Genomic DNA, 113,170 nt, shown 5'->3' with positions numbered 1-113,170 from the left:
CGGCTGAACACGTCGGCAAGCGTCTGATCGAGGCACATGCGGTGTTGAACCGTGTGCCGATGAAGCTTGCGCCTGCAGGATACGGTGCGATGTGGCCGGCATATCGACATGAAGCTGGCGAGCTTGCGCATCAGGCGGGCGCAGGAACACTCGCAATCGGCCGCAACGTCATCGTGCGCACGGCCAGCGCAGACGAGGTCGCGCGAATGAACGAGGCGCTGCAATGGCCGATGCAGTTCTTGGGCGCGACGCCACACGCGGCTGAATACGTGAATTGGTGGGCGTCGCACAGCGAGCCGCAAGAGGAAGATCGCCCCACGTCGTATCTTCAGATCATCGCAGACGCACTGAACGCAGCGAAGAAGGTTGTTAGATGACGGATGAAACTGTGATGACCATATATGCTGCTGGTGTCTGTATTACCTTCGGAGCCATTATTTCTAAGATGGGTTTCGCGGCTATTCTGCTTTGCGGTATCTGGCCCGCGTATTGGCTCGCCGCCTTCGGCTATTGGCTGGCAAACTGATGCCGACGCAGCTGCACCAATGGGTGCTGAACTGGAACGCTATCCTCAACCAGTTTCCGCGTGGAAATACGATTGTCCGCTTTACCGACGCGATCTTCGTCGGCGCGGTCCCGCCAGACTTCCAAGAGCGCCACGATAACGACAATGCCGACACGCAACGAACGCCTGGCTAATCATTACATCGCAGCCATGGGCGTCACCGGCGTTTTCATCGAGCAGGGCAAGCTGATCTTCAAGGCTGGGCAATGCGTTTCGGTGACGGTGGCGAAGCCGCCGGCGTCGCGCAGGATCTTCTGCGTCGCGCGGCCGAGCCATGCCTTGCTGGTGGTCGAACGACTGTCCGCGCTTCTCCCCAGCGTCACCGATTGGGACGGTGCACTGACTGCGCTGAAGGTCGTGGCTGGTGAGGCATGCATAGGCGTCACGCCGCACGATGTCGTGGCGCTCCGGGCCTGCGACGTTGTCCATGAGGTGAATGCCCGGTTTGAGGCGATGCGGGCGACCTTTCAACTGAAGGAGCTGAACCGGGAGTTCAAAGCGCGCCGGGGGCATGGTGAGGCAGTCACCTATGCCGATTTTATTCACGCGAAGAAGGCCGATATGCTGACGGCCATGGCCCGGACGCTATAAAAATATCTCCGAAAACCGTATAAGATTGTTGACCTATCCGGAAATCGGAGTATATTTAGACCATCGAAACGGAGGCCAGAAGCCGATGAAGACCCAGACCCTGAAGTTCCGCACGAAAGCCCAAGCCCGCTCGACGCTGGCCCCGCTTTTCTATGCCGGTCTTATCAATCCGTACGCGCTGCGCCGCGCGCATCGCGGCTATCGCGTCGAAATCGTCTTCATCTAAGGGCCGGGCAGATGGGCAAGCTTCACCAGATCGGCAACATCATTATCCGGGTGTATGCCAATGACCATCTGCCCCCGCACTTTCATGCTATCGGCCCGGACGATGCTGCACTGATCGAAATCGAGACGCTGGCCGTCTTGGCCGGATCGCTCCAAGGCGCAGCGCGCCGGAAGGTCATGGCGTGGGCGGAAGCCAATATCGAAGCGATCCGCGCCGAATGGAACCGAACCAATCCGCGCTTTCCACTGTGAGGGACAAAATGAACGATGTTCGCATTATGAAGGTTGAAGCCCGGACCCCGACCGGGTTGTTCGTGCGCTTCAAGGGCTCTGTCGCGCTGCACTCGGTTGATCTGGCTGGCTGGATCAAGACTGGCGGCGATATCCTTTCACCGCTTCGCGATCCGCAGGTCTTCGCGCATGTATCCGTTGGGGACCACGGCGCCGCCGTCACATGGGATGACGGCGAGGGCGATTTGTCGATCGACGCTGTTCACCTGAAGATGATCGTCGATGAACAGAAGCCCTTCGGCAACGAGGATGTTCGGAAGTGGCAGTCGCGCTTCGACTTGTCGAACGCTGAAGCCGCCGACCTTGTCGGCGTTAGCCCTTCAACTTGGGCAACGTACAAGACGGATGCGTCTATCCCGAAGGCGGTCGCGCTGACGTTGCGCGCATCCCAACGTGATCCGCTGTTTCTTCAAGCGCACCTGCGCCCGCGTACGACGGGCCGGCCACGGAAGGAAATGCAATGAGTGAAGCGTCGAACGATGACGACTTTCAAAACATGGTACGTGAAATTCTCGACGGCATCCCGCAGGGTCTGTCGGTTGGACAATTTCGCGTCTGCGTTCAGCCGTTTTTAAACGCCTGCTATCGCGATGAAGTGATCGAAGCAGAGCGGCAGTATTTTTGCGTGAAGGTGCGCGGCGAAAGCATGGACCCGCCGCGCGAGGATCGCGGCGGTTAGTCCGATGTCCTCGACCGGCGCATCGTGAAGGTGATGATGTCGCCGGGCTCTTCAGCCCAACTCTCGACCATCGTGTCGTAGCCCTCTTTCGGCCATTGCCGGTAGAAGTCCTCGGCTTTTTGCCTGGCCTCGAGCCGTGGAAGACGAAACGTCTCCCGAATGTACGGGTCGAACCTCTTGTCGCGGGAGCGCTGGGCCATCCGCTCGGCCAGTTCGCGCGGCGACCGTACCGGTGCGCGGAGCTCATGATGCCAGTGCTTCAGGATATTCTCGGGAGCGCTGGCGTCAAACATCTCGCCGCACTTGTCGCACTGGACGAACGGCGGAGCCATGTATCCCGCTCGCGTTGACCCTGCGTCGCGGCGTTTGTCACCGGCCATGACGCGGGCCTCCCGAGAAGAATTGCCGCATGCCGATTTCGGCGAACATGAGCGGCCCGCCATGCTCGGCCACCAAGCGAACTGCCTCGGCGGCGGCCTGAGCGTCGGGGTGATCCCGCCGCTTTTTCGGGAGGCTCAAGAGGAATTCCGCCGCTTCTTTCAGGGTGCGGATCGACGGCCCTTTGGGCGGCCGGATCGGCTCGGCAAACTTCCGGTTCCACGACACAGACGCAACTCCACACGCAACACGCACACGGCTCGGGGACCAAAATGTCCCTTGTCCCCCCGAAAATGTCCCCACGAATGTCCCCACTGATTTGCGAGTGACGATGGCGACAGCCTTAAAATGGGGGACAAACAGGGGGACAAAAAGCGGTTTTCAACACGTCATGAAAATAAATTTTGGGCGGTGCTCGCACAGCGAGGAAATCACCCGTCATGCACTGAAAACATTAGCGAAGTAATCAAAAATCGGCGGTGTCCAAATCACCCCGCAGCCGGGGACATTCGGGGACAAACCACCAAATTGTCCCCTTTGTCCCCTTTGACAAGGTCCGAAAAATCGGTGCATCACGTGCGCGCCCGCAGCTTGGCGCAGCCTATGGCAAGCAAGCGCGGTGCGTCAGCACCCAGCGCTTGCGGCTTCTACAGAGGATATGCCGTTGGAGCAGTCTACTTCCGTTCATAAGAAGCAGATGCTCGAACAGGCCACCCGAGAGTTCCTGAAAAAGGCAAAATCTGGTGAGGTCGAAATTCGACGCCATGACCGGCGCGAAGCGACGGCGTGGCATAAATCGCTTCCGACAGATCGGAGGCAACAGATCAACGAGGCGTACCGGGTTGCGAGATTGTCGGGTTTAACCCGGTTATCCTTCGCAGACTGGTTGATCGAAAAATTCGCAGACTAGGCCCGGGCCGGTAACGGCATCGGGCCGTTTTCATTTCGGGTATCGGTCATGTGCAACTGCCACAAACGCGGCATCGCCATTGTCACCGGAACACGCGCTCTCGCCGCAGGTGACACCGAAACCGCAAAAGAGCAGGTGAAGGTTTTCGCCCGCACCATCGCCGACGATGTTGCCGCATTCCGCAGCAAGATCGCATCCGCGAAAACGCGACTGGCTCGACGCTGATGCCCGGGATCGATTATCGCGTCGATCTGTCGCCGCTCTCGAAGATCGGAAACGCGCTTCAGGCCGCAGGGAAACAAATCCCGCTCGTCATGACGCGAGCGATCAACCACACCGGACTGAAAGCGCGCACCGCAATGCGCCGCGTTCTGGTGAAACAAACCGGCCTCAAGGCGCGCACCATCAACCGCGCTGTGAAGTCGACGAAATCATTCAACGGATCGGCCTTCGTCATCCGGTCCGCTGGCGGCAACATTCGCCTGAAATTCTTCAACGCGAGGGAGACCCGCAAGGGCGTCACCGCAGCACCTTGGAACGAACGCCGTCTCTACCCCGGCACGTTCATCAAGGGCGGCGTCTTCCCGAACCGCAAAGACCTCGGCATGGGCGGACAGGTCTTCGAGCGCACCAGCCGCAGTCGCTTCCCCATCAAGGGCAAGAAGTCAGGGCTCTACATCGCGAACGAAATGGTAAGCGGTGCATCACACGATGCGTTCTATTCCGTGGTGAACGCCGACCTTGCACCGCGTATCGAGCATGAACTGTATCGCGTTCTCGGCTGGCTGGATCGACCATCCGGTACGTCCCGGGGATCAGACCTTCGCGCGGCGGCGGGGTAGCTTCCTGTTCCTCGCTCAAATCCGGCTGCTGGATCGGATCAGGCAGCTTCAGCGGCTTTTCCGTGATGGTCCAACGGGGCGACTTGTCCTTCGACGTGCGGCGCTCGAGCGCGCGCTTCATCTTCTTAATACGCTTTGCCTCGGCATCGCGCTCGGCATCCCAATGCGCTTGTGGGTGCGGCACCGCCGTGATGATCGCCGCGCGGCGCTCGACAGCGGCTGCTCTTGCCTTCCGCTTCTCTTCCTTCGCCGCCTTCCTTTTGGCGGCAGCCTCTTTGCGTAGGCGATTTTCTTCGCGCCGCGCTTCACGCGCGGCCCGGTCTGCCTCCGTCTCGGCTGCCGACTTCTTTTCCGTCATTGCCGCGTTTGCGCCTTTTCGTGTTCGATACGCCTGTCGAAGTCTTCGCGAAGCATGCTTGCGAACTGCGCCGTCATTTGCTGGATGACCTTTTCACCACGATCACGCATCAGTTGATCCGAACTGACGACTTCGGCGCATATTCCTGATGTTGCCGCCTGCGAGACGACAACGAACATCGACCAATCGTGCCGCATATCGCATTCCAACATCACGCGCCGGTGAGCGCGGTAAAGGATGTCTTGCGCGCGCTGGATATTGTCGGGCTTTTCCTTTTTCCGCTTCATTCGCAAAGCCTCTTCGCCAGCTTGGTCAAATCGATCGAGGTCATGCGGCCGTTCAGATTGACCTCCATTTCACAATGCGCGCATTCGGTTTTCCCGTAAGGACCGATGACGATTTCGCAGCCCGATGGCTTGCCGCATTCCGGCACTGAAATCACACATGCAAAAGCATCGCCGGCGACGCGGGAGATTTCGACGCCTTGCGCATCGAATGCCGCGATCAGTTCTTCCTCGACTTTGCGGAAGTCCTTCATGCCGGCGCCCTTTCCAGTTTTGCGAGTTGCAGCTTCAGAAGGATGATCGTCATCGCGCGGGCCAGGTCGGCGGCGGTTATCGACTTGCCGTCCTTCCATCCGCCCAGAACGCGCTCGCGCAGCGCCTTCGCCGCGGCATTGCAGATGTCCATGCGCTGAAAGCCGAGAAAGCCAGCCAGCGCGGCCGCTCCGTCCATGAACGACACCGGGCAAAGCGTCTGCGCCGGAACGTCGAGCGCATCCAAGATGTCGGCACCCAGCGTCCGGTCTTCGCCGTCACCGTTTTCGAGGCGGATCAGCAGGCGGCGGACTGCGGCGGCTTTGGTGCGCTGCGCGTCGGTCGTATGGATGCGAGTATCAACCATGAGCCTCTTTGCCCCATGGATTGTCGCCCCAGATATTCGCCACAGCCCAATCAACGAAAGCGTCGATCTGCTGACGCTCACGATCGGTAGCCTTGTCGATCATTTGTTCGAGCGGGGTTCTGCGCTCGGCCCAGAAGGGCCGGATGCCAGTCGCATGCTCGAAAGCGTCGAGCGCGCCGGGCTCCGATGCTACCCAGCGAAGGAAGCCAGCGAAGGCGATAGCCATCACTGGATTGTCGGCATATGCGATCCGCTCTTCGTTCTGGCTCATCGCAACGCATCCCGAAGAAACTCGGTCAACGCATAAGTCTTCTTATCCTGAACGATCAGGTTCGCTTTATCGACCACGATCCGCAGCCGCAAGGTCAGGATGAATTCGACGATGAGCCTGCGCAGGATGACGCCGGTCAGACCGATGACGGCAAGCCGATGCAGCAAGACCGACGTGACGACCGTATAACGACCGGCCCGCAGCCAACGGACGACGGTCCGATGCCGAGCGCTGCCGCTCCGGAGCCCCAGCAGCAAGCGAAGCAGGAAGACCCGAAGGAAGATGCGCGTGAAGATAAGGCACCTGTCGACCAGGCTGTCGGCGAGGACGTTCGGCGCTGGCCGAATGGCGAGCTTCCGACCGATCCTGACGAATACGAACACTATGTCGAGACGAAGCTGTCCGATTACACCCACGAGACGGCGGACAAAATCCCCGACTGGTGGAAGTCGGCAGATGAAAAGAAGCTTCGCGAGAAGTGCAAGGTCAGCAAGGAGCTTCACGACGAACTGCGCAATAAGGCTGCGACGCGCAAAAACGCCCTGCTGAAGGGTTAACCTATGCGCCGCTTGATCGAAGCCGGATGGATCGGACTGCGGATCGCGGCGATACCGCTCGATGCGCCTGCCGTGCAGCTTGACGAAATGCGCAATGCATTCTTCGCCGGGGCGCAGCATCTTTTTTACAGCATCATGACGATCCTTGAAGAAGGATCAGACGCGACAGACAATGATCTGAAGCGCATGGACCTGATCGATCGGGAATTGCGAGCGTTCATCAACGAGTACACCGTTCGCAACGTCCCGCCAGAGGGCAACGCATGACACATGATTGTCACGCAACCGGCTGCTTCGTGTCGGTGCCGCATCACATCTTCATGTGCGCACGCCATTGGCGCATGGTTCCTAAGCCGTTGCGCGAGGCGATCGGCCAAGGATGGTCGATGGGCGGGGGAAGCCCCTATCGCGCGAACTGCCTTGAAGCGATCCGCGTTGTCGCGGGCGCCGAAGGTGCCCGCTCCGCGCCCGGGATTGAACCGGGCATGAAGGCGCTGACGATCTGGCAACCGTGGGCATCGCTGATCATCATGCTGGCAAAGCCGTATGAATTCCGTGGCTGGAATTTCACGGACAGGCCGAACCTCGCGAAGCTTGTCGGGCGACGCATCGTCATTCATGCCGCGGCGAGGCAGCCGAAGGCTGACGAATTGGAAGACATTCTGGATCGGTTCGATGCTGGCGAAAGCAGCTTGCTTCCGAGCGCGCGACCGTTTGTTGAGTGGCAGCTTCAATCACTCCGCGAGACGAAGAAGATCGCCGCGCCCGTATCGGCTGCGCTGGGAACGGCCGTTATCGGCGAACCGGTCAATGTCCTGAAGCTGTTTCCCGACGAAGATCCGGATCGGCTTGACCCGTCTATGTACGGCTGGCCGATGACCGACGTTCGGCAGTTTCCTGAACCTATTCCCGCGGCTGGCGCGCAAGGCTTTTGGAATTGGTCATGACAACGATCATCGTATGCGGCGGCCGTTGGTACGGCCGCGTACCGCTCGACTGCACGCCCGAACTGCGGCAGGCGCACGCCGCGCGCGCCGCGAAGCAGGCGTTCTTCATGCGGGAAACGCTCGATCACCTTCGGCGCGACCGCGGCGTGCGGAAGGTCATATCCGGCGGGGCGCCCGGCGCCGACACGATCGCGCACCAATGGGCGATCAGCAAAACCATCGCATCCGTCGTCATGCGTGCGGAATGGAAGAAGTTTGGCCGGGCGGCCGAGCCTATCCGGAACAAGCGCATGCTGGAAGAAGGCAAGCCCGATTTCGTGATCGCATTCTTTGGCGGCGACGGCACCGCCGACATGATCCAGCAGGCCCGCTTCGCAGGCGTCGAAGTGATCGACTATCGGGAGCGCTGTCCGTGACCGCGCCCGGCCGCATCGCCTGCTGTGTCCCGTTCTGCCGACGGACCTGCCGGAACGATGGCGGCTTCGCGGAATGGATTTGCGGGAAGCATTGGGCCGCCGTCTCGAAGACGACGAAGCGCCGCCGGCGGCTCGCCGATCGGGCGAAGGCGCGGGCCTTCCGCCGCTCCGACCAGCAATATCTCGAACAGGGAGGGCTTACCGAAAGCCAGCTAAACCGCGCGCTCGCAGCCGGGGAGCTTTCCCGGGCTCTATGGCGGCGCTGCAAGCGCGAAGCCACAGAACGGGCGATGGGGATCTGATGTCGCCGCGCGCACCCATACCAGCACGATATCCGCCGACGGGCACGTGGCCGGCGGTGATGCGCGCTGACATGGCGGCGGCGTATCTGGATTATCGTGACACCGGCGAACTATCCCGGGCTGTCGGCCGCGGGGAGGCCCCGGCGCCGACCAGTTTTCACGGCGTCGGGCGCTCGAAAGAGCCAGTTTGGGCGAAGGCCAGCCTTGACAGCTTCATTTCGCCCGGGCGTTCTACGGCTGACAATCCTTCGAGTAAAACGGATTTGGCGAGCCTCGTATGAAACCGCCGCGTACCGCCCAGCCGATGCCCCGCTATTGCCGTCGCAAGCTGTTGAAAAACGGCACGTGGGCGTATTTCTTCGAAATCCCGACTTGGGCCAAGGAACAGGGCTGCAAGCTAGAAAACGAGCCGCTGGGCTCGGATTACGCCGCCGCCGTGAAGCGCGCCGAAGAAGTTCTGCTGCCCGCCTTCGATAGCTGGCGCTCACGCGGCCTGACAGACATGGTTCCGTGCACCGTCGCGCCGGGATCGTTCGATTGGCTCGTTTCCGTCTTCAAGTCGCATCGGGCTTGGAAAGAGGTCGATCGCAAAACGCAGCGGCTTTACGAACAGGGGATGACCCTCTTCGCCGATTACGTCCTGAAGGACGGATCGCGCGCTGGCGCGCGTCAGCTTTCCGAGTTCACGAAGGGCTTCGTCGATGCCGTCTATGACAAGCTGCTGTATGTGCCTGTCGTGGATGACAAGGGAAAGCCGGTGATGGGGAAGGACGGCAAGCCAGTGCTGCGCGAGCGGCGCCGGTTCGCCAATGCAGCCATGCAGGGATGCCGGCGCGCGTGGTTCATCGGCATGCGAGCGGAAGAAAAGATCGTCCCGCAGACGAACCCGTTCGCGAAGATGGGCCTTAAGACGCGCACCGCTGGCACAGCACGGAAGGAAACGCCGACGGCAACGTGGGATGAACTTGTCGCCTTCCGCGAGAAGGCGAAGGCGCTTGGCTATCATTCGATCGCGACTGCCGCCCTGACGGCATGGGAGTGGCTGCAGCGAGAAGAGCATGTCTTTGGAGCGTTCGACGTCCGCCACTACCGGCCGAAAGAGCGTCCGAACAGCGTTTGCGTCGTCCACCCGAAGACCGGCGAAGAGGCATGGTGGCCGCTGTTCGATGAAACCGGCGAAACTCTATTCCCCGAACTGATGGCAGAACTCGACGCCATCAAGGCCAAGACCATCGCCGGACTGGTTTTCCGACGCGATCATGCACACCGGCGGGGCGCCGTGCTGAAGCCATGGATCACGGAAAAAGGCGGTCTGGATTACCTTCGCTCGACGGTTAAGGACATCGTCCGGGCGGCTGGCCTGCGCGACGAACTGTCATTTACGTCGTTCCGCCACGGCGGCTTTACCGAAGGCGCTGATAGCGATTGGACGGACGCCGAACTTCGGGCCGCGGGCCGCCATAAATCGGCCAGGCAGCTTCCCACGTACGCCAAGCGGACCCGGAAACAGCTTATCTCGGCGACGCAGAAACGGCGCGCGGAGCGAACAAAAGCAGGCGGTTTGTCGGAATAGCGGCTGACCACTTGTCGGAATGGGGTCGCACGGACCCGCTAAGTCATTGATTTTGTGGTGGGCGATGTAGGGCTCGAACCTACGACCCGGTGATTAAGAGTCACCTGCTCTACCAACTGAGCTAATCGCCCGGCTCCAACCGGATAAGTGATGTCCGTGGGAGGCCGTCATTTAGCAAAGGCATCCCCTGATGTCCAGCAAAGGCGGGCATGATTTTGTTCGTAAAATCATGGCCTCCGGCATGGACTGTGGATGACCGGCGACCCCGCGGCAGGCCCTGCCCCGAACGCAAAAGCCGCCGAAACCGGCGGCTTTCACGATTCGATCCCGGCAGATTCATCCGCTCCCTAGAGCATCCCGAGCATCCGCGGCAGCCACAGCGAGATTTCCGGAATGAAGGTCACCGCCACGAGGAACATCAGCATCGTCAGCAGCCACGGCCACACCGCGATGGTCAGTTCGGTGATGCCCATCTTGGCGATGCCCGAAGCGACATAGAGGTTGAGGCCGACCGGCGGGTGACACATGCCCACTTCCATGTTCACCACCATCAGGATGCCGAGATGCACCGGATGGATGCCGAGCTTTACCGCGATCGGAAACAGCAGCGGCGCGGTGATGAGAACGATGGAGCTCGCCTCCATGACGTTGCCCGCGAGCAGCAGCAGCACGTTGACGAAGATCAGGAACGTCACCCAGTTCACGCCGTTGCCGATGATCCAGGACGTCAACTGCTGCGGAATCTGCTCGCTTGTCATCAGGAACGAGAACAGCACCGCGTTGGTGATGATGTAGAGGATCATCGCGCTCATGTTGGCGGAGCCGAGCAGCACGCGCGGCACGTCCTTCAGCGTCATGTCCTTGTAGACGAACACCGCGATGACGAAGGCATAGACCGCGCTCATCGCCGCCGCCTCGGTCGGCGTGAACCACCCGGCATAGATGCCGCCGAGCACGATGACGATCAGCAAAAGCCCCCAGATGCATTCGCGGAAGGTCTTGATGCGCTCGGCCCAATCGGCGCGGGAAAGGCGCGGGTAATCGTTCTTCCAGGCCCGATAGAATGTCGTCACGCCGAGCAGGGTCGCCAGCATCAATCCGGGGATGACGCCCGCCATGAACAACTGGCCGACCGACGCCGACAGCACGCGCTCGCCGTTCGGCCCAAGAGCGACGCTGCCGCCGGTCGCGACCGAATAGATCACCATCACGATCGAAGGCGGGATCAGGATGCCGAGCGCGCCGGAGGTCGTGATGACGCCGGCGCCGAAGCGCTTCGGATAACCCTGCTCCACCATCGCCGGCAGCAGGATCGAGCCGATCGCGATCACGGTCGCCGGCGACGAGCCGGAGATCGCCGCGAACAGCGCGCACGCCATGACGCCCGCGAGCCCGAGGCCGCCATACCAATGGCCGACCATCGAGGTCGCGAATCTGATCATGCGTCTGGCGACGCCGCCATGGGTGAGGAAATTGCCCGCGAGAATGAAGAACGGGATCGCCATAATCTCGAAATTCTCGATGCCGGTGAACAGCTTCAGCGCCACCGACTCGATCGGCACCGTCGTCATGACGAACAGGAACGTCAGCACGGTAAGACCGAGCGCGATCGAAATCGGCATACCGGTCAGCATCAACGCGATAAGAAGAAGGAAGATGAAAAGCGTGCTCATCGCTGACCCTCCGGCGTTGGGCCAACCGCATCATCGACTTCGATTCCCTCGACATGCGAATGATCGTGATGCGGCAGTTCTCCGGTCCGCCAATAGGCAAAGGCGACTTGCAGGAAGCGGAAGCACATCAGGTAGGAGCCGAGCGGAACGCACAAATAGACAAACCAGCTCGGCCATTCGAGATCCGGCGTGGTTTGATCTGTCAGGCTGAGGCCATAGACGAACTTCGCGCCCATCGTGCCGATCACGCCGGTGAACAGCGCGCCGCACAGCAGCCCGAAAAGGATCGTGGCCTTGCGCGAGGCCGGCGGCAGCTTGAGAACCAGCACGTCGACGCCGACGTGAATGCCGGTGCGCACGCCGTAGGCGGCGCCGAACTTCGCCATCCACACGAACATGTAGATGCACAGCTCCTGCGCCCAGGACATGTGGATCTGATACAGATACGGATAGAGGAACGAGACGCCCGAGCCATAACGATGCACGACCGCGATAAAAATTATCACGGTAGCCGCCGCTATCAGGAAGGTGATCAGAATTTCCTCGAGGCGATCGAGGATTCGCAAAAATAGCCCCACGGCAGCCCCCACGGTACCGGTGATGGTTCCGGCTTTTGCCGGTTTCACAGCACGATATGATTTATCGTTTTGTGGCAAGCGCAACGGCCCGGTTTACCACCGGGCCGTTTTCGCTGTTCACATCATTTTCCAGATGAGGCCGCTTCCTTGCGGAACTCGGCGATCAGGTCCTTGCCGACACGGTTGCCGACTTCGTCAGCGACCGGATCGAGCACCTTGCGCCAGGCGGCGACTTCTTCCGGCGTCAGCTTGTAGAAGGTGGTGGTACCGGCCTTCTGCATCGCCGCGAGTGCGTCGTCGTTTTCCTTCTGGGCGATGTCGTTGGCGTAGGTGGTGGCGTCCGCCATCGCCTTCTCAAGCTGGCCGCGAACATCCTCCGGCAGTCCATCCCAGAACTTCTTGTTCACGATCACGGCGTAGCCGAGATAGCCATGGTTCGAGAGCGTGGCGTGCTTCTGCACCTCGTTCATCTTCTGGGTGTACATGTTCGACGGCGGATTTTCGGTGCCGTCCACAACGCCGGTCTGCAACGCCTGATAGACTTCCGAGAACGCCATCACCTGCGGGATCGAACCCAGCGCGCGCATCTGCGCCTCGAGCACCTTCGAGGACTGGATACGCATCTTCAGGCCGCGAAAATCCTCCGGCTTGTGAAGCGGCTTGTTGGCGCTCATGATCTTGAAGCCGTTGTCCCAGAAGGCCAGTCCCTTGATGCCCTTGGGCTCGAGCTTCGCGAGCAGCTTCTTGCCGACCTCGCCATGCGTGACGCGATTGAGCGCAGCCTTGTCCGGCATGATGTAGGGAATATCGAAAACCTCGAACTCCCTCACGCCAAGGGGGCCGAATTTCGCCAGCGAGGGCGCCAGCATCTGCACCGCGCCGAGTTGCAGCGCCTCGACCTCTTCCTTGTCCTTGTAGAGTTGCGAGTTCGGATAGACTTCGACCTTGACCTTGCCGCTGGTGTATTTCTCGGCAAGCTCCTTGAATTTCTCCGCACCCTTGCCCTTCGGAGTTTCGGGAGCGACGACGTGACTGAACTTGATGACGATCGGCGGCGTCTGCGCATTGACCGGCCCGGCCATGAAGGCGGCGGCAATCGAAGCTGCGGCGACAATAAATTTCCTCATAAACGTAGTCCTCCCAGGCCCATATATCTTGGCGGCTTTTTGGATCGCGAGCGGATCGCAGCCGACCATTACAGTCAAGACGGGTCAAGCCTGTTGATCTCTCGCAAGACGACAGCACGATATAAAAATAAAAAAAAGCGGCGTCAGACGCCGCTTTTTCAGATCGATGAATGAGGTGTGTCAGCTTGCCGCAGCCGCCGGTACCTCACGCTGCCGGCGCGATATAATCTTGTTGAGCGCGCTGAGATAAGCCTTCGCGGATGCTACTAATGTATCGGGGTCCGAGCTGCGCGCCGTCACCGAGCGGCCGTCCTGAGACAGCCGGACGGAGACCTCCGCCTGCGCATCGGTACCGGCCGTCACCGCATGGACCTGATACAGTTCCAGTTTGGCCTCGTGCGGGACCAGCGCCTTCACGGCGTTGAACACTGCGTCCACGGGACCGTTGCCTTCGGCCTCGTCGATCCGCACCTTGCCCTCGACCTCGACCTTCATGGTGGCGCGCTGCGGGCCGTTGGTGCCCGCGATCACCGTCAGCGACACCAGACGCAGACGGTCATGCGTCTGCGCCAGTTCCTGATCGACCAGCGCCTCGATGTCCTCGTCGTAGATGTCCTTCTTGCGGTCGGCGAGCGCCTTGAAGCGCACGAAGGCGTCCTGCAACTGGTTGTCGGCCAGCTCGTAGCCCAGTTCCTTCAGCTTGTGCTGGAAGGCGTGGCGGCCGGAGTGCTTGCCCATCACAAGCGAGGTCTGCTTCACGCCGACGCTTTCCGGCGTCATGATCTCGTAGGTCTGCGCGTTCTTCAAAACGCCGTCCTGATGGATGCCGCTCTCATGCGCGAAGGCGTTCCGCCCGACGATGGCCTTGTTGTACTGCACCGGAAACGAGGTCGCGGCGGATACCACCTTCGAGGCGCGGGTGAGCGACGTCGATTCGACGTTGCACCAGTAAGGCATCACGTCACCGCGGGTCTTGATCGCCATCACGACTTCTTCCAGCGCGGCGTTGCCCGCCCGCTCGCCGATGCCGTTGATGGTGCACTCGATCTGCCGCGCGCCGCCCTCGACGCCCGCCAAGGAGTTCGCGACCGCGAGCCCCAGATCGTCATGGCAATGCACCGAGAACACCGCCTTGTCGGCGTTCGGCACCCGCTCGCGAATGGTCTTGAACATCCGGCGATATTCTTCCGGCACCGCGTAGCCCACCGTGTCGGGCAAATTGATCGTGGTCGCGCCCGCCTTGATCGCGGCCTCGACGCAGCGGCACAGATACTCGATCGGCGTGCGGGTCGAATCCATCGCAGACCACTCGACGTCGTCCACCAGGTTGCGCGCCTGCGTCACCGTCGCGGTGATGATGTCGAGCACGTCCTCCTCGCTCTTGCGCATCTGATGCGCCAGATGGATCGGCGAGGTCGACACGAACGTGTGGATGCGGCCGCGCTTCGCATGCCGGACGGCTTCGCCCGCGCGGGCGATGTCGGCGGGAATGGCGCGCGCGAGGCCGGCGATCACCGCATTCCTGGTTTGCTTCGCGATCTCGGCCACCGCCTCGAAATCGCCCACGGAAGCGATCGGGAAGCCGGCCTCGATAATATCGACGCCCATGGCGTCGAGCATCTCGGCGACCTCCAGCTTCTCCTCATGGGTCATGGTGGCGCCGGGGCATTGCTCGCCGTCGCGCAAGGTGGTGTCGAAAATGACGACGCGGTCCTTGCCGGACGTGGTGGGGCTGGTCATGAAACTATTCCTTCGGTCAGGGGCGCCGTTCCGATGAAAACAGGCAGGCGCAAATGGGGGTTCAAGGCTTCGTCACGGTCCCCTGAGTGCCCAGGCTGCATGCCCAGACGGCCCTCAGGGGCGGATAAGAAGCAGGAGCCCGCCAGGAAGCGAACGGAGGAGCGAGGCACGGGACAGCGAAGCGGCAGCCGGGCGCGCGTCGAGACCGGCGGCGAAAGCCACCTTCTCCCGTGCTGCATAGACTGTTCCGTTCGACATCGTTCGCCTTGAGTGCTTCCGCTGGCGTATGATCCATCCAAACCGTTGAGGCTTGGTTGATGCCGCCATCTGGCGTTGTTTTAGACGATTTGATCGCCGCCGCAATGCCAAAAAACGGTCAGTAACCCTGCCCTTTCAAGCAAGCCGTCTTGGCCCGCCCGATTGAGCGGCTAGACTTTTCGCACGGCAGAACGCGCCACGGCCGGACGCCCCCGCCCCTCTTTCTCTAGTTGCTCCTTTGCCTTCCTTAATTCGGCGGCGGAGGCTTCGGATTTGGCCGGAAACGCCAGATCGAGCTTCTCCATCGCATCGACGATGGCGGAACTGATGACAAGGCGCGCGAACCATTTGTGATCCGCAGGCACCACGAACCACGGCGCATGTTTTGTCGAGGTATGGCGCACAAGGTCCTGATAGGCGGCCTGATATTTGGGCCACACCCCCCGCTCGGCAACGTCCTGCACGGAGAATTTCCAGTTTTTGGCCGGCTCATCGAGCCGGTCCAGAAACCGTCTGCGCTGTTCCTCCTTCGAGACGTTGAGGAAAAATTTCAGGATCACCGTACCGTTGCGCGCCAGATATTTCTCGATCGCCGAAATATCCTCGAACCGCTCGCGCCAGATGTTCTTTGTCACGAGCTTCGCGGGAATCTTCTCCTTCGCCAGCACCTCGGGATGCACGCGCACGATCAGCAATTCTTCGTAATACGAGCGATTGAAGATGCCGATCCGTCCGCGCTCCGGCAGCGCGATCATGTTGCGCCACATGAAGTCATGGTCGAGCTCTTTCGACGACGGCTGCTTGAAAGAGAAAACCTGACACCCCTGCGGATTGACCCCCGACATCACATGCTCGACGGCGCTGTCCTTGCCCGCCGCGTCCATGCCCTGAAAGATCAGCAGCACAGACCAGCGGTCATGCGCATAGAGTTTCTCCTGAAGATCGCGCAGCCTCCTGTTGTTGGCCGTGAGCAAATCCTTGGCATCGTCCTTGGACAGGCCGCCGCGCTCATCGGTCTTGTGCGACCGGAGATGGAATTCCTTGCTGCCGTCGATCTTGAAGGGATCGGTGTAACGCGACAGATCGACCTTCGATGTCTTGTCGCTTTTTTTAGCCATCATTCTCTCCATTCATTTCGCCTCACGCTATATGACGGGGCAAAACTCCGCCAGCACAGCTTTGGACAAGGCTAGGACGCACGCGCACGCACGAACGATCCTGCGGACAAAAAGCAAAACGCGCGGCAGCCGATCCGGCCACCGCGCGCTCACACCGAGTTTATGAAATAAACTTTAAATCGCGTCTTAGTTCTTGGCCTTGTCGACCAGCGCGCCCTTCTTGATCCACGGCATCATGTCGCGCAGACGCGCGCCGACTTCCTCGATCTGGTGCGCGTTGTTGTGCGCGCGGGTCGCCTTGAACGAAGCCTGGTTGACCTTGTTCTCCAGCATCCAGTCGCGGGCGAAGCGGCCGGACTGAATGTCGTCGAGAATGCGCTTCATCTCCGCCTTGGTCTCGGGGGTGATGACGCGCGGACCAGACCGATACTCGCCATATTCGGCGGTGTTGGAGATCGAGTAGTTCATGTTGGCGATGCCGCCTTCATAGATCAGGTCGACGATCAGCTTCAGTTCGTGCAGACACTCGAAATACGCCATCTCCGGCGCGTAGCCGGCTTCCACCAGCGTCTCGAAGCCGGCGCGGATCAGTTCGACGGTGCCGCCGCAGAGCACGGCCTGCTCGCCGAACAGGTCGGTCTCGGTCTCTTCGCGGAACGAGGTCTCGATGATGCCCGCGCGGCCGCCGCCGATGGCCGACGCATAGGACAGGCCGAGGTCGTGGGCGTTGCCCGAAGAATCCTTGTGGATCGCGATCAGGCACGGCACGCCGCCGCCGCGCTGATATTCGCCGCGCACGGTGTGGCCGGGACCCTTCGGCGCGACCATCAGCACGTCGAGATCGGCACGCGGCTCGATCAGGTTGAAGTGGACGTTGAGGCCGTGGGCGAACAAGAGCGCCGCGCCCTTCTTCATGTTGTCATGCAGATGATCGCGGTAGATGTCGGCCTGCAATTCGTCGGGCGTCAGCATCATCATGACGTCGGCCCACTTCGCGGCTTCCGCCACGTCCATCACCTTGAAGCCAGCCGCTTCCGCCTTCTTCGCGGAGGCCGAGCCCTTGCGCAGCGCGATCGCGACGTCCTTGACGCCGGAATCCTTCAGGTTCAGCGCGTGGGCATGGCCCTGGCTGCCGTAGCCGATGACGCAGACCTTCTTGCCCTTGATGAGGTTCAAATCGGCGTCGCGATCGTAATAAACTCGCATGGTGCTTTCCTTGTGGATGTGGGGCTTTCAGGCCCTGGGCGGGCCCTTCAGGACCGGACGGCCCTCGAAATTCCCGGGTTGTCTAATGCATTTTGAAGGGAAGTAAAATCGGGTTTTAGCGCAGGGCGGCCCCTCACATGCCGTCCGGGCCGCGGGCGATGGCGGCCACGCCCGTGCGCGCCACCTCGACGAGGCCGAGCGGCGCCATCAGGGAGACGAACTGGCTGATCTTGTCGCTGGCTCCGGTAATTTCGAACACGAAGCTTTCGGTGGTGGCATCGATCACGCGGGCGCGAAACGCATCCGCGAGCCGCAGCGCCTCGACGCGGGCATCGCCCGTGCCCTTCACCTTGACCATCGCCAGCTCGCGCTCGATGGAGCGGCCGGTCAGCGTCATGTCCACCACCCGATAGACCGGGATCATCCGGTCGAGCTGGTTCTTGATCTGCTGGATCACCATCGGCGTGCCGGTGGTGACGATGGTGATGCGCGACATGTGCTTGTGGCGCTCGATCTCCGACACCGTGAGGCTTTCGATGTTGTAGCCGCGCCCCGAGAACAGGCCGATGACGCGCGCAAGCACGCCGGGCTCGTTCTGCACCAGAACCGAGAGCGTGTGCGTCTCGTTCGGATCGTGCCGCTCCTCGAGGAAATAGGCCGAGGCGGGCTGTTCGTTCGTCTGCTTGTCGATGGCGTTCATATCGGTGCCTTTAAACCAGTGCCGTTTTAAACAAGGGCCTTGCCGCCGGCGAATGCCGCCGCGGTCGCTTCGTCATTGGCCTCCGCGGGCAGAAGCATTTCGTTATGCGCCTTGCCCGAGGGGATCATCGGGAAGCAGTTCTCCAGCGTGGCGACGCGGCAGTCGAAGATCACCGGCTTCTTGACCTTGATCATCTCCTCGATCGCGCCGTCGAGATCGTTCGGCTTGGTCACATGCATACCGACGCCGCCATAGGCTTCCGCGAGTTTGACGAAATCCGGCAGCGCCTCGGAGTACGAGTTCGACAGGCGATTGCCGTGCAGCAACTGCTGCCACTGGCGCACCATGCCCATGTACTGGTTGTTGAGGATGAAGATCTTCACCGGCAGATCGAACTGAACCGCCGTCGACATCTCCTGCAACATCATCTGGATCGAGGCGTCGCCCGCGATGTCGATGACGAGACTCTTGGGGTGCGCAACCTGCACGCCGATGGCGGCCGGGAAGCCGTAGCCCATGGTGCCGAGGCCGCCGGAGGTCATCCAGCGGTTGGGCTCCTCGAAACCGTAGAACTGCGCCGCCCACATCTGATGCTGACCCACTTCCGTGGTGATGTAGGTGTCGCGGTTCCTGGTCAGTTCGAACAGACGCTGGATGGCGTATTGCGGCAGGATCACGTCGTCGTTCTTCCGGAACGCCAGCGAATTGCGCGCGCGCCATTTCGCGATCTGCGCCCACCACGGCTTGAGATCGGGCCGCTTGGTCTCGGCCTTGAGACCCGCCAGCAAATCCGCCAGCACGTTGGCGACATCGCCGATGATCGGCACATCGACGCGGATGTTCTTGTTGATCGAGGACGGATCGATGTCGATGTGGATCTTCTTCGAATTCGGCGAGAACGCATCCGGCCGTCCGGTGACCCGGTCGTCGAAGCGCGCGCCGACGCACAGCATGACGTCGCAATCATGCATCGCCATGTTGGCCTCGTAGGTGCCGTGCATGCCGAGCATGCCCAGCCAGTTCTTGCCGGACGCCGGATAGGCACCGAGACCCATCAGCGTCGAGGTGATCGGGAAATTGGTCGCGCCGACCATTTCGCGCAGCAGGCGCGTTGCCTCGAGACCCGAGTTGATGACGCCGCCGCCGGAATAGATCACCGGCCGCTTCGCGGAGGCCAGCAGCGCCACCGCCTTGCGGATCTGCGCGGCATCGCCCTTCACGCGCGGCGCATAGGACACATGAACATCGTTCTTGCGCGGCGGATGATAGGTGCCGGTCGCGAACTGCACGTCCTTCGGAATATCGACGACGACCGGACCAGGACGGCCCGTGGTCGCGACATAGAAAGCCTCATGCAGAATCTTGGCGAGATCGTTGACGTCGCGCACCAGCCAGTTGTGCTTGGTACAGGGGCGCGTGATGCCGACCGTGTCGCATTCCTGAAACGCGTCGTTGCCGATCAGATGCGTCGGCACCTGCCCGGTGATGCACACGAGCGGGATCGAATCCATCAGCGCGTCGGTCAGCGCCGTCACCATGTTGGTCGCGCCCGGACCGGAGGTCACCAGCGCCACGCCGGGCTTGCCGGTCGAGCGCGCATAACCCTCGGCCGCATGGCCTGCGCCCTGCTCGTGACGGACGAGGATGTGCTGGACGGTCTCCTGCTGAAAAATCTCGTCATAGATCGGCAGCACCGCGCCGCCCGGATAGCCGAAAATGTGCTGGATGCCGTGATCCTTCAGCGCCTGCACGACCATCGCCGCGCCGGTCATCTGCCGGGATTCGCTCTTTTTCGTCTCGCTCATCTTTCGCTCCGCTGCGCCTCAAAGCGCCGTCCTGGATCACGCCGGAAATAAAAAAGGCCCCCGAGAGGACCCTGTGCACACCGCCTGTTTTGGGTCGCGTCAGCTCCCCCCGGCGATGCGCCCAGGTACGACTACGACAATAAGAAGATTTGTAATTTTATTGCGCATAAGTCGATTTCTATTTCCAAAGGTTGCGCGCCTTATAGACGTCTCCGGGGAGATGTCAAGGCTGTCTGCCACCCATACTATAGCCACCGATCCGGCCCCGGCAGAACGCCAAAAAGCGCATGGGAGCCTTTCAAACCGGGTTGGTTCTTCCGCTCGAAAGTCCCAGTCTGGTTTCCAGCCACGCCTTCGCCTGATCGGGCGCGACCCATTCGAACTCCGGCAACTGGTGCCGAAACCAGGTGAACTGGCGCTTGGCATAATGGCGGGTGTCGATCTGGCCGATGGCGATGGCCTCCTCGCGCGACAACTCGCCCGCGAGGTGACGGATCACCGCCGGGACGCCATGCGCCTTCATCGCGGGCAACAGCGGATCGAGGTTGCGATTGCCGAGCGCCCGCGCCTCCTCCAGCGCGCCGCGATCCATCATCGATTCAAAGCGGCGGTCGATGCGTGCGTAGACATCCTTGCGGTCCGGCGCGAGAAACAGCGCCGCCACACCCTGCGGCGGCAACAAAGGCGGCAGGCCGTGCGCGTGCCAGTCCACCAGCGGACGGCCGGTCGCCTCCACCACTTCCAGCGCACGGGCGATGCGGACGCGATCGCGCGGCCTCAGGCGCGCTGCCGCTTCCGGATCGCGCCGTGCCAGTTCGTCGTGCAACGCCTCGGGGCCGTTCTGTTCCAGCCGCTCGCGGACCGCCTCACGAATGGCCTCCGGCACCGGCGGCACGTTGGAAAGCCCCCGCGTCAGCGCCTTGAAGTAAAGCCCGGTGCCGCCGATGAAAATCGGCAGCCTTCCGTTTGCCTGAATCTCCGCCAGCACAGCGGCTGCGTCTTTGACCCACGCGCCGGCGGAATAATTCACCGATGCATCGACATGGCCATAGAGCCGGTGTGGAACGCGCGCCTCCTCCTCGAGCGTCGGCCGCGCCGTGAGCACCCGCAGGTCGCGATAGACCTGCATCGAATCCGTGTTGATGACGGTACCGTTTGCCGCTTCGGCCAGATCGAGCGCCAGCGCCGACTTGCCGCTGGCGGTCGGCCCTGCGATAAGCACCGCCTTCACACTATTCCGGCCCGAATTCATGTCCCTCGTCGCCACACTCATCTGCAATCCCGCGCAGCCCTCGCTCGATAGCACGGTCCTCGAAGCCGCGCGCGCGATATTGCCGAACTCCTCCCAAGCCGAATGGCTCGATGCCGGGATCGCCGCCGACATCCCGTTCCAGAGTGAGGAGCCCGCGCGCGCCATCGCCGACCGGCTGCGCGACGCCTTGCAGAGAATCCCGGTCGATGTCGTGGTGCAGCCGCGCCTCGCGCGCCGCAAGAAGCTGTTTCTTGCCGACATGGACTCCACCATGATCGGTCAGGAATGCATCGACGAACTCGCCGCCTTCGCCGGACTGAAGGACCACGTCGCGGCCATCACCGAACGCGCGATGCGCGGCGAGATCGAATTCGAGCCGGCACTGCGTGAGCGCGTCGCGCTGCTCAAGGGCCTGCCGGTGAGCATCGTGGACGAAGTTTTCGCCAAGCACATCACGCTCACACCGGGCGGACCCGCGCTCGTGAAAACCATGCGCGCGAATGGCGCGCACACCTGCCTCGTCTCGGGTGGCTTCACGCTGTTCACCGAGCGCGTCGCCGCCGCGATCGGCTTTCAGGACAACCGCGCCAACACTCTCATTGTCGAGGACGGCAAGCTCGCAGGCCGCGTGCAGGAGCCGATCCTCGGCCGCGCGGCGAAGCTCGCCACCCTCGTCGAATTGCTGGATACGTTCGAACTCGACGACATCGACACCATCGTGGTCGGCGATGGCGCCAACGATCTCGCGATGATCGAGAAGGCAGGATTAGGCGTCGCCTATCACGCCAAGCCCGCGGTCGCGGCCGCGGCCGCCGCACGGATCGATCATGGCGACCTCACCGCGCTGTTGTATGCGCAGGGCTACAAGCGGACAGAGTTTGTGACGTAAGAAACGTCATTCCGGGGCGCTCACGAAGGGAGCGAACCCGGAATCTTTTCCCTTATGCCCGGATTCCGGATCGGCTCGCAAATGCGAGCCGTCCGGAATGACGGGAAGAGTCCCTCAATTCGCGCTCAACGCCACGAACCGCAATTCGCCCTCGGCGTTCGAGACCAGCAGCAGGATCGACTTCTTGCCGTCCTTCTTGAGCTGGTCGATGCGCTTCTTGACGTCGGCGGGCGAATTCACCGCCTCCTGCGCGACCTCGACGATCACATCGCCCGCCGAAAGCCGCCGCTCCGCCGCATCGGAATTGCGATCGACGCCGACGATGACCACGCCCTTGACCTTATCTTTCAACTTGTAGCGTGCGCGCAGATCCTTGGAGATCGCGGCGAGATCGAGCCCGAGCGCCTTCTGCGTCACCGTCTTGTCCGGCTCCGGCGCGGGCGTCTTCAGCGAGGCCTCGACCGGCTTGTCGCCATCGTCGAGACGGCCGAGCGTCACCTTGTGCGTTTCTTCCTTGCCCTTGCGGATCAGCACGACATCGACGGTCTTGCCGACCGGGGTGTCCGCCACCGCGCGCGGCAGATCCTTCATCTCGCGGATCGCCTTGCCGTCAAAGGAGGTGATGACGTCGCCCGCCTCGATGCCCGCGGGCTTGGCAGGGCCCTTCTCGTCGACGCCAGCAACCAGCGCGCCATGCGGCGGCTTGATGCCGAGACTGTCGGCGATCTCGTCGGTCACCTGCTGGATGCGCACGCCGAGCCAGCCGCGCCGCACTTCCTTGTACTGCCGCAACTGATTGACGATGCCGACCACGGTGTTCGACGGCACCGCGAAGCCGATGCCGATCGAGCCGCCCGACGGCGAGATGATCGCGGTGTTCACGCCGATCACTTCGCCATCGAGATTGAACAGCGGGCCGCCCGAATTGCCGCGATTGATGGCGGCGTCGGTCTGGATGTAGTTGTCGTAAGGCCCGGAGTTGATGTCGCGGTTGCGCGCCGAGACGATGCCCGCCGTCACCGTGCCCCCCAGGCTGAACGGATTGCCGATCGCGATCACCCATTCGCCGAGCCGCAGTCTGTCGGAATTGCCGAACTTCACCGCCGTCAGTTTCTTCTCCGGCGGCTGGAATTTCAGCACGGCGAGGTCGCTCTTCTTGTCGCGACCGACAAGCTCCGCCTTGATCTTGGTGCCGTCATTGAGAATGACGTTGATCTCGTCGGCATCGGCGATGACGTGGTTGTTGGTCACCACAATGCCGCTGGCGTCGATGATGAAACCGGAGCCCAGCGAATTGACCTTGTGCTGGCCCCTGTCGCCGCGACGGTTCTTGAAGAAATCCTCGAAGAGTTCATTGAAGGGAGAATCCGGCGGCAGTTTCGGATTGGCCTTGTTGCGGCCTTCCTTCTGGGGTTTCGCCTCCTCGCCCTTCTCATCCCGGCCATTGACGGTCTGCGACGTGGAGATGTTCACCACGGCGTCGATCACCTTCTCCGCAACATCGGCGATGCCATCCGGGCCGCGCGCGAACGCAGGCTGAGGGGCGCTCGCCGCCATCATCAGAAAACCGCCCGCGACGGCAAGCGGAAGCAGGCGTTTCAGTCGCACAGGCGCGTGGAACATCGAACAACGTCTCCTGAGAAGGAAAATGCCATCAGCACCGAGACTGCGCCCGGCCTTCCTGATCCGCAAGCGTATCAACGCGGCGAATAAGGCGAAATACCGGCGCCCGGCTTATAGGCCGTAGCGCATGAACCAGATCAGCAGCAGTCCCGCCACTGCGACCGAAAGTCCCGTGGTGCGCAGCAGGTTCTCGGAATGCTCGAGGGCCGCCTCCATCGCACGGCGCATCGCCTGAGGGAACGCCGCGAAGGTCAAGCCTTCGATGACGCAAAGGACGCCAAACCCGATCAACAACTCTTTCATGACAGGATTTCACCAGAGACCCGAGCAAAGGGAAATCCCGTTGACGAGATAAATTGCGTTTATCTTGGCGCCGCCGGGGCTGCCGCCCCCGGCTTTGTCCCATTGACCGAGTTGAAGAACCGGAAGAATTCCGAATCCGGCTTCAGCACAAAACGGGTGTCGTTGTTCTTCAGGCTGGTCTCGTAGGCGGTCATTGCCCGGTAGAACGCGAAGAACTGCGGGTCCCTGGAATAGGCCTCGGCGAAGATCCGGTTGCGCTCGCCGTCGCCCTCGCCGCGAATCTGGTCCGCCTGCGAATTGGCTTCCGCCACGATCACGGTCGCCTCGCGGTCGGCCTTGGACTTGATCTCCTGCGCCTTCTGTCCGCCCTGGGCGCGGAATTCGGCGGCCTCGCGCTGACGCTCGGTCTGCATGCGCTGGTACACGGCCTGGCTGTTCTGCTCCGGCAAATCGGCGCGGCGGATGCGCACATCGACGACCTGGATGCCGTAGGCTCCCGCCTGCTTGTCGAGCTGGTCGCGGATGCGGCCCATCAGCACCTCACGCTCGTCGCGCACCACCTGAATGAAGGTGGCCTCGCCGAGCACGCGGCGAAGGGCCGCGTTCAGCAACGCGGTCAACTGGATGTTGGCGGCCGAAATGGTGCCGACGCTCTGATAGAAGCGCAGCGCATCCTTGATCCGGTAGCGCGCGAAAGCATCCACCACCAGACGCTTCTGGTCGGAGGCGATGATTTCCTGCGAGGGATTCTCCAGATCGAGAATCCGGTTGTCGATGCTGATGACGGTATCGATGAAGGGCGCCTTAAAGTGCAGGCCCGGATCGGTGATCGGGGCGCCCACCGGCGCGCCGAGCCGAACCACCAGCGCCTGTTCGGTCTGCCGGACGGTGAAGAGCGAACTGTAGCCGACGATGATCAGCGCCAGCAGAACGACGAGGGCGACGATGCCCGACAACCCGCTTTTCATCGGCTTGCTCCGTTCTGCGAGACCGGCGCGGCGGGCACGGCGGTTGTCTTACGGCCCAGTTCGTTGAGCGGCAGATACGGCACCACGCCCTGCCCGGACGAACCCGGATCGAGAATGACCTTGTCCGCCGGTCCGAGCACATGCTCCATGGTTTCGAGATAGATGCGTTGCCGTGTCACTTCGGGCGCCTTCTTGTATTCGTCATAAACGCTAAGGAATCGCGCGGCCTGACCCTTGGCTTCGGCCACCGTCTGCTCCTTGTAGCCCTGCGCCTGCTGCAACACCTGCGCTGCGCGGCCGCGCGCATCCGGCACGACGCGATTGGCATAGGTCTGCGCTTCGTTTTGCAAACGCTCGAGGTCGGCACGCGCCGCCTGCACGTCGCGGAACGAGTCGATCACCTGTTGCGGCGGATCGACCTTCTGCATCTGCACCTGCTGGATCAGAATGCCGGCGCCGTAGCTGTCGAGCGTCTTCTGCATCAATTGATGGACCGCACTTTCAATGGTGTTGCGCGCGCCGGTGAGGATCGGCTGGATATCGGAGTGACCGATCACCTCGCGCATCGCGCTCTCGGCCACCGCCTTCACCGTGCCTTCCGGGTTCTGGATGTTGAACAGGAATTTGCCGACGCCGTCCGGCGCGATACGCCACAGCACCGTGAAATCGACATCGACGATGTTCTCGTCGCCGGTCAGCATCAGGCTTTCTTCCGGCACGTCGCGCACGACGCGGCCCCGGCGCCCGCTGTCGTCGCTGACCGTCATGCCGATGTTCAGCGTGGAGACGCGCAGCGCCTTGGGCAGCAGCACGGTCTCGATCGGATACGGCAGATGATAGTTCAGGCCGGGCTGCACCGTGCGCACGTGCTTGCCGAAGCGCAGCACAGCACCGAGTTCGTCCGGCTGCACGCGGAAGAAACCGGACAACAGCCAGATCGCGATACCCGCGATGACGATCAGGGCAATGCCCATGCCGCTCATGTGCCCGCCCGGCAGCAATTGCTGAATCCGGTCCTGACCACGGCGCAGGAGATCTTCAAGATCGGACGGCTTGGGCCCTTGCGATTGCGGACCGGAGCCCCATGGCCCCTTCGGACCGGGACCCCATGGACTTCCGCCTTGATTCTTCCAGGCCATCAGCAAGCTCCTTCGCGCCGTCTCGCGGCCGCGACCGGGTTTATAAGAGACGCCGGGCCGCGGTACAACGCGACCCTGCGCACTCTCTCCCAGCTAATCCGCGCGAGGAAATTGTCAATGCAAACATTGACAAGCGGGGTTAATGACCCGCCGCGCGAGCATATGTCGCATAGGAAAAATCGGCACTGTCCTCAGGCCCGCGCACAGGACGGCTGCGCGCGACATCCCGCCATTCCGCCATCTCGAACTTAAGGAACGTGTCTCCGTCCGGCTCGGCATGAACATGCGTGATCTCCAGACGAGTGGCACGCGGCATCCACTGGCGGAAAATCTCCGCGCCGCCGATCACCATGATTTCCGGGACACCTCGCCGCAGGACATCACCCAGCGCAACTTGATAGGCCGCATCGAGCGACGGAACCACCACCACGCCCGCCGCGCGAAAATCCGGGTCGCGCGTCACCACGATGTTGGTGCGCCTCGGCAGCGGCTTGCCGATCGAGAGAAACGTCTTGCGGCCCATGATGACCGGCTTGTTCAAGGTCAACTGCTTGAAGCGTTGCAGGTCCGAACGCAGATGCCAGGGCATCGTATTGTCGCGGCCGATCACGCCATTGTCGGCCACGGCGACGATAAACACGATCTCGGGGGGTGCCGTCTGTGCGGTCACACCGCGACCTCGGCCTTGATGTGCGGATGCGGATCGTAATTCTCGAGTTTGAAATCCTCAAAACGGAATCCGAAAATATCCTTCACCGCCGGATTGATGCTCACTGTCGGCAGCGCGCGCGGCCGCCGCGTCAGTTGCAGGCGCGCCTGCTCCAGATGGTTGGAATACAGATGCGCGTCGCCGAGCGTATGGATGAACTCGCCCGGCTTCAAATCCGTCACCTGCGCGATCATCATCGTCAGCAAAGCATAAGACGCGATGTTGAACGGCACGCCGAGAAACACGTCGGCCGAACGCTGGTAGAGTTGGCACGACAATTTGCCGTTCGCGACATAGAACTGGAACAGGCAATGACACGGCGGCAGCGCCATGTGATCGACATCGGCCGGATTCCATGCGCTGACGATCAGCCGCCGCGAATCCGGCGTGGTGCGGATCATGCGGATGAGGTTCGCGATCTGGTCGATGCTGCGCCCATCGGGCGCCTGCCACGAGCGCCACTGTTTGCCATAGACAGGGCCGAGATCGCCGTTGGCGTCCGCCCACTCGTCCCAGATCGTGACGCCATTATTTTGCAGATAGCGCACGTTGGTGTCGCCTGCGAGAAACCACAACAGTTCGTGGACGATCGCCTTGAACGGCAGCTTCTTGGTCGTGGTCATCGGAAAACCGGCGGCGAGATCGAAGCGCATCTGGTGGCCGAACACCGACAGCGTGCCGGTGCCGGTGCGGTCGCCCTTCTGCGCGCCGTCGCTCAAAATCCGCTCGAGCAGGTCGTGATACTGATGCATGGCCGTCATCTATGTCGCTTGAGCGGAACGGACCATATCCGGGGCCGAATCAACAGCCGTTTTCCCGCGTTGTCCCGTCAAAAGTAGGCACCGCCTCCTCCGTCCGGAAGCCTCTCGCGATCAGATAAACCCGGCGTAGCCCAGAATTCCCGCCACCGCGAGCGGCCAGAGCGGATTGATCCGGGTTCCAACCGCGACCAGCGCCGTGGCCAAAGTCACAAGCGTGGCGGCCAGTGACGTATCGACCGTAACCGCCAGCACATAGCCGCCCGCCGCCATCAGGCCGATCGAGACCGGCACGAAAGACGCCTGAATAATGGAAGGCCAGAACGACTGGCTGGAGCGGTGAAAAAAGTTCGCCACGAAATAGGCCAGCACGCCCGCCGGGCCGCACATCGCGAATGTCGTCACCGCAGCCCCGGCAAGCCCCGCGACCTGATAGCCGATCAGCGTCACGATCAGCACATTCGGCCCGGGCGAGAACTGGGCGATGGCGAACATGTCGGCGAACTGCGCATCCGTCAGCCAGTGGTTCACATCGACGGCGACACGATGCATCTCGGGAATCGTCGCGTTCGCGCCGCCCACCGCCAGCAGCGACATCACACCGAATGTCCACAACAGATTGAGGTAGGTGCCGAGTCCCGGATTCATGCGGTCTCACGCCTGCGCCAGAAATAAGTCACGACAACGCTGAGCGGCAGCGCGATCAGCAGAACGACAGCGAGCGGCAGCCGCCCAAGGCCGACCGCCGCGAACACGGCGACCATCAATCCGATCTCGACCGGATTTTTCCGCTTCAGAAGCGGCCCCATCATGCGGAGCGTGACGGCGAGAAACAGGCCGACGGCGGCGCAGGCGATGCCGTTCAGGGTCCGCTGCAATCCCGGCAGATCGCCGAAATGGGAATAAAGAATGCCCAGCGTCGTGACGATCAGCGTCGGCGGCAACAGCAGGCCGAGAAACGCCGCGACGCTTCCGGCGGCACCGCGAAACCGGCCGCCGAACACAATCGACAGATTGACGATGTTGGCCCCCGGCAGCAGGTGGCACAGCGCGAAGGCTTCGTTGAATTCGTCCGGCGTCATCCAGCGGTGCTGCTCGACGATAGCCCGGCGCGCCCACACCAGCACGCCGCCGAAACCGGCCAGCGACATTTTCGAGAACGCAAAAAACAGTTCAAGCAATCCCGGCGGCTCGGCGGCGAGATCGCGGGCAGCCGTATCGGGAGGCGGCGCGGGCTGGTCCATGGTCCGGATTCAGATCGTGAATGAGATGGCGTCGGGACATCGTTTAGATGTGTCGTATCGCCCGGCCAAATCTTTTCCGGCGGCGTGACGCTCTCTCCATTCAACTTTTCGCGGGCGCGCGGCGCAGTTTTTGGACCCGTGCGCCCACCCGTCCCTCAAAACCCCGCTCGCAGGGGCTTTTTTCGTCAACCTTTGGGCCCTATATTGAGGCTGCCGGTTCGCCGGCTATGGAAATAAATGGCCGTCGCAATAAACCATTCGGACCCGGGGGCAGCACCCGGCGCCTCCACCAAAGTTCCGCAAGGCGGGATTTCGGCGGGGGCGAAACAGGATCGACGAGGGCGTAAAGGGCGTGTTTTTTCCCGGTATTGTTCCGCCGTTATCGGGCTTCTCAATAGTTGCAAACGACAACTATGCTCCGGTTGCTCAGGCTGCGTAACGCAGTTTGATAGACCGACTTAAAGTCCTGATGGATTAAGCCCCGTCAGGCGGGGTTCGGAGGCACCTGGCAACAGAAGCCTCCACTCATCTCTCCAATTGATTCATATGTATGCGTGCCGCTGCCCATAAGGCAGAGGGTCCGATCAGGCGTCTTCTTGCCCTTGCGATGCAACAAGGCTGCTGACGCAGCCCGCCGGAGCAGTTAATCTGGCGCGAAAGGGTTTGTTCACGAAAAGAGTGGCCAACGCCACCTTCCATCGCGGACGGACTTGCTAACAACCAACCGCATGGAACAAAAGTGCGAGTCGGCTCCTCTCCTACCGGCACGTGACCCTTCGCTATTTTGACAGGACCGACCGATGGCCACCGATCTGATCCGCTATGATGTTCTGACCCGCGATGCGCTGCGCGGCGTCCTGCGCCGCGTTTTGACCGACGCCGCCGAACACGGACTGCCGGGAGAACATCATTTCTACATCACCTTTCTCTCAACGGCGGAGGGCGTGAAGCTGTCGCCGCGGCTCTTGTCGCAATATCCGCAGGAGATGACGGTGATCCTCCAGCACCAGTTCTGGGATCTGGTGGTGACCGAGGATCATTTCGAAGTCGGCCTGTCGTTCGGCGGCATTCCCGAGCGTCTTGTCGTGCCGTTCAGCGCCATCACCCGCTTCTTCGATCCCTCCGTGCAGTTCGGGCTGCAATTCGAGACGGCGGAAGCCGCGATCGGCGACGCCGAGCCTGCGACGGCCGAGGCCGAGAAGGCCGATTCTCCCGCTTCCCCGGATTCGCCCGACAATCCGGATGACGATGGCGGCGGCGACCATCCGCGCGAAGGCGCGCAGGTCGTGCGGCTGGATCGCTTCCGCAAGAAATAATAACTCCTCTAATCGAGAGTCTCGTCTGCCCGTGCGGCATGGCTTCGCGTGGCTGCTTTCGGCATACTCGCGCCCGAAAGACGGACCCGACATGACGGCGCGCCGTCATGATCGATATGAGGGCGAACATGGCACCGAGCAAAACCACCCGAACCGAAACCGACACATTCGGGCCGATCGAGGTCGCCGCCGACCGCTACTGGGGCGCGCAGACCGAGCGCTCGCGCAACAATTTCAAGATCGGCACCGAGCACATGCCGCCGCCGCTGATCCGCGCGATGGCCATCGTCAAGCTCGCAGCCGCGCAGACCAATCTCGAACTCAAGCTCATCGACAAGAAACTCGCCGACGCCATCATCGCCGCCGCGCAGGAAATCATCGACGGCAAGCTCGACGATCATTTCCCGCTGGTGGTGTGGCAGACCGGCTCCGGCACGCAAACCAACATGAACCTCAACGAGGTGATCTCGAACCGCGCCAACGAGATGCTCGGCTTTGAGCGCGGCACCAAGAAGCCGGTTCACCCGAACGACCACGTCAATATGGGTCAGTCGTCCAACGACTCCTTCCCGACCGCGATGCATATCGCCGCGGCGCAGGAGATCGCGCGCGATCTGATCCCGGCGCTGGAGGAATTGCTCGCCGCGCTGCGCGGCAAGCAGAAGGAATTCGCCTCGATCGTGAAGATCGGCCGCACCCATACGCAGGATGCCACGCCGCTCACGCTCGGCCAGGAATTCTCGGGCTATGCCGCGCAGGTCGAAAGCGGCATCGTGCGCATCAGGGAAAGCGCGAAAAGCCTCCTCCCGCTGGCGCAGGGCGGCACCGCCGTCGGCACCGGACTGAACGCGAAGCCGGAATTCGCGGCATCGTTCGCCAAACATGTCGCATCGATGACAGGACTTTCCTTCATCACCGCGCCCAACAAGTTCGAGGCGCTCGCCTCCAACGATGCCTATGTCTACGTCCATGGCGCCATCAACGCGACCGCGACCGGGCTGTTCAAGATCGCCAACGACATCCGCCTGCTCGGCTCAGGTCCGCGCTCGGGCCTCGGCGAACTGATCCTGCCGGAAAACGAACCCGGCTCATCGATCATGCCCGGCAAGGTCAATCCGACGCAGTGCGAGGCGATGACGATGGTGTGCTGCCAGATTTTCGGGAATCAGACCACGCTGACGACAGCGGGCAGCCAGGGCCACTTCGAGCTGAACGTTTACAAACCTGTCATGGTGTTGGCGATGCTGACTTCGATCCGGCTGATGGCGGATGTGTCGCGCTCGTTCACAGAAAATTGTGTGGCCGGAATCCGCGCCGATGAAAAGCGGATCAGCGATCTGATGCAGCGCTCGCTGATGCTCGTCACCGCGCTCGCGCCGAAGATCGGATATGACAATGCCGCGAAAATCGCCAAGACGGCCCACGCGAACGGCACAACGCTAAAAGAGGAAGCACTTAAACTTGGATTCGTCACCGCAGCGGAATTTGATTCCATCGTGCGGCCCGAGCAGATGACAAATTCCGGTAAGTGAAATACACGCGTGGTACGTGGCATACACAATACCTCCTCGTACCTTCTTTCTGCGTTTCATCACTCTTTCGTCTAAAGACGTAGCGTTATGCAGCTACCGCTCCTATGATGTGTTTGCTAGGAGCGGCGACAGAGCAGCTTTTCGCCAGTGGGACTTGTGGTCTTGGCGATTTTGATATTGATGCTGTTCGACCCGCGACCGGCAGGTTCGTTTTCTGCAATAACGAGATTCCTGTGGGCGATCTGATCAATTTAAAGAGGTTCAAAAAGCGTCAGGAACGCCAGCGCGCCAATGTGGAAGCAAGCAGTCAGCGCGCAAAGCATGGGCTCACAAAAGCCGAAAAGACCAATCAACGTGCACTCGAACAGCGCACCGAGGCATTTCTCAACCAACACCTACGCGATGACGGAAAGTCTTCATGAAGTCCCCTGTCGTTAAACGCTCCATCGTTGTTGCCGGACACAAGACCAGTGTCAGCCTGGAAGAAGCCTTCTGGAACGGCATGAAGGAAATCTCATCGGCGCGCGGCATGACATTGTCCGAACTGGTCGGCGAGATCGACGGTCAGCGCAAACAGGGCAACCTCTCCTCGGCGATCCGCCTGTTCGTGCTCGATCATTACCGTTCGATGACACTCGGTCCCTCCGAACCGAACGTCGCGCATGAGTCCACGCGCGAGTCCGTGATGGACTCTCAGGCCGCCGAGTAAACGCTGCGGGAATCTACGGATCGCCTCCGCAACATTCTGACTCATCCCTTAAGGCTTTCACCGAATATCGGCGGCAACCTGTATCGGGTACGATGTAACTGTCTCGGCGATTGAGAACGATCGCCGGGGCAGGATGATCGTCCCGGGCGCCCTGTTGTTCGCGCGTGACGATCCACCATCGTGACAATATCCGCCTCGCAGTCCGCGAGAAGAACCGCACGGCTTTGCCCGGCGAACGCTCGCGCACGCGTCTCAGAAGGAGTGACGGCGATGATCAGCCAGCGTGACGTGAGAGCCCCGGTCACAGACCCGGTGAAGGAATTCGCCGTGGTCAAGCGGTCGGTGGTCGTCGATGGACACAAGACCAGCGTCAGTCTCGAAGATGCGTTCTGGTCGAGCCTGAAGGACATCGCATCACGGCGCGGCCTGTCGCTGTCGATGCAGATCGCGGCCATCGACCAGCATCGCCGGACCAGCAATCTGTCGTCAGCGATCCGCCTGTTCGTGCTCGATTACTTTCGCGAACGCGCGATCGGTACGATGTTCATCGGCGAACGGCAGGCTTCGCCGAAACTGACACCTGCGCATTGAAGCGTTTTCAGCCCAAACAATTCTAGAACGCCGTGGCGGGCGCTGGAGAGCGGCGCGGCCGCGGCGTGCCCGGCGCGGGCTTGATATCGATCGGCGGCGGCAGCGGAGAAAGCTGCGCCCCGGCCGGTGGAAGATGCACGCGCGGCATATGCGGCGCCGCCTTGCGTTTGCGCGGATCGACGCCCGGAATTCTCACCTCGGCGGGCGGCAGCGCCTGCTCGGGTTGCGCAAGGGAATCGACCGGAGGATTGCTGGCCGGCGCAGGCTTCGGCGGCGGCAATGCGCCCGGCTTCTCCAATGCGTCGAGACGCTGCGTTTCCCGCTCGATGGCGCGCAACGACAGCCAGGACGACAGCGCCGCGACATCGACATCGCGGGTAATGCTGTCCGCCGTGCCGCGCAGGAAAATCTGGATATCCGGCGCATCCTTCATCGCGCCGGATATCGGCTTCAGCCCGATCCTCAGATCGCCCTGGTCTTCCGGAATATCGTAGCTGCCCGAGATCGTGGCGCGCGCCGCATCGGACTGGAAAACCGTCGGATCGGCGTGCACGCGCGCATCCTTGATGGCGAACGGCACATCCACGGAGGCCACCGCAAGCGGCGCGCGGTCGAGCGCGGTTGCGACCACCGATTCCATCCTGTTCTTCGCGACAGGATCGTCCGACGCCTTTTCCGCGGCATCGAACGCGGCGACGTCGAGCGCGGGGAGCCGCGCGCCGGTCAGGGTCAATACGCCGTTGCCCGAGAGCGCGTTGCGTAAGGCAGCCGCGCTGCGCCCCCGCGTCGCCAGCGTCATCCGCACCGACGCCTTGCCGGGCGGCAATTGCAGCCCGCGAAATTTCAGCGCTGGCGCATCGGCATTGTCCAGCTTGAAGCTGGCATCGATGGCGGTATCCGATGCGCCGCGCTTAACCGCAGCAGAAAGCGTCGCCGCACCGCCGCCGACCGTTCCTTTTACATTGTCAAAAGAGACCGACGAACCGTCTCCCTGCATCGAGCCACTGATCGCTGCCGCTTCCATGCCGCCGGGCAGGATTGCTTTCTCTGCTTTCACGGCCACCGACCCGCGCCAGCCGATCAAGCCTTGCGCAAGCGGATCCGTCGCCGCGCGATCGTCGGCACCGAGCATCAGGGCCGTCAGCCCTTGCACGTCGAGCGCATCCGTCTCGATGTTGCCGGTGAGATTTTGCTCTCCCTGACGCGACAAAGAGAGATTTCCCTTCAGCAGGGCTGCGCCGAGCTTGCCGAAGAAATTCTCCAGCGCGACTGCATCGTCGGTCACGACAAGACGCGACGAGAGATCGCTGACGGCCTGCTGCGGCTTCAGCCACGGCGCAAGCGCCGCGTGGCGAACCTTGAGATCGAACATCCGCTTGTTCGGTTGATCCGCGACGGATGTCAGGCTTGCCTGCAACGGCGCAATCTCGTGTCCGAGAATTTTTGTCTTGGCGAGATCCAGATCAAGACGCGTTTCGAAGCCGCCTTTCTCCCGCCACGCGATGACCCGGCGCGTCACATCGGCGAGGCCGTCGAAATCCACCTGCTGCGAACGCAACGTGGCGTCGATCTTCTTGCCAATGCGCGCGATACGGCCCGCAAGCTGATTGCCGCCAAGATCAAGCGTCATTTCGTCGAGCATAAGACGCTCCTTGCCGAGCGTCATCGTCGCGGCAAGATGAAGCGGCGTCCGCGCGCCACGCACCGCATCGGACTTACCGAACGCCCAGTCGGCGAAACCCTGCGCATCGCCGGTTTTGACATCGAGCGAGCCGGAAAAATCCTCGCCCTCCTTGTCGCGCGCCGTGCGGCCACTCAAAGCGAGACGCGCGTCGCCGGGTCCGCTGAATGCGAGTTTCTGAATCGCCCAGGAATCTTTCAAACCTTCCAAAGTTGCGGAGAGCGCTGTCAGCGCCTGCCCGGCGAGCGTGGCGCGATCCGCCGTCGCCTCGATCCGCGACGGCCATGGCAAGGCCGGCAGCGCCGTCAGCGCGTTCCCCAGAAAATCCGCAGGCGTCCTGCCCTGCGCGGCCTTACTCTCGCCTAGCGCGCGGTCGAGATCGAGCTGGGCGGCTGACAGCTTCAGCTCCAGCTTCGCGGGACGGAACGACAGCGTGCCCTCTCCCGACAGCTTGACCCCGGTTGCCTCCGCCCCATAAAGAACGTCCCCTTGCGTGAACGCCGCACCGGACGGATCGAGCGTGGTGCGGGCCATGATCCGCCATGGCGTCTCTCCGGCTGCCGCGAGCGTCAGAGCGCCTTCGAAATGCGGGACGCGCCTGTCGAAGCTGAGCGCGCCATCCAGCGACGAGGCCATCGCGCCGGCCTGCGCTGAATCAAGATCGAACCGCAGCCGCGTCGCCTCGCCCTCGCCCGCCTTCGACAAGGCCAGCCGGAACGGCTGACGTTTATCCCGCAGGAGGAAGCTGCCATCGCCGCGCAGATTGCCGCCGAGCGCGCGGACATCGCCGCTGAACTTCAAGCCATCGAGTCCGATCTGGGAGCCGCTCGCCGCGTCATGCAGCGTGACACGGCCGGACAGATCGAACTTGTCGATCGCCAGCGCGCCGAAATTGAATTCGCCCTTCGACGGGGCGATGATGCGTCCCTCTTTATCGAGACCGATATCGAGCGCGAGGCCATCCAGCGCCAGTTGCGTCGCCCGCCATTCGCCGCGGAGCAGCGAGCCGAGGCTGAACTCGACATCGAGCTTGTCGGCGCGCAGCTTCGTCACGTCCCTCGAACCGCCGACCGAGAGCTTGTGCAGCCGCAGGATCGGCGCGGGCAAGAGACGCGCATCCAGCGCCCCCTCGACACGCACCGGCGCGCCGACCACGCGCGACGCCTCCGCCTCGAATTGCGGCTTGTACTTATTCCAATCGACGAACAGCGGCGCCGCCAGCGCCGCAACCAGCGCCATGATGGCGGCGATCGCCAATCCGAGCAGCGTCGTCTGCAACGTGAACCCCGCGGAAAATGGCGCGGCCACCCCGCCGCGCCTGAGCCAGCGCCATCATAGAGAAAAGTGTGGCGGACTCACAACGCCGCAAAAGGACTCACGCCGATGGAATGATCTTTCCCGGATTGAAGATGTTTTGCGGATCGAGTGCCGCCTTCACCGCGCGCATCGCTTCGATGGCCTCGGGCCCCAGTTCGGGAACAAGGTATTTCTGCTTGCCCTGCCCGATGCCGTGTTCGCCGGTGCAGGTGCCGTCCATGCGGTGCGCGCGATCCGCGAGGCGATGCACGAATTCCTGTCCGCGCGCCAGTTCGTCGGGGTCGTTGACGTCGCACAGCATCAGACAATGGAAATTACCGTCGCCGACATGGCCGACGATGGGCGCGATCAGCCTGAGTTTTTCGATATCCTGTTCGGTTTCGCTCACGCAATCGGCCAGACGCGAGATCGGCACGCAGACATCCGTTGACATCGGCCGCGAACCGGGACGGATCGCCGCCGCCGCCCAATAGGCGTCATGACGCGCCTGCCACAACCTCGTGCGATCCTCCGCGCGCGTAGTCCATTCGAACGCGCTGCCGCCGCAATCCTTCGCGATCTCGGCGAATGCCGCCGACTGTTCGGCGACGTCCGCCTCGCTGCCGTGGAATTCCAGCAACAATAGCGGGGTCAACGGCAAATTCAGTTTCGAATAGGCGTTGCAGGCGGCAACCTGCGCGGCATTGAGAAGTTCGATCCGCGCCAGCGGAATGCCGGTCTGGATCGCCAGAATGGTGGCATCGCACGCGCCCTTGACGCTGCCGAACGAACAGGAACCTGCCGCGATGCTCTGCGGAATGCCGCGCAGCCGCATCGTCATCTCGGCAATAATGCCCAGCGTGCCTTCCGCGCCGATGAACAGGTGGGTGAGGTCGTATCCGGCCGAGGATTTCTTCGCCCGCGTACCGGTGGTGACGATCTCGCCGTCGCCACGCACGACCTTCAGCGCCAGCACGTTGTCGCGCATGGTGCCGTAGCGCACGGCATTGGTGCCGGAAGCACGCGTCGAGGCCATGCCGCCGAGCGTCGCATCCGCGCCGGGATCGATCGGGAAGAACAGCCCCTGATCGCGCAGATGTTCATTGAGCGTCTTGCGGGTGATGCCGGGCTCGATCACGCAGTCGAGGTCCTCGGCGTGCACGGCAAGGACGCGGTTCATCTCGCGCAGGTCGAGGCAGACGCCGCCCGATGGCGCGTTGACCTGCCCTTCCAGCGAGGTGCCCGCGCCGAACGGGATGATCGGCACATGGTAACGCGCGCAAATGCGTACCGCGTCCTGAATGTCGGCCACGCTGCGCGCCAGCACCACGGCGTCGGGCGGTTGCGGCGCGATCCATGTGGTGGTGTGAGCATGCTGCTCGCGCTGGGCCTGCGCGGTGAGGAAATCACGCTTGAAGCGCGTGGCGAGAGCTTCAAACGCGTTGCTCAGGGTCTGCGGCGAAAGCCGCGATGCCGTCGTGGTGGTCAAGGCAAGCGTCCTGCAAGAGAGTGCGCAACCGTCGCAAACGAAAACCGGCCGGTCAAGCTGACCGGCCGGTTCACCACTCCACTCTCTCGAATTATGCCTTGATGCTTACGCTACACCGTCGGGCGTCCGCCACGCATCAAGCCTATCAGTGCCGAAACCGCGAACAGCACGATCGCGACGAAGAACACGATCTTGGCGATTTCGATCGACGCGCCTGCAATGCCGCCGAAGCCGAGAAGGCCGGCCACCAGCGCGATGATGAGAAACGTCACAACCCAGCTCAACATGGCAATCTCCTTTGTCTCCGGTCAGAAGTCATTGCTTCTTTGCAGAACCAATCCGGGAGGGATTTGAAAGTTCCGGGCGGCAGCGGCCCCGAAAACCGCTAAAAAATGAGATTTTCGGGGAACAAAACCGTCCCGGCACGGCATCCCGCCGCGGTCTGTACGCGGCCGCGCGGAACGCCTATATCTGGACATATCCCTGATAAAGAAGGCTCCCTTTCGTGCTCCCGCGGTGCCATCGTGGGCTGAATCGATTCGCATGACCGAACCTGTCCGCCGACCTTTTGCCGACGCTCCCGTCCACCAGCCCGCCGCTGGCGGCATTGCCGCGCGCGCCCGCGCGGCGGCGGCTCCGCAATATCTGAGCGCGCTCAATCCGGAGCAGCGCGAGGCGGTCGAAACGCTGGACGGCCCCGTGCTGGTGCTGGCAGGTGCGGGCACCGGCAAGACCCGCGTGCTCACCTCGCGCATCGCCCACATCCTCAGTCAGGGCCGCGCCCGGCCGTTCGAAATCCTGTCGGTGACCTTCACCAACAAGGCCGCGCGCGAAATGAAGCACCGGCTCGGCGAGATGCTCGGCCAGACGGTCGAAGGCATGCCATGGCTCGGCACCTTCCATGCCATCGCCGGGCGCATCCTGCGCGTGCATGCCGAACTCGCGCAGTTGAAGTCGAACTTCACCGTGCTCGATGTCGACGACCAGATCCGCCTGCTGAAACAATTGCTGCAAGCCGAAGGCATCGACGACAAGCGCTGGCCCGCGCGGATGCTGGCCGGGCTGATCGACGGCTGGAAGAACCGCGGCCTCACGCCGTCGCAGGTGCCGTCCGGCGAAGCCTCGATTTTCGGCAACGGCAAGGGTGGCAAGCTCTACACCGCCTATCAGGAGCGACTGAAGATTCTCAACGCCGCCGATTTCGGCGACCTGCTCCTGGAGAACATCCGCATCTTCCGCGAGCATCCGGACGTGCTGCGGCAATACCAGCACCGCTTCAGATACATTCTGGTGGACGAATATCAGGACACCAACGTCGCGCAATATCTCTGGCTGCGGCTGCTGGCGCAGGCGCCGTCGCAGTCCCCCGTCATTCCGGGGCGCACCGAAGGTGCGAACCCGGAATCTGCTGGACAACAACTTCTGGATTCCGGGTCTGCGCCTGCGGCGCATCCCGGAATGACGAAGCCGAAAAACATCTGCTGCGTCGGCGACGACGACCAGTCGATCTATGGCTGGCGCGGCGCGGAGGTGGACAACATCCTGCGCTTCGAGCACGACTTCCCCGGCGCGAAAGTCGTGCGGCTGGAGCGCAACTATCGCTCGACCGGCCACATCCTCGCTGCCGCCTCGCATCTCATCGCGCATAATGAAGGCCGCCTCGGCAAGACGCTGCGCACAGAGGATGTCGATGGCGAGAAGGTCACCGTCACCGGTTCATGGGATTCGGAAGAGGAAGCCCGCTCGATCGGCGAGGAGATCGAACAATTCCAGCGCGCCGGGCAAAAGCTCAACGAGATCGCCATTCTGGTGCGAGCCTCGTTCCAGATGCGCGAGTTTGAAGACCGTTTCGTCACGCTCGGCCTGCCCTATCGCGTGATCGGCGGCCCGCGCTTCTACGAGCGCGCCGAAATCCGCGATGCGCTGGCCTACCTGCGCGTCATCAATTCGCCCGCCGACGATCTCGCCTTCGAGCGCATCGTCAATACGCCGAAGCGCGGACTGGGCGACGCCACCGTGCAACTGCTGCACGACATCGCCCGCAAGCGCCGCATTCCGCTGACCGAAGCCGCGCGCGCCGTCATCGAGACCGACGAACTCAAGCCCAAGGCGCGCGGCAGCCTGCGCGATCTCATCGCCAGCTTCGACCGCTGGAGCGCGCAGCGCGAGGTCATGCCGCACACGGAACTGGCCGAGATCGTGCTGGATGAATCCGGCTATACCGAGATGTGGCAGAAGGATCGCTCTGCGGACGCGGCGGGCCGCCTCGAAAACCTGAAAGAACTCGTGCGCTCGATGGAGGAATTCGAGAACCTGCACGGCTTCCTCGAACACATCTCGCTGGTGATGGACCGCGAGGGCGGTGCTGACGAAGACGCGGTGTCGGTGATGACGCTGCATTCCGCCAAGGGCCTCGAATTCGACAACGTGTTCCTGCCCGGCTGGGAAGAAGGGCTGTTTCCGCACCAGCGCGCGCTCGACGAACAGGGCCGTGCGGGGCTGGAGGAAGAACGCCGCCTTGCGCATGTCGGCGTCACCCGCGCGCGCAGGCGGGCGAAAATCTATTTCGCCACCAACCGCCGTATCCATGGCTCATGGACCACCACGATCCCCTCGCGCTTCCTCGACGAACTGCCGGCGGATCATGTCGAGATTACCGAATCCAAGGGCGGCTCCGGATGGGGCGGCGCGGGCGGCTTCGGCTCATCACGCTTCGACAGCGTGGAATCGTTCGGCTCCGGCTATTCGACGCCGGGCTGGCAGCGCGCGCAATCCAATCGCGGGCGTGGCGGCGGCTTCAACGAAACCGGCGCGCGATACAATGCGGGCGGGCGCGGGCGCAAGCAGCTCACCATCGAGGGCGAGCTGGTTGCGAAATCGACCGGCGGCGAATCCGAATTCGGCACCGGCGAGCGCGTCTTTCATGAGAAATTCGGCTATGGCCGCGTCGCCCGCGTCGACGGCAACAAGCTCACCATCGTCTTCGACAAGGCAGGCGAGAAGAAGGTGATCGACAGCTTCGTGAAGTCGGCCTGAGACGGCCTGATATATCAACCCCGCCCCTTGTTTCGGTCAATCCGAGCCTCTATTTGTCCGCGACCCGCATTCCAGCGAGCCCCGCATCTGCATGCCAGCCATCATTACCGTCTCCAACCTGACCAAGACCTATGCGTCGGGCTTCACCGCGCTGAAGAACATCAATCTGGAAATCCGGCAGGGCGAGATTTTCGCGCTGCTAGGGCCGAACGGCGCGGGCAAGACCACGCTCATCAGCACGATCTGCGGTCTTGCGATGGCAAGCGAAGGCACCGTAACCATCGGCGGCCACGATAACGTCACCGACTACCGCGCCGCGCGCGAGATGATCGGCCTCGTGCCGCAGGAATTGCATACCGACGCCTGGGAAACCCCGACAGCGACCGCCGCCTTCAGCCGCGGCCTGTTCGGCAAACCGAAGAACTCCGCGCTGATCGAGAAGATTCTGAAAGACCTCTCATTGTGGGACAAGCGCAAGAGCCAGATCATCACGCTCTCCGGCGGCATGAAGCGCCGCGTGATGATCGCCAAGGCGCTCGCCCACGAGCCGCAGATCCTGTTTCTGGACGAGCCGACCGCGGGCGTCGATGTCGAACTGCGCAAGTCGATGTGGCAGGTGGTGCGCGAACTGCGCGATTCCGGTGTCACCATCATCCTCACCACGCATTACATCGAGGAAGCCGAGGAGATGGCCGACCGCGTCGGCGTCATCAACAAGGGCGAGATCGTGCTGGTCGAGGACAAGGCCACGCTGATGCGCAAGCTCGGCCGCAAGCAACTGACGTTGCATTTCAAGGAGCCGGTCGATTCCCTGCCCGCCTCTCTTGGCGAGTATAAACTCGAGCTGTCGGACGACCGCAAGCAACTGACCTACACCTACGACACCAAGAGCGAGCGCACCGGCATCACCACCCTGCTGAACGATCTGCGCGCCGCCGGCCTCAACTTCAACGACCTCAACACGACGCAATCCTCCCTCGAGGAGATTTTCGTCAATCTGGTGCACAGCGCATGAACCTCCACGCCGTCGTCGCCATCTACAAATTCGAAATGGCGCGCACCTTCCGCACGCTGCTGCAAAGCGTCGTCTCGCCGGTGATCTCGACATCGCTGTATTTCGTCGTGTTCGGCTCGGCGATCGGCTCGCGGATTCCGGAAATCCACGGCGTCAGCTATGGCGCATTCATCGTGCCGGGCCTCATCATGCTGTCGGTGCTGACGCAGAGCATCGCCAACGCCTCGTTCGGCATCTATTTCCCGAAATTCACCGGCACGGTGTATGAATTGTTGTCCGCGCCGGTATCGGCGTTCGAGGCCGTGCTCGGCTATGTCGGCGCGGCGGCGACCAAGTCCATCGCGCTCGGCCTGATTATCCTCGCGACCGCCGCCCTGTTCGTGCCGATCAAGATCGCGCATCCGGCATGGATGCTGGCCTTCCTCGTGCTCACCGCGCTGACCTTCAGCCTGTTCGGCTTCATCATCGGCATCTGGGCGGACGGCTTCGAGAAATTGCAGGCGATTCCGCTGCTGGTGGTGACGCCGCTGACATTCCTCGGAGGCAGCTTCTATTCGATCGGCATGCTACCGCCGGTCTGGCGTTCGATCACGCTGCTCAATCCCGTGGTCTATCTCATCAGCGGCTTTCGCTGGAGCTTCACCGAGGTCGCCGATGTCAGCGTCTATCTCAGTGTCGCAATGATCATGGTCTTCCTGCTTCTCAGCATGGCCGTGATCTGGTGGATCTTCAAAACCGGCTATCGCCTCAAGCGCTGACCGACCCCAAAAGAAAATGGCCCCGCAAAATTGCGGGGCCATTTTTTATCAGCCGAATTCGCTCAGTAGCGGCGATGATGACGGCGATGATAGTGACGGTGCCGGTGATGATACCGGGGGCCGCCGATCACGCCATTCACTCCGCCCACCACGCCGCCGACACCCGCGCCGATCGCGCCGCCCACGACACCGCCGACGGGGCCCGCCGCGCGGTTGCCGCGATATGCGCCTTCCTCAGCACCGCCGATGATGCCCTGCGCATGCCCCGCGAGGGGAGCGGCGAGCAGCACCAAAAGCGCCAGGGCGGAGGCCCATGCGAAGGTCCGATTTGCCGGCTGAACGCCGGAGGTCATTGCTTTCATTTCAGGCTCTCATGTTGAAAGTGACAAATCATTGACGGGAGACCAACGCACTGGCGGGCCAAAGGTTTCACGTAAATGTTAGAGCGGTTAACGGATCGTCCCGTTGAGCCGCGCGTTCTCTTCCCACCCTTATTCTCGCTGGAAAAAGCCATCTTCAGCTCTTAAATCCTGATGTTGTATCGGCCACGTGGCGGGCCGCTGGAGATCGGTAACATGCGTAAATTGGTTATTCCTGTTGCGGCGCTGATCATGGCGGCCAGCGCATCGCTGGCTCGTGCCGCTGTCGATATCGAGGTCAACAAGGACATCCAGCAGATGACCGTCTCGGTCGATGGGCAGGTGCTCTATCGCTGGCCGGTCTCGAGCGGCAATCCCACGCACGAGACGCCGAACGGGAAATTCCAGACCTTCCGCATGGAAGAAAACCATTTCTCGAAGGAATTCGACGATGCGCCGATGCCGCATTCGATCTTCTTCACCAGGCAGGGCCACGCCATCCACGGCACCGATTCCGTCAAAAACCTCGGCACGCCGGTTTCGCACGGCTGCGTGAGACTGTCGCGCGCCAACGCCACGACACTTTGGAATCTGGTGAAAAAGGAAGGGCTGCTGAAAACCAGCGTCCGCCTCACCGGCTCATCGCGCGTGGCGCTCGCGCGCAATCCGCGCAACGTCGCCAGCCGTGGCGGCACCCTCGATGCCGACGCCAGCGCAGGCCAGCCTTTGGACACGACGCCGCAGCGCGTGCCCTCCGGCGCGATGTATGATCGCCCCGGCGACGATTCCTATCAGCAGCAGCCCCAGCGCCAGCCTTATTACAACTACGGCAACAACAGCGGATATGGCGGCGGCATCTCGGCCCCCGATCCGCGCGACCCGACCCGGCGCATCTATATCGACCCGCGCTACAGCCGCGGTTACGACAACAATTACGCGCAGGATGACGGGTCGCGCTACTATCAACGCCGCGTCTATCGGGCACGCCCGCTGTTCGGAAACGACGACGACGATTGACGCCGGACGCACTTAAGCGGCGGGATCAATTATCGCCGTCGCGCAGACGGCGATACACCGCTCCCAGCACGTTGGAATAATCGTCGGTCCACACCCGCTGCCCGGGCGTCGGCGCCGTGAGTTGCCAGAAGCTGCTCGATGCCAGCGCACCGACATCTTCCGGCTTGCGCGCGGACACGACCACATTGGTGGTGAAGATATATTCGGCGTCCCGGCCGCTGTCCTCGTTATAGACCCAGCTCGTCAGGCCATTTGCATCCGCGATGCCGACGACGACGCTCGCCAGTTCGAGATGCCGGTTCGATACATGCATCAGCACCGCGCCGCCCGGCGCGAGTTTCGCCTTGTAAATCGCCATCGCCTCCTGCGTCGCCAGATGGATCGGGATCGCATCCGAAGAATAGGCGTCAACAATAATGAGATCATAAGCCGCATCCGGCTCGCGCGCGAAAGTCAGCCGCGCATCGCCGATCACCGGCTTGATCTCCGGCATGCAGGCGGACAGATAAGTGAAATATTTCGGATTGCGCGCGGTATCGACCATGGTCTGGTCGATCTCGAAGAACTTCCATGCCTCGCCGGGCTTCGCCTGACAGGCCAGAGTGCCCGCGCCAAGGCCGATGGCCGCCACCCGCAGCGGCGCGCCCTTGCGCGCGCGGATCGCCGCGATCGCGCGGCCGATGCCGCCGTCATTGTGATAGTAGCTGATCGGCTCCGGCCTGCCCGTGATCTTCGTGCCGTCGTCGTTGAGGAATTTTTCCGCGCCGTGAATCGTCGTGCCGTGCATCAGCACGTGATATTGCCCGCCCGGCGTTACCACGATCTTGTGCACACCGAAGAAACTGCGCACCGTCTCCACCCGTCCCTCGTCCAGCGGATAGACGCGCACCAGCACGAGTCCCAGCGCCACAAGCAGCGCGAACTGGACGCGATGAATCCGCATCACCATGGCCAGCAGCGCGGCCACCGCGGCGAGTGAGCCGATCGTCCAGACGCGCCAGCTTTCGAGAAACACCTCCGCCGCATCGGCGCGGTACGCCAGCACGATCAGGATCGACGCCACCACCACCGCTGCGAACCAGAGCAGCATCGCCCCGCGCCTTGGCCGCTGCCATGGCCGGCACAGCGCCGCGAGCGCCAGCAGGATCGGATATTCGGCAATCCATGAAAACGTGAACGGCGCGACCAGTCCCGCGAACAGCCCGCCGATCATGCCGCCGAACGACAGCGCCACGTAGAACCCGGTGAGATAGCGCGCGGGCGGACGGGTCCGCGCCAGTTCGCCATGCGATGCCATCGCGATGATGAAGAAGCAAAGCTGATGTCCTCCGAGGGTCAGCAGCAGATTCTGCTCGCCGCCGATCGCCAGCAGCACAACGACACCCGCGATCGCGAGCGGTTGCAGCTTCAGCATCCAGCGATGCGGCAGCAGCGGCCGCGACTGGAACACCAGCACCCATGTCAGCAGATAGAGCGACAGCGGCAGCACCCACAACAGCGGCGCAGCGGCGACGTCGGTCGAGATATGGGCGGTGACGGCGATCAGAAGTCCCGATGGCACGGCGGCAAGAAACACCCACCGCCCCCATTGCAGCCATGACGGCCCGGGCGCGGCCTCGTCTTCATCGTTCAGGGCGACGGCCATTGGCGGCGCGCGCAGCAGCAACAAGCCGCAAGCCGCGATCAACAGGATCAGCAACCCGTATCCGAAAGCCCACAGCACGTTCTGCGCGTGAAGCGTCAGCATCGGCTCCAGCAGCACCGGGTAGGACAAAAGCGCGAGGAAGCTGCCGATGTTCGATGAGGCATAAAGAAAGTACGGGTCCGGCCCCTGCGGGTGCCCGGTGCGGACGAACCATGCCTGCAACATCGGATTGTTGGCGGCGAGCGCGAAGAACGGCAGCCCGATGGACGCCGCGAACAGGCCGAGCAGCCAGAACGCGTAGCCGCTGGCGGGCGGCTCGGCCCAGCCGCTGCCGATGGAGAGCGGCAGAAACGTGAAAGCCACCGCCAGCAATACAAGATGGATCACGACCGGAGCCGTCCGGCTTTTCAGCGTCATCAGCACATGCGCGTAGGCGTAACCGCCGAGCAGCAGCGACTGGAAGAACACCATCGCCACCGACCACACCGCGGGGGAGCCGCCGAGGCGCGGCAGCACCATTTTCGTGAACAGAGGCTGCACCGAAAACAGCAGCAGCGCGCTCAGGAAGATCGTCGCGGTATAGGCCGTGAGCACAACACGGTTGCGCGCGGCGGGCGATACCGCATCGGCCGGTGACGGGGTGGTCATGACAACTCCGTAAACGGCCGCAAGGCCGGAAACGTCCGGAAACGCCGTGCCCATCAGTGGACCATAGCGAAGATGAACGAACAATAACCGCCCCGTGACCATCCCCAGCGCCAGAAATCGCTCGCTTGCGAGAGAGACCGCATTTAAGAAGGCCGGATGTCACGGTACGACGCGATCATCATCGGCGCCGGCCATAACGGCCTCACCTGCGCGGCCTATCTCGCGATGAACGGCCTCACGGTCAAAGTCGTCGAGCGGCGCAAGGTCGTGGGCGGCGCTGCCGTGACGGAGGAATTCCACCCCGGCTTCCGCAATTCGGTCGCGGCCTATACCGTCAGCCTGCTGCATCCGCGCGTGATCGCGGAGTTGAACCTTGCGGGCCATGGCTTGCGCATCGTCGAGCGGCGCGCGCAGAATTTCCTGCCCTCGCCCGATGGCCGTTATCTCCTCACCGGCGAGGGACGCACCCATCAGTCCATCGCGAAACTGAGCGAACGCGATGCGCTGCGCATCGACGCCTTCAACCGCGAACTCGAAATCGTCGCCGACGTGCTGCGGCAATTCCTGCTGCGCGCGCCGCCCAACGTCACGGAAGGATTTTCGCTCAACAGCCTGCGCGAAGCGTTCAATGCGCTGGAGAGCGGCAACCTCCTGCGACGGCTGTCGCTGGAGCATCAGCGACTGCTGCTTGATCTGTTCACATTGTCGGCCGGAGAAATGCTCGACGACTGGTTCGAGAGCGACCTCGTCAAGGCGCTGTTCGGCTTCGACGCCATCGTCGGCCATTACGCGAGCCCTTATGCGGCAGGCTCCGCCTATGTGATGCTGCATCATGCCTTCGGCGAGGTGAACGGCCGCAAGGGGCTGTGGGGCCACGCCATCGGCGGCATGGGCGCGATCACGCAGGCAATGGCCGCTTCCGCCCGCAGCCATGGCGCCGAGATCGAAACCGAAGCCGGTGTCAGCGAAGTGCTGGTCGAGAACGGCCGCGCTATCGGTGTCACGCTGGAGAACGGCGAAACGCTGCGCGGGCGTTATATCGTCTCCAACGTCAACCCGACGCTGCTTTACACGCGCCTCGTGCCGCAAGCCGCATTGCCTGTTCCGTTCGCTTCACGCATTGCGAAATATCGCAACGGCTCGGGCACCTTCCGGATGAACGTGGCGCTTGCCGCGCTGCCGTCCTTCACCGCCCTGCCGGGCATGGGCGACCACCTCACCAGCGGCATCATCCTCGCGCCGTCACTTGCCTACATGGATCGCGCTTATCACGACGCGCGAGAGCATGGCTGGAGCCGCGAGCCGGTGGTGGAAATGCTGATCCCTTCCACGCTGGACGACAGCCTCGCGCCGCCGGACGCGCATGTCGCCAGCCTGTTCTGCCAGCACGTCGCGCCGGAACTGCCGGATGGCACATCATGGGACGATCACCGCGAGGAGGTCGCCAATTTGATGATCGCGACCGTGGACAAGTACGCGCCCGGCTTCACGCGCAGCATCATCGCCCGCCAGATCCTGTCACCGCTCGATCTGGAACGGCAGTTCGGATTGATCGGCGGCGACATCTTCCACGGCAAGCTGACGCTGAACCAGTTGTTCTCGGCCCGCCCGCTGCTCGGCCATGCCGACTACCGGGGCCCACTGAAGGGGCTCTACCATTGCGGCTCGGGCGCTCATCCCGGCGGTGGCGTCACCGGCGCGCCGGGCTACAACGCCGCGCAGACCATCCTGCGCGATCATCAGGGGATTTTCGCGTAGACAACCCTGTGGAAAAGCTGTGGAGACCCTGTGGATAGGTTCCAGGGGAATGCAGCCTAGACGCCATTTCCCGGCGGCTCGTTGCGGTGCCTCAGCGGGTCGGCAGCCTCGTCGTGGCCGCTGCGGCTGGAGAAAAACATCAAGGCCATCAATCCGCAGCCGATGACGAGCGAGAAGAACGTGCCGAGACCAAGTGCGATCCAGCCGTGCTTGCCCATATCGACGTTGCCGCTGGCGTTCCAGACCTCGACGGCCCATACGCCGGTGCCGATCAACAGGGCAATCAAGGCGAGAACGACCAGAACCCGGCCCAGAGTCAGATTTTTCATGGCCACTCTCCTTCGATTATCCCGGCATCCTTTAACATCTATTCCTGATGTATCAAATTACAACAGATCAACTGATGACGGATATGTGACCCCGGCCGGAAAAGGACTCCCTTGCCGGGTGCAAGGTCCTGCCTCCGTGGGGCATCCGGTTCACGGTTTGGCTCGCACTTTGCGACCATATCCTGTAGGCAGTGGTCCCTGCCAGCCGTGAGCCGGCAGTTCCGGCATTCCTTGCCATTTGAGCTTTCATGGACCCGTCCGTAACGCCCTCCGGCCCCACCCATCACGCCACCTGTGGCGCCGGGGACGAGGGCAGCGCCAACCGTATCGTAGATGCGCTGTCCGAAGTCTTCGACAGCGGCGAGGTCGTCGTCGCGGCCTTCGAGCGGCCGGGCAGCAGCGAATGGGATATTTCACTCTATTTCGAGACGCCGCCCGATCAGGCCGCCATTCGCTCCACGGTCGCCCAGACCGTTGGCGAGGAAACCGCCGCCGCGCTCGTGTTCGACACGGTGGAGGCCAAAGACTGGGTCAAAGCGAGCCTCGCCGACCTCGTGCCGGTCTGCGCCGGGCGCTTCGTCGTTCACGGCCAGCATGATCGCGACCGGATTCCGCCGAACAAGCTGCGGATCGAGATCGAGGCCGCGCTCGCGTTCGGAACCGGCCATCACGGCACCACGCGCGGCTGCCTCATGCTGCTCGACCGGGTGCTGTGCCAATCCACGCCTCGCCGCGTGCTCGACCTCGGCACCGGCACCGGTGTGCTGGCGATCGCCGCCGCCAAGGCGCTGCATCGGCCCATCCTCGCCAGCGACATCGATCCGCGCTCGGTCATTGTCGCCAAGGAGAATGCCGCTCTCAACGGCGTGGGGCAGGATGTGGAGGCGATCCAGGCGATCGGCTTCGGCTCGCCGCGTTTCGCGCAGGCCGGCCCGTTCGATCTCGTGCTGGCCAACATTCTTGCCAACCCGCTGCGCAAGCTCGCGGCACCGATGGAACGGCATCTCGCGCCGTCCGCCTTCGTGATCCTGTCGGGCCTGCTGCCGCCTCACGCGCGCGGTGTGATCGCGGCTTACCGGGGCCAGGGCCTGCGCCTGATCCGCCGCTATGAACTCGACGGCTGGGTCAGCCTCCTGATGCAGCGGATCGCCTAGGATTCGCGCGTCCGTTTTGGCGTCACATCGCCCTCGGTATAGCCGATGTTGCGGGCATCACGCTGCAAGCGCGCCTCAGTGAGCCGGTCGAGCAACTCCACGATCAGGCCCCGCCGTTTGGCCACCATGCCAAACAGCGCCCCTTCTTCGCTCGAAACCGGGGGCAGCCTGTCCGGCGACGGCTTCTCAAATCCGAAAGACCGCATTTTCAACCTCCTTGCCCGGTTGAACACTCCCATGCCGGCACTTCCCCGGTCGGTGAATGAAACGCGCAGATGTCCCCAATGGTTCCTGCGCTCGCCTTCTGCGCGGGCCGTGGTAATTTACAAAGCATGGTTCGTGCCAAATTCCGCTTGGAAGGTTGCTGATGTTCGAGGCCCGGTTTCAGAATTTCGACGAACCAGAGGGCGGCACCGCGCTTTCGGCGCGGCTGAGCGCTTTCCGTGAGGAAATCGTGCAGCGAGGTCTGGCCGGCTTCATTGTCCCGCGCGGAGACAGCCAGCAGAACGAATATGTTGCGCCGTCCGAGGAGCGCCTTGCCTGGCTGAGCGGCTTCACCGGTTCGGCCGGGCTCGCGATGGTGACGATCCGCGATGCCGCTTTGTTCGTCGACGGCCGCTATACGTTGCAGGCTGCCCAGCAAGTGGACACCACGGCGTTGCGCGTCGAGTCCCTGACCGATCCGCCGCCCGAACAATGGCTGACGCAGCACCTCAAGGCCGGAGAGCGCTTCGGTTTCGATCCGTGGCTGCACACGACAGCGGCAGCCGAACGGCTTGCGGCGGCCTGCGAAAAGGCGGGCGCGGAGCTTGTTGCGGTGGACGACAATCCCGTGGATACGATCTGGCGCGAACGCCCTGCACCGCCGCTCGGCCTCGTGACAGTGCATGCGCCCGAATTTGCCGGAGAGAGCGAGGCTGACAAGCTCGCCCGCATCCGCGCCGAGATGGCACGGCTCGGACTTGATGCATTAGTACTGTCCGACTCGCACGCCGTGGCATGGACCTTCAACATCCGCGGCGCGGACGTGGCGCACACGCCGCTGCCTCTGTCCTACGCGCTGCTGCCGAAAGACGGCGCGCCCACCATCTTCATCGATTCCCGCAAGCTCTCCAATGAGGCGCGCGCGCACCTCGCCAGCCACGCCGACATCGCCGGGCCGGACGCATTGCTCTCCGCGCTCGCCGCTGCTTCCCGGAACAGCGCCGCCATCGGCCTCGACAACGCGACCGCCGCCGATGCGCTCAGCCGCACGATCAAGGATGCGGGCGGCATCGCCCGGCGCATCGCAGATCCCGTCACACAGCTCAAGGCGATCAAGAACGCCACCGAGATTTCGGGCACACGCACGGCCCATCGCCGCGACGGCGCGGCCTTGGCGCGCTTTCTCGCCTGGATCGACCATGAGGCACAAGGCGGCGCACTGACGGAAATCGACGCCGTGGAAGCGCTGGAAACATTCCGCCGCGACACCGGCGCGCTGAAGGATGTGTCGTTCCCCACCATCTCCGGCACGGGACCGAACGGAGCCATCGTCCACTACCGCGTCACCCGCAAGAGCAACCGCCGCATCAAGCCCGGCGACCTGCTGCTGATCGATTCCGGCGCGCAATATCAGGACGGCACCACCGATGTCACCCGCACCATCGCCATCGGCGAGCCGACGGCGGAAATGCGCGACCGCTTCACCCGCGTGCTGCGCGGCCATATCGCGGTCGCGAGCGCGATCTTTCCCGACGGCACCCATGGCGTACAGATCGACGCGCTGGCGCGGCAATTCCTCTGGCAGGCTGGTCTCGATTTCGAGCACGGCACCGGCCACGGCGTCGGCAGCTATCTCTCCGTGCATGAAGGCCCCGCACGCATTTCCAAGCTCGGCCATGTGCCGCTGCGCCGGGGCATGATCCTCTCGAATGAGCCCGGTTATTACAAAACCAATGCTTACGGCATTCGCATCGAAAACCTCGAACTGATTACCGAGGCGAAAATCGACGGCGCGGAAAAACCGATGGATGCATTCGAGACGCTGACGCTCGCGCCGATCGACCGGCGGCTGATCGATGTCGCGCAGTTAAGTGCGCAGGAACGCACATGGATCGACGATTACCACGCGCGGGTGCGGCGGGAGATCAAGCCGCTGGTCGATGACGAAGCCACCAAGGTCTGGCTCGATGCCGCGACCGCGCCGTTGGCCTGAAGTCAAGCCTCGATGAGATTCAGCCACTCATCTTCCGTGAGCACCGCGACACCGAGTTCGCGCGCCTTGGTGAGTTTGGAGCCAGCCTCCTCGCCCGCGACGACATAGTCGGTTTTCTTCGACACCGAGCCGGACACTTTCGCGCCCAGCCGCTCGGCCTGCGCCTTGGCCTCGTCGCGGGTAAACTTCGTCAACGAGCCGGTGAACACCACCGTCTTCCCGGCCACCGCGGAATCGGTGCGCGCCTGCTCGGCGGGCAGTACTTCGATTTCGGCGAGCAATTCGTCGAGCGCCTTGACGTTACGCTTCTCCGCGAAAAATTCGACCACCGCGTCAGCCACGATGTCCCCGATGCCGCCGATATTGTTGAGGTCGGCATAGGCCTCGGACGTGTTGCCTTCCTCCGTCTGCGCCGCAGCGGCTTCCGCCATCGCCGCGCGCAGATTCTCGATGGTGCCGTAGTGGCGCGCCAGCAACTTGGCGTTGCCTTCACCGACATGGCGGATGCCGAGCGCGAAGATCAGGCGATTGAGTTCGATCCGGCGCCGCGCGTCGATCGCGGCGAACAGATTATTCACCGACACATCGCCGTACCCTTCGCGATCCTTGAGCTTCCTGGACGCGCGCGCATCACGCTTTTGCAGCGTGAAAATATCGACGGGATGCATGATGACCCCCTCGTCGTAGAATTCCTGAATCTGCTTGTCGCCAAGGCCCTCGATATCGAAGGCGAGCCGCGAGACGAAGTGCTTCAATCCCTCCACCGCCTGCGCGGGACACACCAGCGCGCCGGTGCAGCGGCGCACGACCTCTCCTTCCTCGCGCACCGCATGGCTGCCGCAGATCGGGCACTTGTGCGGGAACGAATAAGGCTTCGCGTTTGTTGGCCGCTTCTCCGTCACCACGCTGACGACCTGCGGGATCACGTCACCCGCGCGCTGGATCACCACAGTGTCGCCCTCGCGGATGTCCTTGCGCGCGATCTCGTCCTCGTTATGCAGCGTGGCGTTCTGCACCACAACGCCGCCGACCGTGACGGGCGTGAGCCGTGCCACCGGCGTCAGCGCGCCGGTGCGACCGACCTGGATGCCGATCTTCTCCAGCACGGTGGTCGCCTGCTCGGCCGCGAATTTGTGCGCGATCGCCCAGCGCGGGCTGCGCGAGATGAATCCGAGCCGTTGCTGCCAGTCGAGACGATCGACCTTGTAAACCACGCCATCGATGTCATAAGGCAGAGCCGCGCGTTCGGTCTCGATCTCGCGATAATATGCGAGCAGCGCCTCGACATCACGACACAACACCATGCGCGGGTTGGTGACAAAGCCTGCTTTGCCAAACCACGTCACCATCTCGTACTGCGTAGCCGCAGGCATCTCGCTCATCTCGCCCCAGGCATAGGCGAAGAATTTCAGCGGGCGCGATGCGGTGACGGCGACGTTCTTCTGCCGCAGCGAGCCGGCAGCGGAATTGCGCGGATTGGCGAAGATGGTGTCATCCGCCTCAGCCTGCTTCTTGTTCAGCGCGAGAAAATCCTCGCGCATCATGTAAACCTCGCCGCGCACCTCGCAGATGGCAGGAACGCCCTTCCCCTTCAACTTGTGCGGCACGTCCTTGATGGTGCGGACGTTGGCGGTGACGTCCTCGCCCTCGAAACCGTCGCCGCGTGTCGCGGCGCTGACAAGCTCGCCATTCTCGTAGCGCAATGACAACGAGAGCCCGTCGATCTTCGGCTCGGCAACAATCGCCAGCGGCTCGTCGGTTGTCAGATTGAGAAAACGGCGCACCCGCGTGGCGAATTCCGCGACGTCCTCATCGCTGAACGCGTTGCCGAGCGAGAGCATCGGCACGGCATGGCGGATTTTCGCGAACGCGCGCGAAGGCTGCGCGCCGACTGTCTGCGACGGCGAATCCTTCGCCACCAGTTCGGGAAAACGCTCCTCGATGGCGTTGAGACGCTGGCGCAGTTTGTCGTAGTCCGCGTCGGATACCGTCGGCGCGTCTTTCTGATAATAGCGCTCGTCATGCATCGAGATTTCAAGCGCAAGGCGCGTTAGTTCTATCTTGGCCTGCGCCTTGGTGAGATTTTCGACCGGCGTCGCCGTTTTTTTTGCTTTAGCAGCCATCGGCAGCCATCACGCCGTCGCGGCTTTAAGCAACTGCTCCGCCGCCGCGCGGGCCTCGCGCGTGATCTCCGCACCCGCCAGCATGCGGGCGATCTCCTCGCGGCGATGTTCCTTCACCAGCGGAGCCACGCGGGTGGCCACACGCTTACCCTTGTCGAGCGCCTCCTTGGAAATCAGGAGATGCTGGTCCGCGCGCGCGGCGACTTGCGGCGCGTGCGTCACCGCCATCACCTGCACCTTTTCCGCCAGCCGCGCGAGCCGCGCGCCGATGGCATCCGCCACCGCGCCGCCAACGCCGGTGTCGATTTCGTCGAACACGAGCGTCGGCGCGGAGCCGCGATCCGACAGCACCACTTTCAGCGCCAGCAGGAAGCGCGACAACTCGCCACCCGACGCGACCTTCATCAGCGGCCCGGGCTTGGTGCCGGGATTGGTTTGCACCCAGAACTGCACACGATCGAAGCCCTGCGGCCCCGGCGATTGTGGTTCGCTCTCGATCTGGGTCGAGAATTTCGCGCGCTCCAGTTTTAGCGGCGCAAGCTCGGCGTTGACGGCCTTGTTCAGCTTCTCCGCCGCCTTGATGCGCGCAGCCGACAACTTCTTCGCGGCCTCAAGATAGGCGGCATCCGCCGCGCTCGCTGTCTTCTCCAGAACTTTCAGCCTGTCCGCGCCCGCGTCGATCAAACCGACATCGGCCTTGAACTTCTCCGCCAGCGCGGCAAGGTCATCCACCGGCGTGGAATATTTGCGTGACGCCGCGCGCAGCGCGAACAGCCGTTCCTCGATCCGCTCCAGCTCAGCAGGGTCGTAGTCGGCGGCATGGATCGCTGCGTTCAGATTCTGCTCGGCGTCGGCGAGCGAATTCAGCGCAGCGTCCATCGCCTTGACGGCATCTTCGACGAGCTTCGGCGCGCTGGCCACCCGGCGCTCCAGCCGCCGCACAGCCGCCGCCAATGACGTCACCGGCGATTGCGGTCCTGCGACGGCAGCGAGCGCGTCGCGCAAATCCTCGGAAATCTTTTCGCCCTGCATCATCGCGGTGCGGCGCTCGGCAAGACGGGTCTCCTCGCCCTCCTGCGGCGCGAGCTTCATCAATTCCTCGGACGCGTGGCGCAAATAGTCCGCATCGCGTGCGGCGCGCTCCATCCCGGCGCGATGCTCTTCGAGCGTATCGCGCGCGGCGCGGCGCGCCTCCCACAGCGACTCGACATTGCCGACGCTCTCATCGAGCCCGGCGAAGGCATCGAGCAAACGGCGGTGCGTCGCCACATCGACCAGCGCGCGTTCGTCGTGCTGGCCGTGGATCTCGACCAGCGTCGCGCCGATGGCTTTCAGCGTCTGGATGCTGACGGGCTGATCGTTGAGGAAACCGCGCGTGCGGCCGTCCGCGAGCTGCACGCGGCGCAGGATCATCTCGCCCGATTCCGGATCGTCGAATCCGTTCTCGCGCAGGATCGCGAAGGCCGGGTGCTTCTTCGGCAGGTCGAAGGCCGCCGTCACCTGGCCTTGCTCCGCGCCATGGCGCACGAGGCTGGCGTCACCGCGCCCGCCGAGCGCCAGCGCGAAGGCATCGAGAAGAATGGATTTGCCCGCGCCGGTTTCGCCGGTCAGCACGGCAAGCCCCTTGGCGAAGTCGATATCGAGCCGCTCGATCAGGACGATGTCGCGGATCGAAAGGCGGGCCAGCATTGCGATGAAATCCTATCCGAGGCCGAACTTCTTGAAGGCCCTGCTGATGTAGGAGCCCTTGTTTTCCTGAGGCTCGACGCCGCCCGACTTTACAAGATTGTAGGCGTCTTTGTACCAGCGGCTGTCCGGAAAGTTGTGGCCAAGCACGGCGGCGGCGGTCTGCGCCTCGCTGACCACGCCGATCGCCATATAGGCTTCCGTCAGGCGCGCCAGCGCTTCCTCGACGTGGCGGGTGGTCTGGTACTGCGTCACCACCACCTTGAAGCGGTTGATCGCGCCGGTGTAGTCGCGCTTGTCCATGTAATAGCGGCCGATGGTCATCTCGCGGCCGGCGAGCTGGTCGCGCGCGCCCTCGATCTTCTTCTTGGCGGTGGTCGCATATTCCGAGTTCGGATATTTGCGAATCACCTCTTCCAGCGCGGCGATGGCCTTTTCGGTGCGGCCCTGATCGCGGCTGACATCGGGAATCTGGTCGTAGTTCGACACCGCCACGAGATATTGCGCGTAGGCCGCATCCGGGCTGCCGGGATGCAGGCTGATGTAGCGGTTGGCGTTGGCGATGCACTCGTCGTAATCGCCGGCCTGATAGGAGGCATAGGCCGACATCAGCAGCGACTTGCGCGCCCAGTCCGAATACGGGTGCTGGCGGTCGACCTCTTCGAATTTCTTGATGGCGCCCTTGCGGTCGCTCTTTTCGTTCAGCAGAAACAGGCCCTCGTTGTAGAGCTTGTCGGCGGGCTGATCGACGAACGTCTCGTCCTTGGCGAAATACTTGTCCCACAAATTGCCGGTGCCGCAGCCGCCAAGGGGTGCCGCGAGCACGATCACGCCCACGGCAAAGCAAAACCGGCGACCCAGCCGGTCGAAAAAGGGCCGCTTGGGCGAATGGCGCAAAGGCGTCGTCATGTGTTTCGCAAGACCTGAATAAATCGACCGGAACGAAGACTGACCGGCGCGGCCGGAACCCCTTAAGCCTGCATTCCCGCCGGCCTATGTAGCTGAAATCGTATTCCCGACCAACCGGATAGGGAGACATTTCGCCCGCATTAAGGCGGTTCTCACAGGGTCCCAAGCGGTTTGTAAGGGCGGTTTGGAGAAGCTGCCTGCGCCCGAAGGCTCAGGACGGGCGCATCAGGAAACGTCGGGCGCGAAGGCCGGCGCGACCATGCCGCCGCCAAGCATGCTACCGACAGCATCGGACGCGGTCGCGCGGGCACGGCGTGCCGCCACCGGCTCGGCCTCGACCACCCGCCAGGCATGGCGATCGGCCATCAGAGCCGTCAGAACCGCATGGTTGAGCTTGTGGCCGCCACGAACCGAGCGATACAGGCCGATCAGGGGCAGGCCCGAAAGCGCCAGATCGCCGATCACGTCCAGCACCTTGTGGCGGACGCATTCGTCGGCGTAGCGCAGACCTTCGGCGTTGAGGAGGCGATCCTCGTCGAACACCACGGAATTGTCGAAGGAGGCCCCGAGTGCATAACCGGCCTTCCAGAGCTTGGCCACGTCCTTCATGCAGCCGAAGGTACGGGCGCGCGCGATGTCGCGGCGGAAGGCATCCGGCGTCAGATCGAAATTGTAGGCCTGACGGCCGATCAGCGGATTGGCGAAATCGATCTCGACCTCGGCGCGGAAACCGTTCGCGTAGGGCCGCAACTCACCGAACGACTCGCCGAGCGTCACCTGAATCGGCTTCAAAACCTCGATGAAACGGGACGGAGCGGACTGCTCGACGATGCCCGCACGGTCAATCGCCGCGACGAATGCCGCGGCGCTGCCATCCATGATCGGAATTTCTGGACCATCGACTTCGATGGTGGCGTTGTCCACGCCCATGCCGCGCAGGGCGGCGAGCACATGCTCGGCGGTGGACACCACGGCGCCGGCCTTGTCGCCCAGCACGGTCGCGAAAGCGGTGGCGGACACGGATGCAGCCTGTGCGCGAACCTTACGTTCGGTGCCGTCAGCTTCCGTGCGAATAAAAACAAAACCGGCATCGACGCCCGCCGGACCAAGAACCAGATTGACGGGAGCGCCCGAGTGAACGCCGACGCCCGTCATTGAGACGTGCGAACGGAGCGTCTTTTGCCGGCTGAATTTCATCCCCGCCTTACCTAACTAACCGACTTGGGACACCCGAAGGCGAGACCAAAATCCCCGCAGGTCTCGATTTCGCAGCCGAAGGCTGACCAGTGATTCCCGAAGTCCCCCAAAACGTAGATGGACCTTACCCATTGGAGCGGGCAGCGCCACTCACGGTTGTTTACCGATTGTTACCCCAAAGGCGCCGCATCTGACGCGCGATCCTGCCACAATTGATTTGGCGGACCCAAATTAAAATCGTCTCCGATCACATGTTATTCCCATTGTAAATCAAAAGGTTGTGAGGCGGCCATTGCCCTACCCCGCCCCCTCAAAAGAAAATGCCCCGGCGTCAAGCCGGGGCATTCGCAGATACAGATTGTTACAGCGATCAGTTGGCCTGACGCCGCAGAAACGCCGGGATATCCAGGTGGTCGTCCATGGAGGCGGGAGCGGCCGGAGCCGGACGGCCATGCTGGTCGAGCCCCTGGGGCGCCGGGCGGCGTCCGTACTCGGACACCGGCTCACCCATGTTCGCCGGATTCGGGCGCTGCGGCTTGCGCTCGGGCATAGGCGGCATCTGCGGCATGGCCGGGCCGGACGCGCGAGCCGCGATCGGAGCTTCATGCTCCTCGTCGCGGCGGCCGAGGCCGACATTGGCGAGGCGCTGTAGCAGAGACGTCCGGGTCTTCTGCGGATGCTCCTCCTTCATGTCGCCACGAGCCTTGCGGATCTCGTTCTGGGCCGGCATCGGCAGTTCATCGAAATTCGGCATGCGCGGCGCACGCAGCGGCACCCGTTCGGCCGACGGCGGAATGAACGCCGCCGCTGGTGCCGGCTCGTTCAGCTCCATCGGCTCTTCCCTTTCGGGAAACAGCGAAGGCTTCGGCGGGATCGGGCGGATGCTGACATCGCCATAGGACGCAGCCGCAGGCGCGGCGGGCGGCGCAGGCGACACGGCTTCGGCGATCGCGGCGAGCGCGGCGCGGTCGATCTGCTCGGCCGTCGGGCGGCCGATCGGTGCGGGAGCCGCAACCGGAGCAGCCGCAGTTTCGATCTTCTGCATCCGCTCGGCGACGCGCAGGTTGTCGGCGCGCAGGCGGGCGGTGAGTTCGGCGAGACGGTTTTCCGGGTTGCCGGTCGAGGCCGCAGACGCCGGAGCAGCGGCAGGCACCGCCTTGGTCGCAGTTTCCTTGTCGATGCCGGTAGCCACAACCGACACGCGGATCAGGCCGTCGAGCGCCTCGTCGAACGTGGCGCCGACGATGATGTTGGCGTCGGCATCGACTTCCTCGCGAATACGGGTCGCGGCTTCGTCGACTTCGAACAGCGTGAGGTCCTTGCCGCCGGTGATCGAGACCAGAAGGCCGCGCGCGCCCCTCATCGAGGAATCGTCGATCAGCGGGTTGGCGATCGCGGCTTCGGCGGCGGCCAGCGCGCGCTTCTCGCCGGTCGATTCGCCGGTGCCCATCATGGCCTTGCCCATCTCCTTCATCACCGCGCGGACGTCGGCGAAATCGAGATTGATGAGACCTTCCTTGACCATCAGGTCGGTGATGCAGGCGACGCCCGAATACAGCACCTGGTCGGCCATCGCGAAGGCGTCGGCGAAGGTGGTTTTTTCGTTGGCGACCCGGAACAGGTTCTGGTTCGGAATGATGAGGAGCGTGTCCACCACCTTCTGCAACTCGATGATGCCCTGCTCGGCCGTGCGCATGCGGCGCTGGCCTTCGAAGTGGAACGGCTTGGTGACGACGCCGACGGTAAGGATGCCCATCTCGCGCGCGGTCGCCGCGATCACCGGAGCAGCGCCGGTGCCGGTGCCGCCGCCCATGCCGGCGGTGACGAACACCATGTTCGCGCCCGACAGGTGATCCTTGATCTCATCGATCACTTCCTGCGCCGCGGCCGCGCCGACATCCGGCTGCGAACCCGCGCCGAGACCCTGCGTCACCTGCGTGCCCATCTGCACGAGGCGTTCGGCCTTCGACATCGTCAGCGCCTGAGCGTCGGTGTTGGCGACGACGAAATCGACACCCTCGAGGCCGGCCGTGATCATGTTGTTGACGGCGTTGCCGCCCGCGCCGCCGACGCCGAACACGGTGATTCGCGGCTTCAGCTCGCGAATGTCGGGTTTTTGAAGATTGATGGTCATGGTTGCCTCTCGTTACGCGTGCGCGCTGTCACTTCGGCGCAGCGCCGAAGACGTTGATGGAAGGAAGTCGTTCGGTGTCATCAGAAGCCCTCGCGAAGCCATCGTCCGACCTTTCCGAAATAACCATTGGTCCCTGTCATGAGGTGCCGCGTGTGCCGCGGTTCGATGTATTCGAGTTGTGCGAATTGCGGATAAACCAGCAGTCCCGCCGGCACCGCGAACGATGCGCTCTTGGCCTCGCCCGGCACCTTGCCGAAACCGAGGGGGCGGCCGATGCGGACGGGGCGGCCGAGGATGCGGCTCGCGAGATCGGGAAGGCCGGTCAGTTGCGACGCGCCGCCGGTCAGCACGATCTGGGCGCGCGGTTCGCCTGCAAACGGGGACTGGGCCAGCCGGTCGCGGACCATCTCGAAAATCTCCTCGACCCGCTGCTTGACGATGTTCGCGATCGTCGCACGGGTGACAATCTGCGGCGCATCGCGCTCGTAGTCGTCCGCAGCCGGAACACTCAGCGTCTCGCGCGCATCGACGCCACCGGTCAACACCGTGCCATATAACGTCTTGATTCGCTCGGCATCCGCAATGCAGACCCCCAGCCCGCGCGCCAGATCCATGGTGACGTGCTGACCGCCGAGCGCGAAGCCGGACGCATGCACGAACTGGCCGCCGGAATAGGTAGCGATGGTTGTCGTACCCGCGCCCATATCGACCACCGCGGCGCCGAGATCGGCCTCGTCATCGGTCAGCACGGCCAGACCCGCGACGTAGGGCGCGGCGGCGATAGCCTCGACATTGAGATGGCAACGCTCGACGACGAGCATCAGGTTGCGCGCCGCCGAGACGTCGGCGGTCACGACATTCATATCGACGCCGAAATGACGGGCCACCATGCCGCGCGGATCGCGCACGCCCCTCACCCCGTCGAGCGAATAACCCACCGGCAGGGTATGGAGAACCGTCCGTCCCTCCCCGGTCGCGTGATGCATCCCGGCGCAGACGATCCGGTCGATATCCGATTGCGTGACCGCGCCCTGGCGCAATTCCGCGGCCGCTTCCATCAACTGTCCGCTGAGGCGGCCCGACGACATCGACAGCAGAACCGATTCGACGCGAACCCGCGCCATCCGCTCCGCAAGCGCGACCGCATGACGGACCGCATGCTCGCATTCGTTGAGGTCGGACACCGCGCCGGCCTTGATGCCGCGTGACTGGATATGGCTCATGCCGATCAGTTCGATCGCATGGGTGCGGCCGCGCAGCGTCTCGCTCGGCGTGCAGGGCTTCAGCCGCGCGATCAGGCAGGCGATCTTGCTCGATCCGATGTCGAGGGCTGCCACCAGCGCCGTCTTGTTCGGCGGCATCTGGCGCGTCTTCGGAGTCTGGCCATGATCGAAGCCGGTCATGCGTCACCTGCCTTGCGCTTCGGCTTGCTGGCGGCAATCGCGTCCGCGCGGGCCTTGGCGGCATCTTCCGACAGCCGCACCGTCACCCGGTCGGGCAGGCGCAGGTCGATGGAGGTGATGTCGCGGGAGAGCAGTTGCTCGTCGCTGTCGAGCTTGACCAGCGTGGCGAGCGCCGCCTCGGTGCCGGTCTCCGGCAGCCGCACGTCCATACCGTTGGTCAGGCGCAGGTTCCAGCGCCGGTCGCCGACGAGAATGATGGCGCGGGTCTGACTGCGAATGCTGGGGTAATTCGCCAAGAGGCCGAGGAACGCATGGGCACGCTCCTGCGCGCCCTCGCCCACCACCAGCGGCAGACGATTGAAACGGTTGGCGACATAGGGCTCAAGCACGGTGCCATCTTCCGCGATCACGGAGAGACGGCCCTCCTGTTGCCACAGCGCGTAGGGTTTGCGCTCGGTGATGTCGATCTGGAGGCGACCGGGGTAGAGCTTCTGCACGGTCGCGTCCGCGATCCACGGATCGCCCTTCAGGCGGTCGCGCACCGTCGCGGCATCGAGGAACAGCAGCGAGGAGCGGCCATTGACGCCGCCGACCGCGAGAATCTCGTCCTGGGTCAATTGCTTGCGGCCGGAAATAGCCACTGAGGTGATACGGAAACCGACGGCATTGGCGAGCGCGTTGCGGGTATCCTGAAACGCCGTGACGACATTGTCGGCATGGCCGCCCTTGACGGCGCCGAACAGGCCCGCGCCGACCAGCAGGAGCACGGTCGCCGCAACGCCGAGGCCGCGCGGCAGGCGTTGCTCGAGTTTCGCGAAAAAGCCGTCGGGATTGTCCTCGCGCTCCGGTTCGAACACGTAGCGGCGCGTCGACACCGTGGCGTTACGGGACGGGACAACAGCCTTCCGGGCCGGGGCAGAACGCGCTTGCGTCTGTCTCACCGATCGAGAGAGGCGTCCTCCACCATCCATTGAACCAACTCGTCAAATGCAACGCCCGCATATCCTGCAAGCTCTGGAACAAGTGACGTCTCGGTCATGCCGGGCTGGGTGTTCACCTCGAGACAGACGAGTCCCCCCGTCCCCTCGATGCGATCGTCGTAGCGGAAGTCCGCACGGCTCACACCCCGGCAGCCAAGCGACACATGCGCGGCCAGCGTCAACCTTCGGACTTCCTGGTAAACAAAGGGTAAAATAGGTGCGGGCAGAACGTGTTTTGATGCGCCTTTTGAATACTTTGCCTCGTAATCATAGAATTTTAGCAGAGGAACAATTTCCGTGACCTCGCTGGCCTCGCCCTTGATGACGGCGCAGGTCAATTCACGCCCGGCGACGTATTTTTCCACAAGCAGGCGCTCGCCATGGGTCCAGTCGTCCCGGAACAGCTCCTGCGGCGGGTGGGCGTGGTCCTCGGTGACGATGAACACGCCGACGCTGGAGCCGTCCGCGACCGGCTTGATGACGTAAGGCGGCTCCATGGGATGCGCCTTCGCGATCTCCGCCCGCGACAACGTCAATCCTTCCGCCACCGGCACGCCCGCCGTCGCCATCACCGTCTTGGCGAGATCCTTCTGCATGGCGAGCGACGACGCCAGCACGCCGGAATGGGTGTAGGGAATCCCGATCGTCTCCAGCACGCCCTGAATGCTGCCGTCTTCGCCGGGCCGGCCATGCAGCGCCATGAAGGCGACATCCGGCTTCAGCGCGTCAAGCACGGTGGCGATGTCGCGCTGCACGTCGACGCGCGTCACGCGGTATCCCCTGCTTTCAAGCGCCGCGGCGCAAGCCGCGCCCGATCGCAACGAGACTTCCCGCTCCGAGGACCATCCGCCCATCAGGACGGCGACGTGTTTGGATGCAGCCATTGTCACTCCTTGATCGCCCCTCACTACGCTGATTTGCGGAAGCGACCAAGGGGCGGGAACAGACGCGAGGGGTTCGCGCGCCCGCATTCTGCATGTAGATTCAAGCTATTCGATTCCATCTTGCGACCTGCGCTTCACAATTACCCCGGCACCGGCTTCCAACATGATCAGAGCCTGGCTCGAACTGCCGCCGATAGGCATTTTCCTGACGCTGACCGCGCTGTATTTCGGCATGGTCATCGTGCTGCGCATCCTGTTTTTCTGCCCGCCGTTCCGCCGCCCGATGCAATCGCTGAACGGCATCGTGGCTCCGTTCTTCAACGCCTCCGCGATCCTGTTCGCCCTGCTCGCAGGTTTCCTCGCCAACGACATCACCGACCGCAGCCGGCAGGCTTACCGGGCCGTGCAGGCCGAGGCAGGCGAGCTGCGCAATGTCCATACGTTGAGCGTCGCTGCACTCGCCGACATGGCGGCCATCCGCGAGGCGTTGAAAGCCTATGCCACATCCGTGACCACCGACGAATGGCCCGCGATGGAGGAAGGCCACGGCTCATCGCGCACCTCGGCTGCCTATGACGAATTGCTGCGCAAGATCAGCGATCCGAGCATCGCGAAATCGTCAGGCAACGCGGTTCATGCCGCGCTTCTGAACGCGGCGGTGCACGCGGGCAATGCGCGCACCGAACGCCTCGCGATCGCCTCCGACCACACCAACGATCTGAAATGGATCGTTGTCATCGCACTCGGCCTGATTACGGAAATCTCGATCGCGCTGGTTCATCTCGACCGGCCGCGCGCCATGACGGCCGCCCTCATCGTGTTCGCGAGCGCTGCCGTCATCACGCTCAGCCTCGTGGCGTTTCAGGAATACCCGTTCTACGGCGCATTCCGTCTCTCGCCCGCGCCGATCGAGGCGATCCGCGCACTGAACGGATGAGAAAAAAACTACGGAACGCCGATCCGTTTGATTTCCCAATGCAGATCGATGCCGGACTGCGCTTTGACGCGCTCGCGCACCGTCTCGCCCAGCGTCTCGATGTCATGCGCCGTCGCATCGCCGGTATTGATGAGGAAATTGCAGTGCATCTCCGAGACCTGCGCGCCGCCGACGCGGAAACCGCGCATGCCCGCCGCGTCGATCAATTTCCATGAACTGTGACCCGGCGGGTTCTTGAAAGTGGAGCCGCCTGTTTTTTCGCGGATCGGCTGCGCAGTTTCGCGATGCTGCTGCACCTCGTTCATCCGCGCCCGGATTTTCTCGGGCTCCGTCACGATGCCGCGATACAACGCCGAGGTAAAAATGACCGACGGATCGACGCCATGGCTGCGATAGACGAATTTCATCTCCGCGTTGCTGAACGTCACCTTCTCGCCACTGCGCGTGACTCCGTGCGCCTCGACAAGCACATCCTTCGTCTCACCGCCGTTCGCGCCAGCGTTCATGCGTAGCGCGCCGCCGATTGACCCCGGAATGCCGAAATAGAACTCAAGCCCGCCGATGTTGGCCACTGCGGCCGCTTCCGCCACACGCTTGTCGAGCGCTGCGGTGCCCGCGCGCACCGTATCGCCTTCCGCCACGACCGCACCGAAACCGCGCGGCGACAGACGGATGACGACACCCTCGACGCCGCCATCGCGCACGATCAGGTTCGAGCCGACACCGATGACGTAGACCGGGGTCTCCTTCGGCAGCTTCGAGAGAAAATAAGCGAGGTCGTCCTCGTCAGCGGGCGTGAACAGAATCTGCGCCGGTCCGCCGACGCGAAACCATGTCAGCGGCCCCAGCAGTTCATTCGCAAGCACCCGTCCGCGCAATTGCGGCATCGCAGCTTTCAGATCGGCGCTGATATCGGGAAAGCTCACTTGTCCAGCGCCTTCAATTCGTCCGGCAACGCATAAGCCCATTGCGTGATGCTGCCCGCACCGAGACAGACGACGAAATCGCCCGGCTGCGCGATGCGGCGGACGATGGAGGCCAGTTGCGATGCGCCCTCCAGCGGAATCACCTCGCGATGGCCGTGCGCGCGCAGGCCGAGCACGAAGGAATCCCGATCGATGCCGGGGATCGGCGCTTCGCCCGCCGGATAGACATCGGCGACGATCACCATGTCCGCATCGTTGAAGCAGGTGCAGAATTCCTCGAACAGCGATTGCAGCCGCGTGAAGCGATGCGGCTGCACCACGGCGATCACCCGGCCCCTGGTGGAATCGCGCGCGGCCTTCAGTACCGCCGCGATTTCCACCGGATGATGGCCGTAATCGTCGATGACGGTGACGCCGTTCCATTCGCCGGTGCGCGTGAAGCGCCGCTTGACGCCGCCAAAGCCCGCCAGCGCCTTGCGGATGGCCTCATCCGACATGCCGACCTCGTGCGCGACCGCGATCGCCGCCGTCGCATTGAGCGCGTTGTGACGCCCCGGCATCGGCAGCACCAGATCGGAAATGACATGCGCCGCTTCCGTCTTGCGATGGCGGATCTCGACCTTGAACTTCGAGCCGCCCGTGAACGGTTGCAGATCGGCGAGCCGCGCATCGGCCTGCGGATTCTCGCCATAGGTGATGATGCGGCGATCCTCGATGCGGCCGACCAGCGCCTGCACCACGGGATGATCGATGCACATCACCGCGAAACCGTAAAACGGCACGCCTTCCACGAAATGCCGGAACGCTTCCTGCACCGCCTCGAACGTCTTGAAATGATCGAGATGCTCGGGGTCGACATTGGTGACGATGGCGACATCGACCGGCAGTTTCAGGAACGTGCCGTCGCTCTCGTCGGCTTCGACCACCATCCACTCGCCTTCGCCGAGCCGCGCATTGGTGCCGTAGGCATTGATGATGCCGCCATTGATGACGGTTGGATCGAGATTGCCCGCATCCAGCAGCGTCGCAACCATCGAGGTCGTGGTGGTCTTGCCATGGGTTCCGGCAATGGCGATGCAGCTTTTCAGCCGCATCAGTTCGGCCAACATTTCCGCGCGGCGCACCACGGGAATGCGCTGCGCGCGCGCTGCCATCAGCTCCGGATTGTCACGCTTGATCGCGGTGGAGACGACCAGCACGTCCGCGCCGTTGACGTTCTCCGCCTTGTGGCCGACCGAAACCTTGATGCCCTTGTCGCGCAGGCGCACGACGTTGGCGTTCTCGGCGGCGTCGGAGCCCTGCACGGTGTAACCGAGATTGCACAGCACCTCGGCGATGCCGCTCATGCCGATACCGCCGATACCGACGAAGTGAATGGGTCCGATTTCGCGCGGCAGTCTCATGCAAATATCCTTGTCATACCCTCTTGGATGCCTCGCTTCGGCGGTCCCTGACAAGGGCTAAATCAGTCTCAAGACGCTAGATTCCGGCGACTTTCACGACCAGATCGGCCAAGGCGTCGGCGGCATCGAGCCGCCCCGCCCTGCGGGCATTCGCGGCCATCTCGGCCAACCGCTGCGGCTCGGCCGCAAGCGCGGAAATCTCCGACGCCAGCCGATGCGGCGTGAATTCGGATTGCGGAATCCGGATCGCGCCGCCCGCATCCACCAGCACGCCCGCATTGGCGAACTGATCCTGATCGATGGCACCCGGCAGAGGTACCAATATCGAGGGCCGCCCGATCGCGGCGAGTTCGGCCACCGTGCCCGCACCCGAGCGCGACACCACGAGGTGACTTGCGGCCAGCCGCGCCGGAAGGTCGCTGAAAAACGGGGCCAGTTCGGTTTGAATCTTCAGGCGCTCATAGACAGCGCGGACACGCGCCATGTCTTCATCGCGTACCTGCTGGATCAGCGACAGCCTGTTCCACAGCGCGGGCTCCAGTTGTTCGATGGCGGCCGGCACGATGTCCGACATCACGCGCGCACCCTGGCTGCCACCGACGACGAGCAGGCGAAACGGCCCCGCCGTCTCCGGCGCCTTGAACGGAACGGCAGCAGCCGCGAGGATGTTCGAGCGCATCGGCGTGCCGGTTGTCGTCGCCTTGGAGGCGAGCGCGGGATCGCGATCCAGCACGCCGGGCAGCGAGGTCGCAATCGCATTGACACGCGACGACAACAGCCGGTTGGCGCGGCCGAGCACCGCGTTGGAATCGTGAATGAGGGACGGCACGCCGAGCAGCTTCGCCGCCATCAAGGGCGGCAGCGTCGGATAACCGCCGAAGCCCACCACGGCGGCGGGCTTCAGTCTGCGGATCAACAGCCCGGCTTTCGCCGCACCCGCCGACAGCATCGCCATCGTGCGCGCGAGCGACAGCGGATTGCGCCCGCGCAGGGTTTCGCTCGGCACCACGTCGATCATATCGCTGGAAAACAGGCCGCTGTAGCGCACGGCGCGGTCGTCGGTGACGAGCCGCACGCGATAGCCGCGCTTCATCAGCACGGCACCCAGCGCCTCGGCGGGAAACAGATGCCCGCCGGTACCGCCAGCCGCCAACAATATCAGGGGAGCGTCCGTCATCACGCCATCATATCATATCGTGCGCTCAGGCGTAGGCGCGCACCGCATTGGCCGCACCCAGCGAATCCATCTCGACGCTCGGCCGCTGCCGCGTCAGCGCCAGCAGCATGCCGATGCCGTAGGCCAGCGACACCATCGACGAACCGCCGTAGGAGATAAAGGGCAGCGTCATGCCCTTGGCGGGCATCAGATGCAGGTTCACAGCCATGTTGATGCAGGCCTGCGTGCCGAACATGATGGCGAGACCCGAGGCCGCAAAGCGCGTGAACAGATCCTCGCTTGCATAGGCGCGCGACAGCGAACGCAGCACGATGAAGGCGAACAATGCCAGCAGCGCGAGGCACAGCACGATGCCGAATTCTTCCGCACCGACCGCGAACACGAAGTCGGTATGGCTGTCAGGCAAGAGACGCTTCACGGTGCCCTCGCCCGGCCCCTGCCCGAACCAGCCGCCCTGCATGAAGGAATCCGCGGCAAGATCGACCTGGAAAGTGTCGCCGGATGCCGGGTTCATGAATCGCTGAATGCGCGCGGCGACATGCGGCACCGTGAGATAGGCCGTGAACAAACCGACCGACGATATGCCGACAAGACCAAGTACCCAGACCATCCGCATGCCCGCGATGAAGAACAGCGAACCCCAGACGATCAGCACCAGCATGGTCTGGCCGAAATCCGGCTCAAGCACCAGCAGCGTCACCAGCATGCCGAGCAGAACCAGCGCCATCGAGGTCGCCGGCATTTCCGGCCGCCGCGTCGATTCCGCGAACAGCCACGACACCACCACGACGAACGCGGGCTTGGCTGCTTCGGATGCCTGAATGTTGACGCCGATGATGGTGATCCAGCGCCGTGCCCCCTTCACCTCCGGGCCGAACAGCAGCGTCGCCACGATCAGCACCATGCTGATCGCCAGCACGATCAGGGCGCTGCGGCGGACATGCTTCGGCGACAGGAACGATGTCCCGATCATCACGACAATCGAGGGCACCAGAAACAGGACATGACGATTGAAGAAATGAAACGCATCGAGGCCGATGCGGGTCGCGACCGGCGGGCTCGCCGCCAGCGACAGGATCACGCCCGCCAGGATCAACGCCATGATCGCCGCCAGCAACAGCTTGTCGACGGTCCACCACCACTCGCTCAGCGGCGTGCGTTGTTCGCGTGACATCATGGCGGCAGTCCCCGGGCGGTTATCCGCCATTGGTCGCCGATCATGGTTTCGGGAGGGTTAACGAGATGTGAAAACTTTTACGGCTTGACCGGCGCGATGCCCGAAAGCGCCATCACCAACTTGCGGAAATGATCGCCCCGCACCTCGAAATTCGGGAACTGGTCGAACGAGGCGCAGGCCGGCGACAGCAGCACCACAGCCTGCCCGCCCGCCGCTTCCGCATCACGCGCCGCATGCGGCACGGCTTCATCCAGCGTGCCGGAGATTTCCTGCGGCACGCCTTCGAGGGTCTTGGAAAACTCCTGCGCCGCCTCGCCGATCAGGTAAGCCTTGCGGATGCGCGGAAAAAACTCACGCAGCGATTCAATGCCGCCGCTTTTCGGCTTGCCGCCCGCGATCCAGTAGATGTCGTTGAAGGACGACAGCGCGCGTCCCGCCGCATCGGCATTGGTACCCTTGGAGTCGTTGACGAACAGCACGTCGCCCTTGCGCCCGACCTGCTCCATGCGGTGCGCGAGGCCGGGAAAGCTGCGCAGCCCCCGCTGCATCACGTCGAACGGCACGCCGAGCGCAAGCGCGGCGCTCGCGGCACAGGCCGCGTTCTGCGCATTGTGCCTTCCGCGCAATGAGCCGATGCCGTGCAGATCGGCGAGCTTCGCCATACCACCAGCCGCGCCGCGCACGATGGTTTCACCCTCGAGAAACACGCCGTCCTCCAGCCTGCGCTGCACCGAGACGGTGACGACATGCTTGCCCGCAAGCTCCGTATTGCGCGCCGCCTTGGCGCTGAAATCATCATCCACGCCGATAATCGCGGTGCCCCCGCGCTGTACGCCGACAACAAGACGCTCCTTCACCTCGGCATAGTTCTCGATGCTGCCGTGGCGATCGATGTGATCTTCGGTGACATTGAGCAGAATGCCGACGCTCGGATCGAGCGATGGCGTGAGATCGATCTGGTAGGACGACATCTCGATGACGTGCACACGCCGCGCGGCGGGCGGTTCCAGCGACAGGATCGCGGTGCCGATATTGCCGCCCATCTGCACGTCGAAACCCGCCTCGCGCATCAGATGCGCCGTCAATGCCGTGGTGGTGGATTTGCCGTTGGTGCCGGTGATGGCGACGAACGGCGCGCTCGGCGCATGCCGCCGACGCTCGCGGCAGAACAACTCAACATCGCCGATGACTTCGACGCCAGCCTTGTGCGCCATCTCGACGGTCCAATGCGGAGCGGGATGAGTCAGTGGCACGCCGGGCGTGAGAATGAGTGCGGCGAAATTTTCCCATGACACGCTGCGCAGATCGGCGGTGATGAAGCCCGCCTTCGCGGCCTGCGCCAACCGCTCGGCGCTGTCATCGCCCGCGACAACTTCCGCACCGCCCGCCTTCAACGCATGGCAACTGGCAAGACCCGAGCCGCCGAGCCCGAACACGGCGACAGTCTGCCCCTCGAAACAGGTAACGGGAATCATGAGTTCACCGCAGCTTCAGCGTGGACAGGCCGGCCAGCGCCAGCATCACCGCAATGATCCAGAACCGGATCACGATCTGCGGCTCGGTCCAGCCCTTCTGCTCGTAATGATGATGGATCGGAGCCATGCGGAAGATACGCTTGCCGGTCAGCTTGAAGGACGCCACCTGCACGATCACCGACAGCGCCTCGAACACGAACAGCCCGCCGATCACCGCGAGCACGATCTCATGCTTCACCGCGACCGCGATGCTGCCGATCATGCCGCCGAGCGCAAGCGAACCGGTGTCGCCCATGAAGATCGAGGCCGGCGGCGCGTTGAACCAGAGGAAGCCGAGACCGGCACCGAGCACCGCGCCGCACAGCACCGCGAGTTCGCCGGTGCCCGCGACGTAGCGAATTTGCAGATATTCGGAGAACACCGCGTTGCCGACGAGATAGGAGATCATGCCGAAGCTCGCCGCCGCGATCATCACCGGCACAATGGCGAGACCATCGAGGCCATCGGTGAGGTTCACGGCGTTGCCCGCGCCGACGATGATGAAGCCGCCGAAGATCACATAGAACCAGCCGAGGTTGATAGCGAAGTCCTTGACGAAGGGAATGCCGAGCTGGGTCACGGCAGAATCGCGCGCCGACCAGACAATCGCCGCGCAGGCGAGCAGCGCGATCAGCCCTTCCACCGCAAGCCGCAAGCGGCCGGAAAACCCGGCATGGGTCTGCTTGGTGACTTTCAGATAGTCGTCATAAAAGCCCACGAAGCCGAAGCCTAGCGTGACCATCAGCACCACCCACACATAGGGGTTGCGCAGGTTTGCCCACAGCAATGTCGCGACGACAAGACCGGAGAGGATCATCAGCCCGCCCATGGTCGGCGTGCCCTTCTTGGTGACGAGGTGCGTCGGGGGGCCATCGACACGGATCGGCTGGCCCTTGCCCTGTGCGAGGCGCAGATGATCGATGATCCAGGGTCCGAACATGAATACGAACAACGCGCCGGTCACCATCGCGCCGCCGGTGCGGAAGGTGATGTAGCGAAAGACATTGATGCCCGGAATCGTACCCGCGAGATCGGTCAACCAATAAAACATGCAAGCCGCCTATACTGTAAGATCGTCAGCATCCACGCCGCTCGGAAAATTCTTCTCGAGCGCGGTCACAATCAGTTTCATGCGCGAGCCGAGCGATCCCTTGACCATGATCGCGTCGCCCGCGCGAATTCCCGCGACGAGCTGCGATTCGAGCTTCGCCGAGTCTTCGGCATAGCCCCCCTTTTTCGCCGAGGGAAGAGAATCCCACAAGGCATGCATCAAAGGCCCGCAACAATAGACCAAATCTACCTTGTTGGCCGCGACGGGCGCGGCGAGGCCCGCGTGCAATTCCGCACCCTTCGGACCCAACTCCAGCATGTCGCCCAGCACCGCGATCCGGCGGCCTCGCGGGCCGATCCCGGTCTGACCCAGCACGCTCATGGCCGCCGTCATCGAAGCCGGATTGGCATTGTAGCTTTCGTCGATCAGCGTCACCGCCCCGCCCGGAAGTTCGAGCGTCTGGCGGACGCCCCGTCCCGCGGCGGGCCGGAATTCCGACAGCGCGAGCGCCGACAGCGCGAGATCGGCCCCAGCCAGTGTGGCCGCCGCGAGCACCGCGAGCGAATTCATCGCCATGTGCCGGCCCGGCACGCCGACCTTATACGTCACATCATGATCGAGCAGATCGGCATGGACGGCGGAACACTCGCCATGAAGCGCAACGTCAAGCAGGCGCGCATCTGCTTTCGCATTCTCCCCGAACGTCACGATACGGGAGACGCCACCGGCCTTCGCCTTGTCCCGCAGGCGCGCAAACTGCGGATTGTCGATATTGAGAATGGCGACACCATCCGGCTCAAGTCCGGTGAAGATTTCCGCCTTGGCATCGGCAATCGCCTCGATGCCGGAAAAGAATTCGAGATGCACCGGCTCCACCGTGGTGATGATCGCCAGATGCGGGCGCACCAGTTTCACCAGCGGCTCGATTTCGCCCGCATGGTTCATGCCGATCTCGAAGACCGCGAACTGCGCGCTCGACGGACAACGCGCCAGCGACAGCGGCACGCCCCAGTGATTGTTGAAGGACGCAGCCGAGGTGTGAGTTTCGCCCTGCGTCTGCAACACCGTGCGCAGCGCCTCCTTGGTCGAGGTCTTGCCGACCGAACCGGTGACGGCGACGATCTTCGCATGCGAGCGCGCACGCGACGCCTTCGCCAGATCGGCAAGGCCCGCCAGCACGTCCGGCACTACCAGCAGCGGCAGACCATCCGCGAATTTGTCGCGATGCGATTGCCCGACCACGGCAACGCCGCCACCGTTCTTCAGCGCCGCCTCGACAAAGGCGTGGCCGTCATGCACGTCGCCCAGAATCGCGAAATACGCCTCGCCCGGCGCGATGGTGCGGCTGTCGATAGAGATGCCGGTCACGCCTTCCGGCAGCGGGCCGCTACGCTCCGCCTTCATCGCCTCCGCCATCGCGGCAATCGTCCAGAGCTGTCCGGTCATGCGGCATGCTCCGCGAGCGCGGCCAACGCCGCTTCGTGATCGCTGAACGGCAACACTTTATCTCCCACGATCTGCCCGGTCTCGTGACCCTTGCCCGCGATCAGCAACACGTCACCCGGTTGAAGCGAGGCTACAGCGGAGCGGATCGCTTCCGCCCGGTCGCCGATTTCCTTCGCGCCCTTTGCCGCCGCCAGAATTTCGGCACGGATCGCGGCGGGCTTTTCGCTGCGCGGATTGTCGTCGGTGACGATCACCGCATCGGCATATTGCGTGGCGATGGCGCCCATCAACGGCCGCTTGCCCGCGTCGCGGTCGCCGCCCGCGCCGAACACCACGACAAGACGACCTTTCGCGTAAGGCCGCAGCGCCTCGAGCGCCTTCATCAGCGCGTCGGGCTTGTGCGCGTAATCAACGAACACCGGCGCGTCGTTTCGCTCGCCTATCAATTCGAGCCGCCCTTTCGCGCCTTCGAGCTTTCCCAGCGCCGCGAAGATTCTCGCAGCATCGCCGCCCGTGGCGATCACCAACCCCGCCGCAACCAGCGCATTCTCGATCTGGAATTCGCCGACCAGCGGCAGGCGCAACCGATACGCCTGCCCGCGATGTTCGACTGTCATTATCTGCGCGAAGCCGTCGATCGCGGTCTCGACGAGCCGGATGCTTTCGCCGCGCCGCCCGACAGTCATCACATCGAGCCTGCGTGCACGCGCAGCCGCGATCACGGCGGCGGAATGTTCATGGTCGGCGGCGATTACCGCGGGCGCGCCCTCACGACTCAATTCCGTGAACAACCGCATCTTGGCCGCGAGGTAATGTTCGACGGTCGGATGATAGTCCATATGGTCGCGCGACAGGTTCGTGAAAGCCGCCGCCGCGATCCGCACGCCGTCGAGCCGGTGCTGGTCGAGACCGTGCGAGGATGCCTCCAGCGCGAGATGCGTCACGCCATCGCCCGCCAGTTCATCGAGGGCGCGATGCAGCGCCACAGGATCGGGCGTCGTCAGCGAGCCGTAGACGTTGCGGTGGCGCGAGACGATGCCGATGGTGCCGAGGCTTGCCGCATCATAACCGAGGCTGTCCCACAATTGCCGCGTGAACGCCGCGACCGAGGTCTTGCCGCTGGTGCCGGTGACCGCTGCGATGGTTCGCGGCTGACGCGGATAAAAGGCGGCGGCGGCCAGCGCCAGCGCCCGGCGCGGATTTGACGTAACGATGACAGGCACGGCGGCGGAATGCGCGTGATCCGCCACGATCGCGACGGCTCCAGCCTCAACGGCCGCATCGATAAAGCGTGCGCCATCGGTCTTGCTGCCGCCGAGTGCGAAAAATACATCGCCCGGCCCCACGGCGCGGCTGTCCACGGCCAGTCCCGCCACCGCAAGCTCACTTGTTTGCTGGTCGAAAGCGGCATCACCGCTGAAAAGTTCGCGTAGTTTCATGGGATCCTGGTGGTCCGAAGGTCGCGGATGTCCAAATCCACTCCCCTAGCCAAAGGCGGGCGGCAACCCGTTGCGCTTACCGATTCTCCCTCGATGTCGCAAGAATAAGGCGCTCGGACGGCGGCAAATCGAAGCGCGGCTTGATACCCAGAAGCGGCGCGATCCGCGCGATCACCTTGCCACCGGTCGGCACGGCGTTCCAGCCCGAAGTAATGAACCCATGGGTTTCGGGCAGCGCCTGCGGCTCATCCAGCATCACAAGCAACTGATATTGCGGATTATCGGCGGGCATGATCGCCGTGAAGGCGTTCAGCACCTTCTTCTTGGCATAGCGGCCGTTGATGACCTTCTCGGCGGTGCCGGTCTTGCCGCCGATATAATAGCCCGGCACGTCCGCCTTGCGGGCGGTTCCGACCTCGGCGTTCAGCCGCATCAGGAAACGCATCTTGTCGCTGGTTTCCGGCTTGATGACGCGCCTGGCGAGCTTCATCGCGTCAGCCTGGGTGCGCTTGAGGAAAGTCGGCGGAATGAGATAACCGCCGTTCACCAGCGCGTCGATGCCCATCACCGCCTGCAAAGGCGCGACCGCGATGCCGTGACCGAAAGCGATGGTCACGGTATTCAATTCGCCCCAGTGCCGCGGCAGGATCGGCGAGGCGCTTTCCGGCAGTTCGGTGCGCAGCCGCGTCAACTGTCCCATCTTGGCGAGAAACGCCTTGTGCGCCTCGATGCCCTGCGACAGCGCGATGCGCGCCGCGCCGATGTTGGAGGAATAGGTGAAGACCTCCTTGGTGTTGATCGCGCGGCCGAGCGGATGATCGTCATGAATCCGGAAGCGGCCATATTGCAGCGGGGCACGCACGTCCCACATCGAATTCAGCGTGGTCTTGCCGGAATCCAGCGCCATCGCCAGCGTGAACGCCTTGAAGGTCGAACCCATTTCATAAACGCCGGTGGTCAGGCGGTTGATCCGGTCGGGATCGTTGGCTTCCTTCGGGTTGTTCGGATCGAAATCCGGCAGCGACACCATCGCGACGATTTCGCCGGTATGAACATTGCTGACGATGCCGGAGGCCGCCTTGGCGTGGAATTTCTCCTTGGCCTTCACCAGTTCGTCGCGCAGCGCGTGCTCGACACGCAGATCGACAGCCAATTCGATCGGCTCTTGCTGGCGGTCGGTGGCGAAGCCCGCCCGATGCAGATCGGCGAGGCCGTTGCCATCGAGCCACTTCTCCATGCCGGCGATGCCCTGATTGTCGATGTTCACAAGACCGATCAGGTGGGAGACGTCGCGGCCGGTCGGATAGACGCGCTTGTTCTCGCGCAGGAAGCCCACGCCCGGCAGGCCGAGCTTGAACACGTCCCGCTGCTGCTTCGGCGTCAGTTCGCGCTTGAGCCAGACGAAGCCCTTGCGCGACGACAGCCGGTCGCGCACTTCGCCGGGATCGAGATCGGGCAGCGTCGCCGTCAGAAGCTCGATGGCCTCATCCTTGTCGATGAGCTTGCGCGGTTCGGCATAAAGCGAGGCCGCCTTGATGTCGGTCGCGAGGATTTCGCCGTTGCGGTCCAGAATATCGGGTCGCGCGGTCGCGACCGCGTCCTGCGCGCCGCCACGGCGTCCATTATGGGTGTCGCCCATCACGCCGTACATCACGAGCCGCAGCGCAATGACCGCAAAGACCGCCGAGAACGCCAGCATCGCAAGTCCGACGCGCGCGCGCGCCTTGGCGGCGCGGTCGACATTGCCATACAGCAATTTGCGGATCAGCCGCTGGCGCAGCGGCTCGGCCGGGGTCACGGAAACGCCGTCGCTCATTGCGCGCCTCCCGTGGCTGCGGATGAAGACGGCGCCGGTGCGGGCGCAGGGATCGAGCCTGTCGCTTCATCCGGACTGACGACATCGATCATCGCGCCGATCGGATCGGGATCGTTCGGCTTGATGTAGCTCGGCGGGCGCGGCGGCAGGTTCTTCAGGGAGTCAAACTGGTTGGCCTCGATCGGCCGAAGCTGGAGGTGACGCTCCACCAGCCCCTGCAATCGCGCGGGCGACGACAGCTTGGCCCATTCCGCACGTAGCGCCGCGATCTTGTTGCGCTCCTCGCGAATATCGGCACGCAGCCGCAGCACGCGCTCGGTGCGCACGGTCGAGTCCATCTTGATGCGATAGACATAGGCCGCCGAGATCACCAGCGCGCAAATGACGAGGAAATGGATGACCCTCAAGACCGCCCCCCCTTCATCACCGAGCGCAGGGTCGGCCAGTCGAACGTCGTATCCTCATGATGCGAGGGATTGGCGGTGCGCTGCGCCGCGCGCAGCTTCGCGGAGCGGGCGCGCGGATTGGCCGCCGTCTCGTTGTCGTTGGCGACCACCGGCCGCTTGGTCAAAATCTCGAAGCTCGGCGCGGCCTGCTCGACTTCCGGCAAATGGCGCGAACCGCCGCCCTGCTTGGCGCGGGCAGCGAGGAAGTTCTTGACGATGCGATCTTCCAGCGAATGGAACGACACCACCACCAGCCTGCCGCCCGGCTTGAGCGCGCGCTCGGAGGCATGCAGCGCGGTCTGCAATTCATCCAGTTCCTCGTTGACGAAAATCCGCAGCGCCTGAAACGTGCGGGTCGCAGGATGAATCTCGTTCGGGCGCGCCCGCACGACGCTCGACACGATGTCGGCCAGCACCTTGGTGGTGACGATCGGATTTTCCTGCCGCGCCTTGACGATGGCGCGCGCCACGGCGCGGGAGTGCCGTTCCTCGCCGAAGATGTAGATGATGTTGGCAAGATCCTTTTCCGAGGCCACCGCGACCACGTCGGCGGCACTCGCGCCGTCCTGCCCCATGCGCATGTCGAGCGGCCCGTCATGGCGGAACGAAAAGCCACGCTCCGCCCGGTCGAGCTGCATCGACGACACGCCGATGTCCATCACGATGCCGTCGACCTGCGGCGCTCCTTCCGCCGCGCAGACCTCGGCGAGATTGGAAAACCGGTCCTGCACCACCGTCAGGCGGCCTTCCGCGCGTTCGACCAGATCGAACGCCTCGGCCACCGCGGTGCGGTCACGGTCGATGCCGATGACACGGGTGCCTGCGGCTTCGAGAATGCGTTTGCTGTAGCCGCCCGCGCCGAAGGTCGCGTCCACATAAACGCCACCATCACGCGGCGCGAGGAACTCGACCGCCTCGCGGCCGAGAACGGAGATGTGGCGGGAAGAGGCCGTGCTCATGCCGCGCTCCTCACCGGATTCCGATCGTCCCCTGCCCGATAACGATTCCGCCTTCCGCCCGTTTCCACGCGCGCGCGCAATGCCCCGCCTGCCGGAAATCCGCGGCGCAGCGTCGTCATGAGCGGAGTTCCGTCTGTATGGCGAGAGTCGGCCATGGGTAAGCGCACCGGGGGAACCGCGATTGGGCACAAATCGGGCGCGGTTCTTCACCCTTCAGTAGCGGTAATTATCGTTAAGGAATGGTTGATGAGCGCCATAACGGCCTTCAATCGGGCGTTCGCCGCTCTCCGGCTCGGGTGTGGATAAACGGAACCCAAAGATTGCACCTCGTGTTCCGGGAGCGCGATACTGACGGTGCCGCTGAATGCGTCGCGGTCCTGCCTCGTTTGGTTGTCACATGTCGTTTGAGTCGTTCGCATCTGCTGGATTCGCCGCACGCCGCGAACGGTTGGCATCCCCCCTTGGGTCGCAAGACGATATGGTGAGCTTTACTCCGGATTCGTCCGTCGTCTTCGACGTACGGCCGTCCCCGAACTTCAATGACCGCAAGGGCGGACGCCAACCCGATATGATCGTGCTGCACTACACGGGCATGTCCGATGCTTCGAGCGCGCTGAAGCGGTTGTGCACCGCCGGCACCGAAGTCTCAGCGCATTATGTCGTGATGGAAGACGGCAACATTATCCAGTGCGTCCGGGAGTCCCACCGCGCCTGGCATGCGGGCACGGCGTCATGGGATGGCGACAGCGATGTCAATTCCGCCTCGATCGGCATCGAGATCGTCAATCCCGGCCATGATCTGGGCTATCCGGACTTCCCCTTACGCCAGGTCGCGGCGGTGATCGCGCTGTGCAAGGGCATCATGCTGCGGCGGAAATTGCCAAGGCATCGCGTGCTGGCGCACTCCGATGTGTCACCTGCACGCAAGAAAGACCCCGGCGAGAAATTTCCATGGCGGCTGCTGGCCGATTCCGGCGTCGGCCACTGGGTCGAGCCAACCCCGCTCACGCACAGCGATCGCAAGTTTCTGGGAACCACCAGCGACGAGATCATGGCGTTGCAGCGCGCACTGGTTCGTTACGGCTACCCTGTCCTGCCGAGCGGTCAGTATGACGGCGTGACGATGGACGCGGTGGCGGCATTCCAGCGCCATTTCCGCCCCGAGCGCATCGACGGCATCGCGGACCAGTCGACGCTGACGACGTTGCAGAACCTGCTCGAAACCCTGCCGGACGCCTCGCCGGTCGCCTGAGGTCTTTGCGCGGCCTTAACCTCGCCTGTCACGCAATCCGTACGCGGCTTGACGCCGGTAGCCGAAACCGCCATGTGGTCAGCGTCAGTCGGCCGGACGGCCGCTCTTGCAGGATCGAAAGGTCGCAAGGGAGGAAAGTCCGGGCTCCATCGACATACGGTGCCGGATAACGTCCGGCGAAGGCGACTTCAGGGAAAGTGCCACAGAGAACGAACCGCCCCGCCTCCGCAAGGAGCGCGCGGTAAGGGTGAAAAGGTGCGGTAAGAGCGCACCGCGTTTCCGGCAACGGCAACGGCATGGCAAACCCCACCGGGAGCAAGACCGAATAGGGATGGCATAGCGGACAGTTCGTCCTTGGACGATAACTCCGCGGGGCCGTGTCGGGCCCGCCATCCGGGTAGGTTGCCAGAGGCGCGGAGCAATCCGCGTCCCAGAGGAATGGCCGTCACGTCTGCGTGGTGCAAACCATGCAGGCCCTACAGAACCCGGCTTACAGGCTGGCTGACATCCGCATCGCGCAAGCGATGATCCATGAAGGGTCCGGCGCAACCGCACCGGGCCCTTCGCCTTATGGGAAGAGTTTAATGCCCCGCGCCAGCTCCGGCGCCGGGCTTCGGCCGCTTCACCACGACGACGAGCAGACTCAATCCGATATAGAAAATCGTCAGCAGGTAGAAAGCATCCGCATAGGCCATCACCGACGCCTGCTGATGCACGCGCTGCCACAACACCTTCAAGGCCATCAATTGCGCATCGCCCATTCCCTGAAAACGCTGCGTCAGCGTGTTCAGCATGTCCACCGCGCTGGCGTTGCCCCAGTTCACGACGTCATGCAGACGGGAGATGTGAAGATCGGTGCGGTCGTTCAGAACCGTGTTGATGAGGGCTAGCCCGACCGCGCCGCCCATGTTGCGGGTGAGGTTGAACAGTCCCGAGGCATTCTTCATGCGCTCAGGAGCCAGCGTGCCCAGCGCGATGTTGTTGACCGGGATCATCGCCAGCATGATGCCGAGCCCGCGGAAAATCTGCGGCCACAGCAACTCGTAGAAATCATATTGCGACGTGATCCACGTCATCTGCCATGTGCTGAGCGCGAACACGAGCAGGCCGACGCCGATCATATAGCGCGGATCGACCTTGTTCATCAGCCGCCCGACCAGCGGCGCGGTCATAAACATCGCAAGACCGGAGACGAACATCGTCTCGCCGATCATCAGCGGGTTATAGCCGCGGATCTCGGCGAGATAGCGCGGATAAATATACGTCATGCCGTAAAGGCCGATGCCGACGCAAAAAGAGAAGATGCTGCCGACCGCGAAATTGCGATCGGTGAAGGCGCGGATATCGACGATCGGCTCTTTCGCGGTCAACACCCGGTAGAAGAACGCCACTGTGGAAATCGCGCAGACGACGCCCATGATAGCGACCGACTCGTCCTCGAACCATTGATATTGCGGCCCCTCCTCCAGCACATATTCGAGCGAGCCGAGAAAACCCGCCATCGCCGCGAAACCGAACCAGTCGAATTTGTCGAGCAAGGCGAAGTTCGGCTGGTCGAAATCGACCAGCGCGAGTACGCCGAGCGTCACCAATATGCCCGGCACCACGTTGATGAAGAACAGCCAGTGCCACGACGCCGCATCCGTGATGTAGCCGCCAACCGTAGGCCCAATGGTCGGCGCGAGCGTTGCGACAAGTCCGATCGCGGGCGTGACGATCGACAGCTTGCTGCGCGGAAACACCGTGTAGGCGGAGGCGAACACGGTCGGGATCATGCCCGCGCCGAGGAAACCCTGCACCGCGCGCCACAGGATCATCTCGTCGATGGTCGAGGTCAGGCCGCACATGAAACTGGAGATGGTGAAGCCAGCCGCGGAGATCGCGAACAACAGCCTCGTGCCAAATGCGCGCGACAGGAATCCCGACAACGGGATCGCGATCACTTCCGCGATCAGATACGCGGTCTGCACCCACGACACTTCGGTCGCGGACGCCGACAGGCCGGCCTGAATTTCGGACAACGACGCCGACACGATCTGGATGTCCAGGATCGACATGAACATGCCGAAGATCATGATCAGGAACGCGATCATGCGGCGCGGCGCCACGGTCTCCGAAGCGGGCGTGGCGGCTGGTATCGATCCTATGGTTCCGGATGCTGCGCTCATGCGCGAATTCCGTGAGTGCTACTCTGTTCTGGCGATAGCCTGTTTGGCAGGCTTCCGGGTATCGACCTCGACTTCGACCGACATACCGGCGCGCAGAAGATTTTCATGCGCGACCGTTTTCGGCACGCGGACGCGAACCGGCAGGCGCTGCACGATCTTGGTGAAGTTGCCGGTGGCATTGTCCGGCGGCAGCAGCGTGAATACCGAGCCCGACGCGGGCGACAGGCTCTCGACGGTGCCGACGATGTCGCGACCCTTCACCGCATCGACGCTGATGTGAACCGGCTGGCCGGGACGAATGCGCGCGAGTTGGGTTTCCTTGAAATTGGCATCGATATACACATCATCGAGGGGCACGACGTTGGCGAGGCGCTGGCCCACCGAAATATTGTCGCCTTCGTTGACGAGGCGGTTGGAGAACACACCGTCGATCGGCGCGCGAATGGTGGTGAAGGACAGATCGCGTTCGGCCTTCGCCAGCGCGGTCTTCAATTCTCCAAGCTGCCCTTCGGCTTCAGCCTGCTGCGCCTTGATGACATCGATCTGCGCCTGCGCGGCGTCGAGATTGGCCTGAGCTCCCTGCACCGCGGCATTGCTCTGGTCGCGGGTTGCCTGCGACTGGTCGAAGGTCGCCTTCGAGGCAAAGCCTTTCTCGCTCAACTGGCTCTGGCGGACGAAATCAGCTTCGGCGCGCTTGGCCGCGGCCTGCGCGGATTCGAGTTGCGCCTGCGCCTGCTCGACCGCGCTTTCCTGCGCGGTCGCCTGACGGCCGATGCGCTGGATGGTGGCTTCCTGCGTCGCGATCCTGGCGCGGGCGTTGTCGACCGCGATCTTGTAATCGCCGTCGTCGATCTGGAACAGGAGATCGCCCGCCTTGACCTCGGTGTTGTCGCCGACCGCGATCTTGGCGAGATAGCCGGAGGCGCGCGCGCCAAGCATCGTGTTGTTGGCGCGGACATAGGCGTCGTCGGTGGAAATCATGAAGCGGCCAACCAGAAAATAGTGGATGCCGAACACGGCCAGCGCGATCGCGGCCACGGCTCCGAGTCCTGCGAAAATTTTCTGGCGGCGGCCCAGTCGCGCCCAGCGGGAGCCCGCCGCAGCCGGGGCATCGGCTGCGGTGTCGGGGCTTTCCGTGGTGCGGCGTGCGGTCACATCCTCTAGCCGGGGGCGGACAGAGTTCGATGCAGGCGTTGCGCCTTCATCTGTCTCGATGTCGGCCTTGCGGACAGCAGATTGCTCACGAGGGGCCATCTGGGAGAGCCTTTCATTGACCAAACCGTTCAGTCAATGCTATTTACTATTGACCGAACCGTTCGGTCAATAGTAGGAAAGGCATAAAGGAACAAATTTTTGCGAGCAAAAACTCCCTTCAGGGATACAACTGAACCCATGATTCCCACCCAGCCCCTTCCCGCCAATGACGAGGACAGCGCCAAGCGCCGCCAGATCGTGGAGGGTGCGCGCAAGGTGTTCCGGGAACTCGGTTTTGACGCCGCCAGCATGGGCGAAATCGCCAAGGCGGCCGGTGTCTCGAAGGGAACGCTCTACGTCTATTTCGCCGACAAGCTGGCTCTGTTCGGCGCCATCGTCACCTGCGAGCTGCGCGATCAGGGCATCACCAAACTTGCCATCGATCCGAACGAGGACGTGGAGACGACGCTCAAGAAGTTCGGCCAGGGCTACATGGAAATGCTGTGCCGGCCGACCGGCGGCTCCACCATCCGCACCATGATGGCGATTGCCGAACGGATGCCCGAGCTTGGCCGTCGCTACTATGAGCATGTCCCCGCCTCGTGGCTCGGCAAGCTCGCGGAATACCTGAAGACTCAGGTCGCCAACGGGACGCTCTCGATCCCGGATTGCGATCTGGCGGCTGCGCAATTCATGCTGTCATGTCAGGCCAGCCTGTTTCTGCCGTTCATCTTTCAGGTGACGCCCGCGCCGAGCAGCGAGCGGATTGCCGAGGTGGTGGCCAGCGGCACCCGCATGTTCCTTTCCGCCTACCGCCGCCAATCCTGAACCGCCCTGCTCCGGTCGCCTCTCCCTGACGCGGTTCCAGGAATTTTCTGAAATTCTCCCGCCGGGCCGCCTGCAAACGCCCGTGAAATTGGATTAGTCTTGTGCGGGCCTGACAGACCTTCGCAAGGAGATCGGGGATGAAGCTGCCGACCTGGTCCGAGTTTCTGGCGATCTTCGTGGCTGCGTTCGTTACAGCCGTCTCGATCAACCTGCTGTGGGGGAGCTACTCGCAGGCGCGAATGGCGCATAACGAACCGCTGTTTGCGCCCATCATGCTCGACAAGACCACACAGCTCGGCCCCTGAAAGCCGCTATCGAATGCGGCTTTCGTCCTCGATCGTATCGTGGTCTTCCTTCGACAGCGGCCCATGGGCGGATGTGCGGCGCACCTTCTGCCCGATCGATCCCGTAATTCCGTTGTCGCGATTGGCATAGCTGCGGCCACCGGCGCGCGCCGCGATCTCCTCACCCGACACAGCCGCCGGCTTGCAGATGACGCGCCCGCTCGCGCGGCGCATCAGATCGACGTGGATGTGATTGTAGTGATAGATGTTGGCGCCCGGCGCGAGCACGGTGTTGAACCGCTGACAGGCGGCGCCCTGAACATCGCGCAGGAAGCCCTGCTCTTCCGGCAAACCCTTCCAGCCATTCTGTACCGAGATATAGCGCCCGTCTGCGAGCGTGAATCCCGCGACATCCAGCGCATTGCCGAACGCATGTTCTGAAATATGCGCGTTGGGATTGCCGTTCATACCGCGGCAGGAATAGGCCGAGATCTGCTTGATCTCCACGACGCGCGCGCCGAACCAGCGCATCGCGGCCGGCTGAATCGATTCCGTGATCCAGCGGTCGAGTGCGGAGACAATGGGACATGCGAGCGTCGCGGTCGGCTTCAAGGCAACAGGGCCGAAAGAGGACACCGGGTTGCCGACAGGGCCAAGCCGCTGCTGCGAATAGGGCGGCGGTTGCTGCGCCCTCTGCTGATACGGCTCACTTCGATAAGGCGCGCCTTGATAGGACGCGGGCGGAGCAGCCGGACGGCTTTGCACGGCTTCTCCGTGCGCCATGTCGTCTTCGCCATCGGCCGGCGACGTGGCCTGAATATTCAAAGGCACCGGCGCGCCGGACGGCACATAGCCATTTGGCGCGGAGGGATATCCCGGGCGCTGATACGAAGAAGGCTGCTGATACGATGACGAAGGCTGCGCAACCGGCCAACGCGGCTGGCCCGCGATCGAGCCCGGCGGCCGCAGATCGTCGGCATAACCGAGCGAACTGTTGCTCTCACCAAGCGCGCTGACCTTCAGCGGAAATTCCGCGCCACAAACCCCCGGTCCGGAAATCGGGCTGATGCGCACAACCTCGGCGGTTTCCTTGACCTCTCCGGTCTTCAGGCACGCCTGTTCCGCCTCGGCTCGCCAGGGTTCACGCTCTGCGGTTTGAAAAAAACCGCGACCGCAACCCGCCAGGGAGACAAGGGCAAGGGAGCCGACGAGATACAAACTCACTCCACGCGCCATAAGCGGGAGAGTCCGCGAATAAACTTAAAGACTTATCAACGGCTTGCTTTTCAGATTCTTTTAACCACGATAGGCGCGTTCAGGCCCCGTTGCGGGCAGATTCTCTCATCGGCAACGGCATCATGCGTTTGAAACCCCTCGTGGCCGCGATCCTGATCCTGGCCGGCTCCTTCTTCATCAGCCTCGAGGTGATGGACTGGATATGGCCGCCGCGCGCGTCGAAGCCCGCACTCGCCAAACTGCCGCCCTTGCCGCCAGCGACGCGCCGATCCGAATTCGTGGCTCCCGTCATTATTCCGCTCAACGTGATCGCGTCCGCGCTCGATCGCGCCGCGCCGCGCGATTTCGGCGGCAAGGCCGATAATCCGACCAGCCAGATTCTCACGGATGCGGATATCGACTGGCGCATCACGCGCGGGGCCATGGCCGCGAGCGGCGACCAGAACGCGCTGACCATGTCCACCCCGCTCAACGGAAAGCTCACCGTCACCGGCTCGCTCTCCACCGCGGCTGGCTCGCCGCTCAACAACGCGCTCGGCAATCTGTTCGGCGCGAAGACCGCGCAGAAGCTCGGCAACATCTCGATCAAGTCGCTGAACGCGAGCGCCGCGATCAACGGCACGGCGACGGCGACATCGCGCCCGCGCCTCACGCCCGACTGGCATGTCGATCCGCAACTCACCGCGCAGGTGACGCTCGCCAACAACAGCCTGTCGGTTGCAGGCGCGAAGGTCGCCGTGCCCGCTCAGGTGAAGCCGGTGATCGACAATACCGTGAACGAACAGGTCGGGCGTCTGCAACAGCGGCTGCGCAACGACGAGAGCTTCCGCCGCGCGATGCAGCAGCAATGGGCGCGCGCCTGCAAATCGATCGCGCTGCCTTCGCCCGCGCCGGGCACGCCGCCGCTATTCCTCGAAATGCGCCCCGTCAGGGCCATGGCGGCGCAACCGCAGATCGACAATACCGCGGTCAAACTCGCGGTCGGCCTGCAAGCCGAGACGCGAATCGTTGATCGCGAGACCACTCCGCAATGCCCCTTCCCACAAACACTCGAGATCCAGCCCGCGCTCAACGAGGGACACGTCAACATCGGCGTTCCGATCGACATCCCGTTCGCGCAGCTCGGCAGGATCGCCGAAGCCGGGCTCAAGGGCCGCACGTTTCCGGAAGACGGCAGCGGCGCAATCGCGGCCCGCATCAAGAGTGTCGATATCGATGCCAGCGGCGACCGCCTGCTGATCTCGCTGCTGGTACATGCGAAGGAAAAGGCAAGCTGGTTCGGGCTGGGCGCGGACGCCACCGTGCGAATCTGGTGCCGCCCCGTGCTCGATGCGGATGCGCAGGTGCTGCGCCTGACAGATTTGTCGGTCGCCGTTACATCCGATGCCGCCTTCGGCCTGTTCGGCGCGCTCGCGCAACGCGTAGCACCTTATCTGCAACAAGCCTTGCAGGAGCATGCGACCATCGATCTGAAGCAGATATCATCCGGCGCACGGCAAAAACTCACCGGTATCATCGACGGTCTCAGGACCGAACAGAACGGCGCCAGGGTCAACGCCAGCGTGACCAGTGTGAGACTCGGTGAAGTCTCCTTCGACTCCTCGACGCTGCGCGTCATCGTCGAGGCCACAGGTACGCTCAACGTCACCGTGACCCAATTACCCTCGCTGTAAACAATTTCCGTGAGGTTCCATCACGATTAACGGTCCGGGAGACTTGTTCCACAGCCATCTTTCGATGACATGATATCTCCACATTGTCGGAGCATTCACGCCGCATCCGCGCGTCGCCCTTGAGGGACGCAATCGTTCGCGCATCTGGCCATGGGCCTGCCGAACCAAATCCATCGAACCCAGGGATTTTGACATGAAAAGATTTGCGCTCGCCGCAGTTGCGGCGTTGTCGGCGATTCCGTTTGCTCATGCCGAAGGCGAATCCTATCGCGCCATGGTGGAAAGCCATGCCGCCGCCGAGGGTGTTCCGGCGGAACTCGTGCATCGGGTCATCATGCGCGAGAGCCGATACAATCCACGCGCCGTTCATGCGGGCAATTACGGCATGATGCAGATCAAGCTACAGACGGCGCGCGGCCTCGGCTACACCGGCACGGCACAGGGCCTGCTCGATCCCGAAACAAACCTCACCTATGCGGTGAAGTATCTCGCCGGTGCCTATCGCGCCGCGCATGGCAACCACAACCGCGCCGTCGCCTACTATGCCGGTGGATATTATTATGCCGCCAAGCGTCAGCGCCTGATGGAAGCGAACGCGACCATGCTCCCGAATTCCGGACTTGCACCTGCGCTGGACATCACGCCGCCGCAGTATGCCACGCCGGTGCGGTACGTTCACCACCGGCGTCATACCCGTCACCGCCACCATCGCTGACCGGTAACAGCCGGTCCCACAGCGGGGACTTTACGCAGGCTTATGCTGCGCGATCGGCTGCGGTTGGCCCTTTTCGTCAACGGCGACATAGGTGAAGTTGCCGTCGGTCACCAGGATGATGCCCATCTCGTTGCGCCGCTGCACCCATGCCTCGATGTGCACGGTGATCGAGGTGCGGCCGACGCGCACCTGCGTGCCGTAGACAGACACAAGATCGCCCACGAACACCGGCTTGCGAAACGTCATCGCCTCGATGGCGACCGTGACATTGCGCGCCAGCGTCGTCTTGTAGGCGAACACGCTGCCCGCGAGATCCATCTGGCTCAACAACCAGCCGCCGAAAATATCGCCGTTCTGGTTGGTGTCGGCCGGCATCGCAATGGTGCGAACGCATAGTTCGCCTTGCGGCACCGAGTCGTCCAATACGATCGATCTGGTTTCATGACCCGTCACAGGGGTATCTGTCATGTGATGCTCTATTCCTCGAAGGTCAGCGGAATGTTGCCCAGCCGGCATCCGGCTTGAAGCGTTCGCCATATTTCGCCGCCAGCGCCGAAAGCGCATTGGCGACATTCTCGGGCCCGCGCTCGCGCGCGTAATTCAGCGGCCCGCCACGGAACGGCGCATAGCCGGTGCCGAAGATCATCGCGCCGTCCACCGTATCCGGATTATCGACGATGCCCTCGCGCAGGCACGCGACGCAGACATTCGACATCGGCAGCACCAGACGGTCGGTCATGTCCGGCGTCGGATGGACATGCGCATGTCCCTTCTGCACCCGGCCGTCCTTCCACTCATAGAACCCGCGTCCGGTCTTGCGGCCGAGTTCGCCCTTGGCGACCTTCTCGCGCAACCATTCCGGCGCGGCGGGGATGGAATCGCCTAACTTGGCGCGCAACTCGTCGCCGACCGCGAGACAGATATCGAGACCGACCTGATCGGCCAGTTCGATCGGTCCCATCGGCATGCCGAATTTCTCCGCCGCCTCGTCGATGGTGAGCTTGTCCACCTTCTCGTTGAGCATCAGCAGTGCTTCCATTAGGTACGGCATCAGTGCGCGGTTGACGAGAAAGCCCGGCGAGCTTTTCACCGGCAGCGGCAGGCGATCGATGCCGCCGACGAACTTCATGGCGTTGGCGAGCGCCTCGCGGTCCACCTGATCGTGACTGATGACCTCGACGAGTTGCAGCCGCGACACCGGATTGAAGAAATGGATGCCGAGCAGCCGCTCGGGTCGCTGCAACGAGGCGCGCAGTTCCTCCAGCGGAATGCTGGAGGTGTTGGTCGCCAGAATCGCCTCCGGCTTCATCACCTTCTCAAGCCCCGCATAAATCGACTGCTTGAGCTGCAATTTTTCCGGCACCGCCTCGATGATGAGGTCGGCGTGCTTCGCACCCTCGCCCGTCATGTCCGGAATCAGGCGATCCAGTTCGTCACGCTGGCCGATGCGGCTGCGGGTGATCTTTGAAAACAGATCCGAGGCACGCTTCATGGCGCCCGCGATCGCAGCGGGCTGCATGTCGGCCAGCGTGACGCGCAATCCCTGATGCGCGCACCACGAGGCGATGTCGCCACCCATCGCACCGGCACCGATCACATGAACATGCTTGATGGCGCTCTTGCCGCCCGCGAGCTTCTTCATCTCGTCACGCAGGAAGAACACGCGGATGAGATTTTGCGCGGTCGGCGTCACCATCAATTTGGCGAAGGACGGCTTTTCCGCCGACAGCATGGCCGCGCGGTTGCCGCCATACTTTTCCCACAGATCAATCAGCGCGTAAGGCGCCGGATAATTTTCCTGCGGCGCCTTCATGCTCGTCTCGGAGCGCATCCGCGAGGCCAAAATTCCGCGCACCGGACCGATGTTCATCACCTTGGGCAACATCGAACGATTGCGCTTCAGGCGGCCGAAGATCGCATCCTTCACCGCGCCGCGTACATGACGCTCCTGCGTCACCGCATCGATAAGACCGAGCGACTTCGCCTTGCGCGCCTCGACGGTCTTGCCCGTCAGCATCATGGTCATGGCTTCGACCGGACTGAACAGATGCGTCGAACGCGCCGTGCCGCCAAATCCCGGATGCAGGCCGAGCAGCACCTCGGGAAAACCAAAGCGCGCGCCGTCGATCGCGATCCGCATGTTGCAGGCAAGCACGACTTCCAGCCCGCCACCCAGACAGAAGCCGTGGATGACCGCCACCGTCGGCATCTTGAGATTTTCCAGCCGGTCGAGAATTTCGTGACCACGGCCGAGTTGCTGCTCGACAAGAGCCGGATCGGACAGGCCGCGAAACTCGTTGATATCCGCGCCCGCGATGAAACCCGAACGCTTCGCCGAGCGGATGACGAGTCCGGCGGGACGCTCGCTCTCCAGCGCCGTGAGGATTTGCGAAAACTCCTCCAGCACTTCGGTCGAGAGCGTGTTGGCGCTGGCGCCCTCGCGGTCGAACAACAGCCAGGCGATGCCGTCTTCGTCGCGCGTCAGCTTGAAATGGCGATAGGGTCCGGACGACGGCTGGGGGCCGAGTTCGAGGACGTGGTCCTTCATCGCATCGAGGATTTTGCTGTCCATCGCCGTTTCCTAAACCGTCTCGATCAACATGGCGCCGCCGAGGCCGCCGCCGATACATTCCGTAGCAACGCCGCGCTTGGTGCCGAGCCGATGCATCGCATTGACCAGATGCAGCACGATGCGGTTGCCGCTGGTGCCGACCGGATGACCGAGGCTGATCGCACCGCCATCGACATTGAGCTTGGCCTGATCGATTTCGCCCGCTGCCCCGTCGAGGCCGAGGATGTCGCGGCAGAACTTGTCGTCCTTCCATGCGGCGAGACAGGCGAGGACCTGCGAGGCGAACGCCTCGTTGATCTCCCATGTATCGATGTCGTGGATCGTCATGTTGTTGCGCTTGAGCAACCGGTTCGACGACAGCACAGGACCGAAGCCCATCACGGTCGGATCAAGGCCCGACCATGCGCTATCGACGATGCGCGCCTTCGGCTTCAGTCCGTGTTTATTGACCGCATCTTCCGACGCCAGAATAGTCCAGCAGGCGCCATCGGTGATCTGCGAGGAATTGCCCGCCGTCACCTGCCCCCACGGCCGCTCGAAGGCGGGCCTGAGCTTGGCGAGCTTGTCCGTCGATGAATCGGGGCGCACGCCGTCGTCGTGATCGTAGAACTTGCCCTTGCGGTCGAACGCGGTCTCGACCTCGCCCTTGAGGAAGCCCTGCGCCTGCGCGTTGGCGAGCCGCTTGTGGCTTTCCACCGCATAGGCGTCCGCCTGCTCGCGCGTGATACCCATCAGATGCGCGATCACTTCCGCGGTCTGGCCCATGTTCAGGTCGGTGACCGGATCGGTCAGCCCGCGCTCCAGGCCGATGATCGGCTTGAAATAAGACGGCCGCAATTTAAGGAAGGCCGCGAGTTTCGCCAGCGTGGTGCGCGCCGTGGCCATGCCAGCAAACCAGCGCACGCCCGCCTGCGGAAACACCAGCGGCGAATAGCTCAAGGCTTCCGTGCCGCCCGCGAGAATCATGTCGGCCTGCCCGGCCTGAATGTAGCGGTAGGCGGTGTCGATCGACTGCATGCCGGAGCCGCAGTTGATCTGCACGCCGAAGGCGACCATGTCCTCGCCCATGCCGAGCCGTAGTGCCGCGACACGCGCCGGATTGACCTCATCGGCGATGACGCTGACGCAGCCGATAATGACCTGATCGAATTCGGAGGACTTGAACGGCTGCCGCGCCAGCAGCGGACGCCCGGCCTGCACCGCCAGATCGACCGGCGTGAACGGCCCGGGACCGCCCTGCGCCTTGAGAAACGGCGTTCGGCTGCCATCGATAATATAGACAGGACGGGACATCAGCTTGCGGCCCTTTCCGCCGTTGCGGTGGCAGGATGGTTCTGACGGTAGATCGGAGACAGCACTTCCGGCGCGAAGTCATCGACCTCGATCACCTTCGCCACGGCCTCCTGCGCTGTCTTGATTGCTTCCACATCCGCCGCCGTGATGATGCCACGCGAAGCGGCCTCCCCCCAGTCGCGAATATGAGCGGCGCGCATTTTCTTTTCAATTGGCTCATTGGCTACAACGAGACGGAAGGCGCGTTCAAGGCGGGACAGCGGTCCGTCATCGTTCGCACCCGCATGATAAAGGCCCGCCGTCAGGCGATCTCGCTCCGGAGAAGGCGACAGGACCATCTGCGCGCACTGGTGCACGACCTTGTCGGACGGACCCAGCGTGTTCGATCCGAGCGGCTGCACGACAAATTTCAGGAGCCACGCCACAGGGCGGTTCGGCAGGTTCGCCAGCACTTCGGCGAAACGCTGCTCCATGGTGCGGATGCCGTTCGCCATGACCCAGCGCAGCGCGGGCAGATCGGCGTCCTGCCGGCCCTCGTCTTCCCAGCGCTTCAGTGCGGCCGACAACAGATAAAGCTCGGACAGAATGTCGCCGAACCGCGCCGACAGCGTTTCCTTGCGCTTCAGCGCGCCGCCGAGCGTGAGCAGCGCCATGTCGGCGCACAGCGCGAACGCGGCGGAATAGCGCGAGAGCTGGCGATAATAGCCCGTCACAGCGCCCGCATCCGGCGCGGGCGCGAACAGGCCGCCGGTCCAGCTTCGCCCCCACGCCCGGAACAGGTTGGCGAAGGCGTGGCCGACATGCTTCCAGAACGAGTGGTCGAACGCTTCCAGCCCCGCGTCCTTGTCTGGATTGCCGATGGCGTTGATCTCTTGCAGCAGATAGGGATGCGCGCGCGTCGCGCCCTGTCCGAACACGATCAGGTTGCGCGTGAGAATGTTCGCGCCTTCCACCGTGATCGCGACCGGCACCGAGCGGTAGAGGTTGCCCATGTAGTTCTGCGGGCCTTCGATAATCGCCTTACCGCCATGGATGTCCATCGCGTCATCGACGACGATCCGCAGCCGCTCGGTCGCATGCAGCTTCATGATGCCGGAAATGACGGCGGGATGTTTTCCCTGATTGAGCGCCGCGCAGGTCAGCCGCCGCGCCGCGTCGAGTTGATAGGCCGTACCCGCGATGCGGGCGAGCGGCTCCTCGATGCCCTCGAACTTGCCGATCGGCACCTTGAACTGTTCGCGGACGCGCGCATAAGCGCCCGCGCTGCGCGCGCAATAGGCAGCACCCGACGCCGACTGCGACGGCAGCGAAATGCCGCGCCCCGCCGCCAGCGCGCTCATCAACATCTTCCAGCCCTGACCGATCCGCGCCTGCCCGCCGATGACGTAATCCATCGGAATGAAAACGTCCTTGCCCCAGTTGGGGCCATTCTGGAACACCTGCATCGCAGGCAGATGACGATGGCCGATGGTGACGCCGGGCAGATGCGTCGGGATGAGAGCAACGGTGATGCCAAGCTCTTCCGCGCCGCCGAGCAAACGCTCCGGGTCGCGCGCCTTGAAGGCGAGGCCCAGCAGCGTCGCGACAGGGCCCAAAGTAATGTAGCGCTTGTGCCAGTTCAGGCGCAGGCCCAGCACCTCCTGCCCTTCGAACGTGCCCTTGCAGACGACGCCGGTGTCGATCATCGACGCGGCGTCCGAACCCGCCTCCGGGCTGGTGAGGCCGAAGCAGGGAATTTCGCGGCCCGCGGCCAGCCCCGGCAGCCATTTGTCCTGCTGCGCGCGGGTGCCGAATTTCATCAGAAGCTCGCCCGGCCCGAGCGAGTTCGGCACCATCACGGTGACGGCTGCCGTGACGGAGCGCGAGGAAATCTTACGGATCACTTCCGAATGCGCGAACGGCGAGAATCCCAACCCGCCGAACTCCTTCGGAATGATCATGCCAAGAAACTTGTTGGCCTTGATGAAGGCCCACACCTCGGGCGGCAGGTCGCGCCACTCCCAGTTGACCTTCCAGTCGTCCACCATGGCGCAGAGTTCTTCGACGGGACCCGCGAGAAACGCCTGCTCCTCATCCGTCAACTTTGCGGGCGCGTTAGCCAGGAGCTTCGACCAGTCCGGGTTGCCGGTGAACAAATCCGCATCCCACCACACGTCGCCCGCTTCCAGCGCCTCGCGCTCGGTATCGGACATCGCCGGAAGTGCCTTATGCGCCCACGCGAAGATCGGACGCGTCAGAACATCGCGGCGGAAGGAGAAGCTCATGGAGGCGTCCTTTTCGGTGCGGGCAGAATAGCCCATCGGCGGACAGGAAGGTGGGAAGTTTGAATCCCGAGGTGAGTGTGTATCTACTGACCTTATAAAGTCTCACTATCGATCCTGAATTGATCCTGACAGGGTCTCGAATCTCAACATCGTGAACAAGATTATACGAAGTGGGAGAGGCTTTCAGGTGCTCTCCCTGTCCTGCGGTATTGTGCGCCTCCCGCCGATGGCCGCGCATCGCGATGAATGCAAAATTTCGACACAGCGTTCTCTGTTCCCTCGATTTTTCATTTATTTCATATCGTTAGACAGGAACATGCATACCCGCGCGGTGTTGCCCCGGCGAACATCACCATAAAGGAGTTTGCAATGGGTAGCACCGCTGACAAGATCAAAGGCACCGCCAACGAAGCCATCGGCAAGGCCAAGCAGGGCATCGGCGAAGCGACCGGCTCGGATCGCCTTCAGGGCGAAGGCGCAATGCAGGAAGCCAAGGGCCACGCGCAGAAAGCGGTCGGCGATGCGAAGGACGCCGCCAAGGACGCAGTGGACAAGGCTGCCGCGGCGGCCAAGCGCAACCTTTGAACTTTGAACAATTCTCAAACGAAAAGCCGGCCGCAAGGCCGGTTTTTTTGTTGTCCGCCGACCACGAACCCACTTCATTCCGTCTCATAGAGCGCGGCAACAGGCAGCCCGGAGAGGCAGGGCCGCAGCGGCACGCCCTCGATTTCCACGATATCTACGCTACCGAGACTGTTACTGATGAAGCCCGCATCCGCCGCGCGCAAATCCGTCTCCGATAGCGAAACCTGCGTCACGCTCATGCGCGACAATATCTTTCCGCGTGCGATGCCGGGAAGAATACCATCCGAAGCCGGCGGCGTGATCCATTCTCCCGCGATCCGCAAGAACAGATTGCCGACAGTGGCGCACACCACATGCCCCTGCCCGTTCAGCATCAGCGCATCGGCAGCGCCCCGCGCCAGCGCCTCGCGCCGCGCCAGAATGTTATCGCCGTAGTTGAGAGATTTAAGCCGCGACAGCGGGGAATGCTCATTGCGCCGCGTCGTCCGCGCGATCACGACGCGCTGGGGTTCTGAGACTACCGAAGCCGGCGCGCACGTCATCAGCAGGGTCGGTGATGATTGATCGTCCACCCACAACCCGCGCTTCGCGGCCGGGCCGCGCGTCAATGTGATACGCACCGCGCTGCGCGCAAAACCGTTCCGGCGTAACAGACCAATCACCGCCGCCTCGATCGCCCGATCATCGAAAGCCAGATGCAGACCGAGTTCGGACGCCCCGGCGCGCAAACGCGCGAGGTGCTCAGCCAGCCAGACCGGCCGTTCGCCGATTCCGAGCAGCGTCTCGAAAATGCCATCCCCCAGCGTGAAGCCGCGATCGGAAATCGAGAGCCGCGCCTCCGCTCCGTCAAGACATGCGCCGTTGAGCCAGACCTGCGTCACGTCACATGCTCCTCGACCTTCTCGTGCATCGCATCCGTGAGCCGATACAGGCTTTCATCGAACCGGCCGAACGCCACCACGACCAGCGCCTTGATCGACGCCTGCGCCTTCAACAGCATTTCGGCGTATTCCGCCTGCGGCGTGGACGCAGCGACCACACCCCCGCCGACGCCGATGGTGAAGCGCCCCTGCTGCGCGACGATGGTGCGGATGACGATGGAGAGATCCGCCGCGCCATCGTCACCGACCCATCCCAGCGCGCCCGAATAAATCCCGCGCGCACGCTGCTCCAGCCGGTCGATGATCTCCAGCGTCCGCAGTTTTGGCGCGCCCGTCATCGACCCGCCAGGAAATGCCGCCTGCAACAGATCGGCCACGCCGCAATCGGGCCGCAACGTGCCGCGCACCGTGCTGACAAGCTGGTGCACGGTCTCGTAGCTTTCTACGCCGAACAGCTTGCTCACATGCACCGTGCCGGGCGCGCAGCAGCGCGACAGATCGTTGCGCAGCAGATCGACGATCATCGCGTTCTCGGCGCGATCCTTGCGGCTCTGGCGCAGGCTCTCGCGCAATTCATGATCGCGGCGCGGATCGACATCGCGCCGCGCCGTGCCCTTGATAGGCTTGGTCTCGACCTCGCCCCGCGTATTCGCCGACAGAAACCGTTCCGGCGAGGCGCTCAGCACCGCGCCGCCCGGCCAGCGCATGAACGCCGCGAATGGCGCCGGATTGATCGCACGCGTCACGCGATAGACATCGAGCGGATCGAGATCGGCTTCGCATGACAATTCGTTGGTCAGGCAAACCTGATAGCTCTCCCCTTCCCGGATCGCATGCAAGCACTCCTCGACACTGGCGCGATACGCTCGCTCGCCTTTCTCCATGACGACATCGAGCGGTCTTGTGCCATGAGGCACAACTGGCGGAGGCAGCCTGACGTTCGTGATGGCGGATTCCGTTTCATCAAGCCATTGCCGGGCGCGCGTCTCATGCTCCGGCGCGTCGATGGCAACCAGATAACTTTTGCCTTCAACGTGATCGACCGCAATGAACCGATCGGCGCGGATCAACAGACTGTCGGGTGTCCGGGCCTTGCGGCGAACCCGCGATCCGCAATCCTGCTGCAATTCGTAACCGAACCAGCCGACATACCCGCCCGTGAACGGACATGGCGGCGGATTTTGTGGCGACGCCTGCGGCTGTCCTTTCAAATAATCGAAAATGTTGCCGCCATGACGGAAGCGTTCGCCGCCACGTTCCACCGCAACAAATCCATCCGTGCAATCATAGCTGACGATTTCAGCGTTCGGCCCTGACGCATCACCGAGATACGACCAGCGCGACAGGCCGGGCGCAACAAGGCTGCTGTCGAGCCAGAAAGCGTGAGGGGACGCGGCGAACAGCGAGCAGAACACGGCCTCGGTATCGAGCGCGCGCGGCAGTTCGCGCCAGAAAGCCTTGCGCGTTTTCGATAATGGCGGTGCTTCGCGCAGGCGTACCATTTTTGGAGTTGGCGCAGCACCCCGTGACATATCCCGGAAATTTTCGAGCAACCGCCTGCCATGCTCGGTCAAAATCGACTCAGGGTGAAACTGCACACCCCATTTCGGCTTCTCCCGATGCGCGATCGCCATCAAGAGACCGTCCTCGGTCCATGCGATCTCCTTCAGATGCGGCGGCAACGGCCGCTCGATCATGAAGGAATGATAGCGCCCCGCCGCGAAAGGTGACGGCATGCTCGCAAACAGCGGATCGCCGTCGTGACGCACCATCGATGCTTCGCCATGCACCAGCGATGGTGCGTACGCAAGTCTTCCGCCTGCCTCCATCGCAAGCCCCTGAAAGCCGAGGCACACACCGAGCACCGGAACGTTCGCCTTCAGCAACGCATCGCGCGACAGGCCAAAATCAGATGCGCGGTCCGGGCGGCCGGGGCCCGGCGAGATCACGATATTGTCGAACGACTCTTTCGAAATCTCGCCCCACGTCGCGGCATCGTTCTTCACCACCAGCGGCGCGAGCTGATTGATGTCGGCAATCAGGTCGGCGAGGTTGTAAGTGAACGAGTCGTAATTATCGATGATGAGGGTCTTCATCGCCGCCGTGGCAAAGCTGCCGTTAAAATCGCCAATGTGATATCCGCCGCATGCGATCCGCGCCATGACTTCCAATGGCCGGATCAGTTATCTCCGGCAGGCCGGCGCGGCATCATGACCGCCGGAAAGACCACCCAAGATCGCGCCAATTATGCGCCAAATCCGCCAGCTTCCGCAACACGGCAGCAGGCCCGCGCTCATGGGACGCGGCCCATTTCCTGTCATGTCCATAAAGAAAAATGGCGGCCCACGGCCGCCATTTTGAACCGCTTGAGAATATCGGATGCCGCTCAGGCCGCTGCCACGCCGCGCATCTCGCCATTGCCCGGCGGCGGAATCGGCTGCCCCTCGTCGGCATATTCATTGAGCTTGTTGCGCAGCGTGCGGATCGAGATGCCGAGAATATTCGCCGCATGGGTGCGGTTGCCAAGGCAATGCTTGAGCGTCTCGAGAATAAGGTCGCGCTCGACATCGGCCACGGTGCGCCCCACCAGCGCACGCGTCACCTGCTCGGCCGCGAATGTCGCATGGGCAACCACGGGTGCGGTCTTGGCGAGATCGAGCCGATCGCCATCCGGCGACAGAATGGCCTCGGCACCGATCTCGTCACCTTGCGCCATCAGCACCGAACGATGGATGGTGTTCTCCAGCTCGCGCACGTTGCCCTGCCAGCGGTTCGCCGTGAGCACCTGCCTGGCTTCAGCCGACAGCGGACGCACCGGCACGCCGTTGGCGTTGGCATATTTCTGCGCGAAATGCTGCGACAGTTCGAGAATATCCGCCGGACGCTCGCGCAGCGCCGGAATTTTCAGGTTCACGACGTTGAGGCGGAACAGCAGGTCTTCGCGGAACGTGCCCGCCTTCACCGCATCCGCGAGGTTGCGATTCGAGGTGGCGATGATGCGGATATCCACCGGCACCGGCCTGGTGCCGCCGACGCGATCGATCACACGCTCTTGAATCGCGCGCAGCAGCTTCGATTGCAGACGCACGTCCATTTCCGAGATTTCGTCGAGCAGCAGCGTGCCGCCGGTCGCCTCCTCGAACTTGCCGATGCGGCGCGCGATGGCGCCGGTGAACGATCCCTTTTCATGCCCGAACAATTCGGATTCCAGCAGATGCTCGGGAATGGCAGCACAGTTGACCGAGATGAACGGCTTCTTCGCCCGCGCCGAACGGCCGTGGACGTAGCGCGCCAGCACTTCCTTGCCGGTGCCGGATTCGCCGGTGATCATCACCGAGGCATCGGAGCCCGCGATCTGCTGCGCGAGCTTGACCACCTTCACCATCGCATCGTCGCGATAGATCAGGTCGCGCGAGTCGTTGGCGACCGCGGCCAGCACCGCCGCGATCAACTCCGGCTCCGGCGGCAGCGGGATGTATTCCTTGGCACCCGCATGAATCGCGGCAACCGCGGCGCGGGCATCGTTGGTGATGCCGCAGGCGACGATCGGCACATGGATGTGTTCGGCCTCGAGCCGCATCACCAGATCGCGGATGTCGATGGCTACATCCACCAGCAGCAGGTCAGCGCCCTTGCCGCCGCGCACCACCCGCATCGCCAGTTCGATGTCCTCGGCGTGCGTCACGGTCGCACCGTTATCCATCGCGATCTTGGTTGCGGTTGTCAGTTGCCCCTTCAGGGTTCCGACGATGAGAAGCCGCATGATTTGCTCCTGTCAGTATCGCGCCATTTGCGGCGTTCGGTTTGATTTCCCGCGCGGTCTACGCGCGTTCCGCCTTGATGATTTCCGTCATGGTCACGCCGAGCTTGTCTTCCACGAGAACCACTTCGCCGCGCGCCACCAGACGGTTGTTGACGTAAATATCGATCGCCTCGCCGACGCGCCGATCGAGTTCGAGCACCGTCCCCGGACCGAGCTTGAGAAGATCGCTGACATCCATTTTCGAGCGGCCCAGCACCGCCGACACCTGCACCGGCACGTCGAACACCGCTTCCAGATCGGAGGCGATGCGCGCGCTGCGCTCTTCGTCCTCCGAATAGGCCGTCTGATCGAGCGGCGGAGCCTCGGTTTCGTTCAGGTCCGGCAACGGCACCTGCCCCTGTCCATCAGTATCACTCATGAGTCTCTCCCGGCCGGATCTTCGGCCTGATTGCGAGCCGCCATGTAGCGCTCCACCAATTCACCGATCCTGGCATCCGTCGCGGCACGATCGAGCGTGCACCCGCCGTCCGCCCATTCGATCTTGCAGTCCGAAATATCGATGTCCGGCTCCGCCAAAATCACCAGCCGCCCCTCAAACCCGCTGCGGCGCGCCAGATCCTCGATCCGCGCGCGCGCGCGATCGTACAACGCGTCGTTCACCCGGATCGCGATATGAGGCGTCGACGTCAGGTGCCGCAGGCAATCGGCGATCAGCGCCGTCATCTCCGCAAGCGGCTCGGCTGCGACAAGCTCGCTGCACAGCTTGCGCGCCACCGCGACCGACACATCCACGGCCTCGGTCTCCATCCGCCCCTCGACCGTCTTGAAGCTGGAGGCCAGTCCGCGCATGGCGATGGCGATTTCCTCCATCGCCAGCGCCGAACGGCGGTCGCTCTCCACGCTCGCCTCTTTCTGCGCGGCCTGAAATCCATCGCGGAAAGCGCGCGCCTCGGCATCGGCGACCATCTGGGCGATTTCCGCACGCGAGGCCTGCCGCTCGGTATTCGCCGGAGCGGCAAAGTCCATGTCGAACAGGAATTTCGCGGGCGCGCTCATCAGTACACCAATTCGTCGTCGGCACGATTCTTTTGCAGCATGATCTCGCCCTTGGCGGCGAGGTCCTTCGCAAGATTCACCAGAAGCGCCTGGGCCTCATCCACGTCACGCAGCCGCACCGGACCGGCGGCGGCCATGTCGTCTTGCAACATCTTCGCGGCACGGGTCGACATGTTGCCCATGAAGAACTCGCGCACGGCGTCGTTGGCGCCCTTCAGCGCGACGCCGAGCTTGTCCTTGTCGACATGACGCATCAGCGTCTGGGCCGAACCCGCGTCGAGCTTGACGAGGTCGTCGAACGTGAACATCAGCGACTTGATGCGCTCGGCCGCCTCGCGGCTTTCCTCCTCCAGCGCGGTGAGAAAGCGCGTTTCGGTCTGGCGATCGAAATTGTTGAAAATTTCCGCCATCACCTCATGGGCGTCACGGCGGCGGGTCTGCGACAGATTGGACATGAATTCGGTGCGCAGCGTGCTCTCGACACGCTCGATGACTTCCTTCTGCACCGCTTCCATGCGCAGCATCCGGTTGACGACATCGAGCGCCATGTCCTCGGGCAGGATCGCCAGCACGCGCGCAGCATGTTCCGGTTTCAGCTTCGACAGCACCACCGCGACCGTCTGCGGATATTCGTTTTTGAGATAATTGGCGAGAACCTCTTCCTGCACGTTGGAGAGTTTCTCCCACATATTGCGACCCGCGGGGCCGCGGATTTCGTCCATGATGCCGGTGACGCGTTCGGACGGCAGGTATTGCTGCAACAGCCGCTCCGTCGCGTCGAAGTTGCCCATCAGCGCACCTGAAGCGGACATCCGCGAGACGAATTCGAGCAGCAAATCCTCGACGACATTCGCCTCGATGGTGCCAAGCGAGGACATCACGGCGGACAATTCGCGCACTTCGTCATCATCCAGCAGCGACCAGACCTTGCTGCCATATTGCTCGCCCAGCGCCAGCATCATGATCGCCGCGCGCTTGGGACCACTCAACGGCGCCGGCGCGGGCCCCGCACGCCCGTTCTGACGGCTCGCAAGCGTCGCGACGACACTGGCGATATCTTCTGGTTTCTGTTGGGCCGGAACGGATGCCATGTTTTACGCCGGTTGCTCTGTCAGCCATTGACGGATGATGGAAACGGTCTCGTTCGGATTGCGATCGGCCAACTCGCCGACGCGATGGACGGATTGCGCGTGGACCTGTCCCTGCACCTGCGCGACATCGATCATCTGCGCGGTCGCGGCGGTATGAACGGGCCCCGGAACGGCGGCGGGCTGCTCGACTTCGGGGAGCGCCGGCAGAGCGGGTGGCGGGTCTTCGGCCAACACGCGCTTGACGAGCGGCCGGACCACCATGAAGACGACGACAATGGCGAGCAGCGACATCACGCCAAGTTCGATGAAATACATCACGTCGTCCTTGGTGAACTGGAATACGCTCAGCCAGCCGGTCGGCTCGGGCAGCGGCACGGCCGCAGGCGCTTCGGCGAAGCGCAGATTGACGACATCGACCTGATCGCCACGGTTCTTTTCAAAGCCAATCGCCGAGCGCACCAGCGTGGCGATGCGCTCAAGGTCTTCCTTGCTGCGCGGCGCATAGACCATGTCGCCTTTTTCGTTCTTGGAATAGGTGCCATCCACCAGCACGGCGACCGACACGCGCTGCACGCGACCTGCTTCGGTCACTTCCGTCTTGGTGGTGCGGGAAATTTCGTAATTGTTGATTTCCTCGCTCTTCTTGCTCTGGTCCTTGCCCGCGTTGGCTGCATTCTGCTGCTGGTTGCCGGGCATTTCGTTGTTGACGGTGACCTGACCGTTCTGCCCGTTCGACGTCGCGGACGATTCCTCACGTGTCTGGCTCGAGCGCAGCACACGCCCTTCCGGGTCGAACTTGTCGGACGTCTCGGTGACCTTGTTGTAATCGAAATCCGCCGAGAGCTGGACGCGCGCGCGGCCGGCGCCAACCACCGATGTGACGATGCTTTCGATCTGCTTGCGCAGCCGGTTCTCATAGGCGATGCGCCGCTCGTCCGCGCCGACATCCCCCATGCCGTTGGCGTCACCCGACCCGTCCGCGAGCAACTGGCCATTCTCGTCGACGATCGAGACGCGCTGCGGCTTCAGGCCATTGACGGACGATGCGACAAGATGGCGGATGGCGCGAACCTGCTGCGGCTCAAGCGCCCCGCGGACACGAACCACAATCGCCGCCGAGGGCTCCGGTTTCTCGCGCGAGAACAGCGGCCGGTCCGGCAGCACCAGATGCACTCGCACCGCCTGGATACGGTCGATGGACTTGATGGTGCGGGCAAGCTCACCCTCGAGCGCGCGCAGGTGATTGACGTTCTGGACGAAACTGGTCGAACCCAGCGTATCGGACTTGTCGAAGATCTCGTAGCCGACGCCACCACCCTTCGGCAGGCCGCCTTCGGCGAGCTTCATCCGCAGGCGGGTGACCTTGTCCTTCGGCACCATGATGATGGCGCCGTCATTCTTCAACTCGTAGGGAATGGCCTGCCGGTCGAGCTCCTTCATGACGCCGGAGGCGTCGTCGTAGCTCAGATCGGTATAAAGGGTGACCATCTGTGGGGCCGTCACCCGCAGGATGACGAACCCGAAAAAGCCCAGCAGGGCCATGGTCACGGCCAACATCGCCGCGAGCCGCCCTGCACCCATACCGCGAAGGAATGAAACCAGCCCTGGCAAAGACCACCCCAAAGATTCGGCCAAATGGGCCGACTGGGCAGAATTTGCCTAGGGATGGTTTCTAGATGGTTAACGCGGGTTAACAGCCTGGCATAAATTGAGACATCCTCAAGCTCCGCTTCATGTAATGAAGCGGATTTTCGGAAAATCCCGGCTGCGGGCTGCTAGCGTTATTGGCGGTATTGCTGGATTCGGGTGGTGCGCAGCCCGGCCAAACCGTGCTGGTCGATCGAAAACTGCCAGGACAGGAATTCGTCCACCGTCAGCGTATAGCGGCTGCATGCTTCTTCCAGAGAAAGAAGGCCGCCACGGACGGCTGCGACAACTTCGGCCTTGCGGCGGATAACCCACCGTTTGGTACCAGGAGCCGGAAGATCAGCAATCGTCAGCGGGCTACCATCGGGCCCGATGACATACTTCACCCTCGGGCGGTGGGGTTCTGTCATGGCGTACTCACAAACTCAAACTGCACTCGTGGGAACAAGGTACCCCGAGCCGCTTAAAATTTGCCTAAGCCTAAGCGTCGAATGCAGTTCTCCTGAACTCCGCCCCTTCAACGACAAACCCCGCCTCCTGAAAGGCGGGGCAGGAATTCTTAAATAATCGACTAACGGTACTTAGGTGCCGCTGTTGCCCGTGCCGTTTCCAGTGTCGGACGTGCTGCTGCGGACCACCCGCTTGATCTGGTCGATCGTATAATTGTTGCCACCCATCGAGAGCAGCGCCGGGCTCGCCGTCATGTCCACGGAATCCACCACGCCCTGCACCTCGGTCGTCACCGTGACGTCCTTGCCGCTGTTGTCCTTGCCGGTCACCGTCAGCTTGTAGTTGCCGGCCGCCCATTGGGTGCCATCATTGCCCTTGCCGTCCCAGACAAAACTGGCGGGACCGGCTTTCAGCGAATAGCTGCCGGTATAGGCCGTCTCCCCGTTCGGGGCGGCAATCGTGACGACTGCGTTGCAGTCGGCGGCCGCATTGAAATTCCATGTCGCCGAGCCGTTGAAGGCAGCGGTCGAGCCATCGACCGAGATGGTCTGGCCGACGAAGCTCAATGCCTGCGTCGATTGCGCCGTTTTCTGTAGCGCCACCAGTGAGCTCAACTGATCGTTGGCCTTCAACTGCTGCTCGACCTGCGCGAACTGCACGAGCTGCGCGGTGAACTGGTTGGTATCGAGCGGATCGAGCGGATTCTGGTTCTGCAACTGCGTGGTCAGCAGCGTCAGGAACGTCTGGAAATTATCCGCGATCCCCGTGGAGCCCGTGCTCGAACTGCTGCTGCTCGACGACGAACCGGTGTTCGTCGTCGATGCGGGGGCCGATGTGACCGGTGTTGCCGTTGTCGCGTCAACAGACATGGCTAGTCCTCAAATGCTGATGTCGATGCCGGAGCTTGAACCGGACGACCGGCCGTAGCTCGCGCCCGCCACCTGCGGCGTGGTTGAAACCTCTTCGGAGACGATCAGGCGGTGCGACTGGCGCCCCTGCCCGCTATCGCCCTGACCTCCCTGCGGCGATTGATCGCGCAGGCTGAACTGCAATCCGCCGTCACCGGTCTTGAGACCGGCATCCTCCAACGCGCGCTGCAACTGCGGCGCATCCCTGCGCAGCATGTCGAGTGTCGCGGGCTGATCCACCGTGAGGTGCGAGGTCACCCGGCCATGCTTGTCCACGTCCAGTCGTACATCGATGCGGCCAAGTTCGGCCGGATCGAGACGGATCTGGAAGCTGGTATTGCCCGCTGCCGCGCGCGTCGCGATATCGACCGCGAGCCCGTTCACCGGCACGGGAACGCTGGCTGCCTGCGCGGAGGCCGTCGGCCCCGCCGCCGTCACCGTGAATTGCTGCTGGGTTTGAGTCTGTTGCGTGGCGGGCGCTTGCATGTCGAGAGCCGCCTGGAAGCTGACATCCGGCTTGGCGATTGGAGCATCGGAGCTATGGCGGTCATGCGAGGGAGCGGCAGGCACCGCGCCCCCCTTGTCGGCTTTCGCCGAAGCGGCATCGCTCTTGCCCTGATCCGCATTCGTGTCATTGGCGGAAGAAGCGGCAGGCTTGTCGCCGGAAGGCTTGGTGTCCGCTCCGGGTTTCGTATCGGCCTGATCGGTAGCGTCCGTTTTGACCGCAGCCTTCGCGGGCTTGCCGTTCGCGATGCCCGCGACGGCTTCGGTCTTGGCCACTCCGGTGGTGACCGCGGGTGCGGCTGTGGCTTGCTGCAGCACGACAATGCCGGTGGACAGCGCGGTCGCATTCGCGCCATCGCCTGTCTTCGCCAAAGAAGCGCCATCGGCCGACGCCTGCGTCTGGCCCGTTTTCGATTTGTCGAAAGACGGGTGTCCGGCTGACGGATCGACCATCGGCTTGGCCACGGTGCCGGTTGCCTCAGCCTCTGCACCGGCGTCTTTGCCAGAAGTCGCATTGGCCGCAACCGTTGCCGAAACGCCCGGAGCGGGTGTCGCCGTCTCCGTAGTCGCATCGGATTTGCCGTCAGACTTGACCGTTTCGGTCTGCGTCACTGCCGCAGGAGCTGCCACCACGACCGCGCCCGGACTGGCCGCATCGCCAGCCGTTTGCGGGGATTGGGTCAGATCGGCCGGCGTGCCGTCAGCCGCATCATCCTTCGTTTTGGTTTTCGATTTGCCTTCGGACAGTCCGGTCTTCACCGCACCGGCATTTGCGGGCGCTTTTTTGGTCTTTTGATCGACGACACCGGTGCGCGGCGCAGCCTGCTGCGCGTCCTCGGCGGGCTTGGCATCATCTCTGTCATCGCGTCTGGCCGGACGATCATTGCTGTTGTCGGCCCGGCGAGCCGTCCCGTCCTGCACGGAAGGGAGAGGAACATCGCGATTGGCCGCCGCCGCATTGCTATCGACCAGGGAACCGAAATCATCCGCGGACACGCCCTGATCCTGCCTGGGCGGGCTACGGTGACTGTAAACCTGGGAATTGACGGCCGGATCGTGCGCGACGTTCAACACGGGACTGGTTCTCGCAAAGGTACCTGTAGCTTTCTCAGCAAGGACCGGGCCAGCCTTGATTTCTTGATATATTCAATAAAAACAATACTTTATATTTCCAGACAATCCTTCATCAGGCTCTTTTCTGTCTGCTTTTTCTGCCTTCCGGCAAGTTTTGCCGGACAAAACCGTTCTAATTGCCACCCATCCTCCCCAACTATAATAAAGTACCCAGACAGGGCGCGGCCTTTCGCGCCTTTGGATCAATGCGATGCTCAACAGTCTCGACCTCGAAGGACCGCCGTCCGGCACGCGCGTGGTCGTCGCCATGTCCGGTGGCGTCGACTCCTCGACCACGGCCGCCCTGTTGAAGGCCGAGGGCTACGATGTCATCGGCATCACGCTGCAACTTTACGATCATGGCGCCGCCACCCACCGCAAGGGCGCCTGCTGCGCGGGACAGGACATCCACGACGCGCGCGACGTCGCCGAACGCATCGGCATTCCGCATTACGTGCTCGATTATGAGAGCCGTTTCCGTGAATCGGTGATCGACCGCTTCGCGGAAAGCTATGTGCTGGGCGAAACGCCGGTGCCGTGCATCGAGTGCAACCGTTCCGTCAAATTCCGCGACCTGCTCACGACTGCCCGCGAACTCGGCGCCAAGGCGCTCGCCACCGGCCATTACGTCGCCTCGCGGCGGCAGGCTGACGGCTCGCGCGCCATGGTCTGCGCCGCCGATGCCGACCGCGACCAGAGCTATTTCCTGTTCGCGACGACGCAGGACCAGCTCAACGATTTGCGCTTCCCGCTCGGCGACATGACCAAGGCCCAGACGCGCGAACTGGCGCGTCGCTTCGATCTGCCGGTTGCCGAGAAGCACGACAGCCAGGACATCTGTTTCGTGCCGACCGGCCGCTACACCGACGTGATCGAGCGCATGAAGCCGAATGCGCTGCAACCGGGAGATATCGTCGATCTGCGCGGCCGCGTTCTCGGCCATCATCAGGGTATCGTGAATTTCACGATCGGCCAGCGCCGTGGCATCGGCATCGCCGCCGCCGAACCGCTTTATGTCGTGGCACTCGACGCCGCATCGCGACGGGTGATCGTCGGTCCGCGCGCGGCGCTGCGCAAAAGCATCATCACGCTGCGCGACATCAACTGGATCGGCGACGGCTCGTTCGAGCATGCCGCGAATGAAGGCCGCGACCTCTACATCAAGGTGCGCTCGACCCGTCCACCCCAGCCTGCCCATCTGCGGATGAACGGCGACCATTGCGAAGTCGAGTTGCTCGCGGGCGAGGAAGGCATCTCGCCGGGACAAGCCTGCGTATTCTACGACGCACCGGACGGACAGGCGCGCGTACTCGGCGGCGGCTTCATCACCCACGCCTTCAATCACGGCGACGCCGTGGATTCCCATCATCTCGCGGCCTCCGCCGCGCTCTAGGATCATCGGCACATCGTGGCTAACGACATCGATCGCGCCGGAGTGGCGAAGGCTTACGCCGCCTGGGCGCCCATCTACGATCTCGTCTTCGGGCAAGTCTTCGATGCCGGGCGCAAAGCCACGATCGCGCTGGCCGACCGGATCGGCGGCCGCGTTCTCGATGTCGGCATCGGCACCGGCCTGTCGCTGACCGACTATTCACGCACCACGAAAATCTGCGGCGTCGATATTTCCGAGCCGATGCTGCGCAAGGCGCGCGAGCGCGCACGCACGCTCAATTTGACCAATGTCGAAGCCCTGTCGGTGATGGACGCCAAACATCTGGCGTTCGCGGACGGCACCTTCGACGCCGTGGTCGCGCAATATGTCGTCACCGCCGTGCCGGAGCCGGAGGCCACGCTTGACGATTTCGTGCGCGTGCTGAAACCCGGCGGCGAGCTTATTCTCGTCAATCACATCGGCGCGGAAAGCGGCCCGCGCAAATTGTTCGAACTGGCGTTCTCGCCAATCGCGCGCCGTCTCGGCTGGCGGCCCGAGTTCCCGTGGGCGCGCCTCGTCAACTGGGCCGCACGCCACGGCGGCGTGGATCTGATCGAACGGCGGCCGATGCCGCCGATGGGACATTTCTCCCTGATCCGCTACCGCAAGCACTAATCCTCCGCCGACCGCCCGTACTCAGGAACATGCCTTCGCCTGGGCCGTTCAGCCTTCATGCGGATGACAACCACTCTTGCTGTGACGATCTGTGCGCTGATGGCTGCGCCCGCAGCGGTGCTGGCTCAGGCCGCCCCGGCGCCTGCGACACCGCAAGCGCCGATAGCACCGAGCAATACCGATCGCCCGGCGACGAAATGTGCGCCCACGCAGGTCGCGCCCGGAGAGAGTGGCGTTCAGCCATCGAACCCGAAAAATCAAGCCGGCAAACCCCTCGGCGATACGCTGGCGAAATCGGATGGCGTGCTGTGCCCTCCGCCCGGCATCGATCCCGAGATGCATGCGCCGACACCGAACCCGCCCGGCGGTTCCATGCCGGTGATTCCGCCACCCGGAAGTCCGGGCGGCGATCCCAACGTGCGGCCGAAATGATGCGTTTTCGGAGCTTTCTCTTGCTTGACAGCCATTTGGCTCCCTCTTTATATGCGCCATTCGCGAGTGGCCGGTCATATCGGCCATGCGGATTTTGGCGAGGTAGCTCAGCTGGTTAGAGCACGGGAATCATAATCCTGGGGTCGGGGGTTCGAGTCCCTCTCTCGCTACCAAAAGCCTTCCGTTGCACCGATCAGCACCTTCGATCGTGCTACGCATGAGAAAACATCGTCGCATAGATGGTCGAGGCGCCTATACCGACCGTCACCATCCCCACAGCTACCTGCAAGGTACGATTTGCCCAGGTCAACGATCGCGCGGAAATCGCCAATGGCACGGCGATAACGGCCGACAGCGCACCCATGCCGATCATCGATCCGAGGCCAAATAAAACCAGATAGAGCAGCCCATAAACCGGATTGCTCACCTGCGACATTGCGATAACGAGTAGTGCCGCCGAGCCTGCCATGCCGTGAATCAAACCAACAAGCAATGTCCGCCAGCGGAATCCGTGTTCATGCGCATGCGCGCTTCGTTCATGCGGCATGGATTCCCCACGATGGCTGTGAGCATGAAAGTGCACAGCCCCATCATGAATGTGGCCATGGAAATGTATCCGATCACGCCAAAGCTGCCACAACACGTACACGCCCATGATAACCAGCATGACGCCGACCGCAAATTCCAGCCGTTCAGCGAGATGATCCGAAATCATCTGCCCGAGCAATAGAGCTGCCCCAGCAAATAAAGACAGCGTTATGGTATGGCCAATACCCCAGGTCAGACCGTGCTTGACGATGTCGCGGACACTGGAGCGGCGGGCGGCGATGCTCGACACCGCGGCGATATGATCAGCCTCGAGCGCATGATGCATCCCGAGCAGAAAACCAAGCGTCAGGATTCCGAACATGCGCCCCCCAAAGTCAGCGTTTCAACACTGTCAGCGCAGAAACGCGGACCCGCGACGATAGTCTCGCACCCCCGCAAAGATACGTCCGTGAGCCGCACATAGCTTTGCAGCGTCCTGCGCCAGAAAGTCACGTTGGGATTGCGGGAACGTCGTACCGACTTCGATGACGATGCCTGTGGCCGTGGTGCGGCATCGAATATCGGCAGTAACAGGCGCGAGCGAAGCAGCCCTGTTCTCCATCATTTCGATGAAAGCCAGATCATCCGGATTAATCGCTATGCCGGTTTCAACACGGCTGGCAAGGCATGGCTGCGCCGGAAGCTCGGCAAGATCGGTCAATCCATACCTTTCCGCCAAGCTATAGATGACTGCCTTACCCAGACCGGCTTCAACATAAGGATGGACCACCGCACGCTCTGATGCAGCTTTCAGCCCCGGGCGGAAATCGCCGAGGTCGTCGATGTTGGTTCCCGATGCGATTTGGAAGGACGTCGCATCGCGAATACGATCGTACAGATTGGATTTGCAGTAATAGCAACGGTTAACCGGGTTGGCGCGATAATTTGGGTCGTCGAATTCACCCGCATCGAGCCAGACGACATTCCAGCCCTCGCAGTCCGCGTAACGCCTGATACGAGCCGTCGCGGCCTGCGGCACAGCAGGCGAGACCGCATGCATCATCACTGCCTTCGTGCGAGAGAAGCGATGCGCGACGTAGGCAAGGACCATACTGTCAATGCCGCCGCTCACCGCAATCGCGATCTCGTTATATCTGTCCAGCACCGACACCAAGGCGGCTTCGTTAGCGAATGCCTTCATTCCTGATTTCGCTCCGCTTTGGCCTTGAGAGCCCGGCGCTTTTCAAGCCCGGAATGCGGGGCCACATCGTCGCTCTCCGTTTTTCGGCTCAAGGAGCCGTCAGGGCGTTTCACTTCCTTGACACGCAAAATGCCTTCCTCCTGCGGAACAGAGTCGGATTTGCGGAATAGGCAGGCGCGCTGCTCGAGATGCCAACGCAGACCGATCGTCGAGGTTTCCGTGAAAATCTGCCGGTTGATCTCATCAAGCCTGTCAGGTTGCGCCAAAACGCGGAACGACGTCGCAACACGGCCCTTCTTTCCGGTTCGCTGCCCGGTTGTGACGTCGATCACGCCGTCCACCTGACGAATCCTGTCGGCCGCGACCTGAATCTCCTCCCCGGTCATGTCGTCAATATCGAAATTGATCGTCGCGACCACCATGCTCTCTGCCTGCGTGCCCGCTTCAAAAACAAGTACGCGCAAAATGTTCGGCAGTTTCTCGAATTCACGCGTCCCCGCGCCGATACCCGTCGATATCAGTCGCCCCTCCGGCAACTGGGTCGCAGGCATACCGATCAGGTGCTTCAGGATGGCAGCACCGGTCGGCGTAATGCGTTCGCCCGAAACGCCATCGTTGCGCCATTGGAAATCCTTGAGCAGCGCCGCAGTCGCAGGCGCGGGCACAGGCAACAGGCCATGCTGGGTCTGGATCAGGCCGCCACCCAGAGGAAGGCTGGAAACCGACCATCGCGCGCCATCGAGGGCCGCGATGATCGTACCCGCCGCGACCACATCCATGATCGAATCCCAACCCGCGATTTCATGGAAATGCACGCGATCGATTTCGATCTGATGGATATGAGCCTCCGCTTCAGCCAAAAGGCGCAGGATTCCGAGAGCCTGCACACGGACGTTCGGAGCAAGACTGGCCGCCTCGATCAGGCGGACGATTTCAAGATAGGAGCCTGCGCCATGGTGATGGTCGTGATGGTCCGCCGGCACATGGCTTGGTTGCAGGGTTTCGACATCATGACTATGGCGACCCGCCGCATGATGAGAATGACCATGCGCGTGGCCGTGGTGAGGGTGAGCAGCCTTCTGGTCAATAGACGCGAGCGAAAACCGCAACGCCCGGATCGCCCCGCTCTTGCCCTCCGAAAACACAGGCGCGCCGCAACTCGCGGGAACGACGGCCAACGTATTCCTGAGAATCGCGTCTTTCAGCTTCGGGAAAGCATCCGCCATTCCCGCAGCGAAGATGTCGCCGGCGATTCCGCCGACGACATCGAGATGAATATGCAGCCGTTCAGACACTCAGTTCGCGCCCTTGATGTTGTAGGCCACCGGAAAATAAAGGTCCTTCCAGGATTCAGGCTTTTGCTTGACGATGCCGCGATCGTACATGAAGGAGACGAACTTCATCGTTCCCGACGGCACGTTGGAAAAGATGATTTCCGGATTCTTCAGAAGGCTCAACACCTCCTCATAGGTCGAGCTCTTGTCGCCGCTATGCTCGACATAGAACTTCGCGGCGCCCTCCTTGTTGTTGTTGATGTATGCAATCGCCTCGTTGAGCGCCGCAAGCACGGCCTTCACCGTTTTCGGATTCTGATCGTAGAAATCCTGGCGCGTCCCGATCACGACGATGGTCGCCGGGCCGCCCATGATGTCGTAGGAGCTGAAAACACGGTGCACGCCCGGGTGCTTCAATTCAGCTTCCTGATACGGCGAGAAGGCAAGATGACTGTTCACCGCACCGGATTTAGAAAACAGGGCCGCCATCGCGTCCGGATGGTTCATCGTCACCGTCAGCGAGTCGAGCTTGGTGGGATCGCCCAGTTCCTTCTGGGCCGCCATGCCGAGCACGATGGCCTGCGGCGAGACGCGCACGGCCGGCAGAGCTATCTTGTCGGCCGGCGTGAAGTCCTTCAGCGACTTGATGTTCGGATTGATCGTATTGAGATACATCGGGAAGGCATTCACGGCGGACAATGCCTTTACCTTTCCCTTCGACGCGCTCCACAATGTGGCAATACCCGTCAATCCGCCGCTGGTGAAATCGACGCTTCCCGACAGTAGCGCGTCATTCATTGCCGCCGATCCGGCGAGCTGAAAATACTTCGTGGCCGTGGCGCCGAGACCTTCTTCCTTGAGATGCTTCTCGACCAGCTTCTTGTCGCGCATCAGCATCACGTGCAGATGCCCGAGGCCATATTGCATGGCGATCTTGACCTCGCTGACTTCCGCCGCCGCCGGCGCGGTCAGGCTGGCGAGCATGATCCCACTTGCGAATATCAGTCCACTTAGTCCAGTCACCGCTTTCGCTCGAGACATATCCTCTCCTCCTCTGTCGATTTGTTATTTTGACAAATTTCACTCCCTGACAGCTGCTTCAAGCAGCATTCGATATTGCGGAGCTTTCGTATCGCGCAGCACGCGCAACGCGATACAGGCCGCTCCGAAGCCATTATCGATATTCACGACGGCCAGACCGGCGGCGCAGCTCGCCAGACAGGCATTCATCGCCGTGCGTCCGTTATCGGACGCGCCATACCCCACCGAGGTCGGCACCGCGATCACGGCGCCTGGGACGAGACCGCCGACCACGCTTGGCAATGCGCCGTCCATTCCGGCAGCCACGATGACGATCCTGCTCGCGCGGATGGCGTCGATCCGCTCCATCAGCCGCCACAGGCCAGCCACGCCGACATCGGAAATCTCGGACGCCCCAATACCGAAATACTGCAATGTACGGATCGCTTCATGCGCCACGGGAATGTCCGAACTTCCCGCACTCACAACACTCACCTCGGCATGCGAGGGAACGAAAAGCTCGGCGGCGAAGAAACCCGTGCGCGAAACCGGATCATAATCGATATTCTTTCGCAATTTCTCCGGCAAGGCCGCAAGTTTGACATCCGTCAACCGGGTCAGAAGCAGCGGACGTTCCGCCTCGACGGCCGTTTGCAGGATGTAGCCAATCTGCTCCACGCTCTTCCATTCGCAAAGCACCGCCTCGTCGAATCCGATCCGTTCACGCCGCTGAAAATCGAGCTTGACCTGATCTGACAGCATGGGATCTCTCCGTTAGCGAACTATCGCGGCACATCGAACTTGATGCGGGGCTTGCTCCAGAAGGTCGGAGCAACCACCGTCCGGGGATTTGCACCGACGTATTTTTTCGCAATCTGCCACGCTTCGTCGAAATTGCGTGCCGGGGTAAGGCCCAGCGCACGGAATGCACCCGGGTTTGGCGTACCCGCCATGATGACCGCACCGGCTCGCTTCAGCAGGTACTCGTTCTCATAGAACAGCCAAAAGGCATGCAGCGGCGGGTAGCCGTAACCGTGCGTATATTTGTGCCGGAAGTCAGGGCGATGATCGAATTCATCCTCGTGATCGACCATGTCCCGCGAAGAGAAATAGCGCGCGTAGAGATCGATGGCCGGCTGATATGACGGAAAGCGGTCGGCATCGATATGGCCGTTCGCCGGAGAGCACGCGATAACGACTCCTCCCTCACGCAAAACCGGCGCCTCCGGGCAATAACGCGGGGGCACCGTCGCGCCAACAGTCGCGATCAGGGTATTGTTCGAACTGCCGTAAGAATAGCTCGCAGGCAGCCCCACGATCAGTACATCCGCTTCCGGTGTTGGGCGGCGAACGTATTTCTCAGCCAATTCCCATGCAGGAGGCTTAACTCCATCCGCGTAGCCCGCAAAAATGCCTGCCATGCGCCCGCCGCTGCCATTGAAGGAGTTGATATAGAAAACCTTCCGGCCAAGAGCCTCGTCGAGATAATCTGTCATCTCTTCCTTGACACTCGGAATACGCTTGCGCGGCGCGGCCGCAGCCTTTTTCTCCGCGTTGACCTTGACGGCTGGCTCCGGAATGCCATGGAAACTGTGGTGGGACGCGATACTGCGTGTCGATGCCAGGCCGACAGCAACGCCTGTCCCGGTATAACTGCGCCACGCGCCGGCGGCGACGTTTCCCTGATAGATCATCAGATCCGCATTGACGAAATGCTTGTTCATCTCGACATAGCGGCCGCCATCCGTGATGCCGAAATACTGTAACTGCTCCTGATCGGTGCAATCGTGGTTGAGAATCTGTCCCGTGCCCCAGAACGTGCCGAAAATCTCCGGACCGAGATGATTGGCCAGTTCCGCCCGCGTATTCTTGCGATGATTGCTACAGGCGTTCACGAACACAATGTCGCGCTGTTTCACCCCTTTCGCGAGAAGCTCCTCGACGATGATCGGCAGGATGGTTCGCGGGGGCGTGTTTGGCCTGGTGATGTCATCAAACCCGATCGCGACCCGCATGCCGGGCTTGATCAATTCAGCCAGCGGCGGAGAGCTGTACGGCTTCGCCAGCGTCTCGCGTATGGAGGCCGCGGGGTCTTGCAGAAATGGCGGATCCTCAAACTCGACGACCGATGCATGATCGGGGACATCAATATTGAG

The 113,170-nt window shown here is 62.8% G+C and carries 109 protein-coding genes, 2 tRNA genes and 2 other RNA genes (2 of these 113 only partly in view); 41 read left to right on the top strand and 72 right to left on the bottom strand.

Annotated elements, in window-relative coordinates; translation table 11 throughout:
• From AFIC_RS05195 to AFIC_RS05165, 7 genes are all read left to right on the top strand, one after another.
• A protein-coding gene (locus tag AFIC_RS05195; RefSeq protein ID WP_275248085.1) for a hypothetical protein crosses the window boundary here: on the top strand, positions 1 to 377 show its 3' portion. The gene continues 34 nt to the left of window position 1, outside the view; the window shows 377 of its 411 coding nt (coding positions 35-411); its start codon lies beyond the left edge, outside the window; it ends in the stop codon at positions 375 to 377.
• Positions 378 to 525: 148 nt separating this feature from the next.
• Positions 526 to 699, top strand: a complete 174-nt coding sequence (locus AFIC_RS05190) for a hypothetical protein (RefSeq protein WP_275248084.1) — start codon at positions 526 to 528, stop codon at positions 697 to 699.
• Positions 671 to 1,156 (top strand): hypothetical protein, encoded by a 486-nt coding sequence (locus AFIC_RS05185; protein ID WP_275248083.1) that lies wholly within the window; start codon positions 671 to 673, stop codon positions 1,154 to 1,156. Before AFIC_RS05190 ends, AFIC_RS05185 begins: the two co-directional genes overlap by 29 nt.
• 85 nt (positions 1,157 to 1,241) lie before the next feature.
• Entirely contained in the window at positions 1,242 to 1,382 is a 141-nt protein-coding gene (locus tag AFIC_RS05180; RefSeq protein ID WP_275248082.1) for a hypothetical protein, read from the top strand.
• 11 nt (positions 1,383 to 1,393) lie between these two features.
• The gene (locus AFIC_RS05175) at positions 1,394 to 1,633 is read left to right on the top strand and encodes a DUF4160 domain-containing protein (protein WP_275248081.1); all 240 of its coding nucleotides are present in this window, start codon (positions 1,394 to 1,396) and stop codon (positions 1,631 to 1,633) included.
• An 8-nt stretch (positions 1,634 to 1,641) separates the two neighbouring features.
• Complete coding sequence (locus AFIC_RS05170; protein WP_275248080.1) at positions 1,642 to 2,136, top strand: hypothetical protein; 495 nt, start codon at positions 1,642 to 1,644, stop codon at positions 2,134 to 2,136.
• Positions 2,133 to 2,351 (top strand): hypothetical protein, encoded by a 219-nt coding sequence (locus AFIC_RS05165; protein ID WP_275248079.1) that lies wholly within the window; start codon positions 2,133 to 2,135, stop codon positions 2,349 to 2,351. Before AFIC_RS05170 ends, AFIC_RS05165 begins: the two co-directional genes overlap by 4 nt.
• Here the strand turns inward: AFIC_RS05165 and AFIC_RS05160 are convergent.
• Positions 2,348 to 2,731 (bottom strand): hypothetical protein, encoded by a 384-nt coding sequence (locus AFIC_RS05160; protein WP_275248078.1) that lies wholly within the window; start codon positions 2,729 to 2,731, stop codon positions 2,348 to 2,350. The genes AFIC_RS05165 and AFIC_RS05160 overlap by 4 nt on opposite strands.
• A 956-nt stretch (positions 2,732 to 3,687) precedes the next feature.
• Between AFIC_RS05160 and AFIC_RS05155 the strand changes: the two genes are divergently transcribed.
• Both AFIC_RS05155 and AFIC_RS05150 read left to right on the top strand, forming a co-directional pair.
• Positions 3,688 to 3,864, top strand: coding sequence for a hypothetical protein (locus AFIC_RS05155; protein ID WP_275248077.1), 177 nt, complete (start codon positions 3,688 to 3,690; stop codon positions 3,862 to 3,864).
• The gene (locus AFIC_RS05150; protein WP_275248076.1) at positions 3,864 to 4,481 is read left to right on the top strand and encodes a hypothetical protein; all 618 of its coding nucleotides are present in this window, start codon (positions 3,864 to 3,866) and stop codon (positions 4,479 to 4,481) included. The genes AFIC_RS05155 and AFIC_RS05150 overlap by 1 nt, the downstream gene beginning before the upstream one ends.
• A 354-nt stretch (positions 4,482 to 4,835) precedes the next feature.
• On the opposite strand, the gene AFIC_RS05145 is transcribed toward AFIC_RS05150, so the two are convergent.
• The 4 genes from AFIC_RS05145 to AFIC_RS05130 are packed head-to-tail and all read right to left on the bottom strand — an operon-like array spanning position 4,836 to position 6,013.
• Positions 4,836 to 5,126 carry a hypothetical protein gene (locus AFIC_RS05145; protein ID WP_275248075.1) on the bottom strand — a complete coding sequence of 97 codons (291 nt, stop codon included), beginning with the start codon at positions 5,124 to 5,126 and terminating at the stop codon, positions 4,836 to 4,838.
• A complete protein-coding gene (locus AFIC_RS05140; protein ID WP_275248074.1) occupies positions 5,123 to 5,377 on the bottom strand; it encodes a hypothetical protein in 255 nt (84 codons plus the stop codon). Before AFIC_RS05140 ends, AFIC_RS05145 begins: the two co-directional genes overlap by 4 nt.
• Positions 5,374 to 5,742, bottom strand: coding sequence for a hypothetical protein (locus AFIC_RS05135; RefSeq protein WP_275248073.1), 369 nt, complete (start codon positions 5,740 to 5,742; stop codon positions 5,374 to 5,376). The genes AFIC_RS05140 and AFIC_RS05135 overlap by 4 nt, the downstream gene beginning before the upstream one ends.
• The gene (locus AFIC_RS05130) at positions 5,735 to 6,013 is read right to left on the bottom strand and encodes a hypothetical protein (RefSeq protein WP_275248072.1); all 279 of its coding nucleotides are present in this window, start codon (positions 6,011 to 6,013) and stop codon (positions 5,735 to 5,737) included. Before AFIC_RS05130 ends, AFIC_RS05135 begins: the two co-directional genes overlap by 8 nt.
• On the opposite strand from AFIC_RS05130, the gene AFIC_RS05125 reads away from it, so the two are divergent.
• The 6 genes from AFIC_RS05125 to AFIC_RS05100 all read left to right on the top strand — a co-directional run bounded on the left by AFIC_RS05125 (position 5,986) and on the right by AFIC_RS05100 (position 9,808).
• Positions 5,986 to 6,570: a hypothetical protein gene (locus AFIC_RS05125; protein WP_275248071.1), complete on the top strand. Its 585-nt coding sequence runs from the start codon at positions 5,986 to 5,988 to the stop codon at positions 6,568 to 6,570. The genes AFIC_RS05130 and AFIC_RS05125 overlap by 28 nt on opposite strands.
• 12 nt (positions 6,571 to 6,582) lie before the next feature.
• Positions 6,583 to 6,837, top strand: a complete 255-nt coding sequence (locus AFIC_RS05120) for a hypothetical protein (protein WP_275248070.1) — start codon at positions 6,583 to 6,585, stop codon at positions 6,835 to 6,837.
• A gap of 29 nt (positions 6,838 to 6,866) precedes the next feature.
• Positions 6,867 to 7,517, top strand: a complete 651-nt coding sequence (locus AFIC_RS05115) for an ASCH domain-containing protein (RefSeq protein ID WP_275248069.1) — start codon at positions 6,867 to 6,869, stop codon at positions 7,515 to 7,517.
• Complete coding sequence (locus AFIC_RS05110) at positions 7,514 to 7,933, top strand: SLOG family protein (RefSeq protein WP_275248068.1); 420 nt, start codon at positions 7,514 to 7,516, stop codon at positions 7,931 to 7,933. The genes AFIC_RS05115 and AFIC_RS05110 overlap by 4 nt, the downstream gene beginning before the upstream one ends.
• Positions 7,930 to 8,235: a hypothetical protein gene (locus AFIC_RS05105; protein ID WP_275248067.1), complete on the top strand. Its 306-nt coding sequence runs from the start codon at positions 7,930 to 7,932 to the stop codon at positions 8,233 to 8,235. The genes AFIC_RS05110 and AFIC_RS05105 overlap by 4 nt, the downstream gene beginning before the upstream one ends.
• Positions 8,236 to 8,512: 277 nt before the next feature.
• A complete protein-coding gene (locus AFIC_RS05100; protein ID WP_275248066.1) occupies positions 8,513 to 9,808 on the top strand; it encodes a hypothetical protein in 1,296 nt (431 codons plus the stop codon).
• Positions 9,809 to 9,863: 55 nt separating this feature from the next.
• Here the strand turns inward: AFIC_RS05100 and AFIC_RS05095 are convergent.
• From AFIC_RS05095 to miaA, 10 genes are all read right to left on the bottom strand, one after another.
• Positions 9,864 to 9,939, bottom strand: a tRNA-Lys gene (locus tag AFIC_RS05095).
• A 216-nt stretch (positions 9,940 to 10,155) separates the two neighbouring features.
• Positions 10,156 to 11,481, bottom strand: coding sequence for a TRAP transporter large permease (locus tag AFIC_RS05090; protein ID WP_275248065.1), 1,326 nt, complete (start codon positions 11,479 to 11,481; stop codon positions 10,156 to 10,158).
• Positions 11,478 to 12,059 (bottom strand): TRAP transporter small permease, encoded by a 582-nt coding sequence (locus tag AFIC_RS05085; RefSeq protein WP_275248649.1) that lies wholly within the window; start codon positions 12,057 to 12,059, stop codon positions 11,478 to 11,480. Before AFIC_RS05085 ends, AFIC_RS05090 begins: the two co-directional genes overlap by 4 nt.
• 122 nt (positions 12,060 to 12,181) lie before the next feature.
• Positions 12,182 to 13,186 (bottom strand): TRAP transporter substrate-binding protein, encoded by a 1,005-nt coding sequence (locus AFIC_RS05080; RefSeq protein ID WP_275248064.1) that lies wholly within the window; start codon positions 13,184 to 13,186, stop codon positions 12,182 to 12,184.
• Between the two features lie 180 nt (positions 13,187 to 13,366).
• On the bottom strand, positions 13,367 to 14,926 hold the full coding sequence (locus tag AFIC_RS05075) for a 2-isopropylmalate synthase (protein WP_275248063.1): 1,560 nt from the start codon (positions 14,924 to 14,926) through the stop codon (positions 13,367 to 13,369).
• 428 nt (positions 14,927 to 15,354) lie between these two features.
• The gene (locus AFIC_RS05070) at positions 15,355 to 16,302 is read right to left on the bottom strand and encodes a polyphosphate kinase 2 family protein (RefSeq protein WP_275248648.1); all 948 of its coding nucleotides are present in this window, start codon (positions 16,300 to 16,302) and stop codon (positions 15,355 to 15,357) included.
• Positions 16,303 to 16,488: 186 nt separating this feature from the next.
• On the bottom strand, positions 16,489 to 17,508 hold the full coding sequence (ilvC, locus tag AFIC_RS05065) for a ketol-acid reductoisomerase (protein ID WP_275248062.1): 1,020 nt from the start codon (positions 17,506 to 17,508) through the stop codon (positions 16,489 to 16,491).
• 133 nt (positions 17,509 to 17,641) lie between these two features.
• Complete coding sequence (gene ilvN, locus AFIC_RS05060; protein WP_275248061.1) at positions 17,642 to 18,208, bottom strand: acetolactate synthase small subunit; 567 nt, start codon at positions 18,206 to 18,208, stop codon at positions 17,642 to 17,644.
• Between the two features lie 26 nt (positions 18,209 to 18,234).
• On the bottom strand, positions 18,235 to 20,013 hold the full coding sequence (locus AFIC_RS05055; RefSeq protein ID WP_275248060.1) for an acetolactate synthase 3 large subunit: 1,779 nt from the start codon (positions 20,011 to 20,013) through the stop codon (positions 18,235 to 18,237).
• Positions 20,014 to 20,311: 298 nt separating this feature from the next.
• On the bottom strand, positions 20,312 to 21,265 hold the full coding sequence (miaA, locus tag AFIC_RS05050) for a tRNA (adenosine(37)-N6)-dimethylallyltransferase MiaA (protein ID WP_275248647.1): 954 nt from the start codon (positions 21,263 to 21,265) through the stop codon (positions 20,312 to 20,314).
• Here miaA and serB point away from each other — a divergent pair.
• On the top strand, positions 21,264 to 22,154 hold the full coding sequence (gene serB / locus AFIC_RS05045) for a phosphoserine phosphatase SerB (protein ID WP_275248059.1): 891 nt from the start codon (positions 21,264 to 21,266) through the stop codon (positions 22,152 to 22,154). The genes miaA and serB overlap by 2 nt on opposite strands.
• 114 nt (positions 22,155 to 22,268) lie before the next feature.
• On the opposite strand, the gene AFIC_RS05040 is transcribed toward serB, so the two are convergent.
• The 8 genes from AFIC_RS05040 to AFIC_RS05005 form a co-directional block, all read right to left on the bottom strand.
• On the bottom strand, positions 22,269 to 23,777 hold the full coding sequence (locus AFIC_RS05040; RefSeq protein ID WP_275248058.1) for a DegQ family serine endoprotease: 1,509 nt from the start codon (positions 23,775 to 23,777) through the stop codon (positions 22,269 to 22,271).
• 111 nt (positions 23,778 to 23,888) lie between these two features.
• On the bottom strand, positions 23,889 to 24,080 hold the full coding sequence (locus AFIC_RS05035; RefSeq protein ID WP_275248057.1) for a DUF2065 domain-containing protein: 192 nt from the start codon (positions 24,078 to 24,080) through the stop codon (positions 23,889 to 23,891).
• 59 nt (positions 24,081 to 24,139) lie between these two features.
• Positions 24,140 to 25,048: a protease modulator HflC gene (gene hflC, locus AFIC_RS05030; RefSeq protein WP_275248056.1), complete on the bottom strand. Its 909-nt coding sequence runs from the start codon at positions 25,046 to 25,048 to the stop codon at positions 24,140 to 24,142.
• A complete protein-coding gene (gene hflK, locus AFIC_RS05025) occupies positions 25,045 to 26,187 on the bottom strand; it encodes an FtsH protease activity modulator HflK (RefSeq protein WP_275248055.1) in 1,143 nt (380 codons plus the stop codon). Before hflK ends, hflC begins: the two co-directional genes overlap by 4 nt.
• 139 nt (positions 26,188 to 26,326) lie before the next feature.
• Complete coding sequence (locus AFIC_RS05020) at positions 26,327 to 26,857, bottom strand: dihydrofolate reductase (protein WP_275248054.1); 531 nt, start codon at positions 26,855 to 26,857, stop codon at positions 26,327 to 26,329.
• A complete protein-coding gene (locus tag AFIC_RS05015; RefSeq protein ID WP_275248645.1) occupies positions 26,854 to 27,648 on the bottom strand; it encodes a thymidylate synthase in 795 nt (264 codons plus the stop codon). Before AFIC_RS05015 ends, AFIC_RS05020 begins: the two co-directional genes overlap by 4 nt.
• Before the next feature lie 120 nt (positions 27,649 to 27,768).
• Entirely contained in the window at positions 27,769 to 28,302 is a 534-nt protein-coding gene (locus AFIC_RS05010) for a chromate transporter (RefSeq protein WP_275248053.1), read from the bottom strand.
• Positions 28,299 to 28,898: a chromate transporter gene (locus tag AFIC_RS05005; RefSeq protein ID WP_275248052.1), complete on the bottom strand. Its 600-nt coding sequence runs from the start codon at positions 28,896 to 28,898 to the stop codon at positions 28,299 to 28,301. Before AFIC_RS05005 ends, AFIC_RS05010 begins: the two co-directional genes overlap by 4 nt.
• A gap of 173 nt (positions 28,899 to 29,071) precedes the next feature.
• Here AFIC_RS05005 and ssrA point away from each other — a divergent pair.
• The 6 genes from ssrA (at position 29,072) to AFIC_RS04975 (ending at position 33,046) form a co-directional block, all read left to right on the top strand.
• Positions 29,072 to 29,424, top strand: a transfer-messenger RNA (tmRNA) gene (ssrA, locus tag AFIC_RS05000).
• A 274-nt stretch (positions 29,425 to 29,698) separates the two neighbouring features.
• Complete coding sequence (locus AFIC_RS04995; protein WP_275248051.1) at positions 29,699 to 30,214, top strand: SspB family protein; 516 nt, start codon at positions 29,699 to 29,701, stop codon at positions 30,212 to 30,214.
• 128 nt (positions 30,215 to 30,342) lie between these two features.
• Positions 30,343 to 31,746, top strand: coding sequence for a class II fumarate hydratase (gene fumC, locus AFIC_RS04990; RefSeq protein ID WP_275248050.1), 1,404 nt, complete (start codon positions 30,343 to 30,345; stop codon positions 31,744 to 31,746).
• Positions 31,747 to 31,979: 233 nt separating this feature from the next.
• Positions 31,980 to 32,168, top strand: a complete 189-nt coding sequence (locus tag AFIC_RS04985; protein WP_275248049.1) for a DUF4169 family protein — start codon at positions 31,980 to 31,982, stop codon at positions 32,166 to 32,168.
• Positions 32,165 to 32,455 carry a ribbon-helix-helix domain-containing protein gene (locus AFIC_RS04980; RefSeq protein WP_275248048.1) on the top strand — a complete coding sequence of 97 codons (291 nt, stop codon included), beginning with the start codon at positions 32,165 to 32,167 and terminating at the stop codon, positions 32,453 to 32,455. The genes AFIC_RS04985 and AFIC_RS04980 overlap by 4 nt, the downstream gene beginning before the upstream one ends.
• A gap of 270 nt (positions 32,456 to 32,725) precedes the next feature.
• Positions 32,726 to 33,046: a ribbon-helix-helix domain-containing protein gene (locus AFIC_RS04975; protein WP_275248047.1), complete on the top strand. Its 321-nt coding sequence runs from the start codon at positions 32,726 to 32,728 to the stop codon at positions 33,044 to 33,046.
• Between the two features lie 22 nt (positions 33,047 to 33,068).
• Here AFIC_RS04975 and AFIC_RS04970 read toward each other — a convergent pair whose 3' ends face one another.
• From AFIC_RS04970 to AFIC_RS04960, 3 genes are all read right to left on the bottom strand, one after another.
• Positions 33,069 to 36,035 carry an AsmA family protein gene (locus tag AFIC_RS04970; RefSeq protein WP_275248046.1) on the bottom strand — a complete coding sequence of 989 codons (2,967 nt, stop codon included), beginning with the start codon at positions 36,033 to 36,035 and terminating at the stop codon, positions 33,069 to 33,071.
• Positions 36,036 to 36,102: 67 nt separating this feature from the next.
• Positions 36,103 to 37,512: an FAD-binding oxidoreductase gene (locus AFIC_RS04965; RefSeq protein ID WP_275248045.1), complete on the bottom strand. Its 1,410-nt coding sequence runs from the start codon at positions 37,510 to 37,512 to the stop codon at positions 36,103 to 36,105.
• A 110-nt stretch (positions 37,513 to 37,622) separates the two neighbouring features.
• Positions 37,623 to 37,799, bottom strand: coding sequence for a DUF1328 domain-containing protein (locus tag AFIC_RS04960; protein ID WP_009337098.1), 177 nt, complete (start codon positions 37,797 to 37,799; stop codon positions 37,623 to 37,625).
• Between the two features lie 256 nt (positions 37,800 to 38,055).
• On the opposite strand from AFIC_RS04960, the gene AFIC_RS04955 reads away from it, so the two are divergent.
• The 3 genes from AFIC_RS04955 (at position 38,056) to AFIC_RS04945 (ending at position 42,321) form a co-directional block, all read left to right on the top strand.
• A complete protein-coding gene (locus tag AFIC_RS04955; RefSeq protein ID WP_275248044.1) occupies positions 38,056 to 40,548 on the top strand; it encodes an ATP-dependent helicase in 2,493 nt (830 codons plus the stop codon).
• 91 nt (positions 40,549 to 40,639) lie between these two features.
• Entirely contained in the window at positions 40,640 to 41,563 is a 924-nt protein-coding gene (locus AFIC_RS04950; protein ID WP_275248043.1) for an ABC transporter ATP-binding protein, read from the top strand.
• Positions 41,560 to 42,321, top strand: coding sequence for an ABC transporter permease (locus AFIC_RS04945; protein ID WP_275248042.1), 762 nt, complete (start codon positions 41,560 to 41,562; stop codon positions 42,319 to 42,321). Before AFIC_RS04950 ends, AFIC_RS04945 begins: the two co-directional genes overlap by 4 nt.
• Positions 42,322 to 42,383: 62 nt before the next feature.
• Here the strand turns inward: AFIC_RS04945 and AFIC_RS04940 are convergent, their stop codons facing one another.
• A complete protein-coding gene (locus AFIC_RS04940) occupies positions 42,384 to 42,683 on the bottom strand; it encodes a hypothetical protein (protein ID WP_275248041.1) in 300 nt (99 codons plus the stop codon).
• Between the two features lie 213 nt (positions 42,684 to 42,896).
• On the opposite strand from AFIC_RS04940, the gene AFIC_RS04935 reads away from it, so the two are divergent.
• A complete protein-coding gene (locus AFIC_RS04935; RefSeq protein WP_275248040.1) occupies positions 42,897 to 43,697 on the top strand; it encodes a L,D-transpeptidase in 801 nt (266 codons plus the stop codon).
• Positions 43,698 to 43,722: 25 nt separating this feature from the next.
• Here the strand turns inward: AFIC_RS04935 and AFIC_RS04930 are convergent, their stop codons facing one another.
• The gene (locus AFIC_RS04930) at positions 43,723 to 45,990 is read right to left on the bottom strand and encodes a fused MFS/spermidine synthase (RefSeq protein WP_275248039.1); all 2,268 of its coding nucleotides are present in this window, start codon (positions 45,988 to 45,990) and stop codon (positions 43,723 to 43,725) included.
• Positions 45,991 to 46,146: 156 nt separating this feature from the next.
• Between AFIC_RS04930 and AFIC_RS04925 the strand changes: the two genes are divergently transcribed.
• Positions 46,147 to 47,748, top strand: coding sequence for a phytoene desaturase family protein (locus tag AFIC_RS04925; protein ID WP_275248038.1), 1,602 nt, complete (start codon positions 46,147 to 46,149; stop codon positions 47,746 to 47,748).
• Positions 47,749 to 47,804: 56 nt separating this feature from the next.
• Here AFIC_RS04925 and AFIC_RS04920 read toward each other — a convergent pair whose 3' ends face one another.
• Positions 47,805 to 48,077: a hypothetical protein gene (locus tag AFIC_RS04920; protein WP_275248037.1), complete on the bottom strand. Its 273-nt coding sequence runs from the start codon at positions 48,075 to 48,077 to the stop codon at positions 47,805 to 47,807.
• Between the two features lie 248 nt (positions 48,078 to 48,325).
• On the opposite strand from AFIC_RS04920, the gene AFIC_RS04915 reads away from it, so the two are divergent.
• On the top strand, positions 48,326 to 49,231 hold the full coding sequence (locus AFIC_RS04915; RefSeq protein WP_275248036.1) for a 50S ribosomal protein L11 methyltransferase: 906 nt from the start codon (positions 48,326 to 48,328) through the stop codon (positions 49,229 to 49,231).
• On the opposite strand, the gene AFIC_RS04910 is transcribed toward AFIC_RS04915, so the two are convergent.
• On the bottom strand, positions 49,228 to 49,437 hold the full coding sequence (locus AFIC_RS04910; protein ID WP_009337108.1) for a hypothetical protein: 210 nt from the start codon (positions 49,435 to 49,437) through the stop codon (positions 49,228 to 49,230). The two genes, AFIC_RS04915 and AFIC_RS04910, sit on opposite strands and share 4 nt — an antisense overlap.
• Positions 49,438 to 49,598: 161 nt before the next feature.
• Between AFIC_RS04910 and AFIC_RS04905 the strand changes: the two genes are divergently transcribed.
• Entirely contained in the window at positions 49,599 to 51,428 is a 1,830-nt protein-coding gene (locus AFIC_RS04905) for an aminopeptidase P family protein (RefSeq protein WP_275248035.1), read from the top strand.
• Positions 51,429 to 51,430: 2 nt separating this feature from the next.
• Here AFIC_RS04905 and ligA read toward each other — a convergent pair whose 3' ends face one another.
• From ligA to AFIC_RS04865, 8 genes are all read right to left on the bottom strand, one after another.
• Positions 51,431 to 53,551 (bottom strand): NAD-dependent DNA ligase LigA, encoded by a 2,121-nt coding sequence (gene ligA, locus AFIC_RS04900; protein ID WP_275248034.1) that lies wholly within the window; start codon positions 53,549 to 53,551, stop codon positions 51,431 to 51,433.
• Between the two features lie 9 nt (positions 53,552 to 53,560).
• Positions 53,561 to 55,240 (bottom strand): DNA repair protein RecN, encoded by a 1,680-nt coding sequence (gene recN / locus AFIC_RS04895; protein WP_275248033.1) that lies wholly within the window; start codon positions 55,238 to 55,240, stop codon positions 53,561 to 53,563.
• Between the two features lie 12 nt (positions 55,241 to 55,252).
• Positions 55,253 to 56,146: an outer membrane protein assembly factor BamD gene (locus AFIC_RS04890; RefSeq protein WP_275248032.1), complete on the bottom strand. Its 894-nt coding sequence runs from the start codon at positions 56,144 to 56,146 to the stop codon at positions 55,253 to 55,255.
• Positions 56,147 to 56,371: 225 nt separating this feature from the next.
• The gene (gene lpxC / locus AFIC_RS04885; protein WP_275248031.1) at positions 56,372 to 57,343 is read right to left on the bottom strand and encodes a UDP-3-O-acyl-N-acetylglucosamine deacetylase; all 972 of its coding nucleotides are present in this window, start codon (positions 57,341 to 57,343) and stop codon (positions 56,372 to 56,374) included.
• 370 nt (positions 57,344 to 57,713) lie between these two features.
• Entirely contained in the window at positions 57,714 to 59,477 is a 1,764-nt protein-coding gene (gene ftsZ / locus AFIC_RS04880; RefSeq protein ID WP_275248030.1) for a cell division protein FtsZ, read from the bottom strand.
• A gap of 80 nt (positions 59,478 to 59,557) precedes the next feature.
• Positions 59,558 to 60,880, bottom strand: a complete 1,323-nt coding sequence (gene ftsA / locus AFIC_RS04875; protein ID WP_275248029.1) for a cell division protein FtsA — start codon at positions 60,878 to 60,880, stop codon at positions 59,558 to 59,560.
• A complete protein-coding gene (locus AFIC_RS04870) occupies positions 60,877 to 61,851 on the bottom strand; it encodes a cell division protein FtsQ/DivIB (protein WP_275248028.1) in 975 nt (324 codons plus the stop codon). Before AFIC_RS04870 ends, ftsA begins: the two co-directional genes overlap by 4 nt.
• Positions 61,818 to 62,744, bottom strand: coding sequence for a D-alanine--D-alanine ligase (locus AFIC_RS04865; RefSeq protein WP_275248027.1), 927 nt, complete (start codon positions 62,742 to 62,744; stop codon positions 61,818 to 61,820). The genes AFIC_RS04870 and AFIC_RS04865 overlap by 34 nt, the downstream gene beginning before the upstream one ends.
• A 163-nt stretch (positions 62,745 to 62,907) precedes the next feature.
• Here AFIC_RS04865 and AFIC_RS04860 point away from each other — a divergent pair, with 163 nt between their 5' ends.
• The gene (locus AFIC_RS04860) at positions 62,908 to 63,681 is read left to right on the top strand and encodes a bestrophin-like domain (RefSeq protein ID WP_275248026.1); all 774 of its coding nucleotides are present in this window, start codon (positions 62,908 to 62,910) and stop codon (positions 63,679 to 63,681) included.
• An 8-nt stretch (positions 63,682 to 63,689) separates the two neighbouring features.
• Here AFIC_RS04860 and murB read toward each other — a convergent pair whose 3' ends face one another.
• The 11 genes from murB to rsmH all read right to left on the bottom strand — a co-directional run bounded on the left by murB (position 63,690) and on the right by rsmH (position 77,035).
• Positions 63,690 to 64,607, bottom strand: a complete 918-nt coding sequence (gene murB, locus AFIC_RS04855) for a UDP-N-acetylmuramate dehydrogenase (RefSeq protein WP_275248025.1) — start codon at positions 64,605 to 64,607, stop codon at positions 63,690 to 63,692.
• Complete coding sequence (gene murC / locus AFIC_RS04850) at positions 64,604 to 66,010, bottom strand: UDP-N-acetylmuramate--L-alanine ligase (protein ID WP_275248024.1); 1,407 nt, start codon at positions 66,008 to 66,010, stop codon at positions 64,604 to 64,606. The genes murB and murC overlap by 4 nt, the downstream gene beginning before the upstream one ends.
• 76 nt (positions 66,011 to 66,086) lie before the next feature.
• Positions 66,087 to 67,190: an undecaprenyldiphospho-muramoylpentapeptide beta-N-acetylglucosaminyltransferase gene (murG, locus tag AFIC_RS04845; protein WP_275248023.1), complete on the bottom strand. Its 1,104-nt coding sequence runs from the start codon at positions 67,188 to 67,190 to the stop codon at positions 66,087 to 66,089.
• A 22-nt stretch (positions 67,191 to 67,212) separates the two neighbouring features.
• Entirely contained in the window at positions 67,213 to 68,364 is a 1,152-nt protein-coding gene (gene ftsW / locus AFIC_RS04840; protein WP_275248022.1) for a putative lipid II flippase FtsW, read from the bottom strand.
• Between the two features lie 77 nt (positions 68,365 to 68,441).
• Complete coding sequence (gene murD, locus AFIC_RS04835) at positions 68,442 to 69,839, bottom strand: UDP-N-acetylmuramoyl-L-alanine--D-glutamate ligase (protein ID WP_275248021.1); 1,398 nt, start codon at positions 69,837 to 69,839, stop codon at positions 68,442 to 68,444.
• 4 nt (positions 69,840 to 69,843) lie between these two features.
• Positions 69,844 to 70,929 (bottom strand): phospho-N-acetylmuramoyl-pentapeptide-transferase, encoded by a 1,086-nt coding sequence (gene mraY, locus AFIC_RS04830; protein ID WP_275248020.1) that lies wholly within the window; start codon positions 70,927 to 70,929, stop codon positions 69,844 to 69,846.
• Positions 70,930 to 70,938: 9 nt separating this feature from the next.
• A complete protein-coding gene (locus AFIC_RS04825; RefSeq protein WP_275248019.1) occupies positions 70,939 to 72,375 on the bottom strand; it encodes a UDP-N-acetylmuramoylalanyl-D-glutamyl-2,6-diaminopimelate--D-alanyl-D-alanine ligase in 1,437 nt (478 codons plus the stop codon).
• Positions 72,372 to 73,814 carry a UDP-N-acetylmuramoyl-L-alanyl-D-glutamate--2,6-diaminopimelate ligase gene (locus tag AFIC_RS04820; RefSeq protein ID WP_275248018.1) on the bottom strand — a complete coding sequence of 481 codons (1,443 nt, stop codon included), beginning with the start codon at positions 73,812 to 73,814 and terminating at the stop codon, positions 72,372 to 72,374. The genes AFIC_RS04825 and AFIC_RS04820 overlap by 4 nt, the downstream gene beginning before the upstream one ends.
• 76 nt (positions 73,815 to 73,890) lie before the next feature.
• Positions 73,891 to 75,630 carry a peptidoglycan D,D-transpeptidase FtsI family protein gene (locus tag AFIC_RS04815; protein WP_275248017.1) on the bottom strand — a complete coding sequence of 580 codons (1,740 nt, stop codon included), beginning with the start codon at positions 75,628 to 75,630 and terminating at the stop codon, positions 73,891 to 73,893.
• A complete protein-coding gene (ftsL, locus tag AFIC_RS04810) occupies positions 75,627 to 76,037 on the bottom strand; it encodes a cell division protein FtsL (RefSeq protein WP_275248016.1) in 411 nt (136 codons plus the stop codon). Before ftsL ends, AFIC_RS04815 begins: the two co-directional genes overlap by 4 nt.
• Positions 76,034 to 77,035, bottom strand: coding sequence for a 16S rRNA (cytosine(1402)-N(4))-methyltransferase RsmH (rsmH, locus tag AFIC_RS04805; RefSeq protein ID WP_275248015.1), 1,002 nt, complete (start codon positions 77,033 to 77,035; stop codon positions 76,034 to 76,036). Before rsmH ends, ftsL begins: the two co-directional genes overlap by 4 nt.
• Before the next feature lie 478 nt (positions 77,036 to 77,513).
• Between rsmH and AFIC_RS04800 the strand changes: the two genes are divergently transcribed.
• Both AFIC_RS04800 and rnpB read left to right on the top strand, forming a co-directional pair.
• A complete protein-coding gene (locus AFIC_RS04800) occupies positions 77,514 to 78,287 on the top strand; it encodes an N-acetylmuramoyl-L-alanine amidase (RefSeq protein WP_275248014.1) in 774 nt (257 codons plus the stop codon).
• Positions 78,288 to 78,371: 84 nt separating this feature from the next.
• An RNA gene (gene rnpB / locus AFIC_RS04795) (RNase P RNA component class A) lies at positions 78,372 to 78,796 on the top strand.
• Between the two features lie 72 nt (positions 78,797 to 78,868).
• Here rnpB and AFIC_RS04790 read toward each other — a convergent pair.
• The gene (locus AFIC_RS04790; RefSeq protein ID WP_275248013.1) at positions 78,869 to 80,455 is read right to left on the bottom strand and encodes a DHA2 family efflux MFS transporter permease subunit; all 1,587 of its coding nucleotides are present in this window, start codon (positions 80,453 to 80,455) and stop codon (positions 78,869 to 78,871) included.
• A gap of 18 nt (positions 80,456 to 80,473) precedes the next feature.
• Positions 80,474 to 81,709 carry an HlyD family secretion protein gene (locus AFIC_RS04785; RefSeq protein WP_275248012.1) on the bottom strand — a complete coding sequence of 412 codons (1,236 nt, stop codon included), beginning with the start codon at positions 81,707 to 81,709 and terminating at the stop codon, positions 80,474 to 80,476.
• A 138-nt stretch (positions 81,710 to 81,847) separates the two neighbouring features.
• Here AFIC_RS04785 and AFIC_RS04780 point away from each other — a divergent pair, with 138 nt between their 5' ends.
• Positions 81,848 to 82,477 (top strand): TetR/AcrR family transcriptional regulator, encoded by a 630-nt coding sequence (locus tag AFIC_RS04780; RefSeq protein WP_275248011.1) that lies wholly within the window; start codon positions 81,848 to 81,850, stop codon positions 82,475 to 82,477.
• A gap of 137 nt (positions 82,478 to 82,614) precedes the next feature.
• A complete protein-coding gene (locus tag AFIC_RS04775; protein ID WP_275248010.1) occupies positions 82,615 to 82,782 on the top strand; it encodes a hypothetical protein in 168 nt (55 codons plus the stop codon).
• Between the two features lie 6 nt (positions 82,783 to 82,788).
• Here AFIC_RS04775 and AFIC_RS04770 read toward each other — a convergent pair whose 3' ends face one another.
• Positions 82,789 to 83,997, bottom strand: a complete 1,209-nt coding sequence (locus tag AFIC_RS04770) for an extensin-like domain-containing protein (RefSeq protein WP_275248009.1) — start codon at positions 83,995 to 83,997, stop codon at positions 82,789 to 82,791.
• Positions 83,998 to 84,119: 122 nt separating this feature from the next.
• On the opposite strand from AFIC_RS04770, the gene AFIC_RS04765 reads away from it, so the two are divergent.
• Entirely contained in the window at positions 84,120 to 85,670 is a 1,551-nt protein-coding gene (locus AFIC_RS04765) for a DUF4403 family protein (protein ID WP_275248008.1), read from the top strand.
• 193 nt (positions 85,671 to 85,863) lie between these two features.
• The gene (locus AFIC_RS04760; protein ID WP_275248007.1) at positions 85,864 to 86,385 is read left to right on the top strand and encodes a transglycosylase SLT domain-containing protein; all 522 of its coding nucleotides are present in this window, start codon (positions 85,864 to 85,866) and stop codon (positions 86,383 to 86,385) included.
• A gap of 30 nt (positions 86,386 to 86,415) precedes the next feature.
• Here AFIC_RS04760 and AFIC_RS04755 read toward each other — a convergent pair whose 3' ends face one another.
• From AFIC_RS04755 to AFIC_RS04740, 4 genes are read right to left on the bottom strand one after another with little or no spacing between them, the layout of a single operon-like run.
• Entirely contained in the window at positions 86,416 to 86,853 is a 438-nt protein-coding gene (locus AFIC_RS04755) for an acyl-CoA thioesterase (RefSeq protein WP_275248006.1), read from the bottom strand.
• A 22-nt stretch (positions 86,854 to 86,875) separates the two neighbouring features.
• Entirely contained in the window at positions 86,876 to 88,957 is a 2,082-nt protein-coding gene (locus AFIC_RS04750) for a 3-hydroxyacyl-CoA dehydrogenase NAD-binding domain-containing protein (protein WP_275248005.1), read from the bottom strand.
• A gap of 9 nt (positions 88,958 to 88,966) precedes the next feature.
• Positions 88,967 to 90,250 carry an acetyl-CoA C-acetyltransferase gene (locus tag AFIC_RS04745; protein WP_275248004.1) on the bottom strand — a complete coding sequence of 428 codons (1,284 nt, stop codon included), beginning with the start codon at positions 90,248 to 90,250 and terminating at the stop codon, positions 88,967 to 88,969.
• The gene (locus AFIC_RS04740) at positions 90,250 to 92,514 is read right to left on the bottom strand and encodes an acyl-CoA dehydrogenase (protein ID WP_275248003.1); all 2,265 of its coding nucleotides are present in this window, start codon (positions 92,512 to 92,514) and stop codon (positions 90,250 to 90,252) included. Before AFIC_RS04740 ends, AFIC_RS04745 begins: the two co-directional genes overlap by 1 nt.
• A 369-nt stretch (positions 92,515 to 92,883) precedes the next feature.
• On the opposite strand from AFIC_RS04740, the gene AFIC_RS04735 reads away from it, so the two are divergent.
• Positions 92,884 to 93,099 (top strand): CsbD family protein, encoded by a 216-nt coding sequence (locus AFIC_RS04735; RefSeq protein WP_275248002.1) that lies wholly within the window; start codon positions 92,884 to 92,886, stop codon positions 93,097 to 93,099.
• Between the two features lie 74 nt (positions 93,100 to 93,173).
• Here the strand turns inward: AFIC_RS04735 and AFIC_RS04730 are convergent, their stop codons facing one another.
• The 10 genes from AFIC_RS04730 to AFIC_RS04685 all read right to left on the bottom strand — a co-directional run bounded on the left by AFIC_RS04730 (position 93,174) and on the right by AFIC_RS04685 (position 104,473).
• Positions 93,174 to 93,980, bottom strand: coding sequence for an aminotransferase class IV (locus AFIC_RS04730; RefSeq protein ID WP_275248001.1), 807 nt, complete (start codon positions 93,978 to 93,980; stop codon positions 93,174 to 93,176).
• Entirely contained in the window at positions 93,977 to 96,076 is a 2,100-nt protein-coding gene (gene pabB / locus AFIC_RS04725) for an aminodeoxychorismate synthase component I (RefSeq protein WP_275248644.1), read from the bottom strand. The genes AFIC_RS04730 and pabB overlap by 4 nt, the downstream gene beginning before the upstream one ends.
• A 290-nt stretch (positions 96,077 to 96,366) precedes the next feature.
• Entirely contained in the window at positions 96,367 to 97,743 is a 1,377-nt protein-coding gene (flbD, locus tag AFIC_RS04720; RefSeq protein ID WP_275248000.1) for a sigma-54-dependent transcriptional regulator FlbD, read from the bottom strand.
• 58 nt (positions 97,744 to 97,801) lie between these two features.
• Positions 97,802 to 98,161, bottom strand: coding sequence for a flagellar motor switch protein FliN (gene fliN, locus AFIC_RS04715; RefSeq protein ID WP_275247999.1), 360 nt, complete (start codon positions 98,159 to 98,161; stop codon positions 97,802 to 97,804).
• Positions 98,158 to 98,799 (bottom strand): FliH/SctL family protein, encoded by a 642-nt coding sequence (locus AFIC_RS04710; RefSeq protein WP_275247998.1) that lies wholly within the window; start codon positions 98,797 to 98,799, stop codon positions 98,158 to 98,160. Before AFIC_RS04710 ends, fliN begins: the two co-directional genes overlap by 4 nt.
• A complete protein-coding gene (gene fliG / locus AFIC_RS04705; protein ID WP_275247997.1) occupies positions 98,799 to 99,890 on the bottom strand; it encodes a flagellar motor switch protein FliG in 1,092 nt (363 codons plus the stop codon). The genes AFIC_RS04710 and fliG overlap by 1 nt, the downstream gene beginning before the upstream one ends.
• A 3-nt stretch (positions 99,891 to 99,893) precedes the next feature.
• A complete protein-coding gene (gene fliF, locus AFIC_RS04700) occupies positions 99,894 to 101,447 on the bottom strand; it encodes a flagellar basal-body MS-ring/collar protein FliF (RefSeq protein WP_275247996.1) in 1,554 nt (517 codons plus the stop codon).
• Between the two features lie 224 nt (positions 101,448 to 101,671).
• On the bottom strand, positions 101,672 to 101,947 hold the full coding sequence (sciP, locus tag AFIC_RS04695) for a CtrA inhibitor SciP (RefSeq protein ID WP_002714638.1): 276 nt from the start codon (positions 101,945 to 101,947) through the stop codon (positions 101,672 to 101,674).
• A gap of 171 nt (positions 101,948 to 102,118) precedes the next feature.
• Positions 102,119 to 102,856 carry a flagellar hook assembly protein FlgD gene (locus tag AFIC_RS04690; RefSeq protein ID WP_275247995.1) on the bottom strand — a complete coding sequence of 246 codons (738 nt, stop codon included), beginning with the start codon at positions 102,854 to 102,856 and terminating at the stop codon, positions 102,119 to 102,121.
• Between the two features lie 9 nt (positions 102,857 to 102,865).
• Positions 102,866 to 104,473, bottom strand: a complete 1,608-nt coding sequence (locus AFIC_RS04685) for a flagellar hook-length control protein FliK (RefSeq protein ID WP_420833366.1) — start codon at positions 104,471 to 104,473, stop codon at positions 102,866 to 102,868.
• Positions 104,474 to 104,723: 250 nt separating this feature from the next.
• On the opposite strand from AFIC_RS04685, the gene mnmA reads away from it, so the two are divergent.
• From mnmA to AFIC_RS04665, 4 genes are all read left to right on the top strand, one after another.
• The gene (mnmA, locus tag AFIC_RS04680) at positions 104,724 to 105,905 is read left to right on the top strand and encodes a tRNA 2-thiouridine(34) synthase MnmA (RefSeq protein WP_275247993.1); all 1,182 of its coding nucleotides are present in this window, start codon (positions 104,724 to 104,726) and stop codon (positions 105,903 to 105,905) included.
• A gap of 15 nt (positions 105,906 to 105,920) precedes the next feature.
• A complete protein-coding gene (locus tag AFIC_RS04675) occupies positions 105,921 to 106,559 on the top strand; it encodes a class I SAM-dependent methyltransferase (protein ID WP_275247992.1) in 639 nt (212 codons plus the stop codon).
• A gap of 63 nt (positions 106,560 to 106,622) precedes the next feature.
• Complete coding sequence (locus AFIC_RS04670; RefSeq protein ID WP_420833365.1) at positions 106,623 to 106,991, top strand: hypothetical protein; 369 nt, start codon at positions 106,623 to 106,625, stop codon at positions 106,989 to 106,991.
• Between the two features lie 96 nt (positions 106,992 to 107,087).
• Positions 107,088 to 107,164, top strand: a tRNA-Met gene (locus AFIC_RS04665).
• A gap of 38 nt (positions 107,165 to 107,202) precedes the next feature.
• Here the strand turns inward: AFIC_RS04665 and AFIC_RS04660 are convergent.
• From AFIC_RS04660 to AFIC_RS04635, 6 genes are all read right to left on the bottom strand, one after another.
• Positions 107,203 to 107,901: an urease accessory protein UreH domain-containing protein gene (locus tag AFIC_RS04660; RefSeq protein ID WP_275247990.1), complete on the bottom strand. Its 699-nt coding sequence runs from the start codon at positions 107,899 to 107,901 to the stop codon at positions 107,203 to 107,205.
• Positions 107,902 to 107,931: 30 nt separating this feature from the next.
• Entirely contained in the window at positions 107,932 to 108,720 is a 789-nt protein-coding gene (larE, locus tag AFIC_RS04655) for an ATP-dependent sacrificial sulfur transferase LarE (protein WP_275247989.1), read from the bottom strand.
• On the bottom strand, positions 108,717 to 110,015 hold the full coding sequence (gene larC, locus AFIC_RS04650) for a nickel pincer cofactor biosynthesis protein LarC (protein WP_275247988.1): 1,299 nt from the start codon (positions 110,013 to 110,015) through the stop codon (positions 108,717 to 108,719). Before larC ends, larE begins: the two co-directional genes overlap by 4 nt.
• On the bottom strand, positions 110,016 to 110,978 hold the full coding sequence (locus tag AFIC_RS04645; RefSeq protein ID WP_275247987.1) for an ABC transporter substrate-binding protein: 963 nt from the start codon (positions 110,976 to 110,978) through the stop codon (positions 110,016 to 110,018). It abuts the gene before it with no gap.
• A 96-nt stretch (positions 110,979 to 111,074) separates the two neighbouring features.
• Positions 111,075 to 111,776, bottom strand: coding sequence for a nickel pincer cofactor biosynthesis protein LarB (gene larB, locus AFIC_RS04640; RefSeq protein ID WP_275247986.1), 702 nt, complete (start codon positions 111,774 to 111,776; stop codon positions 111,075 to 111,077).
• A 20-nt stretch (positions 111,777 to 111,796) separates the two neighbouring features.
• A protein-coding gene (locus AFIC_RS04635; RefSeq protein ID WP_275247985.1) for a lactate racemase domain-containing protein crosses the window boundary here: on the bottom strand, positions 111,797 to 113,170 show its 3' portion. It continues 42 nt past the right edge of the window; the window shows 1,374 of its 1,416 coding nt (coding positions 43-1,416); its start codon lies beyond the right edge, outside the window; its stop codon occupies positions 111,797 to 111,799.

This window comes from [Pseudomonas] carboxydohydrogena, assembly GCF_029030725.1.
Lineage (GTDB): Bacteria > Pseudomonadota > Alphaproteobacteria > Rhizobiales > Xanthobacteraceae > Afipia > Afipia carboxydohydrogena.
The sequence above is the reverse complement of the archived record's forward strand: the minus strand, read 5'-3'. Positions and strand labels throughout refer to the sequence as shown.

Excerpts from the sequence above, each read along its gene's own strand:
- AFIC_RS04760 (WP_275248007.1), top strand. The coding sequence starts at position 85,864 with ATGAAAAGATTTGCGCTCGCCGCAGTTGCGGCGTTGTCGGCGATTCCG.
- AFIC_RS05160 (WP_275248078.1), bottom strand. The coding sequence starts at position 2,731 with ATGGCCGGTGACAAACGCCGCGACGCAGGGTCAACGCGAGCGGGATAC.
- AFIC_RS04780 (WP_275248011.1), top strand. The coding sequence starts at position 81,848 with ATGATTCCCACCCAGCCCCTTCCCGCCAATGACGAGGACAGCGCCAAG.
- AFIC_RS04905 (WP_275248035.1), top strand. The coding sequence starts at position 49,599 with ATGTTCGAGGCCCGGTTTCAGAATTTCGACGAACCAGAGGGCGGCACC.
- miaA (WP_275248647.1), bottom strand. The coding sequence starts at position 21,265 with ATGAATTCGGGCCGGAATAGTGTGAAGGCGGTGCTTATCGCAGGGCCG.
- AFIC_RS04750 (WP_275248005.1), bottom strand. The coding sequence starts at position 88,957 with ATGGACAGCAAAATCCTCGATGCGATGAAGGACCACGTCCTCGAACTC.
- AFIC_RS04915 (WP_275248036.1), top strand. The coding sequence starts at position 48,326 with ATGGACCCGTCCGTAACGCCCTCCGGCCCCACCCATCACGCCACCTGT.
- ilvC (WP_275248062.1), bottom strand. The coding sequence starts at position 17,508 with ATGCGAGTTTATTACGATCGCGACGCCGATTTGAACCTCATCAAGGGC.
- hflK (WP_275248055.1), bottom strand. The coding sequence starts at position 26,187 with ATGGCCTGGAAGAATCAAGGCGGAAGTCCATGGGGTCCCGGTCCGAAG.
- AFIC_RS04800 (WP_275248014.1), top strand. The coding sequence starts at position 77,514 with ATGGTGAGCTTTACTCCGGATTCGTCCGTCGTCTTCGACGTACGGCCG.
- AFIC_RS04935 (WP_275248040.1), top strand. The coding sequence starts at position 42,897 with ATGCGTAAATTGGTTATTCCTGTTGCGGCGCTGATCATGGCGGCCAGC.
- AFIC_RS04960 (WP_009337098.1), bottom strand. The coding sequence starts at position 37,799 with ATGTTGAGCTGGGTTGTGACGTTTCTCATCATCGCGCTGGTGGCCGGC.
- AFIC_RS05185 (WP_275248083.1), top strand. The coding sequence starts at position 671 with ATGCCGACACGCAACGAACGCCTGGCTAATCATTACATCGCAGCCATG.
- AFIC_RS05130 (WP_275248072.1), bottom strand. The coding sequence starts at position 6,013 with ATGAGCCAGAACGAAGAGCGGATCGCATATGCCGACAATCCAGTGATG.
- AFIC_RS05070 (WP_275248648.1), bottom strand. The coding sequence starts at position 16,302 with ATGGCTAAAAAAAGCGACAAGACATCGAAGGTCGATCTGTCGCGTTAC.
- flbD (WP_275248000.1), bottom strand. The coding sequence starts at position 97,743 with ATGCGGCTTCTCATCGTCGGAACCCTGAAGGGGCAACTGACAACCGCA.
- AFIC_RS05010 (WP_275248053.1), bottom strand. The coding sequence starts at position 28,302 with ATGAATCCGGGACTCGGCACCTACCTCAATCTGTTGTGGACATTCGGT.
- AFIC_RS04910 (WP_009337108.1), bottom strand. The coding sequence starts at position 49,437 with ATGCGGTCTTTCGGATTTGAGAAGCCGTCGCCGGACAGGCTGCCCCCG.
- murC (WP_275248024.1), bottom strand. The coding sequence starts at position 66,010 with ATGAGACTGCCGCGCGAAATCGGACCCATTCACTTCGTCGGTATCGGC.
- AFIC_RS04890 (WP_275248032.1), bottom strand. The coding sequence starts at position 56,146 with ATGACGACGCCTTTGCGCCATTCGCCCAAGCGGCCCTTTTTCGACCGG.
- recN (WP_275248033.1), bottom strand. The coding sequence starts at position 55,240 with ATGCTGGCCCGCCTTTCGATCCGCGACATCGTCCTGATCGAGCGGCTC.
- fliN (WP_275247999.1), bottom strand. The coding sequence starts at position 98,161 with ATGAGTGATACTGATGGACAGGGGCAGGTGCCGTTGCCGGACCTGAAC.
- fumC (WP_275248050.1), top strand. The coding sequence starts at position 30,343 with ATGGCACCGAGCAAAACCACCCGAACCGAAACCGACACATTCGGGCCG.
- AFIC_RS04815 (WP_275248017.1), bottom strand. The coding sequence starts at position 75,630 with ATGAGCGACGGCGTTTCCGTGACCCCGGCCGAGCCGCTGCGCCAGCGG.
- AFIC_RS04955 (WP_275248044.1), top strand. The coding sequence starts at position 38,056 with ATGACCGAACCTGTCCGCCGACCTTTTGCCGACGCTCCCGTCCACCAG.
- AFIC_RS05035 (WP_275248057.1), bottom strand. The coding sequence starts at position 24,080 with ATGAAAGAGTTGTTGATCGGGTTTGGCGTCCTTTGCGTCATCGAAGGC.
- AFIC_RS05135 (WP_275248073.1), bottom strand. The coding sequence starts at position 5,742 with ATGGTTGATACTCGCATCCATACGACCGACGCGCAGCGCACCAAAGCC.
- AFIC_RS04940 (WP_275248041.1), bottom strand. The coding sequence starts at position 42,683 with ATGAAAGCAATGACCTCCGGCGTTCAGCCGGCAAATCGGACCTTCGCA.
- AFIC_RS04790 (WP_275248013.1), bottom strand. The coding sequence starts at position 80,455 with ATGAGCGCAGCATCCGGAACCATAGGATCGATACCAGCCGCCACGCCC.
- sciP (WP_002714638.1), bottom strand. The coding sequence starts at position 101,947 with ATGACAGAACCCCACCGCCCGAGGGTGAAGTATGTCATCGGGCCCGAT.
- AFIC_RS04995 (WP_275248051.1), top strand. The coding sequence starts at position 29,699 with ATGGCCACCGATCTGATCCGCTATGATGTTCTGACCCGCGATGCGCTG.
- fliG (WP_275247997.1), bottom strand. The coding sequence starts at position 99,890 with ATGGCATCCGTTCCGGCCCAACAGAAACCAGAAGATATCGCCAGTGTC.
- pabB (WP_275248644.1), bottom strand. The coding sequence starts at position 96,076 with ATGAAGACCCTCATCATCGATAATTACGACTCGTTCACTTACAACCTC.
- AFIC_RS05140 (WP_275248074.1), bottom strand. The coding sequence starts at position 5,377 with ATGAAGGACTTCCGCAAAGTCGAGGAAGAACTGATCGCGGCATTCGAT.
- rsmH (WP_275248015.1), bottom strand. The coding sequence starts at position 77,035 with ATGAGCACGGCCTCTTCCCGCCACATCTCCGTTCTCGGCCGCGAGGCG.
- AFIC_RS05155 (WP_275248077.1), top strand. The coding sequence starts at position 3,688 with ATGTGCAACTGCCACAAACGCGGCATCGCCATTGTCACCGGAACACGC.
- larB (WP_275247986.1), bottom strand. The coding sequence starts at position 111,776 with ATGCTGTCAGATCAGGTCAAGCTCGATTTTCAGCGGCGTGAACGGATC.
- AFIC_RS05100 (WP_275248066.1), top strand. The coding sequence starts at position 8,513 with ATGAAACCGCCGCGTACCGCCCAGCCGATGCCCCGCTATTGCCGTCGC.
- AFIC_RS04930 (WP_275248039.1), bottom strand. The coding sequence starts at position 45,990 with ATGACCACCCCGTCACCGGCCGATGCGGTATCGCCCGCCGCGCGCAAC.
- AFIC_RS05170 (WP_275248080.1), top strand. The coding sequence starts at position 1,642 with ATGAACGATGTTCGCATTATGAAGGTTGAAGCCCGGACCCCGACCGGG.
- AFIC_RS04920 (WP_275248037.1), bottom strand. The coding sequence starts at position 48,077 with ATGAAAAATCTGACTCTGGGCCGGGTTCTGGTCGTTCTCGCCTTGATT.
- AFIC_RS05015 (WP_275248645.1), bottom strand. The coding sequence starts at position 27,648 with ATGCATCAGTATCACGACCTGCTCGAGCGGATTTTGAGCGACGGCGCG.
- AFIC_RS04945 (WP_275248042.1), top strand. The coding sequence starts at position 41,560 with ATGAACCTCCACGCCGTCGTCGCCATCTACAAATTCGAAATGGCGCGC.
- AFIC_RS04770 (WP_275248009.1), bottom strand. The coding sequence starts at position 83,997 with ATGGCGCGTGGAGTGAGTTTGTATCTCGTCGGCTCCCTTGCCCTTGTC.
- ligA (WP_275248034.1), bottom strand. The coding sequence starts at position 53,551 with ATGGCTGCTAAAGCAAAAAAAACGGCGACGCCGGTCGAAAATCTCACC.
- AFIC_RS04870 (WP_275248028.1), bottom strand. The coding sequence starts at position 61,851 with ATGGATGGTGGAGGACGCCTCTCTCGATCGGTGAGACAGACGCAAGCG.
- ilvN (WP_275248061.1), bottom strand. The coding sequence starts at position 18,208 with ATGAACGCCATCGACAAGCAGACGAACGAACAGCCCGCCTCGGCCTAT.
- AFIC_RS05005 (WP_275248052.1), bottom strand. The coding sequence starts at position 28,898 with ATGGACCAGCCCGCGCCGCCTCCCGATACGGCTGCCCGCGATCTCGCC.
- AFIC_RS05080 (WP_275248064.1), bottom strand. The coding sequence starts at position 13,186 with ATGAGGAAATTTATTGTCGCCGCAGCTTCGATTGCCGCCGCCTTCATG.
- AFIC_RS04735 (WP_275248002.1), top strand. The coding sequence starts at position 92,884 with ATGGGTAGCACCGCTGACAAGATCAAAGGCACCGCCAACGAAGCCATC.
- AFIC_RS04690 (WP_275247995.1), bottom strand. The coding sequence starts at position 102,856 with ATGTCTGTTGACGCGACAACGGCAACACCGGTCACATCGGCCCCCGCA.
- AFIC_RS05125 (WP_275248071.1), top strand. The coding sequence starts at position 5,986 with ATGCGATCCGCTCTTCGTTCTGGCTCATCGCAACGCATCCCGAAGAAA.
- AFIC_RS04785 (WP_275248012.1), bottom strand. The coding sequence starts at position 81,709 with ATGGCCCCTCGTGAGCAATCTGCTGTCCGCAAGGCCGACATCGAGACA.
- AFIC_RS04710 (WP_275247998.1), bottom strand. The coding sequence starts at position 98,799 with ATGAGCGCGCCCGCGAAATTCCTGTTCGACATGGACTTTGCCGCTCCG.
- AFIC_RS05145 (WP_275248075.1), bottom strand. The coding sequence starts at position 5,126 with ATGAAGCGGAAAAAGGAAAAGCCCGACAATATCCAGCGCGCGCAAGAC.
- AFIC_RS04660 (WP_275247990.1), bottom strand. The coding sequence starts at position 107,901 with ATGTTCGGAATCCTGACGCTTGGTTTTCTGCTCGGGATGCATCATGCG.
- lpxC (WP_275248031.1), bottom strand. The coding sequence starts at position 57,343 with ATGAAATTCAGCCGGCAAAAGACGCTCCGTTCGCACGTCTCAATGACG.
- serB (WP_275248059.1), top strand. The coding sequence starts at position 21,264 with ATGTCCCTCGTCGCCACACTCATCTGCAATCCCGCGCAGCCCTCGCTC.
- AFIC_RS04925 (WP_275248038.1), top strand. The coding sequence starts at position 46,147 with ATGTCACGGTACGACGCGATCATCATCGGCGCCGGCCATAACGGCCTC.
- AFIC_RS04865 (WP_275248027.1), bottom strand. The coding sequence starts at position 62,744 with ATGGCTGCATCCAAACACGTCGCCGTCCTGATGGGCGGATGGTCCTCG.
- AFIC_RS04775 (WP_275248010.1), top strand. The coding sequence starts at position 82,615 with ATGAAGCTGCCGACCTGGTCCGAGTTTCTGGCGATCTTCGTGGCTGCG.
- AFIC_RS04950 (WP_275248043.1), top strand. The coding sequence starts at position 40,640 with ATGCCAGCCATCATTACCGTCTCCAACCTGACCAAGACCTATGCGTCG.
- AFIC_RS05055 (WP_275248060.1), bottom strand. The coding sequence starts at position 20,013 with ATGAGCGAGACGAAAAAGAGCGAATCCCGGCAGATGACCGGCGCGGCG.
- AFIC_RS05180 (WP_275248082.1), top strand. The coding sequence starts at position 1,242 with ATGAAGACCCAGACCCTGAAGTTCCGCACGAAAGCCCAAGCCCGCTCG.
- AFIC_RS05175 (WP_275248081.1), top strand. The coding sequence starts at position 1,394 with ATGGGCAAGCTTCACCAGATCGGCAACATCATTATCCGGGTGTATGCC.
- larE (WP_275247989.1), bottom strand. The coding sequence starts at position 108,720 with ATGAAGGCATTCGCTAACGAAGCCGCCTTGGTGTCGGTGCTGGACAGA.
- hflC (WP_275248056.1), bottom strand. The coding sequence starts at position 25,048 with ATGAAAAGCGGGTTGTCGGGCATCGTCGCCCTCGTCGTTCTGCTGGCG.
- fliF (WP_275247996.1), bottom strand. The coding sequence starts at position 101,447 with ATGTTGGCCGTGACCATGGCCCTGCTGGGCTTTTTCGGGTTCGTCATC.
- AFIC_RS05165 (WP_275248079.1), top strand. The coding sequence starts at position 2,133 with ATGAGTGAAGCGTCGAACGATGACGACTTTCAAAACATGGTACGTGAA.
- AFIC_RS04825 (WP_275248019.1), bottom strand. The coding sequence starts at position 72,375 with ATGACCGGACAGCTCTGGACGATTGCCGCGATGGCGGAGGCGATGAAG.
- AFIC_RS05190 (WP_275248084.1), top strand. The coding sequence starts at position 526 with ATGCCGACGCAGCTGCACCAATGGGTGCTGAACTGGAACGCTATCCTC.
- ftsZ (WP_275248030.1), bottom strand. The coding sequence starts at position 59,477 with ATGACCATCAATCTTCAAAAACCCGACATTCGCGAGCTGAAGCCGCGA.
- ftsA (WP_275248029.1), bottom strand. The coding sequence starts at position 60,880 with ATGACCGGCTTCGATCATGGCCAGACTCCGAAGACGCGCCAGATGCCG.
- AFIC_RS05150 (WP_275248076.1), top strand. The coding sequence starts at position 3,864 with ATGCCCGGGATCGATTATCGCGTCGATCTGTCGCCGCTCTCGAAGATC.
- AFIC_RS04975 (WP_275248047.1), top strand. The coding sequence starts at position 32,726 with ATGATCAGCCAGCGTGACGTGAGAGCCCCGGTCACAGACCCGGTGAAG.
- AFIC_RS04980 (WP_275248048.1), top strand. The coding sequence starts at position 32,165 with ATGAAGTCCCCTGTCGTTAAACGCTCCATCGTTGTTGCCGGACACAAG.
- AFIC_RS04670 (WP_420833365.1), top strand. The coding sequence starts at position 106,623 with ATGACAACCACTCTTGCTGTGACGATCTGTGCGCTGATGGCTGCGCCC.
- AFIC_RS04755 (WP_275248006.1), bottom strand. The coding sequence starts at position 86,853 with ATGACAGATACCCCTGTGACGGGTCATGAAACCAGATCGATCGTATTG.
- AFIC_RS04820 (WP_275248018.1), bottom strand. The coding sequence starts at position 73,814 with ATGAAACTACGCGAACTTTTCAGCGGTGATGCCGCTTTCGACCAGCAA.
- AFIC_RS05075 (WP_275248063.1), bottom strand. The coding sequence starts at position 14,926 with ATGACCAGCCCCACCACGTCCGGCAAGGACCGCGTCGTCATTTTCGAC.
- mnmA (WP_275247993.1), top strand. The coding sequence starts at position 104,724 with ATGCTCAACAGTCTCGACCTCGAAGGACCGCCGTCCGGCACGCGCGTG.
- AFIC_RS04860 (WP_275248026.1), top strand. The coding sequence starts at position 62,908 with ATGATCAGAGCCTGGCTCGAACTGCCGCCGATAGGCATTTTCCTGACG.
- AFIC_RS05090 (WP_275248065.1), bottom strand. The coding sequence starts at position 11,481 with ATGAGCACGCTTTTCATCTTCCTTCTTCTTATCGCGTTGATGCTGACC.
- AFIC_RS04740 (WP_275248003.1), bottom strand. The coding sequence starts at position 92,514 with ATGAGCTTCTCCTTCCGCCGCGATGTTCTGACGCGTCCGATCTTCGCG.
- AFIC_RS04645 (WP_275247987.1), bottom strand. The coding sequence starts at position 110,978 with ATGCTCGCCAGCCTGACCGCGCCGGCGGCGGCGGAAGTCAGCGAGGTC.
- mraY (WP_275248020.1), bottom strand. The coding sequence starts at position 70,929 with ATGTTTTATTGGTTGACCGATCTCGCGGGTACGATTCCGGGCATCAAT.
- AFIC_RS04745 (WP_275248004.1), bottom strand. The coding sequence starts at position 90,250 with ATGTCCCGTCCTGTCTATATTATCGATGGCAGCCGAACGCCGTTTCTC.
- AFIC_RS05040 (WP_275248058.1), bottom strand. The coding sequence starts at position 23,777 with ATGTTCCACGCGCCTGTGCGACTGAAACGCCTGCTTCCGCTTGCCGTC.
- murD (WP_275248021.1), bottom strand. The coding sequence starts at position 69,839 with ATGATTCCCGTTACCTGTTTCGAGGGGCAGACTGTCGCCGTGTTCGGG.
- ftsW (WP_275248022.1), bottom strand. The coding sequence starts at position 68,364 with ATGATGTCACGCGAACAACGCACGCCGCTGAGCGAGTGGTGGTGGACC.
- AFIC_RS05110 (WP_275248068.1), top strand. The coding sequence starts at position 7,514 with ATGACAACGATCATCGTATGCGGCGGCCGTTGGTACGGCCGCGTACCG.
- AFIC_RS04765 (WP_275248008.1), top strand. The coding sequence starts at position 84,120 with ATGCGTTTGAAACCCCTCGTGGCCGCGATCCTGATCCTGGCCGGCTCC.